102 protein-coding genes (2 of these 102 cut by a window edge) are annotated in these 115,343 nt (G+C 39.2%); 52 read left to right on the top strand and 50 right to left on the bottom strand.

Going from position 1 to position 115,343, the window contains the following annotated elements; translation table 11 throughout:
• The 6 genes from dnaG to A33Q_RS04490 all read left to right on the top strand — a co-directional run.
• A protein-coding gene (dnaG, locus tag A33Q_RS04465) for a DNA primase (protein WP_009032309.1) crosses the window boundary here: on the top strand, positions 1-1,337 show its 3' portion. Its footprint begins 598 nt before the window's first position; 1,337 of the gene's 1,935 nt are visible here — the last part of the coding sequence; its start codon lies beyond the left edge, outside the window; it ends in the stop codon at positions 1,335-1,337.
• Positions 1,338-1,424: 87 nt separating this feature from the next.
• Positions 1,425-2,645, top strand: coding sequence for a bifunctional 3,4-dihydroxy-2-butanone-4-phosphate synthase/GTP cyclohydrolase II (locus A33Q_RS04470; protein WP_009032310.1), 1,221 nt, complete (start codon positions 1,425-1,427; stop codon positions 2,643-2,645).
• A gap of 101 nt (positions 2,646-2,746) precedes the next feature.
• Entirely contained in the window at positions 2,747-3,379 is a 633-nt protein-coding gene (locus A33Q_RS04475; protein ID WP_009032311.1) for a hypothetical protein, read from the top strand.
• A gap of 5 nt (positions 3,380-3,384) precedes the next feature.
• Positions 3,385-4,173, top strand: a complete 789-nt coding sequence (surE, locus tag A33Q_RS04480) for a 5'/3'-nucleotidase SurE (protein WP_009032312.1) — start codon at positions 3,385-3,387, stop codon at positions 4,171-4,173.
• Between the two features lie 338 nt (positions 4,174-4,511).
• The gene (locus A33Q_RS04485; protein ID WP_009032313.1) at positions 4,512-6,464 is read left to right on the top strand and encodes a tetratricopeptide repeat-containing sensor histidine kinase; all 1,953 of its coding nucleotides are present in this window, start codon (positions 4,512-4,514) and stop codon (positions 6,462-6,464) included.
• Positions 6,465-6,538: 74 nt separating this feature from the next.
• The gene (locus tag A33Q_RS04490) at positions 6,539-7,831 is read left to right on the top strand and encodes a S8 family peptidase (protein ID WP_009032314.1); all 1,293 of its coding nucleotides are present in this window, start codon (positions 6,539-6,541) and stop codon (positions 7,829-7,831) included.
• On the opposite strand, the gene A33Q_RS04495 is transcribed toward A33Q_RS04490, so the two are convergent.
• The 4 genes from A33Q_RS04495 to A33Q_RS04510 all read right to left on the bottom strand — a co-directional run bounded on the left by A33Q_RS04495 (position 7,828) and on the right by A33Q_RS04510 (position 13,811).
• Entirely contained in the window at positions 7,828-8,697 is an 870-nt protein-coding gene (locus tag A33Q_RS04495; protein WP_009032315.1) for a substrate-binding domain-containing protein, read from the bottom strand. The genes A33Q_RS04490 and A33Q_RS04495 overlap by 4 nt on opposite strands.
• 81 nt (positions 8,698-8,778) lie before the next feature.
• Entirely contained in the window at positions 8,779-10,113 is a 1,335-nt protein-coding gene (locus tag A33Q_RS04500) for an MFS transporter (RefSeq protein WP_009032316.1), read from the bottom strand.
• 30 nt (positions 10,114-10,143) lie between these two features.
• Positions 10,144-12,570, bottom strand: coding sequence for a glycoside hydrolase family 31 protein (locus A33Q_RS04505; RefSeq protein ID WP_016254663.1), 2,427 nt, complete (start codon positions 12,568-12,570; stop codon positions 10,144-10,146).
• A 209-nt stretch (positions 12,571-12,779) separates the two neighbouring features.
• Positions 12,780-13,811 carry a LacI family DNA-binding transcriptional regulator gene (locus tag A33Q_RS04510; protein WP_009032318.1) on the bottom strand — a complete coding sequence of 344 codons (1,032 nt, stop codon included), beginning with the start codon at positions 13,809-13,811 and terminating at the stop codon, positions 12,780-12,782.
• A 343-nt stretch (positions 13,812-14,154) separates the two neighbouring features.
• Here A33Q_RS04510 and A33Q_RS04515 point away from each other — a divergent pair, with 343 nt between their 5' ends.
• The 4 genes from A33Q_RS04515 (at position 14,155) to A33Q_RS04530 (ending at position 20,834) form a co-directional block, all read left to right on the top strand.
• Complete coding sequence (locus A33Q_RS04515) at positions 14,155-15,195, top strand: SusE domain-containing protein (RefSeq protein ID WP_009032319.1); 1,041 nt, start codon at positions 14,155-14,157, stop codon at positions 15,193-15,195.
• Positions 15,196-15,330: 135 nt separating this feature from the next.
• Complete coding sequence (locus A33Q_RS04520) at positions 15,331-18,129, top strand: alpha-amylase family glycosyl hydrolase (RefSeq protein WP_084328467.1); 2,799 nt, start codon at positions 15,331-15,333, stop codon at positions 18,127-18,129.
• A gap of 22 nt (positions 18,130-18,151) precedes the next feature.
• Complete coding sequence (fbaA, locus tag A33Q_RS04525) at positions 18,152-19,213, top strand: class II fructose-bisphosphate aldolase (protein WP_009032321.1); 1,062 nt, start codon at positions 18,152-18,154, stop codon at positions 19,211-19,213.
• A gap of 70 nt (positions 19,214-19,283) precedes the next feature.
• Complete coding sequence (locus tag A33Q_RS04530; protein ID WP_009032322.1) at positions 19,284-20,834, top strand: alpha-amylase family glycosyl hydrolase; 1,551 nt, start codon at positions 19,284-19,286, stop codon at positions 20,832-20,834.
• Between the two features lie 75 nt (positions 20,835-20,909).
• Here A33Q_RS04530 and pfkA read toward each other — a convergent pair whose 3' ends face one another.
• Positions 20,910-21,896, bottom strand: a complete 987-nt coding sequence (gene pfkA, locus A33Q_RS04535) for a 6-phosphofructokinase (protein WP_009032323.1) — start codon at positions 21,894-21,896, stop codon at positions 20,910-20,912.
• Positions 21,886-22,269: a methylglyoxal synthase gene (locus A33Q_RS04540; RefSeq protein ID WP_009032324.1), complete on the bottom strand. Its 384-nt coding sequence runs from the start codon at positions 22,267-22,269 to the stop codon at positions 21,886-21,888. The genes pfkA and A33Q_RS04540 overlap by 11 nt, the downstream gene beginning before the upstream one ends.
• A gap of 239 nt (positions 22,270-22,508) precedes the next feature.
• Here A33Q_RS04540 and mscL point away from each other — a divergent pair, with 239 nt between their 5' ends.
• Positions 22,509-22,928, top strand: a complete 420-nt coding sequence (gene mscL / locus A33Q_RS04545; RefSeq protein ID WP_009032325.1) for a large-conductance mechanosensitive channel protein MscL — start codon at positions 22,509-22,511, stop codon at positions 22,926-22,928.
• Between the two features lie 54 nt (positions 22,929-22,982).
• Here the strand turns inward: mscL and A33Q_RS04550 are convergent, their stop codons facing one another.
• The 9 genes from A33Q_RS04550 to A33Q_RS04590 form a co-directional block, all read right to left on the bottom strand.
• Positions 22,983-23,435, bottom strand: coding sequence for a Spy/CpxP family protein refolding chaperone (locus tag A33Q_RS04550; RefSeq protein WP_009032326.1), 453 nt, complete (start codon positions 23,433-23,435; stop codon positions 22,983-22,985).
• Between the two features lie 12 nt (positions 23,436-23,447).
• Entirely contained in the window at positions 23,448-23,828 is a 381-nt protein-coding gene (locus A33Q_RS04555) for a hypothetical protein (RefSeq protein WP_009032327.1), read from the bottom strand.
• A gap of 121 nt (positions 23,829-23,949) precedes the next feature.
• Positions 23,950-24,498 carry an RNA polymerase sigma factor gene (locus A33Q_RS04560; RefSeq protein ID WP_009032328.1) on the bottom strand — a complete coding sequence of 183 codons (549 nt, stop codon included), beginning with the start codon at positions 24,496-24,498 and terminating at the stop codon, positions 23,950-23,952.
• A 144-nt stretch (positions 24,499-24,642) separates the two neighbouring features.
• Positions 24,643-25,566 (bottom strand): universal stress protein, encoded by a 924-nt coding sequence (locus tag A33Q_RS04565; protein ID WP_016254664.1) that lies wholly within the window; start codon positions 25,564-25,566, stop codon positions 24,643-24,645.
• Positions 25,567-26,113: 547 nt separating this feature from the next.
• Positions 26,114-27,592 carry a lipopolysaccharide biosynthesis protein gene (locus A33Q_RS04570; RefSeq protein ID WP_009032330.1) on the bottom strand — a complete coding sequence of 493 codons (1,479 nt, stop codon included), beginning with the start codon at positions 27,590-27,592 and terminating at the stop codon, positions 26,114-26,116.
• 36 nt (positions 27,593-27,628) lie between these two features.
• A complete protein-coding gene (locus tag A33Q_RS04575) occupies positions 27,629-28,474 on the bottom strand; it encodes an FkbM family methyltransferase (RefSeq protein WP_040490037.1) in 846 nt (281 codons plus the stop codon).
• 9 nt (positions 28,475-28,483) lie between these two features.
• Entirely contained in the window at positions 28,484-29,530 is a 1,047-nt protein-coding gene (locus tag A33Q_RS04580; protein ID WP_009032332.1) for a glycosyltransferase family 4 protein, read from the bottom strand.
• A 3-nt stretch (positions 29,531-29,533) separates the two neighbouring features.
• Positions 29,534-31,960, bottom strand: a complete 2,427-nt coding sequence (locus A33Q_RS04585) for a YfhO family protein (RefSeq protein ID WP_009032333.1) — start codon at positions 31,958-31,960, stop codon at positions 29,534-29,536.
• 105 nt (positions 31,961-32,065) lie between these two features.
• On the bottom strand, positions 32,066-32,605 hold the full coding sequence (locus tag A33Q_RS04590; RefSeq protein WP_016254665.1) for a DinB family protein: 540 nt from the start codon (positions 32,603-32,605) through the stop codon (positions 32,066-32,068).
• 262 nt (positions 32,606-32,867) lie between these two features.
• Here A33Q_RS04590 and A33Q_RS04595 point away from each other — a divergent pair, with 262 nt between their 5' ends.
• Both A33Q_RS04595 and A33Q_RS04600 read left to right on the top strand, forming a co-directional pair.
• On the top strand, positions 32,868-35,024 hold the full coding sequence (locus A33Q_RS04595) for a carbohydrate binding family 9 domain-containing protein (RefSeq protein ID WP_235062773.1): 2,157 nt from the start codon (positions 32,868-32,870) through the stop codon (positions 35,022-35,024).
• A 141-nt stretch (positions 35,025-35,165) separates the two neighbouring features.
• Positions 35,166-36,881: an ABC transporter ATP-binding protein gene (locus tag A33Q_RS04600; protein ID WP_407635778.1), complete on the top strand. Its 1,716-nt coding sequence runs from the start codon at positions 35,166-35,168 to the stop codon at positions 36,879-36,881.
• A gap of 27 nt (positions 36,882-36,908) precedes the next feature.
• Here the strand turns inward: A33Q_RS04600 and A33Q_RS21470 are convergent, their stop codons facing one another.
• Both A33Q_RS21470 and A33Q_RS04610 read right to left on the bottom strand, forming a co-directional pair.
• Positions 36,909-37,994 (bottom strand): globin family protein, encoded by a 1,086-nt coding sequence (locus tag A33Q_RS21470; RefSeq protein ID WP_009032336.1) that lies wholly within the window; start codon positions 37,992-37,994, stop codon positions 36,909-36,911.
• 22 nt (positions 37,995-38,016) lie between these two features.
• Complete coding sequence (locus A33Q_RS04610; protein ID WP_009032337.1) at positions 38,017-38,442, bottom strand: heavy-metal-associated domain-containing protein; 426 nt, start codon at positions 38,440-38,442, stop codon at positions 38,017-38,019.
• A 161-nt stretch (positions 38,443-38,603) separates the two neighbouring features.
• Here A33Q_RS04610 and A33Q_RS04615 point away from each other — a divergent pair, with 161 nt between their 5' ends.
• On the top strand, positions 38,604-39,362 hold the full coding sequence (locus tag A33Q_RS04615) for a tetratricopeptide repeat protein (RefSeq protein ID WP_009032338.1): 759 nt from the start codon (positions 38,604-38,606) through the stop codon (positions 39,360-39,362).
• Between the two features lie 310 nt (positions 39,363-39,672).
• Here A33Q_RS04615 and A33Q_RS22340 read toward each other — a convergent pair whose 3' ends face one another.
• On the bottom strand, positions 39,673-39,855 hold the full coding sequence (locus tag A33Q_RS22340) for a hypothetical protein (RefSeq protein WP_016254667.1): 183 nt from the start codon (positions 39,853-39,855) through the stop codon (positions 39,673-39,675).
• Positions 39,848-40,564: an ATP-grasp domain-containing protein gene (locus tag A33Q_RS04620; protein ID WP_235062774.1), complete on the bottom strand. Its 717-nt coding sequence runs from the start codon at positions 40,562-40,564 to the stop codon at positions 39,848-39,850. Before A33Q_RS04620 ends, A33Q_RS22340 begins: the two co-directional genes overlap by 8 nt.
• A gap of 103 nt (positions 40,565-40,667) precedes the next feature.
• Here A33Q_RS04620 and A33Q_RS04625 point away from each other — a divergent pair, with 103 nt between their 5' ends.
• On the top strand, positions 40,668-41,420 hold the full coding sequence (locus tag A33Q_RS04625; RefSeq protein ID WP_009032339.1) for a polyprenol monophosphomannose synthase: 753 nt from the start codon (positions 40,668-40,670) through the stop codon (positions 41,418-41,420).
• Here A33Q_RS04625 and A33Q_RS04630 read toward each other — a convergent pair.
• Positions 41,398-42,615 carry an ABC transporter permease gene (locus A33Q_RS04630; protein WP_009032340.1) on the bottom strand — a complete coding sequence of 406 codons (1,218 nt, stop codon included), beginning with the start codon at positions 42,613-42,615 and terminating at the stop codon, positions 41,398-41,400. The two genes, A33Q_RS04625 and A33Q_RS04630, sit on opposite strands and share 23 nt — an antisense overlap.
• 40 nt (positions 42,616-42,655) lie before the next feature.
• Between A33Q_RS04630 and A33Q_RS04635 the strand changes: the two genes are divergently transcribed.
• From A33Q_RS04635 to A33Q_RS04645, 3 genes are all read left to right on the top strand, one after another.
• Complete coding sequence (locus tag A33Q_RS04635) at positions 42,656-43,855, top strand: exo-beta-N-acetylmuramidase NamZ family protein (RefSeq protein ID WP_009032341.1); 1,200 nt, start codon at positions 42,656-42,658, stop codon at positions 43,853-43,855.
• Between the two features lie 289 nt (positions 43,856-44,144).
• Positions 44,145-45,893 carry a SulP family inorganic anion transporter gene (locus A33Q_RS04640; protein ID WP_009032342.1) on the top strand — a complete coding sequence of 583 codons (1,749 nt, stop codon included), beginning with the start codon at positions 44,145-44,147 and terminating at the stop codon, positions 45,891-45,893.
• 1 nt (position 45,894) lies between these two features.
• The gene (locus tag A33Q_RS04645) at positions 45,895-46,521 is read left to right on the top strand and encodes a carbonic anhydrase (protein WP_009032343.1); all 627 of its coding nucleotides are present in this window, start codon (positions 45,895-45,897) and stop codon (positions 46,519-46,521) included.
• Positions 46,522-46,523: 2 nt separating this feature from the next.
• On the opposite strand, the gene A33Q_RS04650 is transcribed toward A33Q_RS04645, so the two are convergent.
• A complete protein-coding gene (locus A33Q_RS04650) occupies positions 46,524-47,417 on the bottom strand; it encodes a TolB-like translocation protein (protein ID WP_009032344.1) in 894 nt (297 codons plus the stop codon).
• 50 nt (positions 47,418-47,467) lie between these two features.
• Here A33Q_RS04650 and A33Q_RS04655 point away from each other — a divergent pair, with 50 nt between their 5' ends.
• The 7 genes from A33Q_RS04655 (at position 47,468) to A33Q_RS04685 (ending at position 56,134) form a co-directional block, all read left to right on the top strand.
• Positions 47,468-48,553 (top strand): oxygenase MpaB family protein, encoded by a 1,086-nt coding sequence (locus tag A33Q_RS04655; protein WP_040489948.1) that lies wholly within the window; start codon positions 47,468-47,470, stop codon positions 48,551-48,553.
• Positions 48,554-48,663: 110 nt separating this feature from the next.
• Positions 48,664-48,969: a DUF2752 domain-containing protein gene (locus A33Q_RS04660; protein WP_040489950.1), complete on the top strand. Its 306-nt coding sequence runs from the start codon at positions 48,664-48,666 to the stop codon at positions 48,967-48,969.
• Positions 48,962-49,348: a TM2 domain-containing protein gene (locus A33Q_RS04665; RefSeq protein ID WP_009032347.1), complete on the top strand. Its 387-nt coding sequence runs from the start codon at positions 48,962-48,964 to the stop codon at positions 49,346-49,348. Before A33Q_RS04660 ends, A33Q_RS04665 begins: the two co-directional genes overlap by 8 nt.
• Positions 49,341-50,288, top strand: coding sequence for a DUF4097 family beta strand repeat-containing protein (locus A33Q_RS04670; RefSeq protein ID WP_009032348.1), 948 nt, complete (start codon positions 49,341-49,343; stop codon positions 50,286-50,288). The genes A33Q_RS04665 and A33Q_RS04670 overlap by 8 nt, the downstream gene beginning before the upstream one ends.
• 165 nt (positions 50,289-50,453) lie before the next feature.
• On the top strand, positions 50,454-51,998 hold the full coding sequence (locus tag A33Q_RS04675; RefSeq protein WP_009032349.1) for a hypothetical protein: 1,545 nt from the start codon (positions 50,454-50,456) through the stop codon (positions 51,996-51,998).
• Positions 51,949-52,530, top strand: coding sequence for a hypothetical protein (locus tag A33Q_RS04680; protein ID WP_016254671.1), 582 nt, complete (start codon positions 51,949-51,951; stop codon positions 52,528-52,530). Before A33Q_RS04675 ends, A33Q_RS04680 begins: the two co-directional genes overlap by 50 nt.
• A gap of 196 nt (positions 52,531-52,726) precedes the next feature.
• Positions 52,727-56,134, top strand: coding sequence for a HEAT repeat domain-containing protein (locus A33Q_RS04685; RefSeq protein ID WP_009032351.1), 3,408 nt, complete (start codon positions 52,727-52,729; stop codon positions 56,132-56,134).
• A 137-nt stretch (positions 56,135-56,271) separates the two neighbouring features.
• On the opposite strand, the gene A33Q_RS04690 is transcribed toward A33Q_RS04685, so the two are convergent.
• The 3 genes from A33Q_RS04690 to gldC all read right to left on the bottom strand — a co-directional run bounded on the left by A33Q_RS04690 (position 56,272) and on the right by gldC (position 61,327).
• Complete coding sequence (locus A33Q_RS04690) at positions 56,272-57,735, bottom strand: hypothetical protein (RefSeq protein ID WP_009032352.1); 1,464 nt, start codon at positions 57,733-57,735, stop codon at positions 56,272-56,274.
• Positions 57,736-57,748: 13 nt separating this feature from the next.
• Positions 57,749-60,622, bottom strand: coding sequence for a TonB-dependent receptor (locus A33Q_RS04695; protein ID WP_009032353.1), 2,874 nt, complete (start codon positions 60,620-60,622; stop codon positions 57,749-57,751).
• 354 nt (positions 60,623-60,976) lie between these two features.
• Entirely contained in the window at positions 60,977-61,327 is a 351-nt protein-coding gene (gldC, locus tag A33Q_RS04700) for a gliding motility protein GldC (RefSeq protein WP_009032354.1), read from the bottom strand.
• An 89-nt stretch (positions 61,328-61,416) separates the two neighbouring features.
• Between gldC and A33Q_RS04705 the strand changes: the two genes are divergently transcribed.
• The 7 genes from A33Q_RS04705 to hisB all read left to right on the top strand — a co-directional run bounded on the left by A33Q_RS04705 (position 61,417) and on the right by hisB (position 71,744).
• Positions 61,417-62,403, top strand: a complete 987-nt coding sequence (locus A33Q_RS04705; RefSeq protein WP_009032355.1) for a GSCFA domain-containing protein — start codon at positions 61,417-61,419, stop codon at positions 62,401-62,403.
• A 106-nt stretch (positions 62,404-62,509) separates the two neighbouring features.
• A complete protein-coding gene (locus A33Q_RS04710; protein ID WP_009032356.1) occupies positions 62,510-64,534 on the top strand; it encodes a thioredoxin domain-containing protein in 2,025 nt (674 codons plus the stop codon).
• 7 nt (positions 64,535-64,541) lie between these two features.
• Positions 64,542-67,061 carry a replication restart helicase PriA gene (priA, locus tag A33Q_RS04715; protein WP_009032357.1) on the top strand — a complete coding sequence of 840 codons (2,520 nt, stop codon included), beginning with the start codon at positions 64,542-64,544 and terminating at the stop codon, positions 67,059-67,061.
• Positions 67,062-67,350: 289 nt separating this feature from the next.
• Entirely contained in the window at positions 67,351-68,211 is an 861-nt protein-coding gene (gene hisG, locus A33Q_RS04720; RefSeq protein ID WP_009032358.1) for an ATP phosphoribosyltransferase, read from the top strand.
• A 76-nt stretch (positions 68,212-68,287) separates the two neighbouring features.
• Positions 68,288-69,577 carry a histidinol dehydrogenase gene (gene hisD, locus A33Q_RS04725; RefSeq protein ID WP_009032359.1) on the top strand — a complete coding sequence of 430 codons (1,290 nt, stop codon included), beginning with the start codon at positions 68,288-68,290 and terminating at the stop codon, positions 69,575-69,577.
• 1 nt (position 69,578) lies between these two features.
• Positions 69,579-70,640, top strand: coding sequence for a histidinol-phosphate transaminase (gene hisC / locus A33Q_RS04730; RefSeq protein ID WP_016254677.1), 1,062 nt, complete (start codon positions 69,579-69,581; stop codon positions 70,638-70,640).
• A gap of 9 nt (positions 70,641-70,649) precedes the next feature.
• Positions 70,650-71,744, top strand: a complete 1,095-nt coding sequence (hisB, locus tag A33Q_RS04735) for a bifunctional histidinol-phosphatase/imidazoleglycerol-phosphate dehydratase HisB (RefSeq protein ID WP_009032361.1) — start codon at positions 70,650-70,652, stop codon at positions 71,742-71,744.
• Between the two features lie 73 nt (positions 71,745-71,817).
• On the opposite strand, the gene A33Q_RS04740 is transcribed toward hisB, so the two are convergent.
• Together A33Q_RS04740 and smc are read right to left on the bottom strand one after the other, a co-directional pair.
• Entirely contained in the window at positions 71,818-73,230 is a 1,413-nt protein-coding gene (locus A33Q_RS04740) for a TlpA family protein disulfide reductase (RefSeq protein ID WP_009032362.1), read from the bottom strand.
• A 103-nt stretch (positions 73,231-73,333) separates the two neighbouring features.
• Complete coding sequence (smc, locus tag A33Q_RS04745; protein ID WP_009032363.1) at positions 73,334-76,873, bottom strand: chromosome segregation protein SMC; 3,540 nt, start codon at positions 76,871-76,873, stop codon at positions 73,334-73,336.
• A 230-nt stretch (positions 76,874-77,103) separates the two neighbouring features.
• Between smc and A33Q_RS04750 the strand changes: the two genes are divergently transcribed.
• The 4 genes from A33Q_RS04750 (at position 77,104) to A33Q_RS04765 (ending at position 79,694) form a co-directional block, all read left to right on the top strand.
• Positions 77,104-77,643 carry a hypothetical protein gene (locus tag A33Q_RS04750; protein WP_009032364.1) on the top strand — a complete coding sequence of 180 codons (540 nt, stop codon included), beginning with the start codon at positions 77,104-77,106 and terminating at the stop codon, positions 77,641-77,643.
• A gap of 133 nt (positions 77,644-77,776) precedes the next feature.
• Entirely contained in the window at positions 77,777-78,277 is a 501-nt protein-coding gene (locus A33Q_RS04755) for a QcrA and Rieske domain-containing protein (protein WP_040489954.1), read from the top strand.
• Entirely contained in the window at positions 78,274-78,822 is a 549-nt protein-coding gene (locus A33Q_RS04760) for a YceI family protein (RefSeq protein ID WP_009032366.1), read from the top strand. Before A33Q_RS04755 ends, A33Q_RS04760 begins: the two co-directional genes overlap by 4 nt.
• Positions 78,823-78,827: 5 nt before the next feature.
• On the top strand, positions 78,828-79,694 hold the full coding sequence (locus tag A33Q_RS04765; protein ID WP_009032367.1) for a DUF5777 family beta-barrel protein: 867 nt from the start codon (positions 78,828-78,830) through the stop codon (positions 79,692-79,694).
• Positions 79,695-79,699: 5 nt separating this feature from the next.
• On the opposite strand, the gene A33Q_RS04770 is transcribed toward A33Q_RS04765, so the two are convergent.
• Positions 79,700-81,259, bottom strand: coding sequence for an ArnT family glycosyltransferase (locus A33Q_RS04770; RefSeq protein WP_009032368.1), 1,560 nt, complete (start codon positions 81,257-81,259; stop codon positions 79,700-79,702).
• A gap of 63 nt (positions 81,260-81,322) precedes the next feature.
• Here A33Q_RS04770 and A33Q_RS04775 point away from each other — a divergent pair, with 63 nt between their 5' ends.
• Positions 81,323-82,237 carry a helix-turn-helix transcriptional regulator gene (locus A33Q_RS04775; protein ID WP_009032369.1) on the top strand — a complete coding sequence of 305 codons (915 nt, stop codon included), beginning with the start codon at positions 81,323-81,325 and terminating at the stop codon, positions 82,235-82,237.
• Positions 82,238-82,269: 32 nt separating this feature from the next.
• Positions 82,270-82,674 carry a GNAT family N-acetyltransferase gene (locus tag A33Q_RS04780; protein WP_009032370.1) on the top strand — a complete coding sequence of 135 codons (405 nt, stop codon included), beginning with the start codon at positions 82,270-82,272 and terminating at the stop codon, positions 82,672-82,674.
• A 23-nt stretch (positions 82,675-82,697) separates the two neighbouring features.
• Here A33Q_RS04780 and A33Q_RS22095 read toward each other — a convergent pair whose 3' ends face one another.
• Positions 82,698-82,868, bottom strand: coding sequence for a hypothetical protein (locus A33Q_RS22095; RefSeq protein WP_009032371.1), 171 nt, complete (start codon positions 82,866-82,868; stop codon positions 82,698-82,700).
• Positions 82,869-83,133: 265 nt separating this feature from the next.
• Here A33Q_RS22095 and mog point away from each other — a divergent pair, with 265 nt between their 5' ends.
• Positions 83,134-83,661 carry a molybdopterin adenylyltransferase gene (gene mog, locus A33Q_RS04790; RefSeq protein WP_009032372.1) on the top strand — a complete coding sequence of 176 codons (528 nt, stop codon included), beginning with the start codon at positions 83,134-83,136 and terminating at the stop codon, positions 83,659-83,661.
• A gap of 15 nt (positions 83,662-83,676) precedes the next feature.
• Here the strand turns inward: mog and A33Q_RS04795 are convergent, their stop codons facing one another.
• From A33Q_RS04795 to A33Q_RS04815, 6 genes are all read right to left on the bottom strand, one after another.
• Entirely contained in the window at positions 83,677-84,183 is a 507-nt protein-coding gene (locus tag A33Q_RS04795; RefSeq protein ID WP_009032373.1) for a Fur family transcriptional regulator, read from the bottom strand.
• Positions 84,068-84,307, bottom strand: coding sequence for a membrane protein insertion efficiency factor YidD (gene yidD / locus A33Q_RS21765; RefSeq protein ID WP_009032374.1), 240 nt, complete (start codon positions 84,305-84,307; stop codon positions 84,068-84,070). Before yidD ends, A33Q_RS04795 begins: the two co-directional genes overlap by 116 nt.
• On the bottom strand, positions 84,304-84,825 hold the full coding sequence (dcd, locus tag A33Q_RS04800; protein WP_009032375.1) for a dCTP deaminase: 522 nt from the start codon (positions 84,823-84,825) through the stop codon (positions 84,304-84,306). Before dcd ends, yidD begins: the two co-directional genes overlap by 4 nt.
• Entirely contained in the window at positions 84,822-85,787 is a 966-nt protein-coding gene (locus tag A33Q_RS21475; RefSeq protein ID WP_051394812.1) for a CobW family GTP-binding protein, read from the bottom strand. The genes dcd and A33Q_RS21475 overlap by 4 nt, the downstream gene beginning before the upstream one ends.
• Before the next feature lie 406 nt (positions 85,788-86,193).
• Complete coding sequence (locus tag A33Q_RS22100; RefSeq protein WP_016254687.1) at positions 86,194-86,337, bottom strand: hypothetical protein; 144 nt, start codon at positions 86,335-86,337, stop codon at positions 86,194-86,196.
• A 373-nt stretch (positions 86,338-86,710) separates the two neighbouring features.
• Complete coding sequence (locus A33Q_RS04815; protein WP_009032378.1) at positions 86,711-87,202, bottom strand: DinB family protein; 492 nt, start codon at positions 87,200-87,202, stop codon at positions 86,711-86,713.
• Positions 87,203-87,290: 88 nt separating this feature from the next.
• Between A33Q_RS04815 and A33Q_RS04820 the strand changes: the two genes are divergently transcribed.
• Positions 87,291-88,241: a helix-turn-helix transcriptional regulator gene (locus A33Q_RS04820; protein ID WP_009032379.1), complete on the top strand. Its 951-nt coding sequence runs from the start codon at positions 87,291-87,293 to the stop codon at positions 88,239-88,241.
• A gap of 188 nt (positions 88,242-88,429) precedes the next feature.
• Here the strand turns inward: A33Q_RS04820 and A33Q_RS04825 are convergent, their stop codons facing one another.
• From A33Q_RS04825 to A33Q_RS04835, 3 genes are read right to left on the bottom strand one after another with little or no spacing between them, the layout of a single operon-like run.
• On the bottom strand, positions 88,430-88,684 hold the full coding sequence (locus A33Q_RS04825) for a hypothetical protein (protein ID WP_009032380.1): 255 nt from the start codon (positions 88,682-88,684) through the stop codon (positions 88,430-88,432).
• Positions 88,674-89,069, bottom strand: a complete 396-nt coding sequence (locus A33Q_RS04830) for an SRPBCC family protein (RefSeq protein ID WP_009032381.1) — start codon at positions 89,067-89,069, stop codon at positions 88,674-88,676. The genes A33Q_RS04825 and A33Q_RS04830 overlap by 11 nt, the downstream gene beginning before the upstream one ends.
• A 2-nt stretch (positions 89,070-89,071) precedes the next feature.
• The gene (locus A33Q_RS04835) at positions 89,072-89,485 is read right to left on the bottom strand and encodes a VOC family protein (protein ID WP_009032382.1); all 414 of its coding nucleotides are present in this window, start codon (positions 89,483-89,485) and stop codon (positions 89,072-89,074) included.
• Between the two features lie 348 nt (positions 89,486-89,833).
• Between A33Q_RS04835 and A33Q_RS04840 the strand changes: the two genes are divergently transcribed.
• From A33Q_RS04840 to A33Q_RS04850, 3 genes are all read left to right on the top strand, one after another.
• Complete coding sequence (locus A33Q_RS04840) at positions 89,834-90,808, top strand: GlxA family transcriptional regulator (RefSeq protein ID WP_009032383.1); 975 nt, start codon at positions 89,834-89,836, stop codon at positions 90,806-90,808.
• Between the two features lie 113 nt (positions 90,809-90,921).
• The gene (locus A33Q_RS04845; protein ID WP_009032384.1) at positions 90,922-91,785 is read left to right on the top strand and encodes an SRPBCC family protein; all 864 of its coding nucleotides are present in this window, start codon (positions 90,922-90,924) and stop codon (positions 91,783-91,785) included.
• An 11-nt stretch (positions 91,786-91,796) separates the two neighbouring features.
• On the top strand, positions 91,797-92,234 hold the full coding sequence (locus tag A33Q_RS04850; RefSeq protein WP_009032385.1) for a VOC family protein: 438 nt from the start codon (positions 91,797-91,799) through the stop codon (positions 92,232-92,234).
• Positions 92,235-92,401: 167 nt separating this feature from the next.
• Here the strand turns inward: A33Q_RS04850 and mobA are convergent, their stop codons facing one another.
• Complete coding sequence (gene mobA / locus A33Q_RS04855; protein WP_009032386.1) at positions 92,402-92,956, bottom strand: molybdenum cofactor guanylyltransferase; 555 nt, start codon at positions 92,954-92,956, stop codon at positions 92,402-92,404.
• Between the two features lie 228 nt (positions 92,957-93,184).
• Between mobA and A33Q_RS04860 the strand changes: the two genes are divergently transcribed.
• Genes A33Q_RS04860 through A33Q_RS04870 form a run of 3 tightly spaced genes read left to right on the top strand, consistent with a single transcriptional unit; the run spans position 93,185 to position 99,575 of the window.
• Positions 93,185-94,540, top strand: a complete 1,356-nt coding sequence (locus A33Q_RS04860) for a NarK family nitrate/nitrite MFS transporter (protein WP_016254692.1) — start codon at positions 93,185-93,187, stop codon at positions 94,538-94,540.
• Between the two features lie 25 nt (positions 94,541-94,565).
• Positions 94,566-98,066: a nitrate reductase gene (locus tag A33Q_RS04865; RefSeq protein ID WP_009032388.1), complete on the top strand. Its 3,501-nt coding sequence runs from the start codon at positions 94,566-94,568 to the stop codon at positions 98,064-98,066.
• A gap of 51 nt (positions 98,067-98,117) precedes the next feature.
• The gene (locus A33Q_RS04870) at positions 98,118-99,575 is read left to right on the top strand and encodes a rubredoxin (protein WP_009032389.1); all 1,458 of its coding nucleotides are present in this window, start codon (positions 98,118-98,120) and stop codon (positions 99,573-99,575) included.
• 4 nt (positions 99,576-99,579) lie between these two features.
• Here the strand turns inward: A33Q_RS04870 and A33Q_RS04875 are convergent, their stop codons facing one another.
• Together A33Q_RS04875 and cobA are read right to left on the bottom strand one after the other, a co-directional pair.
• Positions 99,580-100,176 carry a DUF4202 domain-containing protein gene (locus tag A33Q_RS04875; RefSeq protein WP_009032390.1) on the bottom strand — a complete coding sequence of 199 codons (597 nt, stop codon included), beginning with the start codon at positions 100,174-100,176 and terminating at the stop codon, positions 99,580-99,582.
• A 38-nt stretch (positions 100,177-100,214) separates the two neighbouring features.
• Positions 100,215-100,991 carry a uroporphyrinogen-III C-methyltransferase gene (gene cobA, locus A33Q_RS04880; protein ID WP_009032391.1) on the bottom strand — a complete coding sequence of 259 codons (777 nt, stop codon included), beginning with the start codon at positions 100,989-100,991 and terminating at the stop codon, positions 100,215-100,217.
• A 185-nt stretch (positions 100,992-101,176) separates the two neighbouring features.
• Here cobA and nirB point away from each other — a divergent pair, with 185 nt between their 5' ends.
• The 6 genes from nirB to A33Q_RS04910 all read left to right on the top strand — a co-directional run bounded on the left by nirB (position 101,177) and on the right by A33Q_RS04910 (position 107,975).
• Positions 101,177-103,669, top strand: a complete 2,493-nt coding sequence (gene nirB, locus A33Q_RS04885; RefSeq protein ID WP_009032392.1) for a nitrite reductase large subunit NirB — start codon at positions 101,177-101,179, stop codon at positions 103,667-103,669.
• Between the two features lie 59 nt (positions 103,670-103,728).
• Positions 103,729-104,112 carry a nitrite reductase small subunit NirD gene (gene nirD / locus A33Q_RS04890; protein WP_009032393.1) on the top strand — a complete coding sequence of 128 codons (384 nt, stop codon included), beginning with the start codon at positions 103,729-103,731 and terminating at the stop codon, positions 104,110-104,112.
• Between the two features lie 87 nt (positions 104,113-104,199).
• On the top strand, positions 104,200-105,990 hold the full coding sequence (locus A33Q_RS04895; protein WP_009032394.1) for a sensor histidine kinase: 1,791 nt from the start codon (positions 104,200-104,202) through the stop codon (positions 105,988-105,990).
• An 8-nt stretch (positions 105,991-105,998) separates the two neighbouring features.
• Positions 105,999-106,682, top strand: a complete 684-nt coding sequence (locus A33Q_RS04900) for a response regulator transcription factor (protein WP_009032395.1) — start codon at positions 105,999-106,001, stop codon at positions 106,680-106,682.
• Positions 106,683-106,866: 184 nt separating this feature from the next.
• Positions 106,867-107,439 (top strand): Crp/Fnr family transcriptional regulator, encoded by a 573-nt coding sequence (locus tag A33Q_RS04905; RefSeq protein ID WP_009032396.1) that lies wholly within the window; start codon positions 106,867-106,869, stop codon positions 107,437-107,439.
• A gap of 86 nt (positions 107,440-107,525) precedes the next feature.
• The gene (locus A33Q_RS04910; protein ID WP_009032397.1) at positions 107,526-107,975 is read left to right on the top strand and encodes an SRPBCC domain-containing protein; all 450 of its coding nucleotides are present in this window, start codon (positions 107,526-107,528) and stop codon (positions 107,973-107,975) included.
• A 112-nt stretch (positions 107,976-108,087) separates the two neighbouring features.
• On the opposite strand, the gene A33Q_RS04915 is transcribed toward A33Q_RS04910, so the two are convergent.
• The 10 genes from A33Q_RS04915 to A33Q_RS04950 all read right to left on the bottom strand — a co-directional run.
• The gene (locus A33Q_RS04915) at positions 108,088-108,666 is read right to left on the bottom strand and encodes a YdeI/OmpD-associated family protein (protein WP_009032398.1); all 579 of its coding nucleotides are present in this window, start codon (positions 108,664-108,666) and stop codon (positions 108,088-108,090) included.
• Positions 108,663-108,836 (bottom strand): hypothetical protein, encoded by a 174-nt coding sequence (locus tag A33Q_RS22105; RefSeq protein ID WP_009032399.1) that lies wholly within the window; start codon positions 108,834-108,836, stop codon positions 108,663-108,665. The genes A33Q_RS04915 and A33Q_RS22105 overlap by 4 nt, the downstream gene beginning before the upstream one ends.
• A 2-nt stretch (positions 108,837-108,838) precedes the next feature.
• The gene (locus tag A33Q_RS22110) at positions 108,839-108,982 is read right to left on the bottom strand and encodes a hypothetical protein (protein WP_160169334.1); all 144 of its coding nucleotides are present in this window, start codon (positions 108,980-108,982) and stop codon (positions 108,839-108,841) included.
• Between the two features lie 131 nt (positions 108,983-109,113).
• Positions 109,114-109,500, bottom strand: a complete 387-nt coding sequence (locus tag A33Q_RS04920) for a PIN domain-containing protein (RefSeq protein WP_009032400.1) — start codon at positions 109,498-109,500, stop codon at positions 109,114-109,116.
• Position 109,501: 1 nt separating this feature from the next.
• Positions 109,502-109,693 carry a type II toxin-antitoxin system VapB family antitoxin gene (locus tag A33Q_RS04925; protein WP_009032401.1) on the bottom strand — a complete coding sequence of 64 codons (192 nt, stop codon included), beginning with the start codon at positions 109,691-109,693 and terminating at the stop codon, positions 109,502-109,504.
• Positions 109,694-109,860: 167 nt separating this feature from the next.
• A complete protein-coding gene (locus tag A33Q_RS04930) occupies positions 109,861-110,583 on the bottom strand; it encodes a LytR/AlgR family response regulator transcription factor (protein ID WP_009032402.1) in 723 nt (240 codons plus the stop codon).
• Positions 110,580-111,707, bottom strand: a complete 1,128-nt coding sequence (locus A33Q_RS04935) for a sensor histidine kinase (RefSeq protein ID WP_152527377.1) — start codon at positions 111,705-111,707, stop codon at positions 110,580-110,582. Before A33Q_RS04935 ends, A33Q_RS04930 begins: the two co-directional genes overlap by 4 nt.
• Complete coding sequence (locus tag A33Q_RS04940) at positions 111,664-112,725, bottom strand: sensor histidine kinase (protein WP_160169335.1); 1,062 nt, start codon at positions 112,723-112,725, stop codon at positions 111,664-111,666. The genes A33Q_RS04935 and A33Q_RS04940 overlap by 44 nt, the downstream gene beginning before the upstream one ends.
• A 150-nt stretch (positions 112,726-112,875) precedes the next feature.
• On the bottom strand, positions 112,876-113,391 hold the full coding sequence (locus A33Q_RS04945; RefSeq protein ID WP_009032405.1) for a hypothetical protein: 516 nt from the start codon (positions 113,389-113,391) through the stop codon (positions 112,876-112,878).
• Between the two features lie 139 nt (positions 113,392-113,530).
• Positions 113,531-115,343, bottom strand: the 3' portion of a protein-coding gene (locus A33Q_RS04950) for a DUF5686 family protein (RefSeq protein WP_009032406.1). Its footprint extends 650 nt past the window's final position; only the last 1,813 of its 2,463 coding nucleotides appear in the window; its start codon lies off the right edge, out of view — the gene reads right to left on this strand; the stop codon is at positions 113,531-113,533.

The raw sequence follows: 115,343 nt of genomic DNA on the forward strand, positions 1-115,343 counted from the left end.
ATAGGTTTAGGGGGAGGGTGATTTTTACCATTCACAACCTAGGAGGCAAGCCTGTTGGTTTTGGTGCAAGAATTCTCACTCAGGACAAAAAGCAGCCTAAATACATCAACTCTCCTGAAACAGAAGTTTATCACAAGTCAGATATTCTTTATGGAATTTTTCAGGCCAAAAAATCAATCCGGGAAAAGGACAATTGCTATTTGGTAGAAGGCTACACAGATGTGATCTCCATGCATTTAGCTGGGATTGAAAATGTGGTTGCTTCTTCCGGTACTTCTTTGACTGAAAGTCAGATCAAGCTTATCAAAAGGTTTTCGGACAATATCACGGTTTTGTATGATGGAGATGCAGCCGGTATCAAAGCCTCTTTAAGAGGAATTGATATGATTTTGGAAGGAGGGCTGAATGTCAAGGCTGTGGTATTTCCAAACGGTGAAGATCCGGACAGTTATGCCAGAAAAGTAGGCTCTTCTGCTTTCAAAGATTATCTGGAGTCTAAAGCCCAGGATTTTATTTCTTTTAAAATCGGACTTTACGCGGAAGAAACCGCCAATGACCCCATCAAGCAAGCCAATCTGATCAAGGAGGTAGTCCAAAGCCTCGGGAAAATACCCGACCCTATTATCAGGACGGTATATATCAGAAAATCTGCTGACTTACTGGGTATTGATGAAGATATTATTCAAGCTGAATTGAATAAAATTTACTTGAAAGGTAAGAAGGATCAGTATTTCAAGGAACAGCAGCAGACTCAGGAAACACCCATTGAAGATTTATTAATTGCTTCAAAAGAACCTACTATTTCAGACAAGCTTCAGTTGCAGGAAAGGGAAATGCTTAGGCTTTTGGTAAATTATGGTTTTGAAAAAGTTTCTGATGAACTGCATGTTTGCGAATACCTACTCCAGGAAACGGAAGATTTGAAATTTGAAACTCCAGTTTACCAAAAAATCCTGAAGATGTACCAAGAGGCCTTATCACAGAATATTTTACCACAACCTGATTTCTTCCTTCATCATGACGATTCAGAAGTGAAAAAAGAAGCAATTAATTTGATTACCAGAAAATATGAGCTGTCTACATTATGGGAATCCAGGTTTCAGATTTTTACAAGTAATGAGGCTGATGACTTAGCCAAAACTGTTTACGACAGTATCCTTCATCTCAAGAAAAAAGTGGTCAAAAAATTAATGGAAGAAGCAAAAGTCAAAATAAAAGAAGTTGAGGAAGAAAATCTCACTGAGGATATTTTGAATGAGAGGCTTTCAGTTTACATGGAATTGAAAAATTATCAGGTGGAAATAGACAGGCAGCTTGGTATAGTCATCAGCTTCTGATGCAAACTTTAAATAGATTAGGGCTGTTTAACCTGAAAAAGAATGTAAATTTACGGCCTTTATAAACCCAGATTGATAAAAACACTTATGTCCCAAGACTTTAAATTAGACACCATAGAAGACGCCATAGAAGCCATCAAAAACGGAGAGGTAATCATTGTAGTAGATGATGAAGATCGTGAAAATGAAGGGGATTTTATATGTGCTGCCGAGAAAGTAACTCCGGAAATCATCAATTTTATGGCTACTCATGGAAGAGGCTTGATTTGTGCACCTCTTATAGAAGACAGATGTGAAAAACTTGGTTTGGAATTGATGGTAGGCAATAATACCGCAGCTTATGAGACCCCGTTTACTGTTTCTGTGGACTTGATAGGTCATGGTTGTACGACTGGGATTTCTGCCAGTGACAGGGCCAAGACAATCCGCGCACTGGTTGATGACAGCATCCATCCTGATGAATTGGGCAAGCCCGGACATATTTTCCCACTAAAAGCAAAAAGAGGTGGAGTTCTGAGAAGGGCAGGCCATACAGAGGCAGCTATTGATTTTGCAAGACTTGCAGGATTATCCCCAGCAGGTGTTTTGATCGAAATCATGAATGAAGATGGTACAATGGCCCGACTTCCTGATTTGGTCAAGGTTGCTGAAAGGTTTCAATTGAAATTGGTTTCGATAAAAGATTTGATTGCTTACAGGTTAAAAAATGAGTCTCTGATCAAAAGAGAAATTGGTGTGGAAATGCCAACTGATTTTGGGGATTTTGATTTGATCGCTTTTAGGCAAACAAACACAAATGATATTCACATGGCCTTGATCAAAGGAGAATGGAAAGAAGATGAGCCAGTCATGGTCAGGGTACATTCCTCCTGTATTACTGGAGATATTTTTGGATCCTGCCGATGCGATTGCGGCCCACAGCTTCACCGGGCTATGCAAATGGTAGAGGAAGAAGGAAAGGGAGTAGTATTGTATATGAACCAAGAGGGAAGGGGAATCGGCTTGATCAATAAGCTGAAAGCCTATAAGCTCCAAGAGCAGGGAATGGATACAGTTCAGGCCAATTTGGCTTTAGGTCAACCTATGGATAAAAGAGATTATGGTGTAGGTGCGCAGATTCTTAGGGATCTTGGTGTAAGCAAGCTCAGGTTGATCACCAATAACCCGACTAAAAGAGTCGGTCTTTTAGGATATGGTCTTGAAATCGTTGAACAATTACCAATCGAAATTACACCAAACCCGCATAATGAAAGATATTTGACTACAAAGAGGGATAAAATGGGTCACAGTATCTTAAAAAATAAATAAATCTGCTACAATTTACCCCAAGTCTTCAAGAAAGAGCCAAACACATCAACATATTTAAGTTTTGATTCGTTAACTTGAATAGGAATCAATATCTAGTTTGTATGAAAAAATTAGGCCTTCTATATATTAATTTGTTTTTGATTAGTCTTGGTGTTATGGCTCAGGGTGGGCAATTCCCTTCCCAAGTTTGGCACAAAGGACAGATCCAGTTAAATTCCGGTACCGTCTATCAAGGTATGGTCAAGTACGACTTAGAAAACAACCTTGTACAGTTACAAAATCAGGGAATAGAAACTTTCAGCTCTTCCAATGTTCAACAATTTGAAATTTTTGACGAACAATATGGTGGAATCAGAACATTTTACACCCTTCCTTTTCCATTGACCGGGGATTATGAAACTCCCGTATTTTTCGAAATTCTCACGGAAGGGGAAGATGCTATATTATTGTGCAGGGAGCAGATCGTGATAGACAACAGAGGTATGGGGTATGGTCCTATGGCTATGAACCCACTTTGGGGTCCGCAAATGGGTGGTGCTTACAAATTGGCCTTTAATTTTTATTTTATAAAAGATGGCAGGATTTATAAATATTCCCAAAAGAAAAAAGAATTGCTGGATATCTTAGGAGATAGAGCAGATGAAGTTGACTTATTTATGAGAAAAAACAGACTTTCTCATGACAAAAGAGGGGATCTTCTGAGGATTACGGCTTATTATAACCAAATCAAATAATTTTTATGTCAAAAAAACCATTGATTTTAGTTTCGAATGATGATGGAATCACTTCGAAGGGAATACGAGTGTTAGTCAATGTTATGAAAAAACTGGGGGAGGTAATTGTTGTTGCTCCTGACAGTCCACAATCAGGAATGGGACATGCCATTACAATAGGTGAAACGCTGAGACTCTATGAAGAAGATATTTTTGACGATGTAAAAGCTTATAAGTCAAGTGGTACGCCTGCAGATTGTGTTAAATTGGCCAAGCATTATGTATTGAAAGACAGAACTCCTGACCTTGTTGTATCAGGCATCAACCATGGCAGCAATACTTCTATATCTGTGCTGTATTCAGGAACTATGTCAGCTGCAATTGAAGGAGCTCTCGAAGGCTTACCATCTGTTGGTTTTAGCCTTTGCGATTATTCTTCTAAAGCAGATTTCAGTCACACAGAAGAATACGTTTACAAAATCTGTAAGCAGGTCTTGGAAAATGGTATTTCAAAAGGAGTCGCGCTCAATGTTAACTTTCCTCCGAAAAGAAATGAGTCTATCAAAGGGATAAAAGTTTGTAGACAAGCGCATGCCAAATGGCAGGAAGAATTCTCTGAAAGGTTTGATCCGAATGGGAGAAAGTATTTTTGGATGGCTGGAAACTTTGTGAATTTTGACAAAGGAGAGGATAATGATGAATGGGCAATCGCGAATAACTATGTATCCATAGTTCCTTGTCAATATGACCTGACGGCCCATCATGCCATCAAACAATTGAATGAAGATTGGGATTGGCCCCAGCTTGAAAAGTAGTAGCAGGTAACACCCCTTTCTAATTTGGAAGGGGTGTTATTTTTTCAATGGATTTAGCTTATCCTATGAATAGCTTTTTATCAATAAGTTATAAAAGCAAAATCAATTTTAATTTAGCCTTAGCATTAGTTTTTTAGCAGGAATTTAAATTAATTGAGTGATAATTTAGTGTAGGAATCCCAGTGAAATTCTCGTAAATATTTAATTGCCGTTTGTTCTGTCCAATTTGTATTTTGATTAAAAAGCATAAATCGATAAGAAACAAAAAATCACAGAGTTCATCAAAAATTTAATTAATCCGTGTTTTAATCAATATTTCTGATTGTTCCTTTTTAACAATGAAACACCTTACAATTTCAATTTGTCTGTTTTTTATTTTTCCCTTGAGTTTGCTTGCTCAAGATAGCAAAATTGACAGTTTAGAAACAGCTCTCTTCAATAGCACAAATCGAGGTGAAGAGTTGGATTTGCTTAACAAACTTACTTTTGAACTAAGAGAAAAAGATATACCAAGAGCCATAGAATTAGCAGAGAGGGCCGAAGCTCTTGCTATAGATATACGAGACAGCTTACAATTGGCCAGAGCCAAAGGCAATCTTGGCTGGATAAATTACAGGCTAGGTGTATGGGATAAGGCTTTTCGGTATTCTAGGGATGCTTATATGATTGGCATAGGGCAAAATGATCAGAGGGAATTGGCGATGACCTTGAATAATCTTGGAGCTCTGTATTACCAACAAAGGAATTATAATGAAGCAATTAGGAAATTTAAAGAAGCATATGAAATAGGACTGAAACTAGAAGATCCATTTATCATCATCAGAAGCCTGAACAATATCGCCTTGAATTACAGCAAGACTGAGCGTCTTGATTCAGCACTGCATTATGCCAAAGAAGCATTAAGACAAAATGAAGCAGCAGGATCGATTTATTTCACAAGTTTTACAAATAGGGTAATCGGTGATGTGTATTTGGCAAAAGGCGAGGTCAAAGAAGCAATTGAGATCTATGAATATTCCTTAGAGGCAGCCTCCCACCAAAAACTGCAGTCATTTGAGGCTTCTATTCTTCATAGACTCGGTAAAGCTTATTTCAAAGATGGTAATCCCGATAAAGCAATCAGTATCCTGGAAAGGGGAAAGGAGATATCGAAAGAAAATGGTTTTCAGGACGAGTTAGCTCAAACATTGAAGAACTTAGCAGAAGCTTATGACTATATTGGAAATGTTCCTTTGGCTTTTGAAAACTTTAAATTATTTATAGAAATAAATGATTCCCTGGATGAGAAGGCTGATAAAGATAGGTTGGCTTTGATCCAGGGAATGTTTGAAGTGGAAAAATCTGATGCAGAAGTAAAGTACTTAAAATCTGAAAATAAACTTCAGGAATTAAGAATTCGTAATTTTAGGCTTTTGTTTTTTATTCTAATTATCAGCGCATTGCTGCTTGGGAGTTTACTCATTTGGCTTTATATGATGAATAAAAAGACAAAGGCTATCAATAAAGATTTGTTTGAAAAACAAGAAAAAGTAAACCAGCAAAAAGCAAAACTTGAATTACAGTCAAAGGAACTGAATAACTCCAATAAGCTGAAAAACAAGCTTTTTTCAATCCTTGGACATGATCTGAAGTCTCCTGTGTCCCAGCTTCAAAGTGTACTTGGTCTAGTCAATAATCAGGAGTTGTCCAGGGAGGAATTTTCCACCATCTCTCATATTCTAAAAAGAAATGTGGATAGTCTCTACATGGTTTTGGACAATATTCTATCCTGGTCCAAATCTCAAATGGAAAGTTTTAAAGTTCAGCTTAGCCCAACCAAATTAGAAGCAACTTTGAACCCCTGTATTGAACTTCTTCAAACACAGGCTCTAGCGAAAGAACTGACAATACACACTGATTTGGAAAGTGACGTCAAAGTATGGGCTGATCAGGATCTGCTTCAGGTGATTTTGAGAAATATCTTAAGCAATGCTATCAAGTTTTCAAAAAAAGGCTCCAAAATCGATATCAAATCTTTTTCAGAAGGGAATCAGGTTATTTTGGAAATCAGGGATTATGGGATTGGAATGCCTGCAAAAATCCTTGAATCCTTCGGTTCTGAACAATTTTCCATTCTCGAATCCAGACCTGGTACTGAGAAAGAAAAGGGAACTGGGCTGGGTCTGAATATCTCAAAAGAGTTTATTGTGTTGATGGATGGGGATTTGATCTTCAGCAGTCAAAAGGGAAAAGGAACAAGTGCAAAAATAAAGCTGAAGAAAGTACAGGTTATATCAGAAATAAAAGTATAAAGCACTGTCTGTAAGTGTTAATATAAATTCTTGAAGTTTATATACTATATTGAAGATCTTTAAATTTAAAGGCTATGAATCTTCTAACAAAATCACAGAAGCAGATCAGGGTTTTTATATCTATGCTGGTTTTAGTCAGCGTAAGCTTTTTTGCTTGCCAAGATGCAATAGTTGAAGAACAATTGGTCGTGGATTCGCATGCAGAACAATTGGAAAGCATTAATGCTGAGCCTATCCCAGAGCAGTATATTGTGGTATACAATGAGTCATCCTTGAATTTCAGAATTGATCCTGCAGATTATGAGGGTGGGTATGAATTGCTTAGAAAGGAGACAGATTTATTGTTGAGAACGCATGCAATTCATTCAGATTCTGTGAAGCAGATATTTGCTTTGGGATTAAATGGTTTTGTGGTCAAAATGTCTGCTGAATCAAAGGATAAATTACAGGCTGATCCCAAAGTCAGGAAGATTGTTCAAGACAAGGTAAGGTTCCTCAGTGTAATGCAGGGAAATAGACCCATAAGAGATCAAAATATACCGGAAGTTGAAAATACCCAAACTATACCTTGGGGGGTCAGTAGAGTAGGGGGGCCTTTTGACTATAAGGGAACCAGAAAAGTATGGGTAATTGATACTGGGATAGATCTGAATCACCCGGATTTGAATGTGGACACTAGGCATGGTTTTGATGCTTATAATCCTAGGAGGGATTGGAATTTTGATGACGAACATGGTCATGGGACCCATGTGGCCGGAACAATCGGTGCTTTGAATAATCATTTCGGAGTAGTTGGAGTTGCAGCTGGAGTACCTGTTGTTCCTGTGAAAGTGTTTTTTGGACCCAATGCTCAAGCAACTGATTCAGGAATTTTGGCAGGAGTAGAGTATGTAGGCAAAATGGGACGTCCTGGCGATGTGGCAAATTTGAGCTTTGGGTGGCAGGATGAAGAATACACTTTACTGGATGAAGCGGTCTTGCAGATCTCAGAAAGAAAGAAAATTTGGATGGTTATTGCTTCAGGTAATTCCAGGCTTCCGGGAAATACATTTACGCCGGCAAGGGTAAATGGGAATTATACGATAACCGTTTCGGCAATTGATCAGGCAGATAGATTGGCTTGGTTTTCCCATTTCGGATATCCTATTAAATTTGGTGCTCCTGGCGTGAATGTGTTCTCTACCTGGAGAGGAGGAGCTTATAGAAATTCAGCCGGAACTTCAATGGCAGCACCACATATTGCAGGGCTTCGGGTATTTGGAAGTTTAGAAACTGACGGTTATGTCAAAAATTATCCTATTGACTATTTGGATCCTATTGCTATCAGAACCAGGGGTGCTGAAGGAATGGGATACATCAAACCTTAAATCAGATTGACAAAGCGCTGATCAATAAAATAATCGGCTGATAAGGTTTTTTCAATTAAACCAAGCTCTTTTAAAATTGACATTGTTTCTACCAGCATTGACCTATTGATTTCAGAGGAATTTTGCCATTCTGTTTGTTGGATCCAAGCACTGATATCTTCTTGACTAACTCCATATTTATCACTGATTAAGGGAATTGAATTTGGGTCAGCCTTGACCTTTGAAGATTTTTGGTACACCATTTCGATCAAGGTTTTAATTTCTTCAGGGTGATTTTCTAAAACTTCAGGTCTGGCAGCAATTACAAAACATGGCCAAGGGGTGGGAACTTCTCCAATTCTTTTGAAAAGTCCCAAGTCAACCAATGGCTTGGTTGTGAATTTTTCCCAAAGAAAAATTTTTGGAATACTGCTTTGAAAAGATTTTTTTGCACCATCCAGATTCCCAATAACTTCGAAACTCAGATTTTGTGTATCCCAGCCTTCTCTTTTTGCCAATAGAAAAGCCATCAAATGTGAACCAGATCCAAAACGGCTTATTAAAAACGGGGCGTTTTTAAGCTCTTCAAGTTGATTTATTTTACTTTTTCCAGATACGTGGATTCCCCAATTCAGCGGACTTGCAACATGAAGTCCCACAATACGCGAAGGATTGCCTTCAATTTTATCTTTGACAAAGCTTTCTGTAAGAACTATAGCAAGATCGGTAGTTTCCTCTCTCAAAGCTTTGTTCATTGCTCCTGAACCTTTGGATTCATCCTGCCATTGCAACTCTAGCTCTTTGTCTAAGAAAGGTTGGCTTTTGATAATCTCTACCCATGGGAAATTGAAATGCTCTGGAACTCCTGTTATTGTTATTTTATCCATAATCTCTGTGAATTGTCAAAAAACAAAAATACCGTATATTTTCATACACGGTACCATTCAAGACTTCTATTTGTCGTAGTTCTATCCATCGTGTGTAGCTTGTCTATTTGTAATCAAAAGATTGCTAAGGCCTGCCAGGATCAAGGATGTTCCTGCCAAAACCATGGTAAATACCACCTCTTCTCCAAAGAGCAACTTGTACATAAAGTTGATTCCCCCCAAGGCTGCAATAATCTGGGGAATGACTATAAACATATTGAAAATCCCCATGTAAACCCCCATTTGTTTGGGATTGACTGAGCTTGAAAGCATGGCATAAGGCATAGATAGGATACTTGCCCAAGAAATTCCCACAAGTGCAAAGCAGATGTGCAACATCCAGGGTTCTTGTATGAAATAAATCAGAATAAAGCCGGATCCACCTGCAAATAAGCTGAGCATGTGAACCAGTTTCCTGTTGATTTTCACTTTACTGGTGATAAAAGCTAAAATCAGTGCGAAAAACATGGAGACAAGCCCATAAGTCCCTAGGTAGTTTCCAACACTGTCTGCAGCGTCATTGTATGCAGCAGAACTCGTATCAGTAGCCCCAAAAATGTGCTCGGTAATGGCCGGAGTAGCAAAACTCCACATGGTAAAGAATGCAAACCAGGAAAAGAACTGTACCACACCCAGCTGCTTCATGACCGTTGGCATACTTGCGATGTTTTGGAATATTTCTTTGAAGCCATTGAAGAAACCTTTGCTTTCCTCGTTTTTTCTCCTGAATTCTTCCAGATCTTCTGGAGGGTACTCGTCCGTTGTCAGGATAGTGTAGAGAATAGATGCAAATAAGACAACAGCTCCGATTGCAAAAGCAAATTTTACAGAGTCAGGAATCACTCCAGGCTCAGCAGTGTTGGGAATGCCTATTTGAGTCATAAACCAAGGCAAATTACTCGCAATCCAGGTTCCGACTCCGATAATCAAAGTTTGTACAACAAAGCCATAGGACCGCTGACTGTCAGGGAGCTTATCCGCTACCAAAGCTCTAAAAGGCTCCATAGAGATATTGATTGAAGCATCAAGTACCCATAGTGCCCCTGCCGCCATCCACAAGGCACTGGAATAAGGTGCGAAAAATAGGGCAATTGTACTTAAAACAGCTCCAATGAGAAAATAGGGTCTCCTTCTCCCGAATTTCACATGCCAGGTTCTATCACTCAGGTACCCCACTATTGGTTGGACGATTAATCCAGTCAGGGGTGCTGCGATCCAGAGTAAAGGAATTGCATCTTTATCAGCTCCAAGGGTTTGAAAAATCCTGGACATGAATCCACCCTGCAAGGCAAATCCAAATTGTATTCCAAGAAATCCAAAACTCATATTCCAGATTTGCCAAAAACTTAATCTTGGCTTGTCATCTTTTACTTGCATTATTTTGGGTTGGTTGTTTTGATGAGGGGATTAAGTAAATCTTAACTCAAAGGCTTCTTTAACATGGTCAAAAGTAAATGTAGCTACACTTTTACTTTCATGGAAGTCATGAAGATTGTCTGGTAATGGGTCAAATTCGGTAAGCCTATCCAAAAAAGCCACATTTTCTTTTTGTGATTCTATAGAATTCTTATCCAAATGTAAAGCTTCAGCATCAAATCCATGGCAGTAGACCTTCACTCTGAAATATCCACTTGAATATATTCCCTCAGGCTTTTCAAACTTCAATGTCAAGGAGTCACTGTCCCAAATGATGTTTCTTTTGAATATATCACCTTCAAGATACTCATAACTGCATCCGTCATCTTCATAATGCAGATAGTTATGCTGTCCTTCTCCCTTGTATATATGCAATCTGAGTATGCCATCATTTTTTTCTCCTGTATTATAAATTTGAGATTGAAGGGCTAAGATAGACCCAGCTTTGACATAAACCGGTAAATAGGAGGTAGGGCAATCCTGAAAAATCACCTGATTCCCTTTGTGTAGTCTGGAGTCATACAAATAATACCAGTCACCTTCCGGCAAATAGACTTTGGTGATTTCTTTAGTGCTCTCTACCGGAGCGATCAATAGCCGGTCGCAGAAAATATATTCATTTTGGAAAGCAGAATCATAGATAATATGGTCATGGGCATAATCAATTGCAAGACTTTTTGAAATTGGCAACCCATCCAAACTGCTTTGATAAAAGCTACTGTATAAGGTAGGTAATAGTCTATATCTCAGTTTCATATAATTTCTTGAGATCTCCTCCACCTCCTCCCCAAAACTCCAAGGTTCAGCATCATTGGAATTGATCATGGAGTGCGCCCTGTAAAAAGGCGAAAATGTAGCTATACTCATCCATCTGGCAAATAGGGCTTTACTGGCTTCTCCAGCAAATCCTCCCACATCATATCCTGCAAAAGAGACACCACTTAATCCAAGACTATTGACAAGTCTAACGCCAGCAAGCATATGGTCTTCTGTAGCAACGTTGTCACCAGTCCAAGCCGCCGCAAATCTTTGTATACCAGAATATCCCGACCTGGTTAAAATAAAAGGTCTTTCCTCGGGAGATTGCAATTTACTGCCTTCATAGGCACTCCTTGCCATTTGAAAACCATAAATATTTCTAGCCTTTCGGTGACTGACCTCTTCACCCTCATAAGAAAAATCGATTAAGTTAGGAGTATGTTGTCCCCATGAGGCAGGTTCATTCATGTCCGTCCAATATCCATCCACACCTGCATCTTTATAAAACTGCATTTTTTCGGCCCACCATTCCCTTGTTTCCGATTTGGTAAAATCAGGAAATGCGCACCAACCAGGCCAAACCTGACCTTCATAGACCAATCCATCAGGATATTTAACAAAAAGATCTTTTTCCATTCCCTCATCAAATGGAAGATAGCCGTTTTCAGTTTTGATCCCCGGATCCATTATTACAACTACTTTAAAGCCTTTTTCTTTCAATCTCTTGATCATTGATTTTGCATCGGGAAACTTTTCCTGATCAAAAGTGAAGACCTTGTATTTTTCCATATGATGGATATCCAGGTAGATTACATCTGCCGGCATTTTTTTATCACGAAATGTTTGGGCCAAAGTCAAAACCTCTGATTCCGGATAATAAGAGTATCTACATTGCTGATATCCCAATGACCAAAGGGGAGGAATTTCCATTTTCCCAGTCAGGTCGGTATAGGCAGAAATGATTCCCGAGACAGAATCATCGAAGAAAAAATAGTAATCCAAATCTCCGTCCTCTGCTGAAAAATATACAAATCGGTTTGTAGATGCACCGAAGTTAAAAACAGTTTTGTGAGTGTTGTCAAAAAAGATTCCGTAGGATAATTTATTGTGTAATCCAATATAGAAAGGAATTGACATATAAAGTGGGTCATCATTTACCCCATAGGCAAAGTAATCGGTATTCCAGTTAGTATAAGCATTTCCTGCCCTATTTAGACCACCTGTCTTTTCTCCGAGACCAATAAATTTTTCGTTTTCCTGAACTGTTTTGTAGTTACTTACCTCAGTACCAAGCCAAGAAACAGCAAATCCTGCGTCGTCTTTATTAATGACCTGATCATCCAATGTATAATAAGTGATTGTAAAGGGGCTTAAACCAAGCTCGAGTTTCAACTTATCAGTTTGCAATACTACCGAACTTTCATATTCCTTGATACTGAAATCTACAGTTTGAGGATCTTGAATGACAGTGTAAGGATTGGGAGAAAAATAAGTCTCTTTGCTGACCTGTACTCTGATGGTATCTTCCCGGTAGACTGTTAATTTAAAATTAGCTACGGCAGTGTTACCGCTAATTCCAAACTCTTCTTTTTTCCAAAACTTAACATCGCCTATAGGAAGGTTTCGATTGGATTGTTTACTCTTGGTCAATGTGGTCATTTTAATAACTCTTAAGGAATATGCAAACACAGTTTTATTGGAGCTGTGACCAAGCTAATTTAGAAAGTTAAACTTTAGTAAAAAATGCCTGTATCCTCTTTAAAAGGCATTTGAGGTGTGTAAAATAATGGCTTAAGCCCTAAATTAATCTTATGAACGCTATTCAAACGTTTGCACAAAAAGTCAGATTTTTTTTTAAAAAAATCTATTTAGAGCCTAACTGATGACTTTCTTACCAATAATTCAGTGTCCAAAACCACATGAACCGGTTCTTTTTTGTAGTCATTTTTATTGTTTATCATATCCAGTAACATGGTCGTTGCTTTTTCACCAATATTAAAACCGGGTTGGGAAACCGTTGAAAGGGGAGGGTCTATCATGGATGAAAACTGCCAATTGGAATATCCCACGACTCCCACATCTTCAGGTATTTTCAATCCAATGGACTTTAAGGCCATCATTGCACCAGCACCCACAATATCATGGTGTGCAAAAATGGCATCTGGTCTGTTGTCGACATCTTCGAATAATTTTATAGTGACATCGAAGCTTTCCTTTTCTGTTCCGCTGGGACATTCTACAATCAGGTTTTCATTGACAGAAATTCCTGCATCTTCCAAGGCTTGGATATAACCCTCTCTTCTTTTCTTACTGATGGTAAGGTTTTTGGGTCCTGCTAGATGGACAATTTTTTTGTAGCCCTGTGAAATAAGATGGGTTACGGCCTGATAGGCACCATCATAATCATTGACAGTTACATTGATGGAATTGGGGAGGTCGGGTAATCGATCAAAAAATACTATAGGAAATTCCAATTTCATCAATTTGCTGAAATGTTCAAAATCAGTTGTTTCCTTGGAATAGCTCACCAATAAGCCATCAATTTGATTGGATAGCATGGTTTCGATACTGCTTTTTTCCCTATCCAACCTTTCATTGGTCTGACATAGAATCACATTGTACCCGTTGGCAAATGCGATTTCCTCTATTCCGCTAATGACAGTGGAAAAGAAAAAATGTACGACTTCCGGAATAATGACTCCGATAGTAAAAGACTTGCTTTTTCTAAGGCTAAGTGCAACTGCATTTGGTCTGTAGTTTAATTTATCAGCCAATTCTTTGACCTTTCTTTTGGTTTCATCGCTGATACCGGGGTAGTCTTTGAGTGCCCTTGAAACAGTGGAAGATGACACATTTAGCTCTTTGGCAATGTCCTTGATTGTTGCTTGTCCTAGTTTCATGAAAATTATCTTATTCTAATATTTTAAATATAGTTGATTTTAGGTCAAGTCAAGTAGACACCTATCAAAATTTTTAAAGAAACAATGATAATTAAAATCAGCTTAGGTAATATTCACCAAAAAATTATTTTGTGTGCAAACGTTTGCGGTGACGTTTGCATTGTCAAATCATTAATTTTTCTTTTTGAACAGCTTGTAAATGCATTGTTAATTCTATAATATTTCAATGAGTTTAATTTAAATATGAAGAATATTGATAGTATGCTTACAGGATAATTTTAAATATTTAAATATTAATTATAATTAAATCACACAATTTGCAACAATAAATACCAAAACAATTATGAGAGTACTTTCTAAATTTCTAGGGTTGGCTTTAGCGCTACCTTTGCTGTGGTCCTGCGGTGAGATGGATATGCCACCCATTGTACAGCAAACCCCTTCCACCATTACAAGTCCTTCTGAAGGTTCAAGCATTGTCCTTGACCAGGCTGAATCTGAGGATATGTTAGTTTTTGAGGTATCACAGGCCAATTTTGGAACCAGTGGTGAGGTTACTTATTCGATTGAATTAGATGCTCCGGGAAATAATTTTGCCAGTCCTGTAGCAGTAGGATCTTCCACAACCACTACTGTGGAAGTGAAAGTAGGAGAGTTGAACAGAAGAGTTTTGGCTGAAGGCCTTCAAGCTGGAACCTCTGGTCCTATAGAATTTAGAGTGAGAGCTATCATTGACCGTTCTCTCAGGGATATTGTGGGCAGTCCGGTTACTATCAATGTTACTCCTTATTTGGATGCAGTGGATTTTCCTGCGCTTAGGGTACCAGGTGACTATCAAAGCTGGAATCCTGGAAATGACAATACCGTTTTGTTTTCTCCGGAAGCCAATGAAGTATATGAAGGATTTGTACATATTTTAGGTGGTTCGGGTGAATTCAAATTCATCACGGGTCCTGAGTGGGATGAATTTCCGGACTTCGGTATGGCCTCTGAAGGAGTACTATCAGAAGGGGGAGACAATATTAAAATTCCTGGTGAATTTGGAACATACAGAGTTGTCGCTGATTTGAACAACCTAACTTATGAGCTTGAGAGAATAGGTATATGGGGTATTATTGGAAGCGCAACTGCTGGTGGTTGGGATACTGAAACACCAATGACTTTTGATGCTGCTGAGAATATTCTGAAAATTACAGCAGACTTGGTAGAAGGTGAAATGAAATTCAGAACCAATACTTGGGACCAAAATTATGGAGGCAGTGATGATGAAGGAGTAGCGGGTTTTGATGGACCTAATATTGTTATTCCTGCAGATGGAACATACACTATTACTTTGGACTTCAAAACTCCAGGAAGTGTATTGTACACAGTAGAAATGAATTAATCTGAATCAATGGAGAAAGAAAAAGTACCGGACATGTTTCGGTACTTTTTTATTTTATTCCCAACCCTATTTAAGAATTAAGTTTATATTTGATAAAGGTCAATTTATCAATCTTTTACCCCTTACATGATCAACATGAAGTATTATTATAAGCTCTTTTCTGCTTTCACCTTTTTTTTGCTGGGACTTAGTCAGGTAAGTGCGCAAGTGACCACAGTTCCTGCATTTCCTAGAGCAGACCAAAATATCAAAATCATTTATGATGCCAGTCAAGGTACTACCGGTTTGCAAGATGCTGCTGCAGTGTATGTCCATATTGGAGCAGTACTGGCAGGTCCAAACTCAAGCACTTGGGCCAATGTTCCTTTTCAATGGGGAACAGACAATCCTGATGCCCTCATGACCAAAGTAGAAGGTGAAGATACACTTTGGGAATGGGAGGTTACACCCAATGATTTTTTTGATTTGGAGGAAGAGCAAATCATTTACAGGTTGGGTTTGGTATTTAGAAACGCTGATGGGACTAGAGAAGGGAAAACAGACACAAACGGAGATTTTTTTATTGATTTAAGCCAAGGGTTTCAGGTAATTTTCACCTCTCCAGCCGCGTCTTCTGTGATTTTAGGAATAGGAGAAACGCAAGAAATCAAAATTGTATCCTCTGAAGCTGCTTCGCTTTCACTTTCAGTGAATGGTTCACAGGTTGCTACAGCTAGCAGTGCTTCTGAATTGGAATATACATTTACGGCAGCTTCAGAAGGTACATTCAATGTAGAAGCGAAAGCAATTCAAAATGATGAAGAGAGTACTTCCAATTTGACGATTTCGGTAGTTGGGGCTAGTCCACAATTGCCTCTTCCGAGCGGAGCAATCAAAGGAATCAATTACATCTCTGATACTGAAGTGATTTTGGTTCTTGAGGCTCCGGGAAAAAGAAATGCTTTCGTCATAGGAGATTTTAATGATTGGGAAATTCTAGGAGATTTTCAAATGAATCAAACACCTGATGGGGAAATGTTTTGGTTTAAGCTTGAGAATTTAATTCCTGGAGAAGAATATATATTTCAGTATTTAGTGGACGGGGTACTCAGAATTGGAGACCCTTATGCAGACAAAGTATCGGATCCTTTTCATGATAATGAAATTATTCAGCAAAACAGGTATCCTGATCTTAAGCCCTATCCTGATGGGAAGACGGAGTTTCAAGCAACTTTCTTACAAACAGCTCAAGAGCCATACGAATGGAAATATTTGGATTACAATAAGCCTGATCCTGAAGAATTGGTGGTTTATGAGCTTTTGGTCAGGGACTTTGATGATAGAAGAACCTTCAAAGCAGTAATAGAAAGACTTGATTACCTGAAGGATTTAGGGATCAATGCCCTAGAATTGATGCCTATAAAAGAATTTGAAGGCAATCTTTCTTGGGGTTATAATCCTTCTTTCTTTTTTGCTGTTGACAAGTTTTATGGGACAAAAAATGACCTGAAGGAACTCATCGATGAAGCCCACAAAAGGGATATGGTAGTCTTATTGGATATGGTTTTGAATCATGCCTTTGGTCAAAATCCATTTGTGAGGTTGTACAATGACGGTGACTATGGAGCACCTACCGAAGACAATCCATGGCTCAATAGGGTGGCAAAGCATCCTTTCAATGTAGGGTATGATTTCAATCATGAAAGCACCTACACACAGGCATTTGTAGATACAGTAAACAACTATTGGTTAACCGAATATAAATTTGATGGCTATAGATTTGACCTGAGTAAAGGTTTTACACAGTTCAACTCCGGTAATGATGTAGGACTTTGGAGTCAGAGAGACGAGTCAAGAATTGCGATTTGGAAAAATATCTATGATAATATCAAAGAAAGACATCCTGACTCTTATGTTATCCTAGAGCACTTTTCAGACAATTCAGAAGAAACAGAGTTGGCCAATTACGGGATGATGTTTTGGGGTAACCTGAATTCTGATTTTAGAGAAATTGCCAAGGGCGGGAACAGAAATTTTGACTGGGGATATTATCAAACAAGGGGCTGGGCAAAGAATCACCTCATCAGCTATATGGAAAGCCATGATGAGGAAAGAACCATGTGGGAGTCTTTGACTTCAGGTCAGACTTCACCGGTCAATATAAGAGAGCTTAAAAATGCCGTAAACAGGAATCAGTTGATGGCTGCATTTTTCTTCAGTATTCCTGGCCCAAAAATGCTTTGGCAGTTTGAAGAGTTTGGGTATGACCTGGAGCTGAATAATGACAGATTGGGAATCAAACCAACCCGGTGGAATTATTTGGATGATCCAGAGAGATTAAGGCTTTACAGATTGTATAAAGCAATGATCAAGCTTAAAAATGAGCACAAGGCCTTCAATAAACCTGAGAATGCAACCCTTGCGCTCAATCAACCGGTAAAGTCCATCAGACTTTCAGATGGAGATTTTCATGTGGTCTTGTTCGGCAACTTTGGGCTCAATACAGCAAATAATGCTTCATTGACGTTTCCAAGATCCGGGAAATGGTATAATTTTTTTACAGGTGAAGAAATAGAAGTGACAGGCAATTCAAGAACTTTCAGGTTGAGACCAAATGAGTTTTTACTATTTACTTCCGAACCTTTAGAAACACCGGAAGGTGATATTCTGATGGAGGAGCTTATCACGAATATTGATGTAGAGGAACCGGATTTGTCAGGCTTCAAAGTTTTTCCTGTGCCGGCAAAAACCGAGCTAAATGTTAGCTTTCCAAAAGACGTTAATCAATTTAATTACAGGATAATAGATGTAAAAGGAACCGTGTTGAGTGAAGGGACTCATTTGGCAGGGAATGACAATTTACAGGTTGATATAAGGGAATTTAAGGCAGGTCTTTATATCTTTGAAGTCTTTGATAGCCGGCAGGTTCTCAAAAAGAGATTTATCAAACATTAATCAACCTTATTAAAAAACAATCATGAAATTCAAACCAGGAGTAAAATACGGTGAAGAGCTCAAAGACCTATTGGACTATGCAAAAGAAAGTGAGTTTGCGATGCCAGCTGTTAATGTCATCAATACCAGTACAATAAATGGTGTTCTTGAAACAGCCAAAAAAGTCAACTCACCTGTAATTGTTCAATTCTCAAACGGAGGAGGACAGTTTTATGCAGGCAAAGGACTGAGCAATGAAAATCAAAAAGCCGCTATTGCAGGTACAGTTTCCGGTGCGCTTCATGTACATCAGATGGCAGAAGCTTATGGTGTACCGGTGATTTTGCATACTGACCACTGTGCCAAAAAACTACTCCCTTGGATTGATGGAGTTTTTGAAGAAGGCAGAGCATATTTTGCAGCTAATAAAAAGCCTTTATTCAGTTCCCATATGTTGGATCTTTCCGAAGAGCCGGTAAAGGAAAACATTGAAATTTCTGTTGATTATTTCAAAAAGTTCAATGAACTGGGAATGGCCATTGAAATAGAATTAGGTATTACTGGAGGAGAAGAAGATGGTGTAGACAATACGGATGTAGATAGCTCTAAGCTTTATACTCAACCAGAAGAAGTAGCCTATGCTTATGAGCATCTTAAGCAGGTAGGAGATCTCTTTACAGTTGCCGCATCCTTCGGTAATGTACATGGTGTGTATAAGCCGGGAAATGTAAGTTTGAAACCCACCATATTGAGAGATTCCCAGGAGTATATTTCCAAAAAATTCAATACTGGAGATAAGCCGGTTTATTTTGTTTTCCATGGTGGCTCAGGTTCTTCAAAAGAAGAGATAAGAGAAGCTAATGGATATGGCTCTATCAAAATGAATATTGATACAGATCAACAATGGGCATTCTGGGAAGGAGTCAAAGATTATTATCAATCAAAAGAAGCGTACCTACAGACCCAACTTGGAAATCCTGAAGGCGATGACAGTCCAAATAAAAAATACTACGATCCAAGAGTATGGTTGAGAAAAGGTGAAGAAAGCTTTATCAAGAGGCTGGAGCTTGCTTTTGACATGCTCAATGCAGTAAATAGAAATTAATTTCATACTTATATTTTGGAGGAAAAAGTCACTGACAGGTGACTTTTTCTTTTTAAAAGAAGCATTTAAAATGAGAAAAAATATCTACCTCTTTATTTATTTGATTTTGTTGATTTCAGTTGCATGCTCTGGCACAAAAGAAGGCGAATTGGAAAATTACTGGCCCAATGCTGGTATAACCTATGAAATTTTTATCCAATCTTTTTATGATTCAAATGGAGATGGAATCGGAGATATTAAAGGTGTAACCAAAAAGCTGGAACATGTCAAAGAACTGGGAGCAAATGCCATCTGGTTTATGCCAGTGATGCCATCACCCAGCTATCACAAGTATGATGTTACTGATTATTTGGACATTCATCCTGACTATGGGACCTTGGAAGATTTCAAAGAGATGATCCAAGCGGCCCACGATAAAGATATCAAAATCGTGATTGATATGATTATCAATCATACTTCTAATGAGCATCCCTGGTTTTTGGAATCCCAAAAGAGCAGAGATAACCCTTACAGAGATTATTATGTATGGGCTCAAAAGGATACTATTGCCGATTACATCAATAAAAAGACTATCACGCTGGATTCTGACAATATTCAGCAATGGCATGACCCTGGATTCGGTGAAGATTACTATTATGGGTTTTTCTATGGAGGTATGCCTGACTTAAATTTTGATAACCCGAAGGTGAGAGAGGAAATCTATGAAATTGGAAGATTTTGGCTTGAAGAAGTAGGTGTTGATGGTTTTAGACTTGATGCTGCAAAACATATTTTTCCGGATGATAGACCGGAAGATAACCATGCCTTTTGGAAAGAATTCCGAGAAAAAATGGAAGAGATCAAACCGGATGTTTATTTGGTGGGAGAGGTCTACGATATGAAAGAAATCGTAGCTCCATATTTACCTGGTTTACCTGCACTTTTCAATTTCGATTTTCACTATACCTTGTTGGAAAGTTATGAAAAAGAGGATGGAATGCTCTTAGCAAAAAAACAAAAAGAGATACTTGATTTTTATGATGAAATCACGGACGAGTTTATAGATGCTACCTTTTCTTCTAACCATGACCAGCCTAGGCTTTTAAACTCACTCAATGAAAATCCCAAGAAGTATAAGCAGGCAATCAATATCTTGATGAGTATGCCGGGTGCACCATACCTGTATTATGGAGAGGAAATAGGCATGTTGGGGAAAAAGCCCGATGAACATATCAGAGAGCCATTTTTATGGGATATTCAAGCCAATGATAAAGGAAGGGCTACTTGGATTGAACCTGAATATTCAATTGATGAAACGGTCACTCCTCTGGCCATTCAGAAATCTATGAGTACGAGTTTTTTCAATCATTACAAAGAAATAATCAAACTCAGGAATACAAATAGAGGGTTGGCTTTAGGCAAGCTTGAATTGTTTGAAGGTGATTTACCGACTCCTTTGATGGCATTTTACAGAAAGCATAAAAATCAAGATTTGCTCGTAATCCATAACTTAAGTGATGTTCATCAGAAATTAGTGATTCCTGATGATTACCAAGATGTCATTTATACTTTTGGAGGTACCACGGTTGATAATAATGAGCTTGACTTGCCTGCTTATTCAAGTATCATTTTTGAAAAATAGAATTTCACTGGATATCAAAACGAAAAAGAGGCCTTGGCCTCTTTTTCGTTTTGTGCTTTAAAGATGTAAATTGGATCAGGTAGAAAGGATTTTCGCAATTCTAAAGTCGTCTTCATCCACTTCCTTTTCTCCTAGGATCGCTTTAGCAATAGGGGTGTAGACAATTTTGTTATTGATTATTCCAGCCATTACATCATACTTCCCGTGTAGCAGGCCTTCCACGGCAGCTACTCCAAGTTTACTTGCGAGTACCCTGTCTAAAGAAGAAGGTGCGCCACCTCTCTGCAAGTGGCCTAAAATGGTGACTTTGATATCATAATAGGGGAGTTGCTTTTTGATTTTTTCTGCTATTTCTGCAGCACCGCCACTTTTTCCTCCTTCTGCTACAATCACGATATTGGAGGTTTTCATTGCTTTGGTTCTTGCCTTTAATCTTTCAATTAACCTTTCTATAGGCATTTTCTTTTCCGGAATCAATGTAGCTGCAGCAGCACTGCCTATTCCTGCATTGATTGCAATAAAACCGGCATCTCTTCCCATCACCTCCACAAAGAAAAGTCTGTCATGTGAAGTGGCAGTATCCCTGATTTTATCTATTGCCTGAATAGCTGTGTTGCAAGCAGTATCAAATCCAATAGTCATATCTGTCCCGGACAGGTCATTGTCAATAGTGCCGGGAACACCTACAGCAGGGATTCCATATTCTTTGTAAAAAAGGTGCGCTCCTGTAAGTGAACCGTCTCCACCTATCACTACCAAGGCATCAATACCATGCTTCTTTAGGTTGTCATAAGCTTTTTTTCGTCCTTCTTCGGTTCTGAACTCAGCACTTCTTGCTGATTTAAGAAAGGTTCCGCCTCTTTCGAGAACATGTGCAATATTTTTGGATTCCAGTTTCTTGATTTCATTTTGGATCATGCCTTCATATCCTCTGTAGACTCCAAACATTTCAAGATTGTAGTAAAATCCCGCTCTTACTGCAGCTCGGATCGCAGCATTCATGCCAGGGGCATCTCCCCCAGAAGTGAGGACAGCAATTCTTTTTATAGTCTTATTTTCCATCAAAGTCTTTTGTTAATTGTTCGAACATCAAGTTGGCTGCTGCTGGGTTTGTAGCAAGGGGAATATTGTGGACATCACATATCCTCATCAACATCTGAACATCTGGTTCGTGGGGGTGCTTGTCCAGAGGATCTCTGAAAAAGATCACCATGGCAAGCTCTTTGGTGGCGGCCATCGATGCAATTTGGGCATCTCCTCCCAATGGTCCGGAAAGCAGTTTTCTTACATTGAAGCCTGCTCTTTCAATATGGGAGCCTGTGGTTCCGGTAGCTACAAGCTCTATGTCTGCATGGTGTAATTGGCTTTTGTAACCGCTTAAAAAGTGCACCATATCTGCTTTTTTGCCATCGTGGGCAATGAGGGCGATTTTCATAGAAATGATTAATAGGTTTGAGGCTGTAAGTTATAAAATTTTCAGACTTACTTTTCGGGTCTTTCTTTATTAATTCATTAATTCTTCAATCAGAAATTACTCTTTTATAGAGATCAATGACATAAAATCCTTTAATATCAGTGAAAATTGGAAGTTTATTTTATAGAAACCAATAATCACATATAATTTTTATTATTTTGCTTCTAATTGTTCAACTAAAAATTTTAATCAGTTAACCTATGAGCTTAATCAAAGAATTTAAAGAATTTGCAGTCAAAGGCAATGTTGTTGATTTGGCTGTGGCCGTTATCATTGGGGGTGCTTTTGGTAAAATCGTCACTTCTTTTGTCAATGATATTGTCATGCCGCCTATTGGAATGGCATTGGGAGGAGTGGATTTTAAGGATTTGGCATTGGTACTCCGAGATGCTTACATCAGCGAGGGAGGCGAAGAAATGGCTCCTGTGCTCTTGAGCTATGGCAATTTTATCCAGAATGTTGTGGATTTTACGATCATCGCTTTTGTAATCTTCATGGCGATCAGGGCACTAAATAATATGAAGAAGAAAAAGGAAGAAGCTCCTGCTGCACCACCTGCTCCTCCTAAGTCCGAAGTACTTTTAGAAGAAATCAGAGATTTGTTGAAAAAGAAAGACTAACTTATTTATCGTTTTTATCAAACAGAAAAAGCAGCAAATAGCTGCTTTTTCTGTTTAATTATTTCTTTGCTGACCTCTGGATCTACCCTGATTCATTCTGTAGAGTTGCCTTGTAAACTGCCTGTTGACCTCATGCAGTTTTGCCGCCTGGGAAGGGCTGATCGTTTTTTGGACATCATCCATGAACTGCTTTTCCAAATTCAACATGTTTTGTTGGATTTCGAGCCTCTTCTTGATCAATTGCCCTGCATCTTGGTCTGAAATATCTGAATTGGCTTTTCTATTGATTTCAGACATGTCCTTCATCATGGAGTTTCTCTTTTCCTGATATTCATTAAATGCAGGCCAAAATTTCTCAGCTTGTTCCGGCTTTAGATCCAGTCGGTTTGTAATAAATGCGACTCTTGCTGATTCTAGTTTTTCTTTGTCATAAGTTCTCTCAGGTCTTTGGGCAAAAACCCCTAAAGTCATCAAGAAAACAAGTAATGTTAAGCTTATATTTTTCATAGAGTTTCTATTTTAAAACCAGGTTTCATCCCAATCATCCAAATCTATTTCTTCGTAAACACTCCACTCTTCGGCAAGGATCTCATCCAACAATTCGTCCGGGTTGTCCACCAAGGCCAAAATGTCTTCTGCTTTCCAAAAGTCCGACTCGATGTAAAATTCAATTTCTTCATCCATTAGGAATACCTGAAGACTCTGTTCATTGCTTTGCTCAAATGGAGTAATGAAATATATCAGTCCTATGACTAAGACAGCAGCTGCTGCATATTTGACAATATCTAGAAAAACTGTTTTCTTTTCATTTTGTGACCTTTCCAGAATCTTATCGGGTAACCCATCAAAATATCCTTCCGGAACTTTGAAAATGTCTCTTTTAGGAAATTTTTCTTTCATCAGATTATGGTTTTATTTGGGCAATTTTGGAAATCACTATCGATAACCTCTGTTATTGATTTCACTTTTTCCGGAAGCTTACGGTTCATGTATTTATTAGACAGTGGCCAGGGGCAATGGTTTATTTATCTTTCAATTCATTTTCAAGTTTCTTGACAGCATGATGGTAGCTGGCTTTTAATCCACCGACACTTGTATCGGTGATTTTACTGATTTCATCATAACTCAGATCTTCATAAAACCGAAGGTTGAAGACCAGTCTTTGTTTCTCAGGTAGAGTTAGCAGTGCTTTTTGTAATTTTCGTTCTATTTCGTCCCCGTCCAAAAGGGGAGAGGTATCAATTTGTTTTTTTAAAACCTCTTCATGATCTTCGATGCTGAAGAAGAATCTTCTTTTCCTCTTCTGAAGAAAATTCAGGCTTTCGTTGGTGGCAATTCTATAAAGCCATGTGAAAATGGAGGAATTGCCATTGAAATTCTGAAAATTTTTAAATGCTTTGATAAAGGTAATCTGAGTAATATCATCAGCGTCTTCATGATCTATCACCATTTTTCTTGCGATCCCATAGACTCTTTTTTGGTATAACTCAATCAATAGTCTATATCCCTTCTCTTTGGATTTGGGGTCTTGGATCAAATTTAAAAGTTCTAAATCACTCAATGATATCATCTGAGACTTTGACAAAGAGAAAAGGAATAAGTTTAAAGTATGTATGAAAGTTCTGAAAAATCACAGGAAATCTAAAACTTACTTCAGGATTAAATTTCCAGCCTAAAGTGCAAAAAAAAGCAGGGCACTAGGCCCTGCGCAAAATTAGATTTCCAAAATATAATCCAGAATACCGGCATTTTTCCCTTTAGGTCTCGTTACCAGAAGCGGAAATTGATCATTCAGTTGAATCAGTCTTTCAGCCATACTACCTATAAATAGGGCTGTAGCGGCTGTTCGTCCTTTGGCCCCGATAATTATTCCGTCGGCCTTAATTTCTTTGGCCTTAGCCAAAATATCCTCTACAGGGTCATCGTCTTCATCTTGTGTGTAAACAGGGGTGATTTCAATGTTTTTTGTGTCTATTTTTCTGATAAATTTCTTAAAATTGATTTCGGCATGCATCCTCATGATGGATGTGAATTCTTTATAGCTTTTGCCTGTAAAATGATAGCCAGATGGTACAGAAAACACATTTTGACAGATGATACCTGCTTTTTTTCCGTATTTCTCAGCAATAAGAACGGCTTCTTCCAAGGCATCTTTTGAATAATCAGAAAAATCCGAAGGCACCAAAAGCGTGTCAATTTTTGGTACTGAATTTTCGGGAATAATCAGTAAGGAACAAGAAGCTCTTCTGGCCAATCTCTGTGACACTACTCCCGTTCCAGGAAGATCTACTTTTCTTCCAATGATGATCATATCAGCTGACTTTTCATGAGCAAGCTTAAGTATTTTTTTGGAGAGTTGTCCTTCTTTGACAACAAACGAAAACTCAACACCATCTTGCTCACCATAGCTTTTGTCAACAACAGCTTTCATCTGTGTTTTTCTTTCCTCCACCATGTTGTCAATCAGGTTTGGGAATTCCTCTAATACATCCTTTGGAATGTTGAGATTTCTGATCACATTGGTGAAGTAGATTTTCTTTGTCTGATTGACTTTTGCAATAAAAGAAGCAAACTTGACCAAAGTTTCATCCAATCCACTCTGATCTAGGCAAACGATTAGCTTTTTGATTTGATACATTTTGTTCTGGGCCTTTTCTTGTGGCAAAATTAAACGATTAGATACTTGAAAAGTAATTTTTGTAAAATATTATTTCGATAATTTTATTTCGGTTTTTTCAAATCAGAAATTTATTCCGCATTTCATGATATATACGCCCTTTCTAGGTATTTAATTCAATGAGGATTATTTACAACAGAAATAAATTTTTTTTAACATAATAAAATATGTGGATATAATCCTGCAACAAAATGATTTTTGGTAGTTTTCTTATATGCGCTGAGTTTGCAAGGAATTTTATTTATTGAAGTGTTTTGTATCAATCTTCCGAAAATGACCAGGCCAACGATTACTATATTATTCCGTATATTTGCCCAAGGACTCAGGTCGCTGACATGTTCCAACTTCACAATTAAATTACAATACCGAGTGAAGCCCTTTCCAAAAGCAGGCCTCATCCATCCGGATACTTTCGGTTGGACCTCGTATCTACGGATGCAGGATAACAGTGGACGTTTGTGGATTTAAGGCAGCTCAAATCTTGTCTATAAAGAGGTTTGGTAACACTCTAAGGCCTGGGTCTTTTTATTTTTTTGATTAATTCCTTTTGGGTAGACGCTGCGATTTTTAAAAAAAATACTCCTCCTAAGAAAATAATAATAATAGTCAATGACCTCAGGATTAAATCCAGCAATCCTGAATCATTATTGAGGTATAGAAAGTGCTGGATAAATAATGTAGCCATACCCAATAAGATCAATTTTAAAATGTCCCAAGTAAAGGGATCAAAGCCCAATCTTAGCCTGACATAGATGTATTTGATCAGGTTGAACAAGAGCATTGCAAAAAATGAAGCGAATGCAGCTCCTTCAATACCATAAGTTGGTATCAGTAATAAGTTGAGTGCAATTACAGCTGCACTCATCAGGAGTGTCGCTGTAATATTGAATATGTAGTATCTGGAATAAACAATGATTTCTCCATTTATAGAAAACATGATGTCGCTAAGCTTGCCCAGACCTATCCAAAATACCACCCATTTTCCAGCCTCATATATTTCTTTGTTGGGAACGAAATGATAAAGGTTTTCTATATTGGCCCAAATCCCCAAAAAAAGCAACAAACATATCAGAAGTTGGTGTACCCCGACCTCTTTATATAATCTGTTGATTTTTTCTCCTTCACTTTTGGCGAAATGTTCAGCAATGACCGGCATCACTACCTGAGAAACGGCCCTTCTCGGCATTTCTATCACAATGGCTATAGAAAATGCGATGGTATAAATAGCGTTGGCTTCAAGTCCAATCATAGAAGTAACCATCAGGCTGTCAATTTTCATGATCAGCAATGCTCCCGTAGTTCCCAATAAGGTGATCAGACTATAATTTAAAAACTCCCTGACAAAGCCTTCAGGAATACTATCAAAGCCAAAGTCTATCTTGAATATTTGGTTTTTCAGCATGTAAATAATCATTCCCAAAAGGGAAATCAAGTATGTTCCTGCAAGGCCCCACATCATTTGATCAAATTGAATCCATTTCATCAAATAGATAAGCACAAGGATTGCGACCAGAAGTCTGAGCAAAACTTCTCTAAAAAAGGAGGGTATGGCTACCTTTAGAAAAGAGCGGCAAAATGCATCCAAAATAGAGTTCAAAACCGAGAAAAAAGTAATAAACAAAACTACTGCAAAGAAATCAATCACCTCTGGGGAGTTGGTAGCAAAAGCTGAAATCAGACTTTCCTTAAAAAGGAAAAAAAGTGCTGCAACAATAAAAAAACCAATAAGACTAAGCAAAAGACTCATAGTGAAAAAGGCAAATTGGTTGGCTTTTACTTTGGGATAAAACCTGGTGATTCCATTACCTAATCCCAGCTGTGCAAAAGGAACAAAAATCAAAGCCATGTCCTGAATTGTCCTGAAAACTCCAATTTGTTCCGGATTGAGCGCATAGGGTAGAAGCCAGAGTACATTGAAATATCCAATGAGCACTCCAATATAGGATGAAATAGTGGTGAGTATGCTTTGCCTGGCTACAACTCTCATGACCTGTAAAAATAGAAATATCCTTTCATTTCCAAATCAGGCCTCATAGACTGCAAGAATATTACTGAATTCATCCTGGATTTTTTGTAATGGAATTAGTTTACCCCTTAATCCTATTTTGTAAAAAGAATAGCCAAATCCAGAAAGGAGTTGTAAAATGTCCTCAGCAGCATATCCTCCAGCTTCACAAGCTTCAGCATTAATTTCAATCAGCCATTTAGGCCTGTATTTTTCTATCGTCTTTTGTGACCCTTTGAGCACTTGTAGCTCAGCACCTTCTACATCTAACTTGACAAAATCCACTTTGTCAACTTTCATTTTTTCCAGTTCCATATCCAAAGTGGAAAGTTCGATTTCCTGAATGAGAATATTGTGAGAAGCTGTGGGGAAAAGGGTATTTACGCCTTCATTATCACCTTCTTTGCCGTAGAGATTGAGTTTGCCGGGTCTGTCAGACAAGCCGACTTTGACAGGTATGATGACATTTTTGTAATTTGGATTGAGCGAAATATTTTTTTGTAATGTGTTGAACAGCTCATCCATTGGTTCAAAAGCAATGACTTTTCCATTTGTTCCAGCTTTCCGGGCAGCCCATATACTGTATTCTCCCTGATTGGCCCCAATGTCTATGATGCATGATCCATGCTGTATGTTTTTCTCCATGACGAAAATAGGAGCCCAATCATGTGCTCCCCTCCAATAAATGGCTGCCCCCATTGATTTGGAAATATCTACCCTCAGGCGCATGCTCCTGAAGGAAAATTCTCGCATAGGATTGCTCATAGTGCCCAATGAAAATATTCGCCTCAGCATCTGTACCAAAAAATAACCTCCAGGTATCACATATAAATGCCTTGAAAAGAAAGCTGCTAATTTTTCCATAGATTTCATTTATTTGGGAAGAACTGAAAAAAGCATTTCCTTTCTTTCACCTAACGGGTATTTATTGCTGATATGTTGACTGATTGCAACTCTTTCCTTTTGCCCAAGAGGAGATGAGATCACTTTCCTGACTATTTTTTCCAATTGGTTGATATCTCTTTTTTGTAAAAGAATACCGTGATTTCCCATTATATTGGGGATTTCATTGACGGCAGCAGCAATAGGGATACAACCACAAAGCATGGCTTCACAAAGGGAACATCCAAAGCCTTCAAAAATTGAAAGCTGAAAATAGAAACTACTCTTCTGATACTCGGTCAGAATCCTCTCTTTTGAAAGCTTTCCCAAAAACTCAAGATTTCCCAGGTTTTCATTCAGCCTTTCCGGTTGGTACATCCCCGCTATCCTGAAGTTACAATCTGGAAAACGCCTGGCTAGCTCCACGATTAAATCCCCACCTTTCAGAATAAATTGTTCTTCCGATAAAACTGCAAGAAAACTGTTTTTTTCTCTTGCTATTCTAGGGTTGATTTTCCAATAATCTATGTCAAAACCATTTGGAATTACCTGATGAGCTGTTTGAAGGAAAGGAAAGTGATGTAAAAAGCCATTTTCCAGCGGAAAATTCTGGCTATAAAACTCATTGCTGCTTTTGACCAAAGACTGGCTTACAGGAAGCAGAAGGTTTGCCCAGTTGTATGACATTTTGCAAAACCACCTCAGAAGGGGAATTCTCAGGCTTCCGTAATTAAGCTCTGGAATGGAGGCGCAATCCGTTCCATGCAAATTGATGAATACAGGTTTGCCAAAAACCTTCCCCAATAATGCAGGCCAAAAGGCCCAGTATCCACCAAAATGTACGAGTACAAACCTACATGTTAAAATATGGCTTACCAGGTGAAATAATTGCCTGATAAAATAGACAGGAGCCAATTCTTTTTTCTCCCAATTATATTGGTTGATAATCAGATCGTACCTCTCTGAAAGCAACTTAATATCCTGTAATATGAATGAGTGAAATGCAGGAATTACCAATATGGCTTTGGGCTTGACCATTGATCAGCTTTTGGTGGAATTTCTAACAGAAATAAATATCGCACCGAGCAGTAATAGAACGGTCAGGTATTGGAAAATCACTACAATCGTTTTGGTTGAATAATAGGAAGCCGGCTCGAAACTCATGTTCACGATAGATTGTCCTTCAGGTACCTCAATGCCTCTGAGGAGGTAATTGGTACGAATGATTTCTTTTTCCTCTCCATTGACAGTAGCTTTCCAGCCTATGGGGTAGTAGATTTCCGAAAAAACAAGCAAACCTGCTTTTTGGGCATTTACGCTGTATTGAAGCTCTGAAGGCTTTCTCTCCTGTAATTCCACTTGACCTTCTCCGGCAGCTACTTCCCCAAATTCAGACTTGTTTACAGTTGCAAAAGCTTTGGTATTTCTGGATTTGATCAATTCCATTTCCTCTTCATTACTGTTCACTTGTTCGATTGATGCAGGGAACCATGCCGAACCATTGGCCTGTGGATTTTGAAAGACTGCATTTTCTGTTCTTCCTGCCATGATATATTTGGTATTGAGCATGTTGAGCACATTCAGTGACATCCAGTCAAAATCACCTTCCTGCGCCTTGGCTATAAATGATTGGATTTCAGGATTCAATGCATTTTCAATCAGTTCCTGATATCTTTTCATTTTGGCACCATGATAGCCACCTACAGAATTGAAATAATAGCTGGTCCGTGCATCATTGAAAGGGTTGTTGATATTAAGCACCCTGAAGTAGTCCTGGTCTCTGAGGATAGTCTCGTCGGCAGGAGTTTTGGCAAAAAACTGCTCTGAAGGACTGAATTGAAAAGCGTCTTCATTAAGGAAAAGCTTATTGATGATCCAAAGATCCAAAATGACGATCAATGCCAAAGTCAATCCGGTAATTTTTGGAGAGACTCTTTCTTGTAAGGAAGCCCAGATCAATCCTGATGCAATTAAAATCAGCATAAAACTTTTGAGTGCACTTGCGCGCAGGATAGCCTTCCGGTCTTCCTTAAGCGCATCAACCAGCCACTCGGGAAAATTGTCATCAAATGGAGCCTTTAGATTGAAAACTCCGGCAAAAAGCCAAAAGACCAAAGCAATTCCTGCACTGCATCCAAATGCTATGAAAAGGGATTTTTTAGCTTCAGATTTAGCATTACTCCTAAACAAATATTCAAGTCCCAAAGCACCCAAAACAGGAATGGCAAAAAGACTCATACTCAGGGCCATGGTAACAGCCCGGAACTTATTGTATCCGGGCATATAGTCAAACAGAAAGTAATTAAGCCAATCCAGATTTTTTCCCCAAGCCAGTATAATTCCAATAGTGGCTATTGAAGCAAATACCACTTTAAATGTTTTTGGCGCATAGATAATTCCCAAGATCAAAAGGAGGATCATAATGGCACTACCATAGATAGGCCCACCGGTACCCGGTTGATCGCCCCAATATTTTCTGGCATAGTCAATATTGTCTTTGACTTGTGACAAGTCAATGTTATTGGCCCTTAAGACCCGCTCGGTTTCCGGATCCTTTGGGAAAGGCTTTGTACTTCCCGGTCCGTAAAGGTTCGGGACTAGCAATGTCAAAGTTTCCAGTTTTCCTTGTGACCAGTTGAATGCATAGTCTTTATCCAGGCCATCTTGTGAGTCTGCTTGGCTGCTCAAATTGGATTGACCACGGGTCGAATATTTCCCATATTCCAACACCGTCATGAACCTGCTGAGATTTCCACCAACAGCCAAGATTAGACCTATAAGCAATACCCCGATTACTTTCCCAAACTGAGGGAGTTGTTGGTACTTATAAAACTGGAACAATCTTCCGATTCCGTATACCAAGACTATAATAACCGTATAATAAGTTATCTGAAGGTGGTTGAACTTAAGTTGAAGCAATAAGCCGAATGCAAATAAAGCCAAGCCCAGCCATTTTTTTCCTTCAAAAGCCAGGTGTATACCTGCAAGGATAAGAGGAATAAGGCATATTGCCCATATTTTGGCATTGTGACCTGCATCCAAGCTGATGATGTGAAAAGTGTTGAATGCGAAAGCCACAGCTGAAGCAATGGAAAATTCCGGTCGTATTTTAAAAGAAAGCAACAAAATATACATGGCTACCATGCCCACAAAAAGTGAATTGACCGGATGCGGCAAACCTGGAGTGATGATTTTGGTTAGGAAGTTGGTGATGTCTCCAGGGACTTCAAAACTTACGAGGTAGGCCGGCATACCGCCAAAAAGCCTATTTGTCCACAACGCTTCATCTCCCGTTTCTTTTCTATAATCCAAGATTTCTTTAGAAGCTCCTTCCCATTGCAAAATATCGTATTGAAAGATGATTTTGCCATCAAACACGGCTGGGGAGAAGTAAAATAAAACGATAAGGTAAAAAATCACTACCCCTATAAAATGAGGTAAAACCTGCTTTTGAATATTATATCGCATTTTTGCTTATTTGTCTTTGTAAGATAAAGTGCAAATTATAAATAATTGATCAAAGGGAAGGACTCCCTCAGCATTTTCTAAGCTCACAGGCTTATTGAAAATGAATCAAGCCTTTTCAGAAACTGATTGAAGTGCTGACTTGGCCTGTTCCAGATGACGCCATTCATGGGCTACAATAATGTCTAAGGCCTGATGAAGAGGATATACAATGAGTCTGTTGACTGGTGAATGAATGATGGTGTTATGTTCGGCGAAGGGATGGATTTTCTGGATCTGATTTTTCAGTTCATTTTGATGATTCAAAAAATCCTTCAGAACCGTAGAGCTAAGCTTTGGTTCAGGCTGCCAAGCCGGGAATGTTTTTACTTTTTTCTTACCTCCATCTGATACAGACTGGTAAATCATATTTCCGAATAGTTTGTAGAAAAAGGAGAACCTAGAAATAAATGGGGCTTGAAATGTTCCATTGTGGATTTTGTCAAAAATAGGGAAATAACTTTCATTGACTTTGACCAAGTGATTGAAATTTTCTGCGGGGCTCCACTTTCCATCTGAAGGTTTTGCATAGAATATAGAATCGCTTATTTCAGAGAAATACTTTTCACTTTCAGTATTGATTTGATTTATTTCCTTTATCCAATTCATTTGGGGCTTATGTTATAAAGATTCCATTAAAGTCACGGGTACAAATTTCGATTTAATTTTGATTTATGGTAGAAGAATCTTGGAATAATGGCAAATGATTCTGTCGAAGATTTTTGTGTAGTGGAAAATACAACCACCAATCTTGAAATAGGAATTCAAATATGAGATATAGACCATTGGTAATATTGTAAGTGGAGGGAGTATTTAAAATTGAGAGTTTTACCTGATGAATTCCTTTCGAAAGATTGTAAAAACATCTTTGGTGATAGTACTTTTCCTTTTTCTAGGGAAGCTCCATGCCCAAGAACTTGAAGCATACAGGCTACTTCCAGATGAAGAAATTGTTCTTGACGGCTATTCCAATGAGGATTTCTGGTCCAAAATCACTCCGGCCACAGATTTTAGGCAACAGGAGCCCGTGCCTGGAAATCCGGCAAGTGAAAAAACTGAAGTTAGAATAGCATATGACGCACAAAACTTATATATCTCAGCCATTTTTTATGATTCCGAACCGGACCGGATCAAAGCATTTCAGAGAAGAAGAGATTCACCTTTGGATACAGATGACAAGTTTGTTTTTATTCTGGACACTTATAATGACCAACGTTCCTCATTTTACTTTGAAGTCAATCCTCTTGGGCTGATGGGAGATGGGATTCTCAGGGTTGGGCAGGGGACTTCTGTAAACCGATCTTGGGATGGTATCTGGAGAGCATGGGTAGTACAGACCCCGGAAGGTTGGGCTGCTGAAATCCGTATTCCTTTTATGACCTTGAACTTCGAGCCCAGTAACGATACTTGGGGAATCAATTTTTTACGAACTATCAGGAGGAAAAATGAGGATGTACTGTGGACGGGCTATCAAAGAAACCAAGGCATTCTAAGACCTCAGGACGCAGGAAAGTTAACGGGACTGATCAATTTAAATCAAGGGATTGGTGTAGAGGCTATTCCTTACGCCATTGCTTCTCAAGTAAGGCAAAGACAGGATCCGGAATCAGAGAAACAGTCAGAATATCAGTACAATGCAGGAGGTGAGATTAATTACAACATTACACCTAATCTAAAGGCTGGAATTACAATTAACACTGACTTTGCGGAAACGGAGGTTGATGACAGGCAGATCAATCTCACCCGTTTTCCTTTATTCTTTCCAGAGCGAAGAGCATTCTTTCTGGAGGGCTCTAATATTTTTTTATTTGCCCCATCCAGTGGACCAAATCCATATTTCAGTAGGAGGATAGGGCTTCAGGAGGGAAGGCCTATTCCCATCCGGCATGGAGGAAGATTGATAGGCCGTATAAAAAATACAGATGTAGGTTTCTTACAAGTGAGAACCGGAGCAGAGGGCGAGCGGCCCGGGGAGAATTTTACAATTGGAAGAGTGGTTCAGAATATTTCTGAAGAAAGTACAGTTGGGGTGGTGTACACAAGAAGAGATACAGATGGAGATAGCTTGCCTGTCAGAGAGACTTTGGGGGCCGATGTCAGCCTCAACACTTCCAGGTTTATGGGAAATAAAAACCTACAGTTTGAAGCATTTTTTGTGGGGCATACAGAAACCTATATAGGAGATGAAAGCAGTCTTTGGGATAGATCGGTAAGGGGTGGAAGGATTAATTTCCCCAATCAGCCTTGGGATGCACATGTTTCTTACAGAGAATTTGGAATCAATTATGATCCGGCTGTTGGATTCGCCCCAAGGGTAGGCTTCAGGCGCTTACAGCCTACTATTACTTACAATCCGCTTTGGGAAAAAAGTGGTTTGGTGAGAGAGCTGAGCTGGCAATATTATTTTGAATACCTGATGGAAATGGACTGGAGACCAGCTACTGTAAATCATAGGTTGAGGTTACTGGGAATCAGGTTTGAATCAGGAGATATTCTTCAATTTGGTGCTGAGCATAATTTTGAATGGCTAGACCGGCCTTTTGATATTTTGAGAGATGGAGAGTATGTAATTCAGCCAGGAGAATTCAATAATCTTGGGTATAATGTTTCATTTAGATCTGCTCCTTTTAGGAAAATAGGTGGTTCATTAACCTATCAAAAAATAGGGTTTTGGACAGGAAGCCAATTAAACCTGTCTGCTGATTTATTTATGCGTCCATTTGTTGGATTGAATATGACAGCAAGCTGGGAACATAGCCAGGTCAGGCTTGCTGAGGGTGAATTTGATACACATATATTCAGATTAGTTTCAGGCTATGACTTTTCCCCTTGGGTTTCAATCAATTTCAATATCCAATATGACAACATTACCAATTTCGTGGGCACCAACACCAGATTTGCATGGGTGATTGATCCAGGGAATACTTTTTTTATTGTTTACAACCATAATTGGCAGAGATACTTAGAGCGTTTTGTTTCTATTGAAGATAGGACAAACGTTAAATTAGCGTACACATTTAGGTTCTGATAGATTTGAAAACAAGCTAATTGAGTTTACTTTTTTTCCGGATTATCGCCTAAAAGAACTTATTCTGATAAAGGAAATGTTATCATTTGATTTTAAAGATATCCAATGGCAAAAAACACCAAAAAAGAAAATCGGGTCACCATGAGTCATGTCTTCAAGACTATCATTTGGCCCAGAAGAAAACATTTATTTTTAGGACTTTTTTTGATTGTCATTTCCCGTTTGTCGGGACTGGTATTACCTGGTGCCAGTAAGATATTGATGGATGATGTCATTCCTTCCAATGACCTGCAAATGCTCAAATGGCTTGTTATAGGCGTGGTAGCAGCCATTACAATTCAATCCATTACTTCATATGCACTTACACAGATTCTCAGTGTGGAAGCACAGCATTTGATTGCCAAGTTAAGGTCAAAAGTACAGAGACATATTATTCAGCTACCGATCAGATTTTTTGACAATACCAAAACTGGAGAGTTGGTTTCCAGAATCATGACAGATGTAGAAGGTGTCAGGAATTTGGTAGGGACAGGCTTTGCTCAAATGATCGGAGGGATTTTGACTGCTGTGATTTCTTTGGCACTGCTGATTTATATCAGTCCATTGATGACAGTTTATGTGCTGGTTCCGGTTATTATTTTTGGATTGATTTCATTGAAAGCATTTGGACGGATAAGGCCAATTTTTCGGGAAAGAGGAAAAATCAATGCAGAAGTTACCGGTAGACTGACCGAGACGCTTGGAGGAATTAGGGTGATCAAGGGATTCAATGCTGAGGAGCAGGAAATCAAAAGTTTTGAAAATGGGGTAGAGCGTTTGTTTTTGAATGTGAAAACCAGCTTGACGGCAACGAGTTTTGTTACCTCTTCAGCCACATTTCTTCTTGGGCTTGCTTCTGCGGGTATTATGGGGATAGGTGGATACATGATCATGGATGAGCAGATGACATTTGGTGATTTTCTAGCCTTCACGCTTTATTTGGGATTTATGATTGCGCCTATAGTCCAGATGAGCAATATAGGGAGTCAATTTACCGAGGCTTTTGCTGGCTTGGACAGAACAGAAGAGATCATGAATTATCCTTTGGAAAATTCATCCGGTCAACGGACAATAGCTTTACCGAAAATAGTCGGTAATATTAATTTTGACCAAGTATCTTTTGCTTATGAGGAAGACAAGGATGTCGTCAAAGCAATCAGTTTTCATGCTCCAGCAGGCTCTGTGACAGCACTGGTAGGTACTTCCGGGTCCGGGAAAACTACGATAGCTGGGCTAGCGGCTTCATTTTTGAATCCTGCATCAGGTATAATCACTGTAGATGGTTATGATTTGCAGAAAGTAACTCTTGATTCGTACCGCTCCCAGTTAGGAGTTGTTTTACAGGATGATTTTTTATTCGAAGGAACTATCAAGGAAAATATTCTTTTTCCCAGACCCAATGCCCATGAAGCTGAACTTATGAGAGCAGTAAAAGCAGCGCATGTTCAGGAATTTACCGAAAGATTTGAAGATGGATTAGATACTTTGATAGGAGAAAGAGGAGTCAAGCTATCAGGTGGTCAAAGACAAAGAATTGCCATTGCAAGAGCAATACTCGCTGACCCAAGGATTTTAGTTTTAGATGAAGCTACTTCCAATTTGGATACAGAAAGTGAATCTTTGATTCAGGCATCTCTCAAGGAGTTGATGAAAGGAAGGACTACTTTTGTTATTGCGCATAGGCTTAGTACAATCAGGCAAGCAGATCAGATTTTAGTAATTGAAAAAGGTGAAATTGTAGAGCAGGGCAAGCATGATGAACTCATTGCCAGAGAGGGGAGATATTATCAACTATATACCTATCAAGCAAGAATTTAAAATGTCTGCCCTGTAATCTACACTTGCTTAGCCTTGGACAATTGCATCCCTCAAACCTTCACTCAATAGCAAACCTCCGAACTCTTGGATGATAGACTCCGGAACACTAAGATTTAAGGCAGCTTCTACCACAGCGCCTACGAAGAGGTCATAATCTGCTTCTGTGATCAAACCTGTCATTCTGGAATTGACTTGCGGATTATGTGCATCCGCCATGTTTAGACCTGTGTACTGTATGTTTTGGGACCCAATATTAGACGCCAGGAAATCAGAGAAGTCTCCTACCAGAGTTTCAAATCCTGAGAAGTCATTTGCTCCAACCTCAGCAAGTAATACCGAGAAATAAGGTAATAAATCATCATAAGTACCTCCATTATTTGTTGCAATGACAAGTACCGTTTCGGTTACAACTGCCCGCAAAGGGATGTACCCGGCTTCTATCAGTTCACCTTCATTATCAGGATCAGCAACAAGTCCGGATCCACCTAATCTTGTGTATAGGTTGAGCATTTCCCCATCGGTTCTTTGCACAATAGGTTGTCTCACTGATTCCAGGAGATCTCCTACAGGACCTAAAACCTCATTTGAGGTAATTCCTGCTTGGGCTGCACCTTCTACAACCGCCTGTACAAATAAATCATAATCAGCATTATTGATCAATCCGTTCATCCTGGAATTTCTGGAAGGATCATGTGCTGCAGCCATGTTTAAACCAGAATATTCAAAATTTTTGGCACCAGTAGCCTCAGCCAAAAATTCTGTAAAATCCATTACAAGCATATTTAAGCCGGAAGTTTCATCCCTACCAACCTCTGCCAAAAGTACCGAGAAATAGGGTTGTAGGTCATCGTACCTACCACCCTCATTGGTTGCTATTGTGGTTACGGTATTGATTACTACAGTCCGGAGATTGAGGAAACCCTGTTCAATCATTTGACTTGAATTCAATGGGTCCTGGACCATGGTTTCACCACCCAAAGCCGTCGCATAAAAAGAATCATCAGGTTCTTCCATCATAGGTGGGGCAGGCATTTCCTCCTCCTGCTCACAGGAGCTAATAGCCACAGCCACAAGAATTAAAGAGGCACAAAGCCAAGCATTCATCTGTTTCATAATTGTAGAATTTAGTTAAAGATTAATTTTGAAAAGATCTTTGAAAAAACGCTCCCAGTTTGTAGGTAATTGAATTTTTATCAATGGCCGGACAGCTCTGTGCCAGCATTTCATCAGTAGGTTGATATAAATTTGCCTCTAACTTTAGGGTTTGACTGATTTCTTCCACCAAAACGTGCGGAGAATGTCTTTTGCGGTCATAAAGACAGATAATATGTCCATTGGAAAAATTGACCCTTACATCTTTAACTCCTTCTTTATTCATCAGGAAACTTTTAATCTGTATTCCTTCTTCATTGGATAAGGAATGCGGAAAGTCTATTCGGCTCATTGTAATGGTGGCTATTGAGCCTTTTTGAGGCTTAGTGACCATATAGATATGGACTGCCAAAACACCTACTAAAAAGGACATTAGGAAGATGGCTCCTATTAAAATTCTTTTGAACATGACATTATGGTTTTGGTTTAAACCATATACGACCAAGAAATTTTAAATGGATTGCAACCGTTTGTTGAAAATTTTCTTTTTAGCTATCATTTTAAATTTTAATTTATTAGTTTTAAAGTAAGATTAGTTTGATTATGAAGTGTTTGTACAGCTTTATTCTAATGCTTTTGTTGAGTTCCTGTTTGGGAACTTACAATGAGGGTGAGTATTATTTCCAGCAGCAGGAATATGAGAAAGCAGTTTCAATGTTTTCCAATGCCTTATTTATCAATGTGACAGATGTCAGAGCATTGCACATGCGTGCCAGGTCTTACGAGGAGCTTGAAGATTTCGCTTTAGCCAAAAAAGATTATGAAGCCATTTTGAAACTTGACCCAAAATATGCTCAGGCACATGCAGGTATTGGTAAGTTGTTTTGGAAAATGGGAGATTTCAGAAATTCGGAAATTTACTTGTTGAAAGCTGCTCAACATGATCCGGAAGATTTTGAAATTATTTTTTTATTGGGCAGGGCTATGATTAAAAATAGGAGGTTTAAACAGGCAGATGAATTTTTTCAGATAGCTAAGCAACTGGAGCCTGAGGATGCGCGGGTATATTACTACCAAGGAATGGCAAGGTCTCAAATAGGAGATTTGTTGGGGGCTGCTGGCTCTTTTAATATGAGTTTGAAATATGATCCCGATAACCTCTCTGCACGATATAATAGAGGAATTTGTAGGATGATGGTCGGGCACTCATCCTGGGCAGTGGAAGATTTTGATCATGTTTTAAAAATTAAACCTGATCATATTGAAGCTTTGGCCAGAAGGGGAAATGCAAAAATCAATGCCAATGATCCCTCGGGTTGTCAGGATCTCCAAGAAGCTGCAAACAAAGGAAGTTGGTATGCCAAAATGTGGCTTGAGAGGTGTGGGTAATGAAACCTATTTTTACTTGATTTTTTGAGGTTCTGGAGAAGTGTAATAGAAATAGAGTAGAAATACAGTTGAAATAATGTGGAAATACAATTGAAATAAGGTGGAAATACAGTAGAAATACAATAGAAATAAAGTAGAAATACAATAGAAATAGAGTAGAAATACAATAAAAATACAAATGAAATATAATGGAGATAAGAGTTTAAAGGGTTTTCAATTAAAACTTAATTTTCAAGCATTATTAACAATAAAAACTCCACTTTCCATAGTTAGACCATATCTGACGGGGCATTCTTGAATTGGATTTCAATTATTTCACTTTGAGGCTTTCTATGATATTTTTTAGAGCAGCTTTATAGTTATTCCTTGCAGAGGCTGATGTAAAGAGAAATAAATAAGGTTCTATCAATTCCAATTCCATAAGGTAAAAAACACCTTCAATCCAAACGCCGTCTACACGAGCATAGAGGCTGTTTTTGGCAAATTCATTCACTAGGTTTTGAAGGTATTGCAATTGATGATCGCTGGGCTCTATATTTTTGATGCTTCCTCCAAAAAAAATGTTGGACACGGAAATCACCTGATTTAGCAGTTTTTAGAATGGCATGCGAATATTTTCCATTAAAAAACAGATAGGAGTATTCTCCAACCTCTGCTACTTCCTTGACATACGGCTGTAACATAAAATCCTCCTTCCTTATCAAGGAAAGTATGCTTTCTTTCTTTTCATTCCAAGTTGCTTTTGAGAGTTTCATGGTGTTTTTTGCACCACCACTCACTGTGGGTTTCAAAACCAAGTTTTCTGTGTTGAATAGCCTGAAAATTGACTCCACATCTGGCAGAGTTGATTTTTCGATAAATTCAGTTGGTACAATGGGGTAGCCTTTTTCCTGGATTTCCTTGAGGTACCTTTTATCAGAATTCCATACTACTGTATCTATACTATTGTAAACAGGAATTCCAAGGTCTTTGATATGCCTGCACCAATCCAAAAACTCGGTATATCGGTCAAAATAATCCCAAGGTGATTTCAGAAGGATTAAAGAATAATTTTCCCAATTTACATTCTTGTCTGACCAAATTTCAAACTTGAAATTCAGGTCAAGCTCATTCAGGATTTTTTCCAAAACCAAATCTTCATCTGCTACACTACTTGCGGAGTAGGATCCCCTCGCTTCATAAGTGATTACCGCTATTCTCATGATGCAATCTTTATTTTTCAGCAATATTAGCCCAATTTTGGCATTTTAAGACTTCAAAACTAAAATTGCGTTCAAGAAATTCTATTTTTGGTTTTTGTTTTATATGGAAAAAGAAAAGTTAGTAATCATCCCTACATTCAATGAAAAGGAAAATATCCAGGATATTGTCCTGGAAATTATGGGATTGGAGGGTGATTTTGAGCTTTTGGTAATTGATGATGGTTCCCCTGATGGAACGGCAAGCATTGTGAAAAGCCTTCAAGAGCAATTCCCGGAAAGATTACATCTGATGGAAAGAAAGGGAAAATTGGGCTTAGGTACTGCCTATATAGAAGGTTTTAAATATGCCTTAAAAAATGGCTATGCATTTATTTTTGAAATGGATGCCGACTTTTCCCATAACCCAAAAGACCTCTTAAAGCTGTTTAAAGCATGTTCTGATCCCGAAGTAGACATGGTAATAGGCTCACGTTACATTACAGGAGTCAATGTAGTCAACTGGCCAATGGGCAGGGTCTTGATGTCTTTTTTTGCGAGTAAATACGTGCAATTCATAACAGGAATGCCAATCAAAGATGCCACAGCAGGGTTTAAATGTTACTCGAGGAAAGTTTTACAGGCTATCAATCTGGATAAAATTCGCTTTATAGGCTATGCTTTTCAGATTGAAATGAAATTTACAGCCTGGAAGTTAGGCTTCAATATCAAAGAGATTCCTATCATATTTACAGACAGGACAAGAGGAACTTCAAAAATGAGCACACATATTTTCCGGGAAGCTGTAATGGGGGTCATCTACATGAAATTCAAGAGCCTATTTAGACGCTATAAGCCTAATCAAAGCGTATCGCCTTGATGGGATGAATGTTGCTGATCAACATCGCTGGAATAAATAGTACCAATGTGGTGACGACCAATACGGCAATGTTGATGATACAGAAAACCGGCCAATTCCAAAATATAGGTACAAAACTCATGTAGTAATTTTCAGGATCCAGCGGAATCAACCTGAACTTTTCCTGAAGAAAACCTAAAGTCAAAGCCAACGAATTGCCGATCAAGAGCCCTCTTCCGATGATGCGGACCCCATTCCAGACAAATATTTTGCGGATTTGCTTATTAGTGGATCCCAGGGCTTTTAAAATCCCAATCATTTGCGTCCTTTCCATGATCAAAATAAAAAGAATTGAAACCATGTTGAAGGCAGCAACAAAAAGTATCAATCCCAGGAAAACGTAGACATTGTTGTTGAGCAATTGCAACCAGTCAAAGATTTCCAGGTACTTGTCTGTGATTTTGACCAATCTTAGATCATAGTCAAGCATTTTATAAAGAGGATCTGCATAGGCTTCCAGCTTACTGGGGTCATCCACAAAAACCTCGAATCCTCCAACTTGATCATAGTCCCATCCACTGAGATTTCTGATGGTTTGAATATCTCCCAGGATAATTTTGTCATCGAAATTCTCCAAGAAAGTCTCATATAGCCCGACAATTTCAAGTCTCCTAAATCGGGGGGGATCCTGCACAAAATACATGATTACCCGATCTCCTACATCCAAAAGGAGCTTATTGGCAATTTTGGTACTCATCACTACCTCATTGCTGGCCATGCTGTCATTGAATTGCAAAAACCGTCCTTTTACAATGGAATTTTGAAAGGAAAGACTGTCAAAGTCAGGGCCTACACCTTTCATCAATACACCTTCTACTTCATCCTCTCCTTTGAGTAATCCGGGCTTGTGAGCAAAAACTTGAACATGCCTGATTTGATCCTGATTTTGATAATTTTGATAAAAATCAGAATCCATAGAGGTAGGAGACTCCTCAAAGGCATTGCTGGACATGAATTTCATCACCTGATAATGCCCTGTAAAGGAAAAAACCTTATTGGAAATTTCTTTTTGAAAGCCGCCCAAAATCATAAAAGAAATCAGAGAGACGGCGATTCCTATTGCTACTGAGGCAACAGCAATGCGATGTATGGTTCCAGTGAAACCGCCTGTACGTTTAAAACTGATTCTTTTGGCAATGAAATAAGAAAGGTTCAAGGATTTTAGTATTTTGGTCAAAATCTAGCGCAAATTAACTATGAAGCCATTCAAATTGATGATTCTTTTCAGTTTTTTAATCAGTTCTTTCGCTTTTTGTAAGAATAAAACTGAGAAACAGGAAAGTCAGCACCCAAATCCTAAAGTAGAAATACTTCCTGCGGCTGACCAGCCTGAAAAATATTTACACCTGTTGGAGGGTAAAAGAGTTGGTCTGGTAGTCAATCAAACTGCCATTCTTACTTCGCAAAACAATATGCATCTGGTGGATTTTTTGATGATGGAAGGAGTGAATGTTGTCAAGGTTTTTGTGCCTGAACATGGTTTTAGAGGAGATGCTGATGCTGGTGAAGTTGTGAATTCAGAAATAGACAAAAGTACAGGACTCCCCATAGTCTCTCTCTATGGGGACAATAAAAAACCTTCAGCGCAGACGCTTAGTGACATTGACATACTCATCTATGATCTTCAGGATGTAGGTGTGAGATTTTATACCTATATCAGCACCATGCATTATGTGATGGAGAGCTGCGCTGAAAATAAAATGCCTCTCTTGATTTTCGATAGGCCCAACCCTAATGGTGATTATATTGACGGGCCGGTTTTGAAAAAAGGGTATGAGAGTTTTGTTGGCATGCATCCCATTCCTGTAGTCCATGGATTGACAGTAGGGGAGTTGGCAAAAATGATTAATGGAGAAGGCTGGCTGAAAAATAAGGTCAAGGCAGATATTGAAATCATTTCAGTACAAAATTGGAATCATTCTCAGCAATACAGTCTTCCTGTTAAGCCCTCGCCGAATCTTCCAAATGATGTTTCCATCAGACTTTATCCCTCACTTTGTTATTTTGAAGGAACAGACGTTTCCTTAGGTCGAGGGACATATTTCCCTTTTCAGGTTTATGGCTATCCCGATCCGAAATTTGGAGAATTTACGTTTACCCCGGTAAGTATAGAAGGAATGTCCAAAAATCCTCCTCAAAAAGATAAGAAGTGCTTTGGGGTAGACTTAAGGGACACAAACCTGGACCACAGGTTTACCTTGGAGCATTTGCTCAGGGCCTACCATCTATCCGGAAAAAAGGAAAAGTTTTTCAATAATTTCTTTGATAAACTGGCTGGAACAGACCAATTGAGAAAGGATATTCTTGCAGGAAAAACAGAAGAGCAAATCCGTGCTTCTTGGCAAAATGATCTGGAAGCTTATAAAAATGTAAGAGAAAAATATTTGATGTACTAAGGATTAATAATTTGCGTGAACTTTTACCAGTTTTGAAGGAAGAACCTGATTTAGCTCAATTCTGAGATTCATTGAAAATTGCCTAAGGAAGTCTATAAACTTATAAATTGAACTTTCTGAAGAAGAAAGTTATAATCAGATAAGGATTTTAGAGAATCACCTTTAAATGTATGATTGGTGTAACAAACATCACCGAAAAATCTTTTGAAAGTGCTGACTTTTGTATCTGTAATCGGGTAAAATCATTTTCTACCTGATTTTTGCTAATTTCAATTCAAGAACAATATCAATGAATAAGCATATAGGTAAAAGTATTAAAGGATTTTTCCCCATTTTGGAATGGCTTCCAAAGTATCAAAAATCTGACCTTCAAGGTGACCTATCCGCAGGTCTGACGGTAGGTATCATGCTCATTCCTCAGGGAATGGCTTATGCCATGCTTGCTGGCCTTGAACCCATTCATGGTCTCTATGCCGTAACTGTCCCTTTGTTGCTTTATGCTATTTTCGGAACTTCCCGACAATTGGCTGTGGGGCCGGTAGCCATGGTATCCCTTTTGACAGCAGCTGGAATCGCTGGACTCAATCCTGAGTCTCCAGAACAATATTTGATTTATGCTCTTTCTCTGGCTTTTTTGGTTGGCCTGATTCAATTTGGAATGGGAATATTGAGGCTGGGTTTTGTAGTGAATTTTCTTTCTCACCCGGTCATCAACGGCTTTACCTCGGCAGCTGCTATTATCATCGGCCTAAGTCAAGTCAAGCATTTGCTCCGTATCAATTTACCTAATTCTGAACATATTCAGGAAATGATGGTGGCTATTTATCAAAACGTAGGAGATATTCACTGGCTGACTTTCGGAATCGGAGTGATTGGAATTATCATTATCAAATTTGGTAAAAAGATCCACAAAAGCTTTCCTGCACCCCTAGTTGCGGTGATTGTTGGGATAGCTTTAGTTGCAGGATTTGATCTTACTGCGCAAGGAGTGAAAATTGTAGGTGATGTACCTAGCGGACTGCCTGGTTTCTCTTCACCCACTTTTGATGTGGGAATCTGGGGTAAATTATTACCCATTGCACTGACTATTTCTTTGGTGGGGTTTGCAGAAAGTTTTGCAGTGGCAAAGACCATACAAGCCAAACACAAAAATTATAAACTAGATGCTAATCAAGAGCTGATAGGGCTGGGTATGGCCAATTTTGGAGCTGCTTTCTTCAAAGGTTATCCAGTTACCGGAGGATTTTCCAGAACAGCGGTCAACAATGACTCAGGAGCTAAAACAACCATGGCTTCCATTATTTCTGCTGTACTGATCGTGCTTACCTTGTTGTTTTTTACCGGATTATTTTATAATCTACCCAGTGCTATATTGGCAGCTGTTGTTTTAGTAGCAGTTTCCGGTTTAGTAGACTTCAAAGAACCTGTACACTTATGGCACAAAGATAAATCGGATTTTGCCATGTTGATCGCAACTTTTGTGATTACCCTAACTTTAGGTATAGAAACAGGTATTATTGCAGGAATGGTGTTATCACTTTTGGTGGTGATATATAGAGCTTCAAGGCCGCATATGGCACAGCTGGGCAGAGTTCCGGGAACAAATACTTTTAGAAACCTTGCGAGATTTTCTGATTTGGAATCAAGAAAAGAGTTGCTCATGGTGAGAATCGATGGTCCGATATATTTTGCCAATGTAGAATTCATCAAACGTAAACTGGATAATTGGATAGAAGAAAGAGATCAGCAACTGAAAATGATTGTCTTTAACATGGAAAGTGTCACCAATATAGACAGTACCGGAGCACATGAACTGAACGAGTGGATCCTGGATTGGCGAAAATCAGGAATAGATGTTTGTATGAGCAGTATCAAAGGACCCGTCCGGGATGTTTTCAACAGATGGGGTATACTCGAATGTGTGGGTGCTGATCATATATTCCTTGACGATAATCTTGCGCTATCTGCTTTTGACAAAGCTTTTGATGACGAAATGATCCAAAAATATTCCACTTACGCAATCCAAACCAATAAATAAGATGTGTCAGCTTGATTTAGAAAAATACCTTGTTCATAATAAGGAATGGGCAGCTGGAATGTTGTCTCAGAGGAGTAACTTTTTTGAACAACTAGAAGAAGGGCAGCAACCCATTGCACTGCTTTTGGGCTGCTCTGATAGCAGAGTCTCCCCATCCAAAGTTTTGGGTATAGAACTGGGCGAACTCTTTATCCATAGAAATATAGCGAATGTGGTTTCTCACACAGACCTGAATTTCCTTTCTGTCATGCAGTATGCAGTAGAAAACCTGGGTATCAAAGATATTATAGTCTATGGTCATTATGGTTGTGGAGGTGTAAAAGCAGCCTATGAAAACCAAAGTAATGGCATGTTGGATAATTGGCTTGCCAATATAAAAGACGTGATCAGGCATCATCAAAAGGAGTTGGACCTGATCGTTTCTGAGCAAGATAAACTCAATAAGTTGGTAGAATTGAATGTGCTGGAACAAATAGAAAATATCAAACAGACTTCCGTTTACAAACAGGCTCTGGATAATGGTACCAAACTTAAACTCCACGCTTGGGTATTTGATTTTTCAACAGGATTGGTCCACGATCTTAAGAAAAAATATAGGATAAAACCCACTTTCAAGGAAACTGAATAGGATTACTTTCTATCCATTACCACCACTAGTTTCCTGAGCTTAGGAGAATAGGCCATTTGGCTGATGTTTTGATAGCTTGCCAAGTCAATTTTTCCAGCAGACTCCCAGCTGGATCTTTTGGCTTTTCTGTAAAAAAGCTCCTCTTCATTACCCATTAAAAGCAGATTTTTATTTAACCAGATAAAATCCTCCGAACCTGGATAGGTATAACCAAACTCTAAGGTCTTTTTTTTCTTCAAATCATATCCTTTGATGGCGTAACGGATTTTACCGTTTTCTTCCTTTTTGTCACTCTTATCTATATATGTGATGATGCTACTCTTAGGCTTCTTTTTCACAGTCCTTCCTACATTTTGACTGATGGTCAATATGTCTTCCTTGGAAAAAGGATAAATGAGCTTATTGGGACTGCCAAGAACAAACATAGCAGCTCTGTTATCATACCAATCATAGTAACCCACTGGCTCAATGTCATCATAAAGCAGTTCAGGTTCACCAAAGTTAGTTGGGTATAGCCATAGTCTTTGCTTACCATCTTCTTCAACGGTAACAGCAGAAACATACAATCCGCAATCTGTGATTGCTGGAGAGAATTCGTTTAATTCGGAAGTCTTTGTCAGATTGGTAAATTTATCAGCCTCGAAATTGTAGATGATAATATCGTGATTCCCTTTTTCATCTGCTGCCGAAAATGCCATCTGTTTTTCATTAATAAAGCTAGGCTGATTGTCATATAAATTTCTGTCAGTCAGTATTTTGGTGGTATTCGTTTCTAGATGAAACTTGTTGCCATTTGCTTTGGCATCTATGACAATCAGATCTGTGGCTGTTTGGGCAATGGCCAAACTGGAAAATAAAACGAATACTATAAGTGTGGAAATGAATTGCTTTTGCATAAATCTATTTACTGTTTCAAACTTAAACGCCCCATAATTGTTAGCATGAGGTGAGTAAATTAAAATTATATCAGAACGAACATTTGGATAAATTGAGGCTGCAAGCTGATGATTTAGCTGACGCATCAGTAGCAGATTTAGTTTTGGATCCGGAAGCTTGCAAATTCATCAATTCGCTCTCTACATTACCTCAGAATCAAGATTGGACGCATTTACCCAGAACCGTGCAAAAATACTTCCAAAGCTTTGCTCTCCAAGCGGAATTTGCAGATAAGCAAAAAATAATCATGGCCCAGGATTATTTTTCAAAAGAAGGCCATTATTACCTTTCTATGTTGGGTTTCTATTCTCTTCCTTATTGTTATGCTTTTGGAGATGGGGCAGAGGTCTTGGTAAGGTCAAAAAGAATTACTGATGAAGTAGGTAAAAGATTATCTGAAACAGCTTTGTTTCTTTTGGATAGTTTTAGGCCAGATACTTTTCTTTCCGATGATAGAGGCTTGCTGAGCATAGCCAAAGTCAGGTTGATCCATGCTTTTAGCAGGTATTTTATTTTAAAATATACCAAAGATTGGAAAGAGGAGTGGGGAAAGCCGATCAATCAAGAAGACCTGCTTGGAACCAATTTGGCTTTTTCATTGGTCGTCATGCGTGGCTTGGAAAAACTGAACAGATTTCCGGGCAAGGAGACCTATGAAGCCATCTTGCATTATTGGAAATTGATTGCCTACTACTTGGGAATAGATGTCAATTATTGGCCAGAAAATGCCAAGGAAGCATTTGAATTGGAAAAATCAATCCGTATACGTCATATTAGAAGTAGCGAGGCCGGACAAAAGCTGATCCGTTCTCTACTTAATTTTTATCAAGATGATATCCCGGATAAAAACCTTTCCCAACTGGTAGAAAGCCTGGTTTCATTTTTTTTGGGCAGAGAAGTATCAGATACTTTAGGAGTAAAACAGAAAGTTAATTTGCCAAAAGACGCCGTCAGCTTATTATTGAGATTTAATTTTTGGAAAGAAGGAAGCAGTAAGATGTCATATCAGAAAATCAGAAGTCAGTTTATACAAAGGCAGAAGGATAAATTTGAAGAAGTGATTCAGCTGTCCGTTCCTATTGTGAAACGTTCATAATCGTACACTTTTTTGTCCGTTATTGTAGTTGTTAGTTGTGTGGATATAGTTTTCAAGCCCTAAAAGGCCGTTTTTTGCTTGTGGCATCCTTTTCGTATTTTGATGCACAGATGAAGAAAATCACTGGCATATTACAGGTATTTCCCTTGGAGCTCATCTTTTGGATAGGTGCATTGATTGGCATTTTTCTGATAGATCCTTACGGGGGGCACCATTTCACACTTTGTCCATTGGATAACCTAGGCTTCCATTGGTGTCCCGGGTGTGGATTGGGTAGGGCCATGAGTTTGCTTACCAAGGGAGATATCAAAGCTTCCTGGTCCATGCATCCTTTGGCAATGTTTGCTTTCGCCGTGATTGTTTATCGCATCATTCAATTAATCCGAAACATCAAAACTACTAATCACTATGGCTAATGTATTAAGACACCTTCCTGAGTTGGAAGGCATGGAACTGGGATATATTCAAGGTATCCTCAAAAATATGGACGACGAGCAGGCCAGTCTCTTTGCACAAGTGTACAGAGCAAGAAGAAAGGACAATCAAATGATATTGATTCTTTGTTTGCTTGGTTTTTTTGGCTTTGCCGGTTTGCATCGTTTTATTCTTGGACAGGTAGGTTTGGGAATTCTTTATATTCTTACTTTGGGATTATGCTTTATAGGTACCATTGTGGATTTGGTCAATTACAAAAGTTTGGCCTATGAGTACAATATCAAGGTTGCTCATGAGACTTTGTCCATGATGTCCAATGGTGGTCCATTAACTACTCCTAATGCCCAGAATAATGACTAAGCATACATGGGTACAGGCAGTAGTCATGATTTGTAGTCTTTTGGCTACTGCCTGCTATTTTCCTGAAAACACAGAGATAAAAGAGTATGACGAGACATTTTCTGGAGTCAGGGAAATAGAAGTGGATGGCAGATTTTTGGAAGTCTCTTATGAGGGAAGGAGTGGAGAAAAAAACATTTATTTGAGTGCTTTCCTGGAAGTACCCGAGGATAGAGGTTTTGAAGTGAAATATAGGCAATCCGGTTCCAAGTTGAAAATAGAATTGGTTGGTAATTCAGAAACAATCGGTTGGAACTTTGCCAGCAAGATGGACGGTTTTATCACCTTGATCGGACCAGAGGAAATCAAGCTGGATTTAAAATGTACTTCCGGGTCTGTTGATGTGATGAATGTCAAACATCAGGAAATCAACCTCAAAGCAAACTCCGGGAGTGTCAAGTTAATGGGTGTTGAAGTGGAGACCGGGAACTTTTCGGCAAGTTCAGGGAGTATCAGGGGAGAAGGTATCAGCGGGGAGCTTGCTTGTAAGGTCAATTCAGGCAGTATCAGATTGAAAGATGTTCTTGGTGATGTCAAAGCTAAAGCGAGTTCTGGAAGCATCAAGTTGGAAGATGTACAGGGAATTGCAGACGCTCAGGTAAATTCAGGTTCTATCAGGCTTAATAATGTCAGGGAATTGGGTGAGTTGAAAGCGAGTTCGGGAAGTATTCGAGCAGAAAATTCCGGATTTGGTTCCAAAACAGCATTTCATGCCAATTCAGGATCTGTTAAAATTGAGACTTCCAGTAATTTAGAAGATTTTGACTTTGATTTAAGTGCAGGTAGTGGATCCCTGAAGGTAGGAGATAAGTCTGGCTCCAAGTCATTAAAAATAGACAACAATTCCAAACATACTGTAAGAGGAAATGTAGGTAGCGGATCTATTAGGATTTCTAATTGATTTTAAAAATTTCAAATCACTGATAACCCATGACAACTAAAGTAAAAGGCTCCAAAAGGAGCTTTTTTCATTTTTTGCAAATAATAATTTTTTGATTATCTGTTTTTGAGTTTTAAGGAAATATTGAATTTGTAAATTTCAGTATAAAATTTTAGAGCAGAATTTATGAAAACGTCAAAGATAAATCCAGCTTTTTATGGGACATTGTTGATTCTCCTGTTTTTTTCATGTACCACAGCGACAATTGTAAGGGAGTTGAAAACAACTGATCAACTTAAAAATAGCAGCACTACTAATAAATTCATCAAAGCGCATATGAAGGATGGGACTGTATACATCTTAAACGAATGGCATATTGACACCAAAGCGAATCAGCTAGTAGGATTTGGAAAACACCTGGATATTGGAAGGAGGCAAATTAAAGAAGCTAAACAAGGAGAAAGGTTCCCTATATTAATAGTAGAATTAGATCAATTGGTACTCGTGGAGACCAATGAAGTGGGGACTAAATTGGGGGGAGGCTTGGTTTTTATGTCAGGCTTAGTAGGAGGATTGGGGACCTATTGCTTGATCAGTCCTAAAAGTTGTTTTGGTTCTTGTCCCACTTTCTATGCTGAAACAGCAGATACGGTCAAAATTCTAGCTGAAAGCTTTTCTACGAGTATCATGCCTTCACTGGAAAAAAATGATATCGATATGCTGTATGAAGCCAAATACATGAAGGATTTCAAGCTTACAGTAACTAATGAGGCCATGGAAACCCATTCTATCCGGTATGCTAACTTATTGGTTTTTGAAAAATCGGGCCAAGGTAGAATTTTTGCAGATGGTCAGGGGAAGTTTTTTCAATGTAGTGAAATGGTGGAGCCCTTAAACTGTGACAGTTTCCTTGGGGATTGTTTACCCCAAGTCAGGTCTGTGGATCAGGTGGAGTATTTTTCAGAAAGTGATCCTGAAAATCTAAATTCTAAAGAAGAAATACATTTGCGTTTTGATAATCAAAGTCAAAATCCCAAAGGCCTTATTATCGGGAAAAGGCAGACAATGATGACAACCTACCTCCTTTACCAAGGTTTGGCCTATATGGGAGATGCTGCCTCTTATTTTTTGACGGATTACGAGCTTGGAAATAGAAAGCGTCAGCTTGAGGTTTTCAATTTGCTGGGCGGCGTGGACATTTATATGAAAGATTCACTTGGGGTTTGGAATTTCATCAGCTCTGTTTCTGAAACAGGTCCAATTGCCTCTGACTTCAATCTTATTACCTTACCTAATTTCTCTGAAAGGGATATTGAAATCAAGGTTGTGCTCAATAGGGGTTTGTGGAGAATTGATTATCTCTCATTGGCCGAAATACATGATGAGGTTTATCCCGCAGTATTGGCTCCTACTGAGGTAATCAGGGTGAATGGTGATGAAATCAATCCATTGGGCAAATTACTTGATTCAGATAGCTATCTGGTCACTTTTCCTGGAGATAAATATGACTTACATTATGATTTACCTTTTGAGGATGGAGAAGTATTTCTAGATGCGAAAGGATATTATTTGGAATGGATGAGAGAGGAATGGTCCAAAGAGCAGAATTTCAGAAAGCTTAGGCAGATGATAAATCATCCAGAGGCTTTTTTAAGGAAAGTGGCCAAAGATTATAAGAAGTATGAACCAGTTATGGAAGAGACATTTTGGAGCAGTCGCTATGTTTATTGAAATCAAATATTCCGGTTTTTTATTGTTCTTGGCAGGGTTATTTATCTTGTCTTCCTGCAGTAAAAATACCCTTGCGCCTAGAGGGAAAGTACCGAATCAATTGGATTTGCAGACGACAGCCAATGGTGGCTGGATTTCAATCAATTCCATCCATGGGCAAATGAACATAGAAGGTGAATTCATGGGTTTTGAAAGCGACAGCCTGTTTATAATGCGTGAAAGAAACCTTGAATCTATCCATAAAAATGATGTGCTTTCTGCAAGGTTGATTTTTTTTAACCACCATGCCAATCAAATACTGGCTTGGGGTGCAATTAATACAGCTGCTTCATTATTGAATGGTTATTTTTTTATTTTTACTGCTCCCTTTAATATAGGAATTACCCTAGCCAACTACAGTGCTGAGTCCAAGCTCATCAATTACATAGATTACCCGCAATATAATTGGGAACATTTTAAATATTACGCCCGGTTTCCACAGGGATTGAAAGGAATAGACAGAAGACTTTTGATTGCCTCTGAACAAAAATAATCTTTTGTAATTTTCACATCACTCAAGAAATTCATTTAAACCAAGGCACCAATGTTGCACTATTCATTTGTCTAGATGAGCTGCTTCAAATCTTCTCCATTCAACCTGCTCTTTTTCCCTTCCCTGAGTTTTGAAATTGATTTTTTTAGTTTTTTCATATATTGAAAATCATTTCAATCGATTGAACAATAGACCTATGAAACCTACTCTTTGCTCTGGCAGGTCACTGCTGCCTATGCTTCTTATGATGGCTTTCGCCTGTCAGGAAAAACCAAAATCCTCCGAGGAACTTCACATCACCCAAATGGATCACGAAGAGGTACGCAAAATGGCTTCAGAAATTGAAGCTACTATAAATCCTCAGCTTTCGGAGGGACTTACTATGTCTCTATGGGCAGTTGACTCCATGATAGTGGATCCTATTTCTATCAGTATGGATGACGATGGGTCATTGTATTACACCAGTTCGGGTAGACTTGGAAAGGTTGAGTTTGATATCCGAGGCCATCAGGATTGGGAGATCGAGTCCATTTCACTTCAGGATATTGAGGGAAAAAGAGCTTTTTTAAGAAGAGAGCTTGCTCCTGAAAATTCGGAGAAAAACAAATGGCTCAAAGATTACAACAATGACGGCTCACATGATTGGAGGGACATGTTGGAAATCAAAGAATCAGTATACCGCATCAAAGATACCGATGGTGATGGCTTGGCTGATTGGTCCCAAAGGGTGGTTGAAGACTTTCATGAGGAAGTTACTGATATAGCAGCCGCAGTCCTCAAGCATGAGGGAGATCTTTTTGTAGGAGTTGGTCCGGATATGTGGAGGCTTCAGGACAAAAACGGGGATGGATTGATAGATGAGAAAACCTCCATTTCCCATGGATATGGCATTCATATCGGGTTTGGAGCACATGGCATGTCAGGGGCTACAGTTGGGCCCGATGGGAGAATATATTGGGCCATAGGAGATATAGGTTTCAATGGAGTAGATCAGGATGGCAAACAATGGAAATACCCCAACAGGGGAGTGGTTGTACGTTCCAATCCGGACGGGTCGGACTTCGAAGTTTTTGCCATGGGAGTCAGAAATACCCACGAGTTTGTTTTTGATGAGTACAACAATCTGATTTCGGTGGATAATGACGGCGACCATAGAGGTGAAAGTGAGCGTTTGGTTTATTTGGTCAATGGTTCCGATACCGGTTGGAGGATTAATTGGCAGTTTGGAAAATATAGAGATCCAGATAACAACTCTTATAAGGTCTGGATGGATGAAAAAATGTATATCCCTAGACATGAGGGGCAGGCAGCCTACATTACCCCTCCGATTATTAACTATGTCAACGGACCTACGGGGATGATATATAATCCAGGTACAGCTTTAGCTCCGAGGTGGAAAAACACTTTTTTCGTTGTTGAGTTTGTAGGTAACCCCGCACGTTCCGGGATTCACGCTTTCAAACTCAAGCCCCAGGGAGCTACTTTTGAATTGGCGGAGACAGAAATGATCCAAAGCCATATGTTACCAACAGGAATAGACTTTGGGCCTGATGGAGCCATTTATGCGGCAGATTGGATCAATGGCTGGGGCAATAAAAATTACGGAAGAATCTGGAAATTGGATGATGAGGAAGGTGCTTCTTGGGAGGCCAGAAAAGAAACCCAGAGAAGGATAGTGCTGGATTATAAGAAAATGACTGAGGATGAGCTTTTAGATCATCTGATGTATGAAGATTTGAGAATTAGAAGGAAAGCGCAATTTGAATTGGCTAAAAGAGGAGATAAAGGCGCGGCTGTTTTCCAAAAAGCCATAGATCAGAAAGAAAATCAATTGGCCAGAATCAATGCAATAGTCGGAATCAGCCAGCAGGCAAGAATGGATAATCCGGATTATGCGAAAAAGCTGATTCCTTTGCTGAAAGATACAGACCCAGAAATTCGGGCCCAAGCAGCCAAATGGCTGGGGGATATCAAATACAAGCCGGCCGGAGAGTATTTACTGGCGTTGCTTACGGATGAGCATGCCAGGAATAGATTTTTTGCTGCTGAAGCCATAGGGCGTATGGAATATGCACCAGCATTTAAGCCTTTGGTTGGGCTCTTGGAAAGAAATGATAATGAGGACGCCTACATCAGACATGCCGCTTCTTTGGCCTTGGCAAGGATCAATGAACCTGATAAAGTTGTTGAGCTGTGGAACCATCCGAGTAAGGCAGTGAGATTAGGTGCCATTTTAGCCTTAAGGAGATTGGAGCATCCTGGTATTGTCAACTTTATTCAGGAACAGGACGAGTACATTCTGACAGAATTGGCCCGGGCTATCAACGATGATTTTTCTATTGAGCCTGCCTTACCGGTTTTGGGAGATTTACTGGTCAGCACCAAATATCAGAATGAACCTTTGATTCGAAGAGCGATCAACGCAAACCTGAGGGTAGGTACTGAAAAAGCCATGCAAAACCTGATAGCCTATATTCAGAAGCCAAATGTACCAGCTGTTTTGAAGCAAGAAGCCATTGAGGCATTGGGAACCTGGACAAAGCCATCTGTTCTGGATAGGGTAGATGGTCGCTACAGAGGTGAGGTAAACAGGGAAGGACAATTGGTCAGAGAGCGCTCATCAGCTGCATTGAAAAGTTTGTTGAAAGATAGAAACGAATCCATTAGGTTAAGTACTGTTAAGTCTATTGGCCGTTTGGAAATTAGCGATGCATCGGAGGTTTTACTGGCTATGATCAGCACTGATCCTTCTGCAGAAGTGAAAATAGCTTCTGTAAATGCCTTAGCAAGAATGGAATCCAAAGAAACACCGCAGGCCATAGAAAAAGCATTGGCAGCAAATGATAAGTCTGTGAGAGTTGCAGGACTTACACTTTTAGAGCAGTTGGAGTTGGATAAGGAGTTGAAAGTTAACCTGTTGTCTGAAGTAATCGAAAAAAGAACAACAGAAGAAAAACAAGCTGCTCTGATTGCGCTGGGTAAATTGCCTGTAGAAAATACTAAAGAGACATTTGATAAACTCTTGGTGAAGATGGCTGAGGACAAATTGCCAACTGATATTTTGTTAGAATTGTCAGAAGCTGTAGAATCTGCAAATGATCCCAGTCTTACGGCAAAGTATGCTGATGCCGCAGCCAAGCTATGGGATGGGAATATGATCGCTTCCTATCAGAGTAGCCTGAATGGTGGAGATGTCGTCAAAGGTAGGACCATTTTTTTTCAATCTCAGACGGGACAGTGTATGCGATGTCATGCTTACGATGATATGGGAGGAAATGTAGGTCCTGCCATGAATGGCATTGCTTCAAATTTGAGCAGACAGGAACTCTTGGAGTCACTGGTAGATCCTAGCAAAAGGATTGCTCCTGGGTATGGCATCATTACTTTAAATCTTGAGAGTGGAAATAGAGTTACAGGTGTATTGGCTGAAGAAAACAATGCGTCTATTCTTGTCAAGCAAGGTAGCAGTCCAGATACTTTGGTACAGAAAAAGGATATTGCCGAAAGGAGAGATGCTCCATCCAGTATGCCTGATATGAAGGCTGTATTGAGCAGAAGGGAAATCAGAGATTTAGTAGCCTATTTAGCGACATTAAAGGATTGATTAGGTTCTAATGAAGTTTCGAATCAGAAATTTTAGGCTAATTGCTTTTACAACCCAGTCTTTGGACTGATTTATGCGCCATAAAAAAGACCACCTTTTCGAGGGTGGTCTTTTCATTCATACTATCGATAGTTTGCTTACCTGGGCAGGTCATTTCCAACATAAGCATTTGGATTGGCTCTTGGGATATTTGCTCCCCATTTTTCATTGATTCTATCAATAAATAAGTTGGCAACAAAAGCATGTGCTCTTGCATTTGGATGAACTCCATCTAAGGAGAAACCACCGGTAGGAGGAACAATAGAAGCAGTAAGGCCAACTCCTCCTGAAGATACTTCTCCTGATAAAACTCTGGTTAGAAGATTGTTTACATCCACTAAAACTAGCCTATCATTGTTAGCTTGTACGGCAGCATTGATAAAACCGTTGAAAGCAGTGATTTTACTGCTGATTTCTTCTTGTTCTTCAGGAGTCAATACGAACTGATCTTCAACCGGGAAGCTTATCCCCCTGATCAAGGCTGGATTGTCGGCTACGACTTGTCCCAAAGCTGAAGACAATGGCAGTGTAGCGCGATCTGCTGGCTTACTTTGTCTGATAGTAGGCAAACCTAATGCAGAAAGATTTGTCAGACTTTCATCATCCATCACGAAACCGTTTTGGCCAGCTTGAAACTGTACTCTTCTGTACTCTTCTTCCTCTGCTGAGATCAGCCCCAATCCTCTTACTTGAGCAAGACCGGCATTGTATGCTGCATATCCTTGATTTGCCTGATCTGCTTGTGCTTGGCTAAGCGGTAGAGCATTCCAAGGAACCAAAGTGAAATAAGGTAAAACAGCCAAGCTTGGAATATTGGCTACAGCTCCTTTTGCATTTCCATTTGCCTGGAGCAAAGCACCAAGAGCTGCCCCTAATCTCTGTTGAAAATCAGTGTCTGAAGTCAGGATAGCAGGGTTGGAAGCTCCACCAGTGGCATAGCCCAAGACATCATTATTACCCAACCAAAAGGTAAAGAAAGTACCCCCATTAGCTAAAGCTGCTGCTGCATCGCCGATCACTGTAGAGGTGCCGGGATTTGAAGCAAATCTTTCATAAAGTCTATTGTATGCAGGATTTTCGGGAATAGCCGGCCCTCCCGTCTGAGGGATTAAGGCAGTTAGAAGCGTGATTCCAGGAACTCCGAAGTTATTGAGATCAGCCGTGTTTCCAGAATAATTCCCTGGAAGTTCACCTGCACCGATAGGAGCAGGGCCAGTAGCTCCTGTATTTGGATTTACAGTAAGTACCAATCTTCCCAAAGGACCTTGAGGACCCATTTGGAAAAATCCGTTTTCAGAATTGATATCTGGTACATTGAAGTCACCACCGCCTACAGCTCTGGCTTGGTCGGCAAGAATTACAGCAAAGGAATTTTCCTGTCCTCTGTTGTAAAGCGCACCATCCATAAATCCTGCTGTCAATGAATTACCCACAGAAATGATTCTGGTAAAATCAGCAGAACCCGAAGTTGGTTGCTCTATATCAGGAGCTGGGAATTCATAGGTACAAGAGGCTACGACACCTGCAAGTAGGATATATTTTATATTTTTTAATAAGCTCATAGTAGTCAGGGAATTAGTTTAACAATTCATCAAAGGTGATGGAGAAGTAGTAAATCGCACCAACAGTCGGTCCACCAAAGTTTAGAATGTACCTCTGGTTGAAAAGGTTAGATCCACCTAGTTTCAAGATTGATTTCAATTCTTTCAACCTGTAGCTTACCTGTGCATCGAATGTATGCACCTCTGGAACATCACCCTGTGCAAAGGTAGATTCCCATCTGAAAGCACTTTGATATCTGTAAGTAACTCCAAAGCCTAATTTTTCTGTCAGCTTTCTATTTGCAAATGTGATGTTTGTTTTATGCTCAGGTGTGTTGAAGTCATTCAAGAAATCTTCTCCAATATCACTGATCAGTCTGTTGAAGTTGTAATTACCACTCAAGGTATAATTGCTGGGTAAACTGTAAGTCAGGCCTATGGCTGCTCCATGTGCCCTCACTTCCTCATCTACGATATTGGTGTAAGTCTGGAAGGTGTTTTCCATTCCAGGAACGGTAATCGGAGTCAGAAGGGTAGGAGCATTGATTGCGTTGAGAGCACCTTGATCTGTATTGGGCATTGCGCCAGGGAAAACCGGTCCCGGGGCTCTTCTAACAGCAGTCTGGGTAATGAAGTCATTATAGATATTGTAATAATAAGCCGCATCTATCAAAAGTCTATTGCTCGCTAGCAAGCTTTTGTATCCGACTTCAAAGGATTGTACTCTTTCAGGTCTTAATTCAGGAAGTGATTCCACTCTTTCCAATAAACCTGTAGCCCTTGGATCTACTGGAGAAAGTCCTGATCCTACAGCTGCTACATAATTGTTGACAGAAGCCAATGAGAAAGCATTTTCGAAGATGTTATATTTTTCTCTATAGAATGGTAAACCACCGATTAATCTGGCAGAAACCACATTCAAATCAATATGCTGTCCTTGAGTGGTCGGATTTCTGAAACCTGTTTGGTAAGAGACCCTGAAATTGCTGTTACCTTCGGTATATACGCCTGAGATTCTTGGGTTGAATTGTCCTTTAAAGTTCTCATTTTTATCATACCTAATGGAAGCTGTCAATTTCAATTTATCATCAACAAATCTTTTGGCACCCTGAGCAAATGCACCTATTTCTTCAATAGTAATATCATTGCCTTCCACGTCTGCAAAAATTGTCCCATTGGACCTTAAGTCATATACTCTATAGGAACCACCAACCTGAAGATCCATAAAGTCAATTTCATTTTTGAAATCATATTGACCTTCTAACATATTCATTCTGGATCTATCATCGAATAGAGAGCCTCTAGGAATCACTTCCCCGCGGACTGCGTTTTTTGCAGCATCAAATTCCGAAGTTCCAGGCAATAAGCGACCTGTATCGGCAATATCCCTTGCGAATCTATGTGCTGCAGCTTGTTGCTGAGGTGTACCCAATTGTCCAGGTGCAACTCCCTGACCTTGGATTAAGTTAGTCAAATATGCTCCTGCATAATCTCCAAACCAGGCAGTGTTGGACTTCCAACGGTCATTGATTGCTACACCGGTAAGGTCTGCGATGAAAGAATCACCTGAATTTTCAATGGTCGTGTATGCTCTTAGGAAATAATTATCTCCTTTCATTTCCAATTTGTGCTGAATGATTGAGAAATTGGCCAATGAATATCTTTGGGCTCCTGTGTAAACTGATGTTCCTGCACCATAATTTACCACATAAGATAATTCTGATTTATCAGTTACTCTATAGTGAAGTGCACCGCTTAGCTTAAGGTTTTTGGCATTGTAATCTACCAGATGTCTTTCATCATATCCTGTTCTGGAAACAATCTGATCCGGAAGGCTGTTAACCGCTGGACCAAAAGCTTGCTGAAGTGCTGCTACATTTCTAAGTAGACCTAAATTATTGGCAACTTCGTCTCCAAACACGTGTACTCTGTTAGCTCCAGGATTGAAATCAAGGTTACCTTGATTCTCTCTGGAAAGATCAGTCTGATCTGTTCCATGCCAGTCCAATGCCTGCATGTATGAGGCATTCAGTTTAAAGGCAAACTTGTTGTTAAAGGCTTTAGCATATCTGATTGAGCCTTCATACATAGGTTGTGCGCTTTGTGGTTCTCCTGGTCTACCATTGATATGGTTGACTCCTTGTTTGTAAAAAGCGCTCAAACCCTGATATTCAAAGGGGCTTTTACTATTTACCAATAGAATTCCATTGAAAGCATTTGGACCATACAAGGCAGAGGCAGCCCCCGGTATAAACTCTACAGATTCCACATCCAATTCGGAAGGTCCATTAAGGTTGCCAATGGGGAAGTTTAGTGCCGGCGCTTGCGTATCCATACCATCTGTCAATTGCACAAATCTTGTATTACCAGTGGAGTTGAATCCTCTGGCATTGATGATTTGGAAATTGATCGAAGAGGTAGTCACATCCACACCTTTCAGGTTGGCAATACCTTTATAATAATTATCAGCAGGAGTGTCTCTGATGGCAAGGATATCCATTTTTTCAATAGATACAGGGGATTGAAGTATACTTTCTTCAACTCTTGATGCCGAGACCACCACCTCTTGCCCCAGCATGGATTGCTCGGCCATGGTGACTCTCAAATTGTTGACATTGGCTTCTGTGATTTCAATTTCTTTTGTGCCAAAACCAATCATTGAAAATACCAAAGTAAGTGGTGGGGCCTGATTTACCCGGAGGTTGAAATTGCCCCTCATATCGGTAACAGTTCCAATTACCCGACCTTTGACCACAATATTGACACCTATCAATGTCTCATTGGTTCCTTCTTCAGTTACTGTTCCCGATATGGTCGTGGTCTGGGCAAAAACTTGCGCAGGACCAAAGGAAACTATGGCGACTAACAGCAAAACTGTGAGCCATGTACTTTTTGTAAAATTTTGCATAAGCTATAATGGGTTAATTGTTAAAATGGCTGATTAGCAATTATAACTTGTTAATTAGTGTGAAATTTAGATGAATTTCCTAATTTTCAATACTTAAACATCAAAATTATTTTGATTTTTTTGAGAGAATTAAAATAAGTTTTTGGAAACCTTTTCATTTTCAGGGGAAAAGCTGAGCAATCCGTTAAAAAATCCTTTATTTAACTTAAATATTTTTAAAAAAAAGCAAAACTTTTTAAATCAAAGGCATTTGGTTTAAGTCTAAAAAGAAAAAAGCCTGTTTCCTTTTGAATTCAGAAACAGGCCCTGTTGTATACGTATAAATGCAACAAGATTACAAGAATATGGGGGATATTATTTGGAATTGGTGTTTTTCTTATTTTCCTCGTTGACATGCTTCACCAACCTGTCGCAAAGCTCCTTCATTTCCTCAGACATATATTCATCTCCTGTGCTGTTGAGGATAGTTTGTGCCATACCCCCAAGTACATCAATATAAAATCTTTTCATTTCTACCACAGACATATCATCTGTCCATAGGTCAATTCTAAGGGTACTGTGATTGAGGTTATCCCAAACATTTAGACTGATGCTTTTGGTACTTTCAAAGCCATCACCCTCTTTGTCAGAGGCATCCCACTGAATTGTTTTTGGCAGATTTTTTTCATCAAGCTGTATTTGGAATTTAATTTCAGAAGTCTTCATTTGTTCATTATTGATTGAACCGCAAAACTATGAAAAAAATTGTAGGCTTTTATTCGGGACTTCAATTCCTTTATTTCTATTTTTAAGCCATGCAATGGACTACACCTTTTGATATCCCTGAGGGGAATAGTAAAATTAATCACCAATCTTCTGTATTTTCTATAGGTTCCTGCTTTTCTTCCATGATTGCAGAAAAGTTGATAGAAAGAAAGTTTCAAGTTCTCAATAATCCATTTGGAACCTTATTCAACCCAATCTCCATAGCAGGATTGATGGAAGATTCCATATTGGAAATGCCTATCAATTCAGAATTGATGTTGACCAGAGACGGACTGTATCTGCATTATGGTATGCATTCGGATGTGGTAGCTTACAGTCAGGATTCCTTAGAGCGACTGATTCATAAAAAGCAACAACATAGCAAACAAGTACTTGAATCTGCCTCTCATATCTTAATAACTTTTGGCACAGCTTGGGTTTATGAGCATTTGAATACGGGACAGGTTGTGGCAAATTGCCATAAACAAGCTGCAAAGAACTTTGAAAAACGTCTTTTACATCCTGATGAAATTCAAAAGGCATTCAGCGGTTTTTTTAATATACTTCGTCAAATCAATCCGGAAGTCCAGGTTCTTTTGGCTGTAAGCCCTGTAAGACATACCAAGGACGGTATCCCTGAAAGCCAACTCAGTAAATCAATATTGAGACTTGCTGCCCATGACTTGACCGAAACCTATGATTTCATAGATTATTTCCCAAGTTATGAGGTGATGGTGGATGAACTTAGGGATTATAGATTTTACAAAGATGATCTCGTTCATCCCAGTGCTCAAGCAGAAGAATATATTTGGGAAAAATTTAAAAAATCATGGGTCGATCCAGCCTCTTACACTTTAATTCAAGAGTTTGAAGGAATTAAAAAGGATTTGGCACATAAGGCATTTAACCCTGACAGCCCAGCTCATATGAAGTTTTTAGATAATCTTCAGAAAAAACTGGAACGATATAGCCGGGATTATGATTTTTCAAAAGAACTGGATGCTTTACGCAAGCAAGTGCAGTATCGCGGAAAGTAATTTCTGAAAACCTGTTGTTTTCATTTCCACATATTGTGGCTAAAATACAATTGGTTTAATTGTCTGCTCAGGTTTTTAGTTTTTAAAGCTTCTAAATTTGTTCTGTATGAATAGACTGAAAGATTCACAATCACCTTATTTGCTTCAGCATGCTAACAACCCTGTGGATTGGTTTCCCTGGGGTGATGAAGCGCTGGAAAAGTCCAAAAGAGAGGATAAACCTATCATTGTCAGTATTGGGTATTCGGCATGTCATTGGTGTCATGTCATGGAAAAGGAATCTTTTGAAGACGAAGCTACAGCACAATTGATGAATCAATATTTTGTCTGTATCAAAATTGACAGGGAAGAGCGACCGGATCTGGATAATATTTATATGGATGCTGTTCAGGCAATGGGATTACAAGGAGGCTGGCCTTTGAATGTATTTTTAATGCCAAACCAAAAGCCTTTCTACGGCGGAACTTACTTTCCCAATGCCCAATGGAAAGCGCTCCTTCAAAATATAGGAGAAGCCTATCAAGAACACTACGATCAATTGGCCAAAAGTGCTGAGGAGTTTGGCAATAGCCTTCAGACCTCTGAGTTTTTAAAATATGGACTCAGCCATGGTACTTTTCAGCTTGATCCAAAAGAATTGGCTGAGGCCATCAAATTACTGGAAAATCAATTTGACCTAGATTGGGGTGGGATGAACAGAAAGCCTAAATTCCCAATGCCAGCAATCTGGTCTTTTGTCATGGATTATGCCTTGGCAAAATCTGATGAGGTTCTATTAGCCAAGGTTTTTTTCACGCTGAAAAAAATCGGTATGGGAGGTATTTACGATCATTTGAGGGGAGGATTTGCCCGATACTCAGTTGACGGAGAATGGTTTGCTCCACATTTCGAAAAAATGCTGTATGATAACGGGCAGCTTCTTGACCTTTATTCAAAAGCCTATGCTGTCTCAGGGGAATACTTTTACAAGGAAAAAATTTTGGAGACTATAGCTTGGCTTAAAAGTGAAATGCTGCATAAAGAAGGCGGATTTTATGCAGCTCAGGATGCTGATTCGGAGGGAGTAGAGGGCAAGTTTTACACTTGGACTTATGAAGAGCTTGAATCAATTGTAGGTGAGGACCTTCACTGGTTTGCCAAATTATACAACCTTAAATATCAAGGCAACTGGGAAGATGGTGTGAATATTCTTTTTCAGACAGAAAGTTATGAAAAGCTAGCAGAGTCCTCCGAACTTTCTGAAGAAGGCTATATCCAAAGACTGAATGAAATCAAAGCTAAGCTGCTATCAGTAAGAAATCAGCGGATTTTTCCTGGCTTAGATGATAAGATACTGAGTGGCTGGAATGGATTAATGATTTCCGGTTTGGTTTCTGCTTACACTTCCCTTGGAGATGAGGAAGCATTGGAATTGTCTCTAAATAACGCCACTTTTATTTTGGATAAAATGTATAAGGACAAAGTCCTTTATAGATCTTATAAAAATGGACACGCTTATACTCCTGCTTTTTTGGAGGATTATGCAGCAGTGATCAGGGGATTTATTTCATTGTATCAGGCGACTCTCGATAGTAAATGGCTATTAAAGGCCAAAGAGTTGTCAGATAAAGTCATTGAGGCTTTTTATGATGAAGAAGAGGGGTTTTTCTATTTCAACAATCCGCAAGCTGAAAAACTGATAGCAAATAAAAAGGAATTGTTTGATAATGTGATTCCGGCCTCAAATTCCATAATGGCCCGGAATCTACTCGACTTGTCTATGTTTTTTTACGAGGACAACTACGCGGCAATTGCCAAAAATATGTTGGGAACCATGAAAAAGCTCATTATCAAGGAACCGGGATTTCTTTGTAATTGGGCATCTTTGTATTTGGATATGCTACTGCCCAAAGCTGAAGTAGCCATAGTAGGTGAAGGTGCTGAAAAATTGGGCCAAGAATTTTTTGCAAAGAGGAATTCAGGATTTATACTTTCAGCTTCTGAAAAAACTAATACTGAAATCCCACTACTTGAGGGGAAAAAGCCCGATACAGATGGGAATGCATTGATTTACGTCTGTTTCAATAGATCCTGTCAAAGACCGGTATCAGATGTAAAAGCAGCGTTGGAACAATTACCAAGCCTAAATTAAAACTGTTTTGGAAGATCTTTTTGGAGGAAATATTGAAGAAAAGGAGGACTCATCCAGATTTTTTGCGGATGTGATTATTCCGGTTCCTATTCCCAAAATGTTCACTTACAAAATCCCTAAGAATTTCAGGGATGAAATAGGGATAGGCTTTCGGGTAATAGTACAATTTGGAAAGAAGAAAGTCCTCACAGGAGTGATTGCTAAAGTCCATCAAAAACCACCTGCTGCTTACGAGGCAAAGCCAATTTTGGATTTATTAGATAATCATGCAACGGTTAACCCCTTGCAGATTAGGTTTTGGGCTTGGATGGCCGAATATTATTGCTGCAATATAGGTGATGTGATGAATGCTGCCCTGCCTTCAGGTTTGAAGCTGAGCAGCGAAAGTAAAATCCAGGTCAACCCGACTTTTGATCAGGATACTTCTCCTTATCCTTTAGATGATAGAGAGGAAACCCTGTTACAGGCTCTGGCAAATAAGGGAGAGTTGAGTTATGAAGATTGCGAGTCAGTTTTAGGAATCAAATCAATCCATCCTATTATTAAAAGTTTGGTGATCAAAGAAGCCATTTTGGTTTTTGAGCAAGTAAAAGAAAAATACAGTCCTAAAGTAGAATCAAGGATAAGACTTTCCAAAGCCTTTTTTACGGATAAAAAGAAGTTGGAAAAGCTATTTCATGAGCTTTCTTCTAAACCAAAGCAGGAAGAGGTACTGCTGAAATACTTGCAAGAAGTTCCGGTTTATCGGCAACCTGAACTGAATTCAAGAGGGTTGGAAAAATCCGTTTTTTCTGAAGCAGGGCTTTCAGCATCTTCTTTAAAAACCCTTATTAAAAACGGGGTGTTGGAAGAGTATAAGCTTATCATCAGTAGATTTCAGGAGGCAGCACCAAGTAAGGAAGAAATTACCCTTTCCGAATACCAAGAAAAAGCTTTAGTCAAAATTAAAGAAGAGCTTCAGGAAAAGAATACGCTGCTTCTTCATGGCATAACAGGTTCAGGAAAGACTGAAATTTACATTACTTTGATCAAAGAAGCCTTAGCCAGCGGTTCACAGGTTTTGATGCTTCTGCCAGAAATAGCTCTCACTACCCATATGGTGGGTAGACTGAGGCAGGTTTTTGGCAGCAGTATGGGAGTCTACCATTCCAAATACTCAGATAATGAAAGGGTGGAGGTCTGGAATGGAGTGCTCAGTGGAAAGCTTTCTTTTGTATTGGGTGTCCGATCTTCTATATTTTTGCCTTTTGATAGTCTGGGCTTGGTAATAGTAGATGAAGAACATGAATCCTCCTTCAAGCAATTTGATCCGGCCCCCAGGTTTCAGGCCAGAGATGCTGCTATCATGTTGGCTTGGCTGCATCAGGCCAAAACCATCTTAGGTTCTGCTACACCTTCTTTTGAATCTTTTTACAATGCACGAACTCAAAAGTACGGCTATGTGGCACTAGACAGAAGGTATGGAGAAGCCCAACTGCCTGAATATATTCTTTCGGATATTCTGGTCGACAAGAAAAAGAATTTATTGAAACTGGACTTTACCAGGCTTCTTCGGGAAAGTATTCAGGAAGCACTTAAAAATCAGGAGCAGGTATTGATTTTTCAAAATCGAAGGGGTTATTCTCCTTACATATCCTGTGAGGATTGTGGTTGGATTCCGGAATGCGAGCATTGTGACGTAAGCCTTACCTATCATCAGTTTAATGAGGAAATGCGCTGTCATTATTGCGGGTTCAAGGAAAAAGTGCCCAAAACCTGTCCTGCTTGTGGCAGTAATAAATTGAGTGCAGTTGGCTTGGGTACAGAGAGGATAGAAGAAAGTCTTTCTCTTTTATTTCCTGAAGCCAGGGTTGCACGGATGGATTTGGATACTACCAGAAGTAAATTTGGATATCAACGCTTATTGGAAGAGTTTGGCTCAGGAAATGTGGATATTTTAGTGGGCACTCAGATGATAACCAAGGGTTTGGATTTTGATAGAGTTACTGTGGTGGGAGTGATGGATGCGGACAGGATTCTTTTTTTTCCGGATTTTAGAGCGGGAGAAAGAGCTTTCCAGCAGATTACCCAAGTTGCAGGAAGAGCAGGAAGAAGAGAAAAAAAGGGAAAAGTGATTATTCAGACCAGGAAGCCCGAGCAACAGATTTTTCATCAGATCATTCAAGGAGATTATAAGAATTTTTACCTTCAGGAGATGGGGGATAGGCAACGGTTTTTTTATCCACCCTTTGTCAAAATCATCAAAATAGTGACCAGGCATAAGGATTATAAAGTAGCTGAAAGAGCTGCCAGAAACCTCCACCATCTGATGGAGGATATTCCGGTCAAGAAGATTTTACTGGGTCCGGAAAAGGGACTTATCGGTAAAATCAAGAACCAGTTTATTTTTGAAACCATTGCAAAACTCGATAAATCAGGGAATGCCCCTGCTCAGTTCAAACAGGCTATAAATGAGCTGATCAATGAATTGCAAAGCCACAAAGATTTCCGATCTGTCAGGTTTTTGATTGATGTTGACCCATATTGATTTATCAAAGTAGCATTACTTTTATTTTCAATTATCAGGTAAACAAAAAGAGGTTGAAGTTTGTATCTTATATCTGAGGTTTTAACTTTGTCACCCGATGAACGAATTTTATTTATATCAGACAGATTTTTCCGCAGCTTGTTCGCAAGTGTCTGTTCATCATTTCCATCATTCCTCCTGAGGAGGAAAATTATTTATATATCGCCCAGGTATGGCTGTTGGAATAATTATACAGCCTTTATATCCAAAATCTTTATTTTCATTTTGATACTAAACGTATATTGCATCCATGAATTCAATTATTAGAATTGCCGTACAAAAAAGCGGTAGATTAAGTGAAGATTCTTTAAGCCTCATCAAAGAATGCGGCATTAAGTTTTACAACGGAACCGGAAAACTGAAGTCAACTTCTACCAATTTTCCCATAGAATTTCTATACCTCAGAGATGATGATATCCCTGGATATGTTGCTGATGGAGTAGCAGATTTAGGAATTGTCGGTGAAAATGAACTGGTAGAAAAAGACAAAGATGTTCAAGTACTCAAAAAGCTTGGTTTCTCCAAATGCAGACTTTCTTTAGCGATTCCCAAAGGGGAAGAGTACACTAATATCCATCATTTTCAAGGCAAAAGCATTGCGACTTCCTACCCTAAAATTCTCGGTGATTATCTTGAGTCCCAAAATGTACATGCAGATATACATGAAATTTCAGGTTCAGTAGAAATTGCTCCAAGTATTGGCTTGGCCGAAGGTATCTGTGATATTGTAAGCTCAGGATCTACTTTGATGATGAATGGACTGAAAGAAGTCGATGTTATCTTCAAGTCAGAAGCCGTGCTGATCAGCAATAAAAATCTGGATGCAGAAAAGCTGGAAATTGTAGATAAGTTACTTTTCAGAATCAATGCAGTTCAGAAAGGGAAAAGCAATAAATATGTATTGTTGAATGCCCCCAATGACTCTTTGGACAAAATCATTTCCCTGATTCCCGGCATGAGAAGTCCTACTATTTTACCACTTGCTCAAGAAGGTTGGTCTTCTGTTCATTCAGTAATCGCAGAGGATCAGTTTTGGGAAAACATTGAAGAGCTAAGAGCTGCCGGAGCTGAGGGTATCTTGGTAGTTCCAATTGAAAAAATGGTTATCTGAAACAAAATTTCAACCTTTTGCCTTGAAGCGGAAGAAATTTGAATGTGTATCTTCCCGCTATAAATTTTGAAAAATCATGAAGACAATTATAAATCCTACCAAATCTGAATGGAGAAAGGAATTGAAAAGGCCTGTTCAGAAAACCAAGGATATAGAAAAAATAGTAAAACCTATCATGCGCAAAGTCAAAAGACTTGGAGATAAGGCACTGAAGAAATTTGCGCTGGAATATGACCATGTACAGATTCAAAAGCTGCTGGTAAGTGTGGACGAAGTGAAGGCTGCCAAGAGTAAAGTTGCGCCTGAGCTTCAAGAAGCAATACAACTAGCAAAAGCTAATATTGAAAAGTTTCATGAAGCGCAGGCAGGAGAAGACTTGGTCATGGAAGTTATGCCGGGAGTTACCTGTATGCGCAGATCAGTCCCCATTCAGCGTGTAGGGTTGTATATACCCGGTGGAACGGCACCTTTGTTTTCTACAGTTTTGATGTTGGGTATTCCTGCAAATATTGCCGGATGCGAAGAAATCGTACTCTGTACCCCACCTGATAAGGAAGGAAATGTTCACCCGGCGATTTTATACACTGCTGATTTGATAGGTATTGATAAAATTGTGAAAGCAGGCGGAGCTCAGGCAATAGCTGCTCTAACTTATGGTACTGAGTCTGTTCCCAAGGTAGATAAGATATTCGGGCCAGGTAATCAGTATGTTACTTCTGCCAAACAATTGGCAGTAAAAAAGGGAGTTGCCATTGACATGCCAGCAGGCCCATCGGAAGTTCTTGTCTACGCAGACAGTTCTGCTATTCCGGCATTTGTTGCAGCTGATTTATTATCCCAAGCAGAACACGGGGTAGATTCTCAGGTGATACTAGTGGCTTCATCAGAGAAGGTGTCTGAAAAGATTTTGAAAGAAGTTCAAAATCAGGTGGAATTATTGCCCAGAAAAGAGATTGCCAAAAGAGCTCTGGAAAGCTCTGTGGCAGTTATCATTGGGAATGAGGACAAAGCCCTTCAGTTGATCAATGATTATGCACCTGAGCACCTTATCATCTGTGTGGATAACGAAGAAGAAGTAGTGTCAAGGATTGTAAATGCAGGCTCTGTATTTATAGGGAACTATACCCCCGAATCTGCGGGCGACTATGCATCCGGCACCAATCACACATTACCGACCTATGGCTATGCAAAAAACTACTCAGGTGTATCTCTTGACAGTTTTGTCAAAAAAATCACCTATCAGAAAATCACTGCGGAAGGAATCAAAAATCTAGGCCCCACTGTAGAGATTATGGCAGGAAATGAACTTCTTGATGCGCATAAAAATGCAGTGACCTTAAGACTTAAATACCTTGATGAAAACTGAGATGGCATTTGAACTCGAAAAATTGCTCAGGCCTCATATCAGGAAAATAAAGCCATATTCCTCCGCAAGAGATGAATATAGTGGGAAAATAGGTGTGTTTCTGGATGCCAATGAAAATCCTTATGGCTCTTTAACTGGCGAACCATTCAACAGATATCCTGATCCATATCAAACCGAAATCAAGGAAAAATTGGCTCCAATCAAAAGAGTACGTCCATCTCAGGTATTTTTGGGAAACGGAAGCGACGAGGCCATTGACCTGTTGATGAGAGCATTTTGTGTGCCCGGTCGGGATAATATCATTCTGCTTCCACCTACCTATGGGATGTATGAAGTTTCGGCTGGTATCAATGACATCAGCACAAAATCTGTGGAGCTTACACCGGACTTTCAATTGCAGCCTTCGAAAATTCTTGAAGCTGTTGACGCAAATACCAAAATCATTTTCATTTGCTCTCCAAACAATCCCAGTGGGAATAAAATGGATAGGAATCATATCAGACAGATTCTTAAAGGATTCGAAGGTTTGGTGGTTGTAGATGAGGCCTACATTGATTTTTCCGATGAACCTAGTTTTACCGTAGAGCTGGATAAATTCCCAAATCTTCTGGTCATGCAGACCTTTTCCAAAGCTTGGGGCTTGGCTAATCTAAGAATAGGGATGGCTTTTGCTTCAGAAGAAATCATCAATATCCTCAACCTGATCAAGCCGCCATATAACGTTTCAGGCTTGACTCAGCAAAAAGTATTGGAATCTCTGGAGAAGGCAGATGAAATAAATAAGCTGGTGCATCAGATATTCGAAGAGAAAGTATTCTTGGAAAATAAACTTGCCAGCTTTGCTTTTGTAAAACATATATACCCTTCAAATGCAAATTTCCTTTTGGTAAAGATGGATGGTGCAAGGAAGATTTACGAATTCCTGATCAAAGAAATGATCATTCTTAGGGATCGCTCCAAAGTTCAGCTTTGTGCGGATTGCCTTAGGATTTCATTGGGAACTAGGGAAGAAAATACAGCCTTAATAAAGGCATTAAATCAATATCACTCAACCTCAAATTAAACCTTTTTTATGAAAAAAGTACTCTTCATCGACAGGGATGGCACTATTATCAAAGAGCCTCCTACAGATTTTCAGGTCGATAGTCTGGAAAAATTGGAGTTTTTGCCAAAGGCAATCTCTAATTTAAGAAAGATAGCTGAAGAATCAGATTATGAGTTAGTTATGGTTACCAACCAAGATGGTTTGGGCACCGATTCTTTTCCAGAGGCTGATTTTTGGCCGGCACAGTATAAGATGCTCAAGACCTTGGAAAATGAGGGGATAGTTTTCTCTGCGATCCATGTGGACAAATCATTTGAACATGAAAATCTTCCAACAAGAAAACCGGGTATTGGGCTATTGAAAGAATACCTAGAGGGAGATTACGATCTTTCTAATTCCTATGTAATCGGTGACCGAAAAACTGACGTACAATTGGCTAAAAATCTCAAATGTAAATCCATCTTTATAGGAGATCATTTGCCGGAAGCAGATTATTGTACTACTGATTGGGATGCGATTTATCAATACCTTAAAATGCCTGCCAGGATAGGAGAGGTGGTAAGAAAAACCTCTGAAACAGACATTCATATTTTGGTAAACCTTGATGGCACTGGAAAATGTGAGATTTATACCGGCCTGCCCTTTTTTGACCATATGTTGGAACAGTTAGGAAAGCATGGGGGAGCTGATCTGATCATTGAAGTCAAAGGAGATCTGCACATTGATGAGCATCACACCATTGAAGATACAGCATTGGCTTTGGGTGAAGCTTATTTAAAAGCTCTGGGAGATAAAAAAGGAATTTACCGTTATGGTTTTTTACTGCCTATGGATGATGTTTTGGCTCAGGTCGCCATAGACTTTGGCGGTAGGCCTTGGATGGTTTGGGATGCAGAGTTCAAAAGGGAAAAAATCGGTGATATGCCTACAGAGATGTTTTTTCACTTCTTCAAATCCTTTAGTGATACGGCTAAGTGCAACTTGAATATCAAAGCAGAGGGTAACAACGAGCATCACAAGATCGAGGCTATTTTCAAAGGATTGGCCAGGGCAATCAAAATGGCTGTTCAGCGGGATATTCATGCCTTGAACCAGTTGCCTAGCACCAAAGGGGTCTTGTAGAAACTCGGAACTGGGAGAACATGATAAATTGAAAAAATAAAAAGGGGCGATTTGGCCCCTTTTTTTATTATTACTATTCCAAATATTGGTCTATGGTAGTGCGGATATCACCAGAAGGTCTGTCAGCGGATGGATCAATAATTTTGCCCTCCTGATCAATCAATATAAATCTTGGAATACCGTTTACATTAAAATGCTGCGCGATTTCGGATTTCCAGGCATTTTCTGCAAACCATTGTAAACCATCCATGTTCTTTGCCTTTACCATTTTTTCCCAGGGTTCTTTGCTATCGTCAATGGACACTGTTAAAAAAGATACAGGCTTGTCTTTATACTCCTCTTTCATTTTATCCCAATGAGGGTGTTCTGCGATGCAAGGACCACACCAGGTAGCCCAGATATCCACATACACCAAAGTTCCCTTAAGGTCGCTCAATTTGACATCTTCACCTTCAATATTGACAAAGGAAAGATCCGGCACTTCCTTTCCAGGCATAATTGGATCCCATTTATCATAAATAGCCTTTAACTGAGCTGCCAGTTTGGGACTTTGGTTGTCAGCCATAAATTTGTCATAAGAAGTTTTGACATGAACCGGCCCTCTGTAATCTAAATTTGGTTTGATGCTATTATAAAATATTTGGTCTTTGATTTCCGGATCTTTTAGTACATTCTCTATGGCGGTCAATCTGGCCTTTTCATAGCCATCATAATCTTCTTTCTGCGAGCTATCCCTTTTGATTATCTCTTTTACCTCAGCATTGACTATCTGATCCAGAATAGCAATGTAAGAATTGGAAGCTAAAAGGTCAGATCTTGTCAAATCAACTTTTTTTAAAGCCTCTTTGGCCTCTTCAATAGGGAAATCCACAGAATCCTGGCTGATTTTATGAATGTAGCCATGGTACATGGGATACCTCAAATCCATTCCAAGCGGTTCATATTCCAGATATGCTTCCTCAAGTCTCACAAAATCAGGGTGAAGTTCTTGGTTTTCTTTCAACTTCTCAAAAGCTTCTTTTTGCTTCTTAAAGAAGCTGTCTTTCTTCTTAAAATAATCTTCCTTTCCCAGCTTCATCAACTCCATAGTCTGAGCAATTCCACTCTCATTTTCCCAATCTGATTTTGCTATTAAATACTTGTTTTCAATAGACCTATCACCCGCCAAAGTCAGAGTCTCATCAAATTCCTTTGAATCCGCACTGATATAGATACTGTCTCCGGGACTTAAAAATAATCGAAGCCTGTCCCTTCCTGCGATCAGGTAATAGGTAGCACTTTCATCGGAATCCAAGCTCAGATGAAATTTACCTTCTTCATCTAAAGCGGTCTCAGCAATTTCATCATCCAAATACAATTTGATTTCTTCGGCTTCTGAATTTTCCAGTATTCCTGCAATGATAATTTTGGTATTTACAGGTTCATTTTGGCTACAGCCAAAAACGAAAAAGGTAAATACTATCCAAAAGAATGGTGAAACTTTCATAGTGTTGAATTAAATTGAATAAAATTACAGCGTAAAATTTAGTCAATGATTTAATAAGAATCAAATAGTTTATAATTTTTAACAAAAAAATTATAATTTAAAATCAAGCCAATTCCCTCAGATCTACAGGTACCACTCTCGAAACACCTGCCTCAATCATTGTGATCCCATAAATGATATCCGTGCTGGCCATGGTTCTTTTGTTGTGCGTCACGATTATAAATTGGGATTCTTTGGAAAAGGTCTGAATGATATTGTTGAACTTATCAATATTGGCATCATCCAGAGGTGCATCCACTTCGTCGAAAATACAGAAAGGTGCCGGCTTGAGCAGGTAAATAGCAAATAGGAGAGAAGTAGCGGTCAAGGTTTTTTCTCCACCTGACAATTGATTAATAGTTAAAGGCCTTTTTCCTTTTGGCTTGGCGATGATTTCAATGGAACTCTCAAGGGGATTATCCGGATCCAAAAGTGTTAAATCACACTGATCTTCTTCAGTAAATAGGGAGCGGAAAACCTTGATGAAGTTCTCCTTTATTTTGGCAAAAGCATCCAAAAATGTCTCTCTGGCTACCAAGTCAATTTCTTTAATGGTTTCTACCAAAGAGTTTTTGGCCTTCTCCAGGTCTTCCTTCTGAGCTGTAATAAAAGTATGTCTTTCCTTGATTTCATCGTAGGCTTCCATGGCCATTGGATTGATAGGTCCTATTCTATCCAATCTATCCTTGGCTTTTTGGACGATTTCGCGGAGATCTGATTCCGAAAGTTCGGCATAGTTTTCATCCAACTCAGGATTTTCTTCCATTAAGCTGTCCAGGTCTATCTCAAACTCTACGCTCAATCTTTCCTTGAGACTTGTCAATTTAAGCCTTACTTCATTGAGAGATTGCTGAATGTCCTGAATGAGAGAATCCATGGATTCTTTAACTTTTTGAAGCTCACGAATGGTCTTATCCGTGCTGTCTATTTCACCTCTTACTGCGTAATAGTCTTTTTCGGCTTCATTTACGCCTTTTTCTATCCCCTCTTTTTCACCGTAAAGTTCAATCAATTCATCATCTTTTAGCTCATTATTGTCTATAAGGCCTCTGATTTCTTGATCAGTAGCACTGAGTTCTCCTTGTGATTTTTCAATTCGTTCTTTGCTGCTCTCAAAAGCAGATTGTTTGAACTCAATTTCCTGATCAAGGCTATTGACTCTGTTGAGTTGCTGATGATAGAGGATGTTTTCCTGGTTAAAAGCTTGAGATCTCTTGCTTAAATCCTCACTTTCTTCCTCCAATTGAATATTTAATTGCTCCAATTCACTCTCCAGAGATTCCAAGGACGCTTTTTCAGCTTCAAGTTCAGGCCCGATTTCTTCCAAGCTGGTCTGAAGACTGTCAATTTTTTCGAGAATATCCTCTCTTTTATTGGCATTTGAACTGAGCAATTCGCTCAACTGCTCCTTTTTGGTGCGGATAGAAACATACTGTTGATTGACCTCACTGATCTCTTGCTGCAGGTTTTCAATATCTTTTTTATAACTGACTTCTTTAAGTTTCAGGAGATCGGATAATTTATTATCCAGATTGGCCCGGGTTGCAGAGACTTTTTTATTCAGCTCTTTAATTTCCTTTTCCAGTTTTTCCAGATTTTTTGCCCGGCCTATTCTTTTTCCTTCAAATAAGCCTACGGATCCCCCTGAAATGCTAAATTTTCTTTTGGTGAATTTTCCACTTTCTGTAATAAAAATTGCAGCGTGATCTGCAGGAAAATCCTTGAACTCCCCTTGTACTATGTAGGTATTGTCCAGGATAAAGCTGATCAGTTTTCCGTATTTTTCATCAAATTCTATGATTTCTGTAGCAGGAATGGCATTGGAAAAAAGCTTGGTCTGACTGGGCTGAAAACTGTTAAAGTGCTCTAATACAAAGAAATTGGCTTTCCCCTTGGCTGCATCACTGAGCAAGTTGACAGCAGCGATGGCCTGCGCTTCTGTTTCCACTACATAATAATTCATGTAGTTTTCCAGATAGTTTTCTATGGTAACTCTATACCTGTCTTCTGTGGTCAGTACATCAGATAAGAGCGGAGTGTCTTTTCCCCAAGTAGAATTCTTCTTTAAAAATTTGATAGCCTCAGGAAATCCTTCCAGGTTTTCTACAAGAGACTTGGTAAGGTTGAATTCATTTTGTTTGGCGTCTAATTTTCTGGAAAGTTGTGTGACCTCCTCACGGATCATTTCAATCACGCGGTTGGTTTCTTCTATTTTTTGGGATTGATCTTCTTCTTTTGCCTTTATTTTGGAAAGTGATGCTGACTTAGAGTCAAGTTCATCTTTGAGTATAACAATTCTTTCTTCAAACTCTGCAAGATTAGCTTCCTGAGAGTTGTCATCAGAGGCTGTTTTCTCCAATTCCTGCTTGATAGTGGAAAGTTGGATTTGTTTGATTTCCTGTTCTTTGGCAAGTTGATAAACCTTATCCTTGACCAGAGAAAAATCCTTGTTGGCGACTTTTTGTTTTTCCTGTATTTCGGCCTGTTGTAGTTTTTTGGATTCGTAATCTCTTCTCAGTTCTTCTACAACAAATTCTTTTTCAGAAAGCTGCTTTTGGGCACTTTCGCGCTCTTGTTCCAAGGAGCGGATACTAAAGCCAGCTCTGTCATTTGACTTTCGGTCAGCATCAATTTGCTCTCTGAGTTTTTGTGCTCTGTCTTCTAAGAATCTTAGCCTCTCGTTTTTGATCTTTTTGTCACTTTCAAAAGCCCGGATTTTGTTGACATGCTCATTGAGGGTTTTCTGCCTGGAAGAAAGTAGCTTCTCTTTTTGTATCAAGTCAGTTTTAGCCTGTTCCAGATAAGCCTCTTTCTCGGCTACTTTGGCATTGATTTCAAGCTTTCTATCACTTTCCTCTTTTAATTTCTCATTCAGTCCAATGAGGGTATAACTGTGTTTGCTGACAGATTTTTTTGCAAGGTTGATGCTGGCTTCCTTGTATTCCTTTTTGATTTCAAAATACTTGGCAGTTTGCTTAGCCTGTTTTTCAAGACTTTTAAGATTCTTTTCTATTTCAAACAATACATCTTCCACCCGCTCAAGATCAGCATCTGTATCTTCCAGCTTTCTTAAGGTTTCTTTTTTCCGGGTTTTGAATTTGGAAATTCCTGCTGCTTCTTCAAAAAGGTCTCTTCTGGAATTATTCTTATCGTTGAGCAATTCATCAATCATTTTCAATTCTATGATTGCATAGCTATTGGAATTGATTCCAGTATCCATAAAGAGATTGGTGATATCTTTAAGCCTACAGGCAATTCCATTGAGGAGGTATTCACTCTCTCCGCTGCGGTAATAGCGACGAGTGATAGTGACATGGGTGTACTCGGTAGGAAGAAGGTTTTTGGTATTTTCAAAAGTAAGGGAAACTTCGGCCATATTGGTAGGCTTGCGGTTTTTGGTTCCGTTGAAGATCACATTTTCCATTTTATCTGACCTTAGCATACGGGTTTTTTGCTCACCCAATACCCATCTGATGGCATCAACTACGTTGGATTTACCACAGCCATTTGGTCCTACGACCCCAGTAATTCCTTTATCAAAATGGATGACCATCTTGTCACCAAAACTTTTGAAACCTTTTATTTCTAGCTTACTCAGCAGCATCCTACAGCAAATTGAAAATGATTATCGAACAAAATTAACCCAATTCGGAAATTTACCAAGTACTCTGAGTTTAGTGGTCCTTACCTGTAAGCCTGAAAGTGAACTCATCACTTTTATGGAGGGAGAAATTTCCATGGTTCAATTTGAATAATATCATTTCAGAGACCTTGAGAAGGATAACCTTTTCCCCGAAATAATATTATATGTATATTGGAATCAAATTTTAGCTTATGGATGCAGGCAATATCATATATATCATCGCCATCATTATTTATTTTATTTACACTGCCTTGAAAAAAGGAAAGGGGCCAGAAGATGTAAATACTCCTGAAAACCCTGAGCAAGAAGCACCTAGGAAGCAAGTGTCTTTTGACGATCTATTGAGAGAAATCAGAGAAGGCCAACAGGAAAGGGAGCGGGATTTTGAAGAGTCAGGTCAGGGCGAAGTTATAGAATCAAAACCGGTCAGAAAGCAAAAAGAGGTGCAACAAGCCAGAAGAGCTGATTCGTATCAACCCCAATCCATCGATCAACCAAAAGAATTTCACAAGTTTCAGGGTGAAATTGCTGATGTGGAAAAACCTAAATTGAAGACGCTTGATGAGCAGGTAAAATTGAACTCTAAGCTTGAGGGTTTGAAATCCACCATTGAAGTAGAAGAATTGGAAGAGGTTTCCGGGATGAATAAATATAAGTCACTTTTAAAAAATCCTGAGACAGTGAAAGAAGCTGTGGTTCTCAGTGAGATATTAAACAGGAAGCATTTTTAATTTACATTTTTTGACTTTTTGTAAAGAGATTTGGGTTCTTTATCACAGGTGAAAAACAATTGATCTTACCGTAGGTTCAATTTTAGAATTCCCAAGAAAATCTAAAATATCATATAACCTCGTATCTACGGTCATGAAAACAATACCAACAATCAAAACAGGACAGCTTTCCTCACAGAGAAGAGACTTTCTAAAAAAATCAGGATCATTGGCAATCATGTCGATGTTTGGGATAGGTTTTTTCACATCATGCGCAGAAGACGAGGAACCCATGATGGATGATACTACACCACCGGCGGAGGGTGGAAATGCAATTTCATTTGAAAATAACATCATTACTGTTGATTTGGATAGAGCCGAGGCATTGGACAGAGCAGGAGGTTGGGCATTAGTATTAGAAGCGAGAGCGTTGATAGTGAATGTAGGTGGAGGTCGCTTCAATGCCCTCACCTCCGTCTGTACCCATTCAGGATGTGACAGAAATTGGTCCTACAACAATGAGGTTTTTATCTGCAGCTGTCATGGTTCTAGATTCTCCAATACAGGCGATGTACTTCAAGGTCCGGCAAACAGACCTCTTACTGCTTTTCCTACCAATGTAGATGGTCGCACATTAACGGTAAATGTATCATGAGCCGTTTTAGATATTTACTGGTTTCATGCTTCCTTCTTTTCAGTTCAATCGGCTATTCTCAGGAATTTCTAACGGAATCAGGATATGTGAACTTTCTCTCCAAAGCTTCACTAAATGAGTTCAATGGTGAGTCAAAGCAGCTGAATGGATTGGTAGATCTGGATAAAAATCTCCTTGATTTTTATATTGATCTGAATACGCTGAAAACAGGGATAGGACTTAGAGATAGACACATGCGTGAGAATTATTTAGAAACGCATAAGTACCAGTTTGCTGAATTCACAGGAAAGATCGCTGAAGGACCGGAGTTAAAACCTGGTGAAAGTAGAAAGGTGACCGCCAAAGGAAAGTTTAAAATCCACGGTGTGGAAAGGGAAATTGAGGTCCCCGGAACCATCAAGAGGATAAATGACTCTAATTTAGAATTGGAAGCGAATTTTAAAGTAATCCTTAGTGATTACAAGATAGACATTCCCAAAGTCATGTTTTACGAATTGTCCGAAGAACAGTCGGTTACAATCAAAGCCACACTCAAGAAGAAATAATTAACATGAAAACGCTTAAAATCACCCTCGCCATTCTTTTTGGCTTCATATACTCTGTAGAAGCCCAACTGGAAAGAAAACCTGCCAATCCTTCGCAGGAAGTTGATTTGATTTTTCATGCGCCAAGAAGCATTAACTTATTTACAGTTGAGCCACTGGATGAAAAAACACTTCATTTCGCAATTATGCACACCTTCGGAACTGTTGATGGTGGAATTCAGAATCTATATGGGCTGGACAATGGTGCCAATATTCAATTCAGTTTTGAATATGGCTTCAATGACAGATTCTCATTGGGTGCTGCAAGGCAAAGTACCGATAAAATGTATAACCTTTATGGCAGGTATCACTTCCTGAAGCAAACGCAGGATGATAAGATGCCATTTTCTTTGTCAATGATGGCTGCAGCAGGAGTGAATACTGCCAATTATCAGTTTTTGAATGAGGCCAATCCTGGCTTTATGGAGAGAACCAGTTATGGGGCACAGGTTATGCTCGCCAGAAAGTTCTCAGACAAAATAAGTTTACAGGTAAGTCCTATGATGGCTTACTTTAACAGTCCTGAGCCAATATTTCTCATAGAGGGAGATCAGAATTTATACCTTGCGCTTGGTTTCAGTGGTAAATATAAGATTACTGGTAAATCTTCTATCACCTTACAATACATTCCAAATCTGAATTCAGATTTGAGAAATAATCTAGGTGTTGGTATTGACCTGGAAGCAGGAGGTCATGTTTTTCAAATGTATTTCGTGACTTCCCAAGCCCTAAATGATCAGTATTTATTAGCTGGTGGAAATGGTGTTCCTGGAGAACAGTTCAGGTTAGGTTTTAATGTCAATCGGGTTTTTGCAACCGGAAGAAGGAAGTAGCAACACTATTCCCGATAATACCTGATGACCTGAATCCAAGGGTCATCAGATACTACCTCTTGCTGGAATCCCATGGTATCGACTTTCAATCTGAATTTTTTTAAATACGTCTCTTCTTCAGGGTAAGCATGCTTGAAATATTTGTAATTCAACAAGTAAAACTCTTTATTGGCCAAATGAATTTTTAAATTCAATTGCTGAATATCCAAGACTGTTTTTGCTTCAGTCTCTGAATTTCCGAGAAGCACATTTTGGCTAAAGTAAACAAATGAGTTTGTGTATATAACGTATTGATTATCTATTCTTTCTGTTGTGTATGTTAATGTGTTTTTGAAGTATTGATAATTCTTATTTTTTCTTTGGTAAGCAATACTTAAGATCACAGGGGCTAATAATAAGATTGATAATGAAAGTTTGGTAAAGGACTTTTTGATGGGTGCAGCAAAAATTAAAGCAAAAACAGCTTGATAAACAGACATCTGAAAATCAGATTGAAAAAGGGACACTAAAGACCCAAAAAAAAGTAGGCCTGCCAGATGGAAATTCCATTTTTCCCAAGAATCATATCCATAAGCAATCAGTACTGAAAGGATCGGGACCAAAATGATCAGATGTCTTGGATTTAAATATATGGGATTGTAAAACTCCAAGGTGGAGCTCATAAACCAAAAACCAAACAAAAGACAAAGAGTAGCGATCGACATTTCAACATAAAACTCCTTCTTGCTAAGAAAAGTCTTTATCAATCCCGGAAGCGCCAAAACTATCCAAATCCAATAGGATCTTTCTATAAAGGTAAGGATAGGGAGATAGCTGATTCTTTGGAGTATCGCCAAGGCCCCCTTATCTGCATAGGTAAATTCAGAAATGTAATGGCCTTCATTCACGGATGAGAATCTTGCAAAAAGGTTTCCTTCAACCAAGCCATACCAGATAAAAAAACTGCCCAGTATGATAATTGAAAAACTGACAAAGTACAGATGAAATTTGAGGTTGACTTTATTTTTTAAATCTATTACGAAGAGGATAATAGGGAAGGGCAAAAGAAAAACCATCATTTCCTTTGTAGAAAAACCTATAATTAAGCTCAAAGCCATGACCAAAGCCATGGATATGGGAGATTTGGACCTGAAGGAAGCTGCTAAAGGAACAAGACAGACCCAAAATGCCAAAATAGGATCAGGATAAACTTTATTGCTAAAATGAAGGAAATAAACCTGAGTACAGAAGAAGAGGGTAAACCAAAACCTACTATTGTTATCCTTTATTTGATGATAAAGTAGTATAAATGTGGTTAGGACAAAACTCAGAGAAGCCAAAGAGCCAATCCGATCCGAAAAACCAAAAATAAATGTGAAAAAGCCTGAGAAAATAAATGCACCCCAACGGTGACCAAAATGACTGTCATCAGGATAGGGCAAACCCTTCCAAAAGCTTTGACCAAAATTTAAATATGTCACATCATCCGAAAATGTGATCCCATCATATCCAAAATACCAATAGGCAATCAGAAATAGAACTCCTGTTATAAACTGTACTTCCTTCCAACTTTTATTCTGAGACATTATGTGTCAATAACTTTTAGCTTTGGGCTTAAATGTACTATCTTTTGAACTTAAATTGATACCATGGCTAAGGCAAACACGATAGAGCAACAGAAAATACTTCGGGTATTCAGGCTGATCAACCTTCTGAAATCCAATATAGGCAAGAATGTACACAAGTTGGCAGAAACGCTTGAAACAGATACCAGAACAATTTATAGATACTTCAAGCTACTGGAAGCTCTGGGTTTTGAGATAGAAAAGAAGCATGGGAAATTCAGATTGGTTGACAAAGTAGGAAGTCCCGATGAGTACGCCTATGGAACTTTTAATGAAGAGGAAATAGATTTGATCAATCAAATGCTGAGTAAGTCATCAGATAAGAATCTGCTCAAGGACTCTATTCTTAAAAAGATCAATATTCGTTCAGACTTTAACCAAAGTGTCAATCAGCTTTTTAATGCCAGGTTGGGAAAGTTTGTGGATATGCTCTCAAGAGCAGTCAAAGACAAAAACCAGGTATATCTTAAGGATTATTATTCCCTAAGTTCAGATTCGGTCACAGACAGACTCATCGAGCCGGTTCAGTTTAACAAAAATTACGATGCTATTTACGCTCTTGAAGTGGAATCGAAAGAGATGAAGATTTTCAAAATTGAGAGAATAGGTGAGGTGCAGCTTACCTCCAAACCTATGAAGCATCAGTCTCTGCATCAACGATTGGAGCCGGGGCTTTTTGGTTTTTCGGGAAAGAATCAATTTTTCCTCAAACTGAAACTGAGCAAAAAGGCATATCAATTGATGATAGAAGAATTTCCTGATGCCAAACCACATACTTATTGTAAAAACAGGAAGCATTACTTTTTTGAGGGAGAGGTGCCACAGCTCCCAGGCTTAGCAAGGTTTATTTTAGGTCTTCCAGGAGAAGTGCAAGTATTGGAAGGAGAAGAGTTGAAAGAGTATCTTGATGAGCAGATCCAAAAACAGCATTTTTATTAGGGAAATGTTTTTGATACCTGTTTATTTAACTTATGGTTATCAAAGAAATATCAATTGGTGAAGCATTGCCCATCAGACAAAAAGCCATGTGGCCGGACGAGTCTATGGATTTTGTAAAGGTTGAAGGAGATGAAAAGGCTGTTCATTTGGGTTTACTTCTGGATAGAAAGCTGATTTCAGTGGTTTCGATTTTTGGAACCGGGGAGGTGGTACAGTTTAGAAAGTTTGGAACTTTACCGGATTATCAGAAAAGAGGATTTGGAAGCAAGCTATTGGTTTATTTAATCGGTTTTTTAAAGGAAAGGTCGGTTAAAAAAATCTGGTGCAATGCCAGAACTGAAAGGGTTGATTTTTATGAGGGATTTGGTTTCACTGCAACAACAAAAACTTTCTTCAAGACAGGTAAGGAATATGTGATCATGGAGATGGAATTATGAAACTGTACTTTTTGATAAATTGATTAAAGTTCGGTTTGAATCTCCTCTATCTCTGACATTCTATTTGATAGGTCTCCATTGGTCAATTCCCAGACCTCTTTTAAGAGGAGTCTACCACCCTCGGTTATGTATGGGCTTGATCTGCATTTACCCTGGCGGATTGCCCCATCTGCATTGATATGCTGATAGACCATATCGATATTTCCCGCTTTGTCTACCTTTCCTAAATTTGACCTTTTACTATTTCCCCACCCAATATTTAATTTTTTCAGGGATCAATTTGAGAAATTTCAAGACCTGATTGGGCAGATGCTCTTTTATATTGGAGGTAGAAGAATTGGTCAATAAAGAAATATAGGTTACCGAGGCAGTATAATAGAATCAAAAGAAAATTAGTAAACAACCTTCTATTTATGCAATAATATTGCATTTACTTTAATTTTTGTTCTACTTTAGAAAATGGAAAAAATAATCATCGGAATCCTTACCTGTTCGGACAGAGCGGCAGCCAATGTATACGAAGATATTTCTGGTAAGGAAATATTAGACTTTTTGAAGGATGTATTAAGCAATTCAATTGAACCAGTTTACCAGGTAGTTCCTGATGAAAAAGAGAAAATCATGGCTACATTTAGGATGATGTCGGACAGAAAATGCGCCTTGATCGTGACTACTGGAGGTACAGGTCCAGCTCCCAGAGATGTAACCCCGGAGGCTACAGAGGAAGTCTGTGACAAAATGTTGCCTGGATTTGGGGAATTGATGCGTCAAGTGAGCTTGCAATATGTGCCAACCGCGATTTTATCAAGACAGACAGCCGGGATTTACAAACAAAGTCTGATTGTCAATTTGCCAGGTAAGCCATCTGCTATCCGCCAATGTCTGGAAGCTGTTTTTTCAGCTATTCCGTATTGTCTTGATTTGATCGGTGGTCCTTATTTGGAATGCGATGAATCAAAGATTAAGGTTTTTAGGCCCAAAAGCTAGCAATGTTAAACTGTTTCAGGCATGACAGTCTTTGCAGTAGCCTTCAATAGCAATAGTTTCAGGATTGATGTTTTTTCCCGTCAAAGTATTAAGGTATTCCACGGGTAAATCTGGAAGAACTTCAACTTTCTGGCAGCATTTACACCTGAATTTTGGACTGTTAATGATTTCCTTATTTGAAGTTTTGAGTGTAAAAAGAAGGTTCCCATCTGTACAGGGGATTTTTTGAAGAATATCCTTTTCTGTAAAAAGGATCAAAATGCGGTAAACTGTAGTTCTATCCATTTTCTCCCTGAACAATTGATGAAGATTGCATAATGAAAAGGCCTTTTTACTTTCTGTCAAGAGTTGAAGTACCAATACCCTGTTTTCATTGGGCCTAACCCCATATACATGAAGTATGTTTTTAAACTTTTCCATTGGATTTGTTTTTTTCAGGAACTGGATCATAGCCATATGTGCCCCAAGGATGGCATTTGAATAATCTTTTAATGCCAAGCCAGAGCCCCATAAAGGCACCATGGGTTTGTATGGCCTGAATCATGTAGTTGGAACAACTTGGTTGATGACGACAAGAAGAGGGGAACATTGGACTGATAAACCATTGATAGAGCTTGACAGGAAATATGAAAAGCCACCTGATCATGGTTCAAAATCTTTATAGAGCATACTTGCCTGAATCCCGTCGTTGTTTTGATACTTTCCAGTGCTATAAGTTTCAAATGGCTTTGATATATCATGATAATATATCTGACAGATTTCAATTCCCGGATAAATCTTGATGGGCTGTACACAGAAGATTTCCAAAGTCCAGTAACCACTGAAACCCACATCCCCAAAACCGGCAGTAATGTGTACGAAAAGGCCCAACCGCCCAATCGATGACCTACCCTCCAGCATGGGTACCAGATTCTCTGTTCGGGTATATTCGACCGTCCTGCCTAAATACAACCTGTTAGGTTCAAGAATTATCCCCTCTTCTGGTATGATCATATCTTCAGTGACATGTTGATTTTTCATGTCTAAAACATCATCATTGTAAACTAAAAGCTTGTTGTCCAGGCGGAGATTGTAACTGTTTGGGTTGATCCTTTCTTCACTAAATGGATGGATAAATATGTCTTTGTTCAGACGGTTTTTAATTTCAACTCCACTTAAGATCATATGGTAGAAGCTTTTAATTTAGAAGAAATAGCGTTATGAATGAGCCTTTCGATTCCTTTTCTCTCTATATCCCTACCTATAAAGATCAAAACCAATTTTTGGGATTCATTTTTCTTGTACTGATTGGAAATTGTGAGCTTGTTTCCAGTTGACTGAACCAAAACAGCTTGATCTTCCCCTTTTAACTTGACAAAACCTTTAATTCTGTACAGTTGATGGTAGTACAAAAAAATAGAAGTGGATAGTACAGCATATAGTTGATCTCGGTCAAACTCAAATGGGACCTCCATAGCAATACTTTTCATGCGATGAGCAGGTTTAATTGCATCCAATTTTGATTGATCTATCTTGGTCAGTATACTTTCTGCGCTTGAATCGAACAGGTCAAAGTCAAATTTCCCAAAAGTAGTGAGTGCAGTCTTTGCAAGAGGATTGATACTTTCAATCTCAGACTTAACGGATTCAGCATATTTTTCCTGAACCAAGTCAGTTTTATTAATCAGAATAAGGTCCGAAGCTACAATTTGACGGAACATCTCAGGGACTTCCTGTACCCTGTCTTCAAAGTTTTCAGCATCCACCATGCAGACTACCTGTTGAAAATCAAAGTACTGTATGACATCTTCACGCTTAAAAATTGATGCCAACTGTCCTGCATCTGCCACGCCAGAGGCTTCTATGAAAAGATTGTCCGGCAAAGTATCTGCCTGTATCATTTGGACCAGTACTTCAATTAGCTCATTGTCAAGAGAACAGCAAATGCACCCGTTGTTCAGTTCAAACAATTTGTTGTAATTTTTAATGACTAATTCAGCGTCTACAGAACTTTTACCAAATTCATTTTCTATAACATAATTGAGCTCTGATTTACTTCTGGATAGCAGGTGGTTTAAAAGCGTGGTCTTTCCTGCTCCCAAAAATCCCGTAAGAAGATAAGTCTTGATTCTTTTGGTCATGTTCATTTTTTTATGCAAGGTATATTTCTAAAAATTTAAATGCAACAAAGTTGCAAGATAGAAGCTTGTATATTTTCCTTCTTTATCGGTTACTGCAATTCTGCTAGAAAAGGGAAAGCCTTTTACTTTCCTATATTGATATCTTTCAACTTTTTACTTCCAGCCTTTAGAAAGCCAAAAATAGGAGCCCTGAAACGACACATGGCTGATGGGCTTTCTGAAGGGACCAAGGTATTACGGCATAAACAGGAAGGGTTTTCTGAGGAGGATTTATTCCATTCCACCTTGAATTCAGTGGTTTTGCAGACTCCAGGTCAGGGGCTAAACAAAAGCTCCAGCGCAAAGAGTGAAAAGTTTACAATAATATCATGACTACTTCCAGAAACATCCTCAGAGAAGAAACTAAAATTCTTTACACCAATGGAATATCAGCCCCACGGAACAGGACAAAAGACTGTACAATAAACTCCCTGAGACAGGGAAGCACCTGGAAATCATCGTGCTGGACCCTAACATTTTCAATGAAGTGCTTAATCAGTTTTGCTGAGGAAGGCATGATGTAATGGAAAGGGGAGGGAGGCTCCCTTTTTTTTGCCTGATTGCTAGTTTTTAAGAAAAGACCTGATTTTCCACTTAAAATATTTGCCGTGAAAACTGTAGTGGTTGTGGAATATTGACTATGAGGATTCTCAATCTGCTGTGATTTTGAAAAAGGGATTGATTCTAAGTTTCCTGTAAGTTATTGTCAATTTCATTTTTTACTGAAAAAGGGAGATGATGTCAATGAAAATGAAGAGTCAAGGAAGCAGGCTGAATTTTAGGTTTACTCTAAAATTTATTCCCCCTCCCTTGACCGATTCATTGCTTGTCAAGTTAAGCTGGGATTGGCTTTTTGATGAAGGTATTTTAAATATTAGTTGTCATTTAACTCAAAGCTGCCTTTCCCAGAAAGCAGGTGGCTCAATGTTCAGTGCCCGCAAATAAACATAGCCCTGGCCCCTGTGGTGGATTTCGTTGTCAATGAAATACAATAGTGTACAAAACCCTTTGTCTTTGTACTGACCAAATGCGAGTAGTTCTTCCTGAAACCTATTGTCACTAATTTGAGGCCAATAGAGATTGATTTCATCTGTGGATTTATCCCAGAGTTCCAGTAACCTTTCTTTGCTGTTACCTGAGCGGTCTTTTTCGTCCAATTCTTCCCAAATGTCTGTTGCCAGGCCCTTGGCACCCGGAGCCGCAATGGCCAAGAGTTCTGATACCATCTGTGCAAAGGTTCTCATGCCTCCAATGGAAAATTCAAAAAGTTCTTTCTCTGGAAACGTTTCAATTACCTTTCTTGTAAGTAAGCGATGACCTTGCCAATGGTTCAAAAATTGATCCTTAGTAATAAGAGTGAGCATTGATTCTTGTGTTTTCATAGTGTTTATAAATTTGTTTTTACAAAAAAACATATGACTTGTGACAACAGTATGTCAGTAGTATTTTTATACTTTCAAAAATATTATCATGAACAGAGTTGACAGGTTAACCGCTATTCTTACCCAGCTTCAATCCAAAAGGGTGGTCAAAGCCAAAGAAATTGCTGAAAGGTTTGGCATAAGCCTTAGAACCGTCTATAGAGATATCAGAGCTTTGGAAGAAGGGGGCATTCCTGTCATTGGAGAAGCGGGTATGGGTTATTCCTTGGTGGACGGCTACCGGCTACCGCCTGTAATGTTCACACAGGATGAAGGAAGGGCGTTGGTTTTGGCTGAAAAACTTATGTCCCAGCTTTCGGATAAGGGGAGTAGTCAACATTTGAACTCAGCGATGATCAAAATCAAGTCGGTATTAAAAAATAATCAGAAGGATGAGCTGGAGAGCCTGGAACACCAAATCGGTGTTCTTTTTCACCATAACCCTCTTGGCAATGATCGAAACAAAGATTACTTGAATCACCTGCTGCATTCCTTGTCAGATAAAATTATTGTCACGATCATTTATACTACCTTTGAAGAAGAAAAGACTTCTACACGAACTGTAGAACCACTGGGAGTATATTTTTCATTTGGACAATGGTACCTGATAGCATGGTGCAGGTTAAGGAAAGATTATAGGAATTTCCGCCTCGATCGGATCAGCAGCTTACAACTGGGTACTGAAACATACAGCCAAAAATCGCATCCAAGTTTGGCCGAATACCTTGAAAAAGTAAGAAATACTGAAAATCTTACTGAGTTTACGATTGAAGTGCCTTTTGAGCAGGAAAAATACCTCAGGGTACAAAAGTACAATATGGGCTTGGTAATGGAAAGCAGACATAAGGATCATGTTGAGATGAAATTTATGACTTCTTCCAGTGAAGGGTTTGTGAGATGGTTGCTTCAGATGGGCGATTCAGTAAAGCTTATAGCACCGGAATCAGCCAAAGAAATGATGAGAGAGATTGTAAATGGGATAAGAAGAAAATTGGATTAATATTTTGGAAAATGATATTTCCTGATTTTCAATCACAAGGATGCTTATTTGAGATGTCAGGATATGCTCCTAAATCTATGGAAACCAGAACTTTAATGACTGGTCGTAGTCAGCCGCTATTCTTTACCTTTTGAGTAGCCAACTGATTTGGGGTTTTCAAGTATCAAAATGCCATTGGTTTATTCATGTTAAAATTGTGGATCTTCCAATAAAAAGGCGCTGAAACCGTTTTGCTGAAATACAGTTTGAAGTTCATCAATGTTTAAGTTTTCATAGTATTCCACCCTGAAGATATTATCACAGTCATCCAGGTCGAAATTTACCTTGTATTGTGGGTATATGCTTTGGAATTTGACCAAGATCAATGCGGCTGATTCCTGATCTTTTACAGTAGTACGAAATACCTCCACTTGTTTTCTTATTTGCAGCGGTTCAGTTTTCACAATAATTTTTCAGTCTATATAAAAACATCCCCCAATTGTAGTTGCACAATCGGAAATAATCTGTGATTTCTCTCCAATTTCTATGAGTTAGGATAATTTCGGTTAGATTGTTTTTATCTCTTAAATCGAAATTGATAATTGTGTTTTGCCATTCATTATCAGAGGCAATACAATGCCAGGTCACTTGCTGACTTTCCTTAAGTGCTATCACCTTCATTTTGGTGATATATCCCTCATCAAAGTCAAATTCATTGACATGTCCGAGTATCGGCTCTACTTTGAGTTTCGGAGTCCAGATGGCTGAAAGTCCTTCTTTTGTTGTGATAGCCTCATAAACCTTTTCAGTAGAAACTTTTATTTTAGTGAGATGCTCGATTTGGTGCATATTCAGGCGGTTTGTTTCCTAAGTGCTTCCTCATCCATAAAGAGTACCTCCCATTGATGACCATCCAAATCTGCAAAGGCATTTTGATACATCCATCCGTGGTCCTTAGGTTTGGAATATAAAGACGCTCCAACCTCAAGCGCTTTTATAACCATTTCATCAACGGCTTTTCTGCTTGGCGCATCTATGGCAATAAGCATTTCTGAGGTTTGGTGTCCATCTGCGATCTTTCGGTCCGTAAACTGACTAAATTTTTCTTCTGTAAGTAGCATCACAAAGATATTTTCCCCTAAAACCATACATGCAGCTGTTTCATCTGTAAACTGATTATTGAACTTAAAGCCTAAATGCGAAAAGAAATCCATAGATTTAGTAAGATCTTTCACTGGAAGATTGAGGTAAATTTGTTTGATCATATCGTTATGGAGTTGATTGAAAGAATAAAATCATTGGTATAGCACAAAACTAAGTCGAACATGTAAGAATTATCCTGTGTAAATACGACAATGTATGAGGTTGATTCCGACATATTTAAAAAATAAATTTGCCCTAGGCAATCGAGCGTGATGAAATAGGCATAAAATGAGATGCCCAGATAGTCCAGGGGAAACCATGCGAAGATTCCAAATAGCGGTTTTAAGACAATTATATACTTGTGAAATGCCCATGAGAACAAGTTCATACTTAGCGTGATGATTATTCAGAGCATTCCATAGCCTGCTCCGACTGATCGGGGTGACCATTGAAAAACAAATTATTAACACATGAAACATGTATCTATTTTATTGTTACATCAGGTAAATCTTGGTGGGCTGGAAAATGCTAGACAAGGTCTCCTGGAAGCCAATGAGTACTTAAGACTAAAAGGCAAAGCTCCCATGTTTCATGTTAACCTTATAGGATTGGTACCAGAAGTATCCCTCAACAATGGCTTATACACCGTCAAACCGGATAAATTATTGAAAGATACAGCTAAGACAGATATCATAATCATCCCTCCTGTGACTGCTGACATGGCAATTTCAATCCGGGAAAACAGCGGCTTTTTTTCATGGATCAGAAGTCAATATGCCATGGGAGCTGAAGTGGTAACATTATGTTTGGGTGCCTTTATTTTAGGTTCAACAGGATTATTGGATGGAAAAAGATGTGTGACGCATTGGAAGGCTGCTGCAGATTTCCAGAAGCTTTTTCCCAATACCAAGCTTCAAGCTGACAACCTGCTCACAGATGAAAATGGTATTTATACAGGAGGGGGAGCTTTTTCATCTGCAAATCTGATTTTATATGTCATAGAAAAGATGGTAAACAGAGAGGCAGCTGTGTATTGTTCTAAAATATTTCAGATTGACATGGGTAGAAACTCCCAGTCTCCATTTATCATTTTTAAGGGTCAAAAAGACCATCCGGATGTGGAAGTGATAGATATTCAGGAATATGTGGAAATGAATTTTGAAAATAAAATCACGGTCGATGATCTTTGTGAAAGGTTCAATATGGTGCGGAGGACTATGGAAAGGAGGTTTAAGCAAGCAACCGGTAATACAGTGTTGGAATACATTCAGCGGGTGAGGGTAGAGGCTGCTAAGAGAAATCTTGAAAAAACCCGTAAAACCGTAAGTGAAATCATGCATGAAGTAGGCTATTCAGATTCTAAATCTTTCCGTGATATTTTTAAAAAGTACGCGGGGATCTCACCGGTCGACTATAAAAATAAGTATGGCCTTTTTTTAAACTGAATTAGTTTTGTCGCATTTGACCCTTTTATTGTCGTTTTTTAACTATTGGAATACATTTTAGCGTGGTATATTTGTTTTATAGATTTTTAAATATTAAACAATCCAAATAAAATATGTCTATTATTCGAATTTCTGAAGAAATCCATTCTCCATTGAGTTTGGTATGGAAGTCATGGACTTTACCTGATCATATTGTCAATTGGAACTATGCCTCGGACTCTTGGCATTGCCCCAAAGCTGAAAATAAGCTTCAACCTGATGGTAGGTTTTCCTTCAGAATGGAAGCAAAAGATGGCTGTATGGGTTTTGATTTTTCAGGGAAGTATTTAGATATTAAGGAAGGTGAATCCATTTCATCGGTACTTGATGATGGAAGAAATGTCCATGTGAAATTTGAGCAAAAAAAGGAATATGTGATTGTCAGTCAGGAATTTGAAGCTGAAAAAGATAATTCAGAGGAGCTTCAAAAAAAAGGATGGCAAGCTATTTTAGAAAATTTTAAGTCTTATACCGAGAGCCTTGCTGCTATAGTCAGGATGAATTTTGAAATCCTGATCAAAGCGCCTGTTGAAAAAGTGTACGAAACCATGTTGGCTGAGGATACCTATAAGCAATGGACATATGCATTTTATCCGGGATCTTTTTATCGTGGCTCATGGGATGAGGGAGAGAAAATACTATTTATCGCCAGGGACAGTGAAGGTAATGAAGGCGGAATGGTTGCTAGAGTAAAAAAATCGATTCCTAATGAAGTTGTAAGCCTTGAACATTACGGAATTTTAGATAAGGGTGAGGAAATTACTGAAGGACCCGAAATTAGTATTTGGGCAGGTGCACTGGAGGAATACAGGTTTGAACCTGTAGCCGGTGGCACGCTGCTGAAAATTATTTCAGATACCAATCGGGAGTATCAGGAATATTTTGAAAATACATGGCCTAAAGCATTGGAATCTCTTAAATCAATCTGTGAAAACTAAATGATAATGATATGGCAACAGTATCCACCTACCTCAATTTCAGACGAGAAACAGAAAAGGCCTTTTCATTTTACAAAGATGTGTTTGGGACAGATTTTATTGAAGGGGTTCACAGGTACAAAGATATGCCTCCTTCAGAGGGTATGCCTCCTTTGCCGGAAGAAGACCAAAACCTAATCATGAACATGACATTACCAATTGTAGGAGGTCATCTTTTGATGGGGTCTGATTGTCCTTCAAGTATGGGAATGGATGTCAACATTGGCAATAATGTACATATTAGCCTGCATTTAGACACCAAGGAAGAAACCCGGAAGTTATTTGGAGCACTTTCTAAAAATGGTGAAGTCACCATGGAACTTCAGGAAATGTTCTGGGGGGAATATTTTGGTAGCTGCACAGATCAATTTGGTGTGCAGTGGATGTTTCATTGCTCTTCACTCCATTAAAATTTCTTCCATACCTTTGCAGCTAAAGGCATGATGAAGTCAAAATGGGGACAATTTTTGGTGACATCTAGTTGGAATTTTTTTATTAAACAGATCACATATTTTAGAAATCCCAACAGGAGAAAAAGGTGTAATATTTTAACTCTTTGTTAAAAATGGCATAAAAATCATTTCAAGTCTTCTCTTGAATTAAAATTTCTGAAATGTTCAATATCAAACCCTGCAAGATTTTCCATAGGAATTACCTCATGTTTGTTGTCCCTGATGAAATCTATCATTTTTAATTTTTCATCTGCAATAAGACTTGCAACATTTGATTCAAGGGATTTGGGATAGATGCTGAATAATGGGTTGGGTATGCCTCCAATACTTGCAACTGTAATTCTATCCTCCTGATGAGACCGGATCAAATGCAGGTATGCTTCCTTAGGAATCAAAGGCATGTCACAGCCGATAATAAATACATTTGAGTTGGGAGAATCTATTAATGCCGTTAATAAGCCACCCATGGGACCTTTATTTGGAACTACATCAGGCAATAGTTGAAAGCCCTGATTTTTATATGCCTTATTCGAGGTGATGATTTTGATCTGAGGTCCTATTGACATAAGCTTTTCCAGAACTTGCTTTACCATTTTTTCTCCATTTACCTCTAAAAGCCCTTTGTCTTCACCCATCCGGCTACTTTTTCCCCCTGATAAGATATAAAATGATAATTCCATGATTTTAGACTATATGATGAATATAAGTAAATGTCTCCATTTTCTTTAATTAATTCAAGTTTTATAAATTATAAATAAGTAATAGAACTTAAAAATACTGGCTTTAATTTTATTAAAATAAGTAATAATACTTAGATTACTTAAAAATATTAATTACATTGCCAATGCTTTAGCCAATAGACAATAACCCAAGGTTTTCCAGATTTCTAACCATAAACCACAACAACTATGAAAACCTCTAGTAAAAAAGCAACATCAATTAACCTGTTAAACTTCCGTACACCACAGATGAAAGCTTTCCATTTATCATGGATAGCTTTCTTTCTGTGTTTTTTCGGCTGGTTTGGTATTGCGCCTTTGATGGCGGTAGTCAGAGAAGAGCTAGCTCTTTCCAAATCCCAGATCGGAAACATCATCATTTCATCGGTTGCCATTACCATTTTTGCACGTCTTGCTATTGGATGGCTTCTTGATAGAATTGGGCCTAGAATTACCTATACCTACCTATTGATATTGGGAGCCATTCCGGTCATGTTGATCGGCTTTAGCAACAGCTATGAGAGCTTCCTTGTTTTCAGGCTGATGATAGGAGTAATAGGAGCAGGCTTTGTGGTTACCCAATACCATACTTCTATGATGTTTGCTCCAAATGTGGTAGGCACTGCCAATGCCACCACCGCAGGCTGGGGAAATCTTGGAGGTGGGGTAACCCAAATGCTGATGCCACTTATTTTTGCAGGTTTTGTGTCCATAGGGTTTCTGGATCAGGAAGCTTGGAGGTTGGCCATGGTAGTGCCTGGAATATTAATGGTAATTTGCGGATTTCTGTATTACCGTCATACTACGGATCTGCCTGAAGGAAATTTAAAAGACCTCAAGAAGGAAGATTTTGCGGATAAAGTGGAAAAGAAAGCTTCCAAAGTAAGCTTTGCCACTGTTTCAAAAGACTACAGGGTGTGGTTGCTTTTTCTGATTTACGGAGCATGCTTTGGTGTAGAATTGACCATCAATAATATAGGAGCAATTTATTTCCATGATTTTTTTGAGCTTGACCTCAAGACAGCAGGTTTAATTGCAGGTTTGTTTGGACTGATGAACCTATTCGCCAGGTCTATGGGAGGTTTTTTTGGGGATAAAGCCGGAATGAACTGGGGGCTAAAAGGCCGGGTATGGCTACTTGGTGCAGTACTTCTTGCCGAAGGATTGTCACTGGTACTTTTTTCCCAAATAAATATTCTACCATTTGCGATCGGTTCCATGATTGTATTTAGCCTTTTTGTACAGATGGCTGAAGGGGCGACTTACGCTGTGGTTCCTTTTGTGAACAGAAAAGCCATTGGTACTGTCTCAGGAATAGTAGGAGCAGGTGGCAATACAGGTGCGGTCTTGGCAGGATTTCTCTTCAAGTCTGAATCCCTTAGCTATTCAGATGCACTTGCCATTTTGGGCATTACGGTAACCTTAGTTTCTGTTTTTTCATTTCTGATCAGATTCAGCAAAGAAGATGAGCAAGAAGCATCCGAAGAACTCATAAATTCCATTGCCGAAAAAAATATGGAGGTTGCCCCTGCCTATCTGATGTAAAAATAAGAGCTAAATTGAAGGAGTCATGAAACCTGAAAAATTGAAAAGTACCTGCTCTTATTGCGGTGTCGGTTGTGGTATTGTGATACACAAAGATGCCAAAGGCAATATAAAAGTGGAAGGCGATCAGGATCATCCTGTCAATAAAGGTATGCTGTGTTCTAAAGGCATGAACCTTCACTATGTAGTGGAAGATAAGTCGGACAGGCTTCTTTTTCCACAGATGAGCTGGGGAAAGGACCATCCTTTGGAAAGGGTTGATTTCGATACGGCATTACAAAGAGCAGCGGCAGTATTCAGGACTTTTATCAAAAAATATGGTCCGGATTCAGTTGGTTTTTATGTTTCCGGACAATGCCTAACTGAGGAATATTATTTGGTCAATAAACTGGTGAAAGGATATTTGGGAACCAATAACCTGGATACCAATTCCAGGTTATGCATGAGTTCTGCGGTAGCAGGCTATAACCTCACACTAGGGGAGGACAGTGTTCCGGTAAGCTATGAGGACATTGAATTGGCAGATTGTTTTCTGGTTGCAGGAGCAAACCCAGCATGGTGTCACCCGATCATTTGGAGAAGAATAGAAGCGCATAAGGAGAAAAATCCTGCTACAAAAATCATTGTGATCGATCCACGGAAGACCCAGTCCTGTGAATTGGCAGATCTTCACTTACAGATATTCCCCGGCACAGATGTAGTCCTTTTGCAGGCAATTGGTAGATGTCTTATAGAATCAGGGGACATTGACTGGACGTTTATCACTGAGCACACACAGGGATTTGAAGCTTACAAGAATCAGGTTTTGGAGAAAAGCCTGGAAGAGGCCTCAGAAATCTGTGGGGTAAGAAAAAGGGATATCAAACGGGCAGCAGCTTATATTGGGGAGTCAAAAGGATTTCTAAGCCTCTGGGCAATGGGATTGAACCAAAGCAGTGATGGCGTAAATAAAAACCTTGCGCTAATCGCCCTGAACTTGATTACAGGCCATATAGGCAAACCCGGATCAGGTCCTTTTTCCCTCACAGGTCAGCCAAATGCCATGGGAGGAAGAGAAGTGGGCGGAATGTCGACCTTGCTTTCAGCCCATAGAAAACTATCTGATCCGAAACATTTAAAGGAAGTTGCAGATTTTTGGGGTGTAGAAAGCTTGCCCGAAAAGCCGGGCCTTACAGCCACACAGATGATAGAAGCCATAGAAGAGGACAAACTTAAGGCCATCTGGATAATCTGCACCAATCCCATAGTCAGCCTTCCTGATTCTGTCCGGGTAAAAGAAGCGCTGAAAAAGGCAAGGTTTGTCGTGGTTCAGGACATTTCTGTCAACAATGAAGCCATTCCTTATGCAGATTTGGTTCTTCCAGCAGCCGGATGGGCCGAAAAGGAAGGCACCATGACGAATTCAGAAAGAAGGATTTCTTACCTTAATAAAGCTGTTGAGGCACCGGGAGAGGTTTTGCCGGATGGAGAGATACTGATCAGGTTTGCCAGGCAAATGGGTTTTTCGGGTTTTGACTTCAATGGAGCTGAAGAGGTGTTTTGTGAACATGCGGCACTTACCAAAGGAACCAATATTGATATTTCCGGGCTGGATTATTCCTATCTAAAAACAACAGGAACTGCTCAATGGCCATTTATCCATCCATCGGATAAACCGTCAAAAAGGCTTTTTGAAGATAAGGTATTCTATAACCCGGATGGAAAAGCGCGTATTTTACCTTCTCAGTATACTTCTCAAAATGAGGCTATCGATCCGGATCTCCCACTGATTCTGACCACTGGAAGAATCAGAGATCAGTGGCATACCATGACCAGAACCGGTAAGGTCAAAAAACTGGGAAGACATATTCCACTTCCTTTCCTTGAAATCCACCCATACGACGCTTTGGAAAGGGGAATCATAGAAGGACAGACAGTTATCGTTTCTGGCAGGAGAGGACAGGTGAAAGTTCATGCGCGACTAACCAAAAGTATCAGACAGGGAGTTGTGTTTCTTCCCATGCATTGGGGTAAGATTTTGGAAGAAGATTTTGCAAAGACCAATAACCTCACAGGCAATTCAATAGATCCGATTTCCAAACAACCGGATTTTAAATTTTCTGCTGTGCAGGTAGCCAAATTTTCCAAACCCCGGCAAAAAGTGGTCATTGTGGGAGCAGGTGCAGCGGCCTACAGGTTTATACAGACTTACAGGGAATTGAATGGCGAGGATGAAATCCACTGTTTTTCAAAGGAGGAGTTTCCTTTTTACAACAGGGTGTTATTACCTGAGTATGTGAGCAGACACAAGACTTGGGAGGATCTTCAGAAATTCAAATCCGGAGAACTTGAAGGGCTAAATGTCCATCTATACGTTTCAAATGGCATTTCTGCTATAGACAGAGATAAAAAGACTGTCACTGACGAGCGGGGAAAGATCCATCATTACGATATTCTTATTTTGGCAACAGGAAGTAGGGCTTTTGTTCCTTCAGATGCTCCGGTCCACCTGCCTGGAATTTTCACGATGAGAAGCAGGGGGAATGCTGATGAGCTTGTCAATTACCTAGAAGGTGAAGGTCATGTCATGATAGTTGGCGGAGGATTATTAGGATTGGAGCTGGCGGCTTCCTTACGAGAAGTTAATATAGATGTGACCATCATTCAGCTGGCCTCAAGGCTGATGGAGCGGCAATTGGACCCAGTTGCCAGTGCTCTTTTGAGAAATCAGATACAAGAAATGGGGGTAAGGCTATTTCTCAATAATCAGGTGGACAGGGTTGCTCAGCTTGATGAGAAAAACATGGAAATCAGCCTGAAAAGTGGTGCAGTCATCCAATGCAATGCAGTTGTATATGCTATCGGTACCCGACCTAATTCAGAATTGGCTAAGTCAGTTGGCTTGGATTGCGGATTGGGAATTAAAGTAAATGCCTACATGCAGAGCTCGGATCCGGATATATTTGCGCTGGGGGAAATTGCGGAATTCAACCAAAAGCTAAACGGGATTACTGCAGCTGCCGAGCAACATGCAGACATCGCTGCCAGGTTTATCAACGGAGACAGACTCAGCTTTTATTCGGGAACGGTGCCTATGAATATCCTGAAAATTTCTGATCTTGAACTCTGTTCTATCGGAATTCCTGAAATTCCGGCGAATACGGAAGGATATGAAGAAATAATTTTGATGGATTCAGCTCAGACCTATTATAAAAAATGCATAGTCTTTCAGGACAGACTGGTTGGCACCATCTTATTGGGGGATAAATCAGAATTTGCTGAATTCAAGGAGCTGATAGAAAATCAGACAGAACTTTCTGATAAAAGGAAGGAGCTTCTGAGAGGAAAATCTTCGAAAGAGGGACTGATAGGCAAATTGGTCTGTTCCTGTGGAAATGTGGGAAAAGGGAATATTGAAAAATGTATTGCTTCCGGTCTGACAGATTTCAGGGAAGTATGTAAACAGACAGGGGCAGGACAGGGGTGTGGAAGTTGCAAGCCAGAAGTCAAAGCCATTCTTGACCTGATTTCCAAAGACATAGATTAATCTATAGATTGAAGTTGTATTGCCTATAATGCTTATAATCAATAGAAAATAATGGAAGAAATAAAGCATATTGATAATATTGAGTCCAAAAAATCTGAACTTGTGAGGGTATTGGTCAAGGGCGGTATCCTTTCTCCCGGTGACTTTCAAAAAATTGTGCTCACGGCGCAAAAGCTTGGAGCACCCTGTATACACCTGGGCTCCAGACAGGATATACTTTTTTCTCTAAAAGATAAAAACCGCGAATTACTGGAGGAAACTTTTAAGTCCATCCAGATTGATTTTGATACTGATGGGGAATCATTCCAGAATATAGTCAGCTCTTATACAGCACTGGATGTCATGCCCACCACACATTGGCTGGCTTCACACATTTACCATTACATCCTGGACACCTTTGATTTTAAGCCCAAGTTGAAAATCAATATCACAGACCCTGTTCAAAGCCTAGTACCGATCTTTACAGGTAATATCAACTTTGTGGCTTCTCCCAAAGAAAATTATTGGTACCTCTATCTCAGGTTTTCAGAAATAGACCCTAAACCTTGGTGTGCTCCGAAACTGGTTTATAGTTACGATTTATCAGAAATAGCAAAAAAAATTGAGGCATCGAATCCTCAGATATCAGGTTTAGGCTATGAAGAAATCTTCGAAAAGGCCATTGAAGGGATAGATAAAAAACTTCAGAACTTGGAGCAAAAGCTTGTTTTTGGCGAACCTACTTCTATTTATTATGAAGGAATGAACAGGGTGGCTGGAGGAAAATACTGGCTGGGACTTTATTGGAGAGACAATAGATTTTCCATCAATTTCCTCAGGGCAATGTGCGAGTTGTGCCTAGAAACCAATATTGGAAAGCTGAGTCTTACTCCTTGGAAATCATTAATCGTTAGGGGGGTAGAAGAAAAAGACAGGCTGAGTTGGGAGAAGCTTCTTGGGAAATTCGGAATCAACATCAGGCACAGTTCTCTGGAGTTGAACTGGCATGTTCCGGTACTGGATAAAGATGCACAGGAGATCAAAGATTTTCTGGTTAGAAAATTGGATAAAATGGATATCAGTACCTATGGCCTTTCATTTTCTATCAAAACCGGTCATATGATCGCTTTCACTTCTGTAGTGATAGAGAGAATTGCAGGTCGGTCTGAAAAAGCACCTGACTCTTTCAATATCCTTTATTCAAAAGACTTTAATCCAAACCTGTCTGAGTATTATTATTTTGTCAAAGGTGTTTCTTTGGAAACCATTCCAGCCCTATTGCTTCAGTTAAGTTATAAATATTATGATCAGTTGAATGTCAAGTCTTTAAATACTCAAAAGAAGCCTGACAACAAAAAAAACACTGATTCTTCCAACAAATATCAATGCTCTTCCTGCCTGACAATTTATGATGAAAAGCTTGGGGACCGGATCAACGGAATAGCCCCTGGCTTTGAATTTTCCAAGCTTCCTTCAGATTATTGTTGTCCGGTCTGTGAAAGTCCAAAATCTGCCTATCGGCTACTTTAGGAGGTTAATCCTGCTCAAGCGCTGCCTTTATCAAATTCAGCGACTTGGGTGAATGAGACATGTTTAAAGCTGCTTGATGTCCTTTTTCAGACATTTTTTTCCATGTCTTACGGACAATGGAAATGATTTTATCTTCCTCATTTGCATGTTTTTCAATAAAATCATCAAAATAATACTTTAAAAATACCAAGCATACTACATCCTCAAGACATTGTGCCTCATGATCGGTTTTCAACCTTCTTTTGTTGATCAGATCATCGACATGACCTATTTCAGCCTCATGATATCCCATTTTTTCCATTAGGTCAGAGGTGACTTTTCCGTGAAAATTTTTGAGTTCAGTACGCCACATGAGGTAGCCTTTTCGATCCATAGGATAGGATTCTCTTGGAATTTTCCAGCGTTGAATGTGTTGTGCCCTGGTAGCAATCTGTAATGGTTCAGAAGCCATTGGCTCATAATCCATTAACATTTTGGACATTCTTTGGCTATACAACAATTCTTTGGGGATCATCTTTCCATCATTATTATCATAAAATGGATCCTCTGCATTTAACCTGTCTATTTCGGCTATAGTCTGGCTTAATTTTTCTGTCTTCATGGCTGCATGCGCTGGTGAGTGGGGTAAAAATAGATATTTTAAAGGGAATCCATGGAACTTGTCTCCATAAGCTGATGCATGCTTTCTTTAAGTTTTAATTGTTCAAGGATCACTTTCCCTATTACAATAAGGGCAGGGGAGCCAATAGGCTCAGTATCCTGCTTTTTTAAAATATCCCGCAATCTTCCTGTCAGCATTTTTTGATTTGCCAAAGAGCCGTTTTGAATCAGGGCAATAGGTTCCTCTTCGCCCCTGAAAGTTTTGAAAATTTCTATGATGGACTTTAGTTTATTGATTCCCATCAAAATGACTATTGTGGCACTGCTCTGAGCGGCCATAAATAGGTCATTGGAAATACTACCGTCTTTCAGGGTGCCAGTGACCACCATGAAGCTTTCATTGATGTTTCTTTTTGTCAGTGGAATTCCGCAAAGGCCCGGTACTGATATGGAGCTACTAATGCCCGGAACATAGCTTCCAGGAATGTCATGTGACAATGCGTATTCCAGCTCCTCATGGCCTCTGCCAAATACATAAGGATCTCCGCCTTTTAGCCTTACCACATGGCCCATGCTTCGGGCATACCCTACGATCATTTTGTTTATTTCGAGTTGCTGTTTTTGATGCAACCCTGCTCTTTTCCCTACAAATATCTTCAAAGTAGTTTCAGGAGCATGCCCCAAAAGAACTGGATTTGCCAACGCGTCATAAAGGATAACATCAGCGCTTGAAATCGCTTTTATCCCCTTCAAAGTGATCAGGTCAGGGTCTCCAGGGCCTGCTCCTACCAAAGTAAGAAATGGTTTGTGCTTCATTTTTAGATTTCTAAGTAGTTCGATAAATTAAAATTAAGTAAAAATACGTAAAAATACTTACAATTATAAAAATTATCTTTTAATTTAGCAGTATAATCTAAGTATTAATACTATTTGAGGTTCGTTGATAAGCTTGCTGATTGTAGATATTTTATAGAAACCAAAGTCCAAAAAAATATTATCATATGAAAAAGGTAGTTGTGATCGGAAATGGGATGGTGGGTTACAAGTTTTGTGAGAAGCTAAGAGCAAAGGATCCCGGAAAACAATTTGAAATTACGGTGTTTGGGGAGGAGCCTTGGCCTGCTTATGACAGGGTTCATCTTAGTGCTTATTTTTCGGGCAAAAAGGCAAATGACCTTTTATTGGCTTCCCGATCTTGGTATAGGGAAAATCAGATTGACCTTAGAACTAAGGAACTTATTGTTCTGATTGACAGGGAAAACAAGTGTGTACTGAGTCATTTGGGGCACAAAATCCATTATGATTATCTGATCTTGGCTACAGGAGCATCTGCTTTTGTTCCGCCGATTCAGGGAGTAGAAAAGCGTGGAGTATTTATGTACAGAACTTTGGAGGACCTGGAATCTATGATGCAATATGGACAAAAAGCCAAATCTGCCGCTGTGATCGGGGGAGGGCTGCTTGGGCTGGAGGCTGCCAAAGCTGTCTTAGACATGGGCCTGAAAACCCACGTTATAGAATTTGCACCTAGGCTCATGCCCAGACAGCTGGATGAAGCTGGTTCAGGACTGCTTCAAAGCAAGCTTGAGGAACTAGGAATCAGCATTCATCTGAACAAAAATACCAGAGAGATCAAAGGAAACGGTAAATTGACAGGGTTGGAGTTTGCAGACGGATCTTTTTTGGAGGTGGACATGCTGGTGGTTTCTGCTGGCATCAAACCAAGGGACGAGCTTGCGGAAAAGGCAGGTCTGGAAAAAGCAGCCCGAGGAGGTTTTGTAGTCAATGAGTTTTTGCAGACCAATGACCCTGATATTTTTGCCATTGGTGAAGCAGCTTCTTACAATAATATGGTTTTTGGATTGGTGGCACCGGGTTATGAGATGGCAACACAGGTAGTCAACCAACTTTTGCAAAATGAAGTCAGACCTTTTACAGGTTATGATATGTCAACCAAGCTGAAACTTATAGGTGTTGAGGTAGGAAGTTTTGGGGATGCCTTCGGTGAATCAGAACCGAGTAAGCCCATTGTTTATGAAAATAAAAGTAAGGGTATATATAAGAGAATCAACATTTCTGAAGATGGTAAGCGACTGCTTGGGGGAATCCTGGTAGGGGATACGTCTGTATACAGCATGCTTCTTCAAATGGTGCAAAACAATATGCCACTGCCTCCTGAGCCGGAAGACCTTATTCTTGGGGCAAGAGGTGGGGATAAAGAAATCGGAGCAGGGGTTGATGCCCTTCCGTCTACAGCTCAGGTTTGTTCCTGCGAAAACATCAGTAAATCAGACCTGTGTGAAGTCATTTCCGAAGGGGTGCATGAAATAGATGCTTTAAAGAAATGTACCAAAGCAGGGACGGGCTGTGGTGGATGCATGCCATTGATCAAAGACCTGCTTCATGCAGAGTTGAAAGCCTTGGGAAAAAATGTAAAAAATGTAGTCTGTGAGCATTTTGATTACTCCCGTCAGGAGCTTTTGGATTTGATAAAGGTCAGAGGAATAAAAACTTATGATGCTCTTCTTGATGAGTTTGGTGAAGGTGATGGTTGCGAGGTATGCAAGCCTTTGGTAGCATCTTTATTGGCCAGTACCTGGAATGATCTGGTTGTTTTGCAGGATACCATACAAGATACAAACGACCGTTTTTTAGCAAATATCCAAAAGGGAGGTACTTATTCTGTGGTACCTAGAATTCCCGGAGGTGAGATCACTCCTGACAAGCTCATTGTAATCGGTGAAGTTGCTAAAAAATATGGATTATACACCAAAATCACCGGAGGACAAAGGATAGACATGTTCGGGGCCAGAGTGGATGAGCTGCCTGATATTTGGGAAGAACTCATAGATGCGGGTTTTGAAAGCGGTCATGCTTATGGAAAGTCACTACGAACTGTCAAAAGCTGTGTGGGAACAACATGGTGCAGGTACGGCGTGCAAGATGCTGTTTCTTTTGCCATTCGGGTTGAAGAAAGATACCGGGGTCTTAGGTCTCCACATAAACTCAAAGGTGCAGTTTCGGGCTGCACGCGGGAATGTGCGGAAGCCCAGAGTAAGGATTTCGGTATCATTGCCACCGAAAAAGGCTGGAACCTTTATGTATGTGGTAATGGTGGGTCTAAACCTCAACATGCAGTACTCTTGGCCAATGATCTGGACGATGAAACCTGCTTGAAATATATTGACCGTTTTCTGATGTTTTATATCAAGACGGCCGAACCACTCAATAGGACAGCCACATGGCTGAATAAAATGGAAGGAGGGATTGCCTACCTGAAAGATGTAGTGGTGAACGATTGTCTGGGCCTAGGTGAGGAGTTAGAGAAGGAAATGGCATTTATGATAGAGACCTATTCCTGTGAATGGAAAGAAGTAGTCAATAATCCTAGCCTTAGGGCCAAATTCAAACATTTTGTCAATGCAGAAGAAAAAGATCCGACAGTAGGATTTCAACCAATGAGAGGACAAAAGCGACCTGTTGATTGGTCTTGAAAAATTAATGGTTTAAATAATTGTTGTATTCCAGATTCATTTACCAAACCTATTTTAACATGTTTACAGAATTAGAAAAATACAAAAAAGCGGAGCAATCTGAGGAGATTATATGGTTCAAGGCGGCTTCGGTATCGGCTTTTCCTGAAAATGGCGGAGCCTGTGTCAAGTACAAGGATTTGCAGATTGCTGTTTTCAATTTTACAAGAAGGAATGAATGGTATGCCTGCCAGAACTTATGCCCACATAAGATGCAGATGGCCCTTTCACGAGGGATGATCGGCTCTTGTGGAGAAGAACCCAAGGTTGCTTGTCCTTTTCATAAAATGACTTTTTCTCTTAAAAACGGAAATAACCTCGATGGAGATGAATGCTCCATCATCACCTATCCTGTGAAAGTGGAGGATGGCTTCGTTTTTATAGGATTTGATCAAAATTACTGAGAATTAATTTCATTTGTATTGTTCAAATTGCGTATTTACACTTAATATTGGTTTAAATACTTAAATTTGAATTTAAAAATTAAGTATATGGATACTGGTGAACAGGGTATAAAAAGGTTTTCAAACCTCCGATGGAGGTACCTGTTTGCATTGTCTGCGATAGCCTTGACCATTTTGATCAGTCAGGGTATTCTCCAGTACTATATTTCCCAACAGGAAAGTGATTCCAGAGAGGTGAACCTTTCCGGCAGGCAGCGTATGCTCAGTCAAAAAATCGCCAAAACAGCATTACTTTTTTCCAATGCTAAGGGTCCCGAAAGGGATCAATACCGAAAGGATTTGACCAAAAGTCTTCAGGAATGGACCATTGCACATGAAGCCTTATTATCCGGCAACCAAGAATTGGGTGTCAAAGGTGTTACTGATAAGGATGTTCTGATGCTTTTCAATCAAATAGAGCCTAATTTCGAAGCAATGGTATCAGGGGTTTCCAGCTTATTGACGGATGACTTGGAAGATGATGCATTGGAATCAATTCTTGCAAATGAAGGGGCTTTTTTGGAAGTAATGGACCAGATTGTAGATCAAATTGACCGATTGGCCCAGGCAAAAGTATCCCGTTTGCGTAAGGCCGAACTCGTTCTACTTGGGCTTGCTCTGTTTCTGATATTTCTCGAGCTGAGGTTTATTTTTTGGCCTTCTGCTCAACTGATCAAAAGCAATTTTAAAGAATTGGCTGAAAAGGAGTCCAATTCCAGAAAAATGACCTTGGAAATATCGGCACTATATGAATCTTTGGAAAAATCCTACCTAGAATTAGCAGAGGCAGAAGTTGAAGTAGAGGACCTGACACTCTATGCCCAATGCAGTCCAACCGGTGACTTCACTTATTTTTCTGAAAAATTTTCCGAGATTATGACTTTTGGGGATGTGAAACCTTTGAATCTCTTTACTTGGCTGGAGAATCAAGGGTACAATTCCAAATTTGTCCAAAAAATCAAAGACCTGCTCCATGAAGGCGAAAGCTGGGAAGGAGACCTAAAGTTGGTCAACGAAGAAGGAGACTTTGTCTGGCTTCAATTGCATTTGGTTCCAGTTCTCGATAAGGAATCCCAGATAGAAAGCCTGATGCTGATTTCAGTGGATGAGACTGAAGTGAAGGAGGCACAGGCACGATCTCAGGAAATTCACAAGGAAAAACTGGACAAACGACTTAAGGAACAGCAGTACAGGTCAGCATTGATTCTGGAGGGACAGGAAGAAGAGCGGAGAAGGATTTCAAGGGACCTTCATGATGGCATTGGTCAGTACCTTTCTGCACTCAAATTCAGTCTCGACGGCATCAATGAGGTGAAGACTTTTCAAGAGGAAAAAAGACTTGAAGTGTCCAAAAAGCTGATCGCTGATGTGATAAAAGAAGTCCGAAGAATATCCTTTCATTTGACACCTGTAGCCTTATCGGATTATGGACTGGCAGCCGTGCTCAACAAGTTTGCCGATGAAATGTCCAAAATTTCCAAAATCCCTGTGGTTTTTGAAAACAGGACTGGCTTCCTTTCCAGGTTAGAAGTCAAGACGGAGAACAATATTTACCGCATCGTACAGGAAGCTGTAAACAATGCGATCAAGTACTCGGAAGCAAGCCAGATCAAAATCAGGCTTGCGCACAACACAAAATTTCTAAATTTGGAAATTATAGATGACGGGAAGGGCTTTGATTATGGCAAACTGACCCAAGAAGGCCATTTTAAAGCCTCAGGTCATGGAATCTTTAACATTAAGGAAAGAGTAAACTTTATCAATGGCCAGTTTTTGTTGGAAACAGCTCCTGGAAAAGGAACCAAGATCCAAATTGATTTACCATTGGAATATAAATAATAACCCAAATGACGACAGATCAGATAAATGTAGTATTGGCAGATGACCATACCGTAGTACGAAACGGTATTAAACTATTGCTCGAAACAGAAGGTGAAATCAAAGTCATTGGAGAAGCCAATGATGGATTGGAAGCCCTCGAAGCCGTAAAGCAGCTGCAACCGGATGTACTTGTGATTGATATCCGGATGCCCAACATGAATGGCTTGGAGGCAACCCGAAAACTCAAAGATTATTCTGAAAAGACCAGGGCATTGATCCTCTCCATGCACAATGATGATGAGTATATCCTCCAATCAGTGGAAGTAGGGGCATCAGGATACCTGCTGAAAGATACGAGCAAAGATGAATTTCTCAAAGCTATCCGTTCCATACACAAAGGAGGAAAATATTTTAGTGGGGATATCAGCAATGTGCTGATCAATTCCTACCTGACCGTCAAAAATCCAGGTGAGCCGGTCCAAAAGGACTCAGAATATGATTATGACCTTACCAAGCGTGAAAAGGAAATTCTGAGGCTGATTTACAGCGGTGTGAATAATAAGGAGATTGCCGATCAGCTCAAAAAAAGCATCAGAACTATTGAGACACACCGCTTTAATATCATGAAAAAGCTGAATGTCAGCAGTGTGGTAGAATTGCTCAAAAAGGTGGAAGAGGAAAAGGGATTGCAGAAAATTGTCGGTAAATAGAACATTTATAGATTTTGGGGAAAAAGTAATGGTGATACAAGTTCATGCACCTCAAATACGGAATGAGTTATGTTCTCTATTCCTTTAAGTTTACTTCTCAGTGAAAAACGGGAAAAAAGAAATTCCAGAACTTCAATACAAACTAATTTCATTGAATTTCCCTTAAGACGATAAAATTCCATTTATGCCTTCATTAGACCATTTCATCCAAGAATATTTCGGTGTCCTAAAGCAGGAAGACTTGAAGGCTGTGACTGAAAGATTTCATGAGGGAAAACTTCAAAAAGGGGAGTACTTTTTAAAGCAAGGCCAGGAATCAAATAAAATGAGCTTTGTAAAAACTGGGTTAATTAGAATCTTTGCTAATGAAGACGGCAAAGAAATCACCCAGTGGATCTCTGGTCCGGGCTACTTTGTGACCGAGATCAGCAGTTTTATGTTTGGGGGCAGTTCAAGATGGAATATGCAGGCCTTGACCGAGGTAGAGCTATTTACCATCAGCAAAACGGATTATCAGAATATCGTCAAAGTGGTGCCGCAATGGCATGAGCTGGAAAAGCTATTTATTGTCAAATGCTTCGCCATATTAGAAAACCGTATTTACAATCATCTTTCAAAATCGGCAGAGCAACGTTACAATGCCTTTTTTGCTCAAAACCCTTCGCTATTCAACCAAGTGCCTTTACAATACATCGCCTCCATGCTTGGGATGACCCCTGAAACCTTCAGCAGGATCCGAAATAAGCAGCTTTCCTGATTTCTTGATTTTTATCAAGAGAAGCAGTTTGCCAAGCCCCTACCTTTGGTTCATCATTAATTTGTAAAAACAAAAATTTAAGAACCATGCAAAAGGAAATTAAAACCCAGATACATATCAACGCCACCCCTCAACAAGTATGGGATGTGCTTACTGATTTTGAAAAGCACGGCCAATGGAATCCATTTATTAGGTCTATTTCAGGAATAGCTAAAGAAGGAAACAAAATCAAAGTTGTTCTTGGGCCTCAAGGTGATAAACCCATGACTTTCAATCCAAAGGTTTTGGCTTTTAAAGAAGCGCAAGAATTCAGATGGTTAGGCCATTTATTTTCCCCTGGAATCTTTGATGGGGAACATTACTTTGAGCTAATGGAAAATGTAGATGGAAGCACCACCTTTATCCATGGAGAAAAGTTTAAAGGGATGCTGGTAGGTATGATGGCTAAAAAGTTGGACACAGCTATCAAGCAAGGCTTTGAGGCGATGAACAAAGCTCTCAAAAAACAAGCTGAAGAATACGTTTTTGCCACTTAAATTATTAGCCACTAATAACACTAATAAAAACGAATAAAAATATTAGTGCAAATCCGTGTGATTCGTGGTAAAAAAACATTAGTGCAAATCTGTGCCATTCGTGGCATCCCATTCAGCTTCCCTTCAACTTTTCACCTTTGGCCGACAGTTCAGCTATCTGATCAATCCTAGCCATTCTCGTCTTTTCAGCTTTGGCTAATTTAATCCATCGTAAAACAAAGCGCTTACTTGAATCATTGATGGCATAGAAAAATTCTGTAGCCTCGGGCTTATTGTCCAAAGCGTCCTGTAGGTCTACCGGGACAATTAACTTGTCCACATCTTCCATAAAATCCCAAAGCCCATTTTGCTTAGAAAGCTCAATGGACTGAAAACCGGCCTCTTGCATTTTACCTTCTTCAATCAACTTGGCAGCTCTGTCTTTATAGGTCTTTGCCCAATGTTCGACTTTTCTTGGTGAGATCAGCTGCATGGTTCTGTCTTCATCCAACTTCCTTCTGATCCCATCTATCCAACCAAAACATAAGAGTTCATCTAAAACCTGAGAGGTGGAAAGGTATTTTTCTAGAATGATTTTTTTATAAGTAACCAGCCATACACTTTCCTTCTGTTGATGGTTTTGTTCTAACCATCTTCGCAATTCTTCCTGTGAAGCTACTTCTACTTTTTCGAAATTGTCGGTTTGGATCATAAGGAATTCGCTTTTTTCAAAAACTCCCTTAAAGGCTCAGCCAATACATAGGCTTTTTCAACAGAGTTCAAAAAATCATCACTGACAACTTCATCTTCTGAAAGATCCCTTAAAAACCTGAATATTTCTTTCTTATCCAAAGTGAACTTTTCTGAATTAATCCATTTCATACTTACTGTCCATCCAAATGTAACAGATCCACATCTAATACCCTATCTATAAAATCCACTTTTGTGATTTCCGAAGCAGGCAGCTCGTAAATAGCTAAGAAAGAAGTGTTAAAAATCAACGGCTGTTGCTCCGCTGCTACTTTCAATTCTTCGGGCAATTTTATTCATTAAACACAAAAGAAAGTTTGATGTCCTGAATTAGAGTCTATTACAAATCTAACCAAGAAACGAAACTTAAACTGTTAAACCCCCAACAAGCTAAAAAATATCAGCATCCTTAATTAATCAACTCAAAATTTAGATAATCCTGCATTAATTTGAAGTGTTTATCGAAAGTAAAAAGTGAAATTTTTTCCTGAATAACCTGTTGCAAGATGATCAAATCAGGAATGCCTACCTTATTTACCCCATTTTGAAGGTTCAGAACTTGATATTTTCTTATCAGCGACCAATCAATGCTTAAAGGAATGGTTTCCAATTCTTGAAGGTTTTCTACAATGTCAAATTTGCCTTTATGTTCCAAAAAAGGTGATAATTCTGTTAAAATTAGCTCATTGGTGCAAACCAAGTCCTCTATGATCATTTGGTCAAGGAGTGGGACATTGCCCGACTTGAAATAATCAATCCACACCGAACTATCCACCAAAACCCTATACCCCGACATACTATCTATTTCTAAGCGAGTCTAAATCAATATCCAGATCAATTGTTCCTTTATGGGTGATTAAACGCTTCCTTTTAATTCGTCCAATCTGTTCCTCCAAAGCTTCCTTTATTAATTGACTTTTTGTTTTAGCACCGGTAAGCTCCATCGCTTCCTTGATTAGCTTTTCAGGAATTTCTAATGTAGTTCTCATCGTTTTTTATGTATTAAATCATATTTATTTATGCTAATATACACGATTTTCCGATAGATCCTGTTCTCTCAAGAGTATGAAGAATTGGTTATTTGTCTACTTATTAATTTCAGCCATGCTCTTTGGATATGGAATCGGAATTGATAAATAAGGCTTGTTAAACCATTTTAAACCCCTGAAATATCCCTGAACTTCACACTTTGCCTTTGACTCAGGTCTATTTTTAGTCCATTGTTCATTTCTATTAATAGTGTACTATTGAAATAGGGCTCTATCTTTTTGACATAGTTCATATTGAAAATGTACTGTCTATTGGCCCTGAAAAACACATTGTCAGGTAAGCGGTTTTCCATGTAGGTCAGGGATTTATGAAGAAGTGGTTTTTTATCCTCAAAAAATACTTTTACATAATTGCCCTCACTTTCCAATAAGAAAATATCGGCTACAGGTACAAAGTAGCATTTTTCACCGTCTTTGATAAAAATTTTTTTGTCCAAGGTGAGCCGGTCATCTTTGGGAGCCTTTTCTTGCTTCGAAATCCTTTTTTCCAAACGCTTGATGGCTTCGGCAAGTCTGTCGGGATTGACAGGTTTGAGCAAATAATCCAACGCATTGACTTCAAAGGCCTTGATGGCGTATTCATCATAAGCTGTCACAAAGATGACTTCAGGCACCTCCTCCAGATTCTCCAGGAACTCAAAACCATTCATTCCCGGCATATTAATGTCCAGAAAAATAAGGTCAGGTTTGAGTTGATTGGCCTTGGCAAGGGCTTCGCTGGTTTTTTCTTCTGAGGAAATAAGCTCAATCTGAGGAAAAGCATTCAACAGAACTTTCAGCTCGGCGATTGCCAAAGTTTCATCATCTATGATTTGTGCTTTGATTGTCATGGTTGTGATTGATTAGGTATACTCAAAATTGTATTCATTTGATTTTGTAGATTGTTTTGAAAAACCAAGGATGCTGCTTCTCCATAAATTTTTTCCAGCCGAAGCTGTAAATTCTCCAGAGAAGAATTTGCCATTTTCTTTATGGCGGAATTTTTATCATAAGTCAGTCGTAACTCTACTTTCCTTTCAAGGATCTCACCACTTAACCGGATTTCTCCTCCATCTTCCAAGGTTTCAACTCCATAGCGTATGGCATTCTCCATCAGATTTAGGAGAGAACCCGTTGGAACCCTAAGTTCCATGAATTCTACTCTCAATTCAATGGTAAAAGAAAGCTGATCCCCTAATCGGATTTTTTCCAAATCGAGGTACTTATGAAGCTCGTTTAGTTCTTCTCTCAGGCTTACAAGTGTATTTTTTTCATAGTTTAAGGAATAGCGAAGCAACTCGCTGATCTTCAGAATACTGTCCCTTGCTTGATCTTTATCCAATAATACCATGGCCTGAATACTACTCAGGGATTGAAACAAGAAAGAGGGATTGAGCTGTGTTTTAAGGAGTTCTAGCTCAGTGGTTTGGGCATTAAGTTGCGCCACCAAAGTTTCCTCCAAAATCTCAGTGTTGCGCATAAGAATATGGTAGAGGTAATAAATGGTAATCCAAACCATCACATATCTGGCAATATTCAATAACTGAGGTCCCATGCTGCTGAGCAATTGACCCAATTCCATATTTAAAATAGAACTTGAACCTCTAATGGATAATAGTCTGGCAATGAAAACCATAACCAAGCTAATCAATACAATATCCAACAATGCTTTACTCCAGATTTTAGGGAGTCCCTGTGAGAACGTAGCAGGGGGAATAAAAAATGTTTTGTATGCGTGTGTTGTAAGGATACCAATTATGGGAAATATACCGAAAGAATACAGGTAACTCGATTGAAAATCTCCATTGATAAAAAAAGTAAAATTGAAAATTTCTATCCCCATCAAGGAAAACCAACCAATAAATTGCAGCAACCAATAAAGTCTGGTTTTATTCCACTTTGTCTGAATTTTAAGGTCCCTATGGTTATTGTCAACTTTGAGCATGTATAGGGTAGGAGATGGTGGTGAGCACACTGTTTTCTAGATGGTTTTGTAAATGAAGGTTAGCTGTTTTTCCAAACAGGTGTACCAACCTTCCCCTAATATTTTTCAGACCAATGCCCTTAAGATTCTCGCCTTTAAGCCTGCCACTATTTATCACTTGGATCAAAAGGGTGTTTTCACGTGATTCCACTTTTATTTTTATTTGACCTCCATCAGGTAATTGGGTAATGCCATGTTTGATAGCATTTTCGGTCAATGTCAAAACCAAAGCCGGTGGCACTTCCAAGCCTTGTGCATCTCGTGCAACTTCAATTTCATAGCTGAGCCTGCTTCCGAATCTTATTTTTTCCAGTTCAAGGTACTTTTCAACTTTATAGATCTCCTCGGACATTTTGATCAGAGGTGATTTTTCATACCTCAGAGAAAATTGAAGCAGTTCGCTGAGCTTGATAATGGCATCTTTCGCCAGATGCCCGTCTATCAAAACAAGTGCTTTGATGCTATTTAACGCATTGAACAGAAAATGGGGGTTGAGCTGTGTCTTGAGCAGTTCGAGTTCTGTAGAAGTCAGTAAACTCTCCATTTCAAGTTTCTCCTGAAGGATGCTTCGGTTGCGTTCCAAAATCTTATACATATAATAAATGATAATCCATACCACGATGTATCTGCCTTGATTGAGAATCCGGCCTAATATTTCTATGCTGACAGCAAGGATTTGGTCTGTCATCAAATACCAACTTTGGATGATGGATGGTCCAATGATAATTAAAGTAATGATCAAACTGATATTGAAAGTATCTGCTAGCCCCTTGACCCAGATAGCTCTAATTGGTCTTTCAAAAGTGGATTTTCTGATAAAGAATTTTTTATAAAAATGGGTCACCAATAATCCATAAAGGGCTTGGATACCAAAAGCACTGACATATTCCCATTGGAAACTTCCAACAAGGACAAAAGTGTAATTGATAGTTTCTACTAAGACCAATGAAAACCAACCCAGAACTTGACAAAGCCAGTAAATTTGGTTTTTGGAAATTCTTTGTTTCATGATCATAAACCTTTAATTGTAAAGCAGTATTCGGTTGGATTTGTTTCCCGAAGAATTTTGATCTTTATGTTAGAGTAATATCATCATAATATTTTTTTACAGGTTTTATAGTGGTATGAATTCATGAATAATACTAAATATTCTTTGGCCTTAAGAAGTCAAAAGTAAAAAGGTGGTCGTGAAATCAGCATCTTCCTGATAATGTTGGAGAAAAAGGGACATGCCCAAACCCAAAAGAAAAAAGAGTTTGTCAGTAAAAACTTCTTTTTGGTGGAAAACCATTTTTGGACGGGTCTTCCCTTTTTCATATGTTTCTAGCTGAAAACTAACTAAGTCTTCTTGATACCTTAAGTCATAAATGATGATATGAAGATTTGACATATTCCTAAAATGGCATTCATATCGGGCACCGTCCTGGAATCTGATTTTACCCTTGGAAGACAAAAGGCCAAATTTCATCTCTAGTATTTTGTCATTCCTTTCATTTTCAATATACCATGTAGTATTCCAAGATCCTTTTTCTGAGATTTTGAAGGACCGATTTTCAAAGAAAAGTGGTGCCTGTCCTTTCACTTTTTTACCTAGGCTCAATAATAATTCTTCCCCATTGGAGAGTTGCCAAATATCCTTTTCTTTGCTCCATTTCAAATTACTCGTTATGGCCATATCATTGTTTTATTTGAATTGAGTAATAATTCAAGATGAATTTTGAATTCTTTTTTTGTCAAATATTGAAATTGAAACAGGAATAAGAAGGTTTAAATACAGGAGTGCAGAAAAAGGGTTATGTGTAATGAAGGGGGAGTTAAAATGCCGTGGTCAATGACAAATTGATCAGAAGATTGTCCTTAAAAGCTGGGTTTGAATATGCTCCCCAGCGGTAAAATGCCCCTATACCAATTCCCTGATACCCAAAGCCAGATTTGTATTTGACCAGGTTTTGAAGCTCAATTCCTGATTCCAAATAGCCCCGCTCCAAGGTTTTGAAGCCAAGGTTATCTGCCAGAATTGGATCTCGAAGGCTGCCAATTGCAAAGCTTTGAATCAAATTCAATTGAGGAGCAAAACCTACCCAGCCTGCTTTGTGGTCAAGCAATGGCCCTGTTAAGTGTGAATATGTGGACTGAATGGCTCTGTCTGATAAAAATTCATAGATCCGCATGGTCTGTAGATAGCCTGGCAAAGAGATAGATATTTCCTGTGCTTGAGGTCGTATTCCGAATCCTGTATTCAAATAAGAAGGAGGTAATAATTCCCCCCAAGCTCCCATTCCGGAGAGAAGAAACCGGTTCAAAGAAACCCCTTTCTTCCATTCATGCTGCACTTTCAGCGCTATTTTCCAGAAATCAACATTGCTGCCCAATATTTCAGGAATTGCTTTGGAAAAATGCAAATTGAAGATTGGGTAAGAAGGAGGGCCGGGAAGAAAACCTGAACCTATTTTGGAGAGTTTTTCATTGGCATTGTATCTAATATTCAGTCCAACTTCTGCTGCCCTTAAAGAGGTAAGGTTACCCTCTTCTGTAAAAGCTGAATGATCGACCCATAGTGGAACCCTATCTTCAAGACTGCTCGCGATGGATACCTTCACATTGCGAAGTGGTATTTGGGAAAAAGAAACTGAAAAACGTTCTACCTGATCCATTCTTTCGGCTAGAAATTCACGGAATATATCACTGGACCTGCTAAAGCTGTTTGATTTGATGAAAGGTACATGACCGATTTCAACAATGTCATGGCTATAATAGAACATCAACCGACTATCCTTTCTGTTTAAAAACAATGTCTCAATCCCTCCTCCATATTTCCATGCCCGGTCTCTAAATCCATATCGAAAATAACCTTCAGTCCGAAACCAATCCGAAAGCTTTTGATTCGAGGAAATCCCCAGTCCCAGCGCAAAACCTTCATGCTGATTGAGTCTGAATAATCTGTTGGGCAGCAAATCCACAGGGCCAAGCGGTATTCTACCTAAGCTTAATTGAGTCATCACTTGGGAAAAAGTTTTTAGGCGTTCAAGGGTTTTATCATCCAATTCTTCGAAGCGTTTGTAGGTAAGAGATTCAGCCTCTGAAAGACTGTCCCGCCTATAATCCTCCATTGGGAACTCCTCGTTTTGAATATCAAAGATCATCGCAACAGGGCTGATTGTTCGGGTTTTCAAATCATGATTTATCCTAACACCAGAAATGAAATGTTGATTGATCAGCTTGAGCGGGCGTCCTTCAATGTCAAAATCTGCCATCAAATACTTGCTATTTACCTGCTCAGGAAACCAATGTTTTCCATCCCATTTATTTTTCTGCTGAAGCTCAAATTGGAGGGTTCCTCCATTTTCCAAAGACTTGAATACCATATTTTCCAGGGCAAACAAATTGGAAGACACGGCCATAATTCCCTGGCCAAGCAAATACCCTTTGCCTTTTTGAGCTTGGAAACTTATAATGAAGGAAGTTCCAGAGTCATTCTGGATGCTGTCTTCCAAAAAGTAGTCATATTTTCTCAACCCCTCTTTAGATAAAGGATTAAGATAGGGGATGTCAAAAACTATGATATGGTCTTCATACAATGAAAAAGGCTGAAAAGTACTGGAAACCAGGGCGATGACAGGGCTTTTA

The organism is Indibacter alkaliphilus LW1 (assembly GCF_000295935.2).
In the GTDB taxonomy this organism is placed as follows: domain Bacteria; phylum Bacteroidota; class Bacteroidia; order Cytophagales; family Cyclobacteriaceae; genus Indibacter; species Indibacter alkaliphilus.

What these genes read in the sequence shown, in the direction of transcription:
- A33Q_RS04910 (WP_009032397.1), top strand. Translation starts at nt 107,526, where the DNA reads ATGCAAAAGGAAATTAAAACCCAGATACATATCAACGCCACCCCTCAA.
- A33Q_RS04570 (WP_009032330.1), bottom strand. Translation starts at nt 27,592, where the DNA reads ATGAGAGTTGTAGCCAGGCAAAGCATACTCACCACTATTTCATCCTAT.
- A33Q_RS04915 (WP_009032398.1), bottom strand. Translation starts at nt 108,666, where the DNA reads ATGATCCAAACCGACAATTTCGAAAAAGTAGAAGTAGCTTCACAGGAA.
- A33Q_RS04875 (WP_009032390.1), bottom strand. Translation starts at nt 100,176, where the DNA reads ATGAAGACAGAAAAATTAAGCCAGACTATAGCCGAAATAGACAGGTTA.
- hisB (WP_009032361.1), top strand. Translation starts at nt 70,650, where the DNA reads ATGAAAAAAGTACTCTTCATCGACAGGGATGGCACTATTATCAAAGAG.
- A33Q_RS04620 (WP_235062774.1), bottom strand. Translation starts at nt 40,564, where the DNA reads ATGAGAATAGCGGTAATCACTTATGAAGCGAGGGGATCCTACTCCGCA.
- A33Q_RS04680 (WP_016254671.1), top strand. Translation starts at nt 51,949, where the DNA reads ATGAACCAGTTATGGAAGAGACATTTTGGAGCAGTCGCTATGTTTATT.
- A33Q_RS04560 (WP_009032328.1), bottom strand. Translation starts at nt 24,498, where the DNA reads ATGATATCATTGAGTGATTTAGAACTTTTAAATTTGATCCAAGACCCC.
- A33Q_RS04550 (WP_009032326.1), bottom strand. Translation starts at nt 23,435, where the DNA reads ATGAAAAATATAAGCTTAACATTACTTGTTTTCTTGATGACTTTAGGG.
- A33Q_RS04755 (WP_040489954.1), top strand. Translation starts at nt 77,777, where the DNA reads ATGAAAACAATACCAACAATCAAAACAGGACAGCTTTCCTCACAGAGA.
- A33Q_RS04530 (WP_009032322.1), top strand. Translation starts at nt 19,284, where the DNA reads ATGAGAAAAAATATCTACCTCTTTATTTATTTGATTTTGTTGATTTCA.
- A33Q_RS04640 (WP_009032342.1), top strand. Translation starts at nt 44,145, where the DNA reads ATGAATAAGCATATAGGTAAAAGTATTAAAGGATTTTTCCCCATTTTG.
- A33Q_RS04845 (WP_009032384.1), top strand. Translation starts at nt 90,922, where the DNA reads ATGTCTATTATTCGAATTTCTGAAGAAATCCATTCTCCATTGAGTTTG.
- A33Q_RS04940 (WP_160169335.1), bottom strand. Translation starts at nt 112,725, where the DNA reads ATGAAACAAAGAATTTCCAAAAACCAAATTTACTGGCTTTGTCAAGTT.
- A33Q_RS04770 (WP_009032368.1), bottom strand. Translation starts at nt 81,259, where the DNA reads ATGTCTCAGAATAAAAGTTGGAAGGAAGTACAGTTTATAACAGGAGTT.
- A33Q_RS04475 (WP_009032311.1), top strand. Translation starts at nt 2,747, where the DNA reads ATGAAAAAATTAGGCCTTCTATATATTAATTTGTTTTTGATTAGTCTT.
- A33Q_RS04945 (WP_009032405.1), bottom strand. Translation starts at nt 113,391, where the DNA reads ATGGCCATAACGAGTAATTTGAAATGGAGCAAAGAAAAGGATATTTGG.
- A33Q_RS04685 (WP_009032351.1), top strand. Translation starts at nt 52,727, where the DNA reads ATGAAACCTACTCTTTGCTCTGGCAGGTCACTGCTGCCTATGCTTCTT.
- A33Q_RS04520 (WP_084328467.1), top strand. Translation starts at nt 15,331, where the DNA reads ATGAAGTATTATTATAAGCTCTTTTCTGCTTTCACCTTTTTTTTGCTG.
- A33Q_RS04780 (WP_009032370.1), top strand. Translation starts at nt 82,270, where the DNA reads ATGGTTATCAAAGAAATATCAATTGGTGAAGCATTGCCCATCAGACAA.
- fbaA (WP_009032321.1), top strand. Translation starts at nt 18,152, where the DNA reads ATGAAATTCAAACCAGGAGTAAAATACGGTGAAGAGCTCAAAGACCTA.
- A33Q_RS04490 (WP_009032314.1), top strand. Translation starts at nt 6,539, where the DNA reads ATGAATCTTCTAACAAAATCACAGAAGCAGATCAGGGTTTTTATATCT.
- A33Q_RS04485 (WP_009032313.1), top strand. Translation starts at nt 4,512, where the DNA reads ATGAAACACCTTACAATTTCAATTTGTCTGTTTTTTATTTTTCCCTTG.
- A33Q_RS04690 (WP_009032352.1), bottom strand. Translation starts at nt 57,735, where the DNA reads ATGAGCTTATTAAAAAATATAAAATATATCCTACTTGCAGGTGTCGTA.
- smc (WP_009032363.1), bottom strand. Translation starts at nt 76,873, where the DNA reads ATGCTGCTGAGTAAGCTAGAAATAAAAGGTTTCAAAAGTTTTGGTGAC.
- A33Q_RS04670 (WP_009032348.1), top strand. Translation starts at nt 49,341, where the DNA reads ATGACTAAGCATACATGGGTACAGGCAGTAGTCATGATTTGTAGTCTT.
- A33Q_RS04495 (WP_009032315.1), bottom strand. Translation starts at nt 8,697, where the DNA reads ATGGATAAAATAACAATAACAGGAGTTCCAGAGCATTTCAATTTCCCA.
- A33Q_RS04610 (WP_009032337.1), bottom strand. Translation starts at nt 38,442, where the DNA reads ATGTTCAAAAGAATTTTAATAGGAGCCATCTTCCTAATGTCCTTTTTA.
- gldC (WP_009032354.1), bottom strand. Translation starts at nt 61,327, where the DNA reads ATGAAGACTTCTGAAATTAAATTCCAAATACAGCTTGATGAAAAAAAT.
- pfkA (WP_009032323.1), bottom strand. Translation starts at nt 21,896, where the DNA reads ATGGAAAATAAGACTATAAAAAGAATTGCTGTCCTCACTTCTGGGGGA.
- A33Q_RS04470 (WP_009032310.1), top strand. Translation starts at nt 1,425, where the DNA reads ATGTCCCAAGACTTTAAATTAGACACCATAGAAGACGCCATAGAAGCC.
- A33Q_RS04850 (WP_009032385.1), top strand. Translation starts at nt 91,797, where the DNA reads ATGGCAACAGTATCCACCTACCTCAATTTCAGACGAGAAACAGAAAAG.
- mog (WP_009032372.1), top strand. Translation starts at nt 83,134, where the DNA reads ATGGAAAAAATAATCATCGGAATCCTTACCTGTTCGGACAGAGCGGCA.
- A33Q_RS04900 (WP_009032395.1), top strand. Translation starts at nt 105,999, where the DNA reads ATGACGACAGATCAGATAAATGTAGTATTGGCAGATGACCATACCGTA.
- mscL (WP_009032325.1), top strand. Translation starts at nt 22,509, where the DNA reads ATGAGCTTAATCAAAGAATTTAAAGAATTTGCAGTCAAAGGCAATGTT.
- A33Q_RS04830 (WP_009032381.1), bottom strand. Translation starts at nt 89,069, where the DNA reads ATGCACCAAATCGAGCATCTCACTAAAATAAAAGTTTCTACTGAAAAG.
- surE (WP_009032312.1), top strand. Translation starts at nt 3,385, where the DNA reads ATGTCAAAAAAACCATTGATTTTAGTTTCGAATGATGATGGAATCACT.
- A33Q_RS04665 (WP_009032347.1), top strand. Translation starts at nt 48,962, where the DNA reads ATGGCTAATGTATTAAGACACCTTCCTGAGTTGGAAGGCATGGAACTG.
- nirB (WP_009032392.1), top strand. Translation starts at nt 101,177, where the DNA reads ATGAAAAAGGTAGTTGTGATCGGAAATGGGATGGTGGGTTACAAGTTT.
- A33Q_RS04590 (WP_016254665.1), bottom strand. Translation starts at nt 32,605, where the DNA reads ATGAATTGGATAAAGGAAATAAATCAAATCAATACTGAAAGTGAAAAG.
- mobA (WP_009032386.1), bottom strand. Translation starts at nt 92,956, where the DNA reads ATGGAATTATCATTTTATATCTTATCAGGGGGAAAAAGTAGCCGGATG.
- A33Q_RS04705 (WP_009032355.1), top strand. Translation starts at nt 61,417, where the DNA reads ATGCAATGGACTACACCTTTTGATATCCCTGAGGGGAATAGTAAAATT.
- A33Q_RS04775 (WP_009032369.1), top strand. Translation starts at nt 81,323, where the DNA reads ATGGCTAAGGCAAACACGATAGAGCAACAGAAAATACTTCGGGTATTC.
- A33Q_RS21470 (WP_009032336.1), bottom strand. Translation starts at nt 37,994, where the DNA reads ATGAAACAGATGAATGCTTGGCTTTGTGCCTCTTTAATTCTTGTGGCT.
- A33Q_RS04750 (WP_009032364.1), top strand. Translation starts at nt 77,104, where the DNA reads ATGGATGCAGGCAATATCATATATATCATCGCCATCATTATTTATTTT.
- A33Q_RS04765 (WP_009032367.1), top strand. Translation starts at nt 78,828, where the DNA reads ATGAAAACGCTTAAAATCACCCTCGCCATTCTTTTTGGCTTCATATAC.
- A33Q_RS04540 (WP_009032324.1), bottom strand. Translation starts at nt 22,269, where the DNA reads ATGAAAATCGCCCTCATTGCCCACGATGGCAAAAAAGCAGATATGGTG.
- A33Q_RS04500 (WP_009032316.1), bottom strand. Translation starts at nt 10,113, where the DNA reads ATGCAAGTAAAAGATGACAAGCCAAGATTAAGTTTTTGGCAAATCTGG.
- A33Q_RS04695 (WP_009032353.1), bottom strand. Translation starts at nt 60,622, where the DNA reads ATGCAAAATTTTACAAAAAGTACATGGCTCACAGTTTTGCTGTTAGTC.
- yidD (WP_009032374.1), bottom strand. Translation starts at nt 84,307, where the DNA reads ATGATCAGGTGGCTTTTCATATTTCCTGTCAAGCTCTATCAATGGTTT.
- A33Q_RS22100 (WP_016254687.1), bottom strand. Translation starts at nt 86,337, where the DNA reads ATGCCTTCCTCAGCAAAACTGATTAAGCACTTCATTGAAAATGTTAGG.
- A33Q_RS21475 (WP_051394812.1), bottom strand. Translation starts at nt 85,787, where the DNA reads ATGAACATGACCAAAAGAATCAAGACTTATCTTCTTACGGGATTTTTG.
- A33Q_RS22105 (WP_009032399.1), bottom strand. Translation starts at nt 108,836, where the DNA reads ATGAAATGGATTAATTCAGAAAAGTTCACTTTGGATAAGAAAGAAATA.
- cobA (WP_009032391.1), bottom strand. Translation starts at nt 100,991, where the DNA reads ATGAAGCACAAACCATTTCTTACTTTGGTAGGAGCAGGCCCTGGAGAC.
- A33Q_RS04555 (WP_009032327.1), bottom strand. Translation starts at nt 23,828, where the DNA reads ATGAAAGAAAAATTTCCTAAAAGAGACATTTTCAAAGTTCCGGAAGGA.
- A33Q_RS04580 (WP_009032332.1), bottom strand. Translation starts at nt 29,530, where the DNA reads ATGGTCAAGCCCAAAGCCATATTGGTAATTCCTGCATTTCACTCATTC.
- A33Q_RS04870 (WP_009032389.1), top strand. Translation starts at nt 98,118, where the DNA reads ATGGAAGAAATAAAGCATATTGATAATATTGAGTCCAAAAAATCTGAA.
- A33Q_RS04930 (WP_009032402.1), bottom strand. Translation starts at nt 110,583, where the DNA reads ATGACAATCAAAGCACAAATCATAGATGATGAAACTTTGGCAATCGCC.
- A33Q_RS04860 (WP_016254692.1), top strand. Translation starts at nt 93,185, where the DNA reads ATGAAAACCTCTAGTAAAAAAGCAACATCAATTAACCTGTTAAACTTC.
- A33Q_RS04760 (WP_009032366.1), top strand. Translation starts at nt 78,274, where the DNA reads ATGAGCCGTTTTAGATATTTACTGGTTTCATGCTTCCTTCTTTTCAGT.
- A33Q_RS04710 (WP_009032356.1), top strand. Translation starts at nt 62,510, where the DNA reads ATGAATAGACTGAAAGATTCACAATCACCTTATTTGCTTCAGCATGCT.
- A33Q_RS04920 (WP_009032400.1), bottom strand. Translation starts at nt 109,500, where the DNA reads ATGTCGGGGTATAGGGTTTTGGTGGATAGTTCGGTGTGGATTGATTAT.
- A33Q_RS04795 (WP_009032373.1), bottom strand. Translation starts at nt 84,183, where the DNA reads ATGGTGCCTTTATGGGGCTCTGGCTTGGCATTAAAAGATTATTCAAAT.
- A33Q_RS22095 (WP_009032371.1), bottom strand. Translation starts at nt 82,868, where the DNA reads ATGGTCTATCAGCATATCAATGCAGATGGGGCAATCCGCCAGGGTAAA.
- A33Q_RS04835 (WP_009032382.1), bottom strand. Translation starts at nt 89,485, where the DNA reads ATGATCAAACAAATTTACCTCAATCTTCCAGTGAAAGATCTTACTAAA.
- A33Q_RS04515 (WP_009032319.1), top strand. Translation starts at nt 14,155, where the DNA reads ATGAGAGTACTTTCTAAATTTCTAGGGTTGGCTTTAGCGCTACCTTTG.
- A33Q_RS04645 (WP_009032343.1), top strand. Translation starts at nt 45,895, where the DNA reads ATGTGTCAGCTTGATTTAGAAAAATACCTTGTTCATAATAAGGAATGG.
- hisG (WP_009032358.1), top strand. Translation starts at nt 67,351, where the DNA reads ATGAATTCAATTATTAGAATTGCCGTACAAAAAAGCGGTAGATTAAGT.
- A33Q_RS04650 (WP_009032344.1), bottom strand. Translation starts at nt 47,417, where the DNA reads ATGCAAAAGCAATTCATTTCCACACTTATAGTATTCGTTTTATTTTCC.
- nirD (WP_009032393.1), top strand. Translation starts at nt 103,729, where the DNA reads ATGTTTACAGAATTAGAAAAATACAAAAAAGCGGAGCAATCTGAGGAG.
- hisC (WP_016254677.1), top strand. Translation starts at nt 69,579, where the DNA reads ATGGCATTTGAACTCGAAAAATTGCTCAGGCCTCATATCAGGAAAATA.
- A33Q_RS04505 (WP_016254663.1), bottom strand. Translation starts at nt 12,570, where the DNA reads ATGACCACATTGACCAAGAGTAAACAATCCAATCGAAACCTTCCTATA.
- A33Q_RS04740 (WP_009032362.1), bottom strand. Translation starts at nt 73,230, where the DNA reads ATGAAAGTTTCACCATTCTTTTGGATAGTATTTACCTTTTTCGTTTTT.
- A33Q_RS04820 (WP_009032379.1), top strand. Translation starts at nt 87,291, where the DNA reads ATGAACAGAGTTGACAGGTTAACCGCTATTCTTACCCAGCTTCAATCC.
- A33Q_RS04575 (WP_040490037.1), bottom strand. Translation starts at nt 28,474, where the DNA reads ATGGAAAAATTAGCAGCTTTCTTTTCAAGGCATTTATATGTGATACCT.
- A33Q_RS04815 (WP_009032378.1), bottom strand. Translation starts at nt 87,202, where the DNA reads ATGAAAACACAAGAATCAATGCTCACTCTTATTACTAAGGATCAATTT.
- A33Q_RS04635 (WP_009032341.1), top strand. Translation starts at nt 42,656, where the DNA reads ATGAAGCCATTCAAATTGATGATTCTTTTCAGTTTTTTAATCAGTTCT.
- A33Q_RS04905 (WP_009032396.1), top strand. Translation starts at nt 106,867, where the DNA reads ATGCCTTCATTAGACCATTTCATCCAAGAATATTTCGGTGTCCTAAAG.
- A33Q_RS04615 (WP_009032338.1), top strand. Translation starts at nt 38,604, where the DNA reads ATGCTTTTGTTGAGTTCCTGTTTGGGAACTTACAATGAGGGTGAGTAT.
- A33Q_RS04895 (WP_009032394.1), top strand. Translation starts at nt 104,200, where the DNA reads ATGGATACTGGTGAACAGGGTATAAAAAGGTTTTCAAACCTCCGATGG.
- A33Q_RS04565 (WP_016254664.1), bottom strand. Translation starts at nt 25,566, where the DNA reads ATGTATCAAATCAAAAAGCTAATCGTTTGCCTAGATCAGAGTGGATTG.
- A33Q_RS04600 (WP_407635778.1), top strand. Translation starts at nt 35,166, where the DNA reads ATGAGTCATGTCTTCAAGACTATCATTTGGCCCAGAAGAAAACATTTA.
- A33Q_RS04840 (WP_009032383.1), top strand. Translation starts at nt 89,834, where the DNA reads ATGAAACATGTATCTATTTTATTGTTACATCAGGTAAATCTTGGTGGG.
- A33Q_RS04510 (WP_009032318.1), bottom strand. Translation starts at nt 13,811, where the DNA reads ATGAAACTAGGACAAGCAACAATCAAGGACATTGCCAAAGAGCTAAAT.
- A33Q_RS04925 (WP_009032401.1), bottom strand. Translation starts at nt 109,693, where the DNA reads ATGAGAACTACATTAGAAATTCCTGAAAAGCTAATCAAGGAAGCGATG.
- A33Q_RS04660 (WP_040489950.1), top strand. Translation starts at nt 48,664, where the DNA reads ATGAAGAAAATCACTGGCATATTACAGGTATTTCCCTTGGAGCTCATC.
- hisD (WP_009032359.1), top strand. Translation starts at nt 68,288, where the DNA reads ATGAAGACAATTATAAATCCTACCAAATCTGAATGGAGAAAGGAATTG.
- A33Q_RS04585 (WP_009032333.1), bottom strand. Translation starts at nt 31,960, where the DNA reads ATGCGATATAATATTCAAAAGCAGGTTTTACCTCATTTTATAGGGGTA.
- A33Q_RS04625 (WP_009032339.1), top strand. Translation starts at nt 40,668, where the DNA reads ATGGAAAAAGAAAAGTTAGTAATCATCCCTACATTCAATGAAAAGGAA.
- A33Q_RS04865 (WP_009032388.1), top strand. Translation starts at nt 94,566, where the DNA reads ATGAAACCTGAAAAATTGAAAAGTACCTGCTCTTATTGCGGTGTCGGT.
- A33Q_RS04675 (WP_009032349.1), top strand. Translation starts at nt 50,454, where the DNA reads ATGAAAACGTCAAAGATAAATCCAGCTTTTTATGGGACATTGTTGATT.
- dcd (WP_009032375.1), bottom strand. Translation starts at nt 84,825, where the DNA reads ATGATCTTAAGTGGAGTTGAAATTAAAAACCGTCTGAACAAAGACATA.